The organism is Pseudomonas sp. TWR2-1-1 (genome assembly GCF_049897045.1).
GTDB classification, from domain to species: domain Bacteria; phylum Pseudomonadota; class Gammaproteobacteria; order Pseudomonadales; family Pseudomonadaceae; genus Aquipseudomonas; species Aquipseudomonas versuta.
Window position 1 is genome coordinate 287973 of record NZ_JAFCVM010000002.1, and the last position, 113847, is coordinate 401819.

The following is a 113847-nucleotide window of genomic DNA, read 5'->3' on the forward strand; positions in this document are numbered from 1 at the left end:
CAGCCCCATACAATCTACGATGGAGTCCTTTGCGCGCCTGCTCTCGCTGCAAATTGAAGCCGAAGAAAACTTGCAGCGCACAGAAATCGAATTGATCAAGGAGCGCGAGAATGCAGAGTTGCGCGAACAGTTCATTGCCGTCATCGGCCATGATTTGCGCAACCCGTTATTCGCTATTAACACCGCCGCCGAGCGGATACTGCGTAAGCATCCCGACCCGCAAACCGACGGCCTGGTGCAACATATTCTGAGCTGCGGTAATCGCGCCTCTCAACTGGTTGAGGATGTGCTGGACTTCGCCCGGGGGCGGCTCGGTAGCGGAATTCCTTTAACCTTGCGCAAATGTTCCGATCTCGACCAGGTGTTAAGGCATGTCATTTCGGAAGTACAAAGCGTTCACCCCCACCGCCAAATTCACTCGACGATAGAAACATTCGAGCACATTGAATGTGACAGCGGCCGTTTGGCACAACTGCTTTCCAACCTGCTGGCCAATGCCATCACCCATGGATCAGCCACCGACCCTGTTCGAGTCGATGCCCTGAGCATTAACGGGGTGTTTACCCTCAGCGTCACCAACCAGGGCCCGCCCATCCCGGCAGACGTCATACCCAACCTGTTCCAGCCCTACTCCCGCCCCGCTAGCGACACGCCCCAGGCCGGTCTTGGCCTGGGCCTGTATATTGCCAGCCAGATTGCCTTGTCCCACGGCGGCCAAGTCGACGTGGTTTCGAGTGAACAACAGGGCACGGTCTTTACCTTCAGATTTGCGTCGCAGCCCGGGCATTGAAGGCCGGTTGGACCCGCAACTGACTGCTCGCATTACGCATGGGATGAGGAGCGTTTTTTTGCACCGACCACTGGTGCGGTCCACTTCGCTGACGTGAACTAAGGTAGCAGTGGAAAATATGAAGCCCTGTTTTGTCATGCTCGAAAGGAGTCGTTCATGCTAACCAGAACCGAACTGAAATCCCGCCCGCTCAGTCACCCGAAAAAAATTGTCTGCCTGCTCTACAGCCTGTTCAGCTACCTGTTTTTCCTGCTGACTTTTCTGTATTTCATAGGCTTTTTGGGCAATGTCGGCGTCCACAAAAATATTGACTCAGGTCCGGGCCTCACTTGGCCATGGGCACTGCTCGTCGACGTCTTGTTAATCAGCCTGTTTGCCATACAACACAGCTGCATGGCCCGCAAAAGCTTCAAAAACTGGTGGCAAAACTTCATCCCGCCAGCGATTGAACGTGCCACCTATGTACTGGCTTCCAGTGTGGTTCTGGCATTGATGTGCTGGTGGTGGCAACCGATCGACATCATCGTCTGGGAGGTCAAGTCGCCGGTGGGCAGAGGAGTGCTCAGCGGCCTTTTCTGGCTAGGATGGGGCATCCTGTTTCTCGCCACCGTGCTGATCAGTCACTTTGAGCTATTCGGAGTGAAGCAGGCCTTTGAGGCATTGCGCCAACAAAAAGCCGTGGACTGTACCTTCAAAACGCCTCTGCTCTATAAAGTCGTTCGCCACCCGATTTACCTGGGGTTTTTGATTTCTTTCTGGGCCACACCCGACATGACTGTCGGGCACCTGGTATTCGCCCTGACCAGCACGCTTTACATCGTGATTGGCACGCATCTGGAAGAAAAAGACCTGGTGGAGTTGTTTGGAGAAAAATACCGCCACTATCAAAAAACCGTCGGCATGTTGCTGCCCTTTCCACGGCGAAAGGCCGGTTCTCAAGACTGATATCCGGATAATTTCTGTATTTGGGCAGCAGATGGGTAGACACTGGCGAGCTGTTCAAACGGCCACTGAACCAAGGGTTCGGTGGCCCCCATAACGCTGCAACAGAACATCAGCATGAACACCCGACTCTGTGCCCATGAAAACCTCACCGCCGGCCAACGCGAGCAATTGCAGGCGCTTGAAGTTCATACCGAACAAATCGCCTTCTCGGGCAACATCGAGTCTGCCTTGCATTCGCTGCCCGCCAGGCCCGACCCGGGGATAAAAGCCTTCGTTCTGTTGGCAGATGAGCGACCAGTGGCTTTTTTACTGCTCAAGCGCCAACCATTTCTGGCCCATTGGGCTGAAGCTGACAGCGCCACCTTGCACGCACTGCAGGTGGACAAACGGATGCAAGGCCAGGGGCTGGGTAAAGCCTGCCTGCGCGAACTGCCCCGGGCCGTGTCTCAGTTATGGCCCGAGATTCGTCAGTTGATGCTCTCAGTCAGCCCTTTGAACACCGGCGCCCTGGCCTTTTACCTGAGCCAGGGCTGGAGTGAATGCGGCGAGGCATATCGTGGTGAACGGCGCTTGGTAATGCCCCTTGGCGCTACTCACGGCGAGCATCTGCAAGCGTGCCAGGGTCTGGCGTTTGAGGGTGGCCGCGACGCTGGCTCACAACCAAGCGCTAAACCCGCGGTTTGACCGGCAACCAGATTTCCAGCAGCCCGGCACGGGTGTTCGGGTTGAAGTCAGCACTGTAACGCTCAAATTCAGGTGCATCCGCTGCTTCATAAGCAGATTGGGGTAACCAGTCGTTCCAGATCGCCTGAAAGGTCTGGCTCAGATTGGCCAATGAACCCCGATGTTCAAAAACGGCGTAATCCTGTTCTTGCAACTCAATCCAGCGATAGCACTCAGGCAAGTCATCAAGCTTGCTGATGGCAACCCCGGCGATATATTCGAAGCCACCGTGGCCATCTGGATTACAGCAGACACCATAGGTTTCTTCGCCAATCTTGCAGGGAATTTTAGGTATCTCTGGAACGAACTGTTCCCATAATTGCGGAATCCGTTCAGCGCTCTCCTGAGTAAAGCGCCCGCCCAGACCGGCAATCAATTGAAAATGGCCTTTGGCAAATCGCGGCGCTGGCAATTCAAACTTCGGTGTTTGGTCCATAAGAGCGTGCTCATTGAGTAAGTAGGCAGCATAGCTGCTCAGTATAGGAACAAAAAAACAGGGGTGTTAAGGCGCCAAAAACTTGTATCTGGACAAAAGGCCATCAGCCCCTTTATTGTTCCGCCCGGACCACCGCAGTGGTCCACGTCGCTCGGACGGTTCCGGGCGCTTACGTATCAGAGGCACACATGGCCGAACCACGTTCGCCGCGCCGCTTTGCGCGCATAGATCGACTCCCCCCTTATGTTTTCAATATCACTGCCGAGCTGAAAATGGCGGCACGCCGGCGTGGCGAAGACATTATCGATTTCAGCATGGGCAACCCTGACGGCCCGACGCCACCGCATATAGTCGAAAAACTCTGCACCGTCGCACAGCGTGAGGACACCCACGGCTACTCGACTTCCCGCGGTATCCCACGTTTGCGCCGGGCAATTTCCCGCTGGTATGCCGACCGCTACAACGTTGAAATCGACCCTGAACACGAAGCCATTGTCACCATCGGTTCCAAGGAAGGCCTGGCGCATTTGATGCTCGCCACCCTGGATCAGGGCGACACGGTACTGGTGCCGAACCCCAGCTATCCGATCCACATTTATGGTGCCGTGATTGCCGGCGCCCAGGTGCGTTCGGTGCCGCTGATCCCGGGCGTGGACTTTTTTGCCGAGCTGGAAAAAGCCATTCGCGGCTCGATCCCCAAACCCAAGATGATGATTCTGGGGTTCCCGTCCAACCCGACGGCGCAGTGTGTAGAACTGGATTTCTTCGAGCGCGTGGTGGCCCTGGCCAAGCAATACGATGTGCTGGTGGTTCACGACCTGGCCTATGCCGACATTGTCTATGACGGCTGGAAAGCCCCCTCGATCATGCAAGTGCCGGGCGCCAAGGACATCGCGGTGGAGTTCTTTACCCTGTCAAAAAGCTACAACATGGCAGGCTGGCGTATCGGTTTTATGGTGGGCAATGCGGAGCTGGTCAACGCTTTGGCGCGGATCAAGAGCTATCACGACTACGGCACGTTCACCCCGCTGCAAGTTGCAGCAATTGCCGCGCTCGAAGGCGACCAGCAATGCGTGAAAGATATCGCCGAACAGTACCGTCAACGCCGCAACGTGCTGGTCAAAGGCCTGCACGAACTGGGATGGATGGTCGAAAACCCGAAAGCATCGATGTATGTCTGGGCCAAGATTCCCGAGGCCTATGCACACATGGGCTCGCTGGAATTTGCCAAAAAACTGCTGGCGGACGCCAAAGTATGTGTCTCACCAGGCGTAGGATTTGGTGAGTATGGCGATGACCATGTGCGTTTTGCCCTGATTGAAAACCAGGATCGCATTCGACAGGCCCTGCGCGGTATTCGCACGATGTTCAGGGCCGACGGTTTGAGCGCGAGTTAAGTCTTGCCGTCTGTGTGCGGGAGCGCGATTGCTCGCTCCCGCACACTCAGAGGGGCTTAAACCACCAGCGACAGCAGCAGGATAAAGATCAAGGCTACGATCGACAGGATGGTTTCCATCGCTGTCCAGGTCTTGAAGGTTTCAGCCACGGTCATGTTGAAGTACTGCTTCACCAGCCAGAAACCCGCATCGTTGACGTGAGACAAAATCAACGAGCCGGCACCTGTTGCCAGTACCAGCAATTCACGGTTCACACCTGGAATCAGGTCCACCACCGGTAACACAATCCCCGCCCCGGTAATAGTCGCGACCGTTGCAGAACCGGTGGCAACACGGATGACCGCTGCCACCAGCCACGCCAGCAGGATCGGCGAAATTTGCGCGTTGACCGCCATGTGGCCGATCACATCACCCACACCGCTGGCTACCAGCATTTGCTTGAAGCCGCCGCCCGCACCAATGATCAGAATGATCGCTGCGGTGGGAGCCAGACTCGCGTCGAGCAACTTCAGAATGCGCTTGGAGTCGATACCCTGCCGGGCGCCGAAGGTGTACAGCGCCAACAGCAATGCCAGCAACAGGGCACTGATCGGGTGACCGATCATGTCCATCCAGCTACGGAAGAAGTTACCGTCCGGCAACGCAACGTCCGCGAACGTCTTGAGCAACATCAGGAATACCGGCAACAGCACGGTGATCAAGGTGATGCTAAAGCTCGGCAGACTGCTGGACTCAGGCTCGCTCGCCAGTTGGTCCATCAATTCCTGAGACGGGTTGCCGGGAATGTATTTGGCGATGAAAGTACCGTAGATCGGGCCGGCAATGATGGCCGTCGGCAAGGCTACGATCAGGCCATACAGGATGGTTTTACCGATATCGGCACCGAATACACCGATGGCCAGCAACGGCCCCGGGTGCGGCGGTACCAGACCGTGTACTGCCGACAAACCGGCGAGCAGCGGGATACCGATTTTAATGATCGAAACCCCGGTACGGCGCGCGACAATAAATACCAGCGGGATCAGCAATACAAAACCGATCTCGAAAAACAGCGGAATACCGACCAAAAACGCGGCAAACATCATTGCCCACTGCACCCGCTCCTTGCCGAATGCACGGATCAGCGTACGGGCAATCTGGTCAGCACCGCCGGAGTCAGCCATCATTTTGCCAAGCATGGTGCCCAGCGCCAGGATGATCCCGACAAAGCCCAGTACGCCGCCAAAACCATCCTGGAACGATTTGATGATCAGGTTGGCAGGCATGCCGGCAGTCAGGCCCAGAAACGCAGAGGCAATGATCAAGGCAATAAAGGGGTGCAGCTTGAATCGGGTGATCAATACGATCAGCCCGATAATGGTCACCACTGCATCAAGCAGCAGAAAGGTGTTGTGGGACATGCCTAGCATGGGGCGTCTCCTGACTTGTTGTTGTTATCAAGTACGTGTGTGCTGCCATTGCCGAGGCGGATAGCGCTGTCTGTCTGCAACAAAATCATGAGGTTACCAACACCGACTGCTCACACCACCAGTCACGGGCAGCGTGTGCCAACTGGTCGATGTCCATCTGTGCAGCATTCAATGTCAGCACCAGAGGCTCATCGGCTGGCGATTCAAGCGTCGCGAACTGACTGTCGATCAGGGTCTTGGGCATAAAGTGCCCCGGACGATGAGCCACACGATCAGCGGCCACCTCAGGCGTCAGCTCCAGAAACACAAAGCCCAGACCGTCGACAGCATTGCGCAAGCGCTCGCGATAACGCAGCTTGAGGGCCGAACAGGTCAGCACCGGACGCTGGCCCTTGGCAACAGCACGACGCAGTTCATCACACAGGCTGTCGAGCCAGCCGGCACGGTCTTCATCGGTCAGGGGGATACCGGCACTCATCTTTTCAATGTTGGCCGCAGGGTGAAACGCATCGCCTTCAATCGGGGTCGCACCATTAAGCTGGCACAAGGCCTGGCTCACGCTGGACTTGCCGCAGCCGGCAACACCCATGATGACCAGGGCAGTGATAGGTTGACTCATGAAACACCTCAGTCCGTAGACAGCGCTGTCTTTGTTGATGCGTTCAATAGTTGAAAGCAAAGCACAAAGCCTAGGCTACCGACGTCTATTTCTCGTTTTTATGGGGAGACGCGGTGGCGCTCTCGACATACAAAGCTGGGGTAACTGCCCCGGGCGCAATCAGGCAATTGCGGGGATCCCAGGACAGCGCTACCTTAGTGACTTGTTTTTTGTTTGGCAAGCCGCCCGATGACCTCCTTTAAAAACGATAAAAACACCCGAACCACGGGTCGCCCCACCCTTAATGAAGTCGCCCGCCTTGCCGGCGTCAGCCCGATTACCGCCTCGCGGGCCCTGCGCGGGATCAGCAGTGTTGCCACTGAGCTTGCTGAAAAGGTGCGCAAGGCTGCCGACGAACTGAACTATGTGGTCAATCCGGCGGCACGGGCGCTGGCCTCGGCGCAGAGCCATTCCGTGGTGGTGCTGGTGCCATCACTGTCCAACCTGCTGTTTATCGACACGCTCGAAGCTATTCATTCCGTCTTGCGGCCCAAGGGCTTTGAAGTGCTGATCGGCAACTTTCACTACTCCCGGGACGAAGAAGAAAACCTGCTGCGCAACTACATGTCCTACCAGCCACGGGGGTTACTGCTGACAGGTTTTGATCGTTCCGAAAGCTCGCGCCGGATGATCGAGAACAGCAATGTGCCCTGCGTATACATGATGGAACTGGACGCCGCCGCAGGCCTCAATTGCGTAGGCTTTTCACAGATAAAAGCCGGAGAGACCGCTGCACACCACTTGATTTCACGCGGGCGTCGTCGCCTGGCCTATATAGGTGCACAACTTGACCAGCGCACTCTGTTGCGCGGCGAAGGGTATCGCCTCGCCTTGCAGCAAGCCGGCCTGTACAACCCCGATCTTGAAATGCTGACGCCTCGCCCCTCCTCTGTCGGCCTGGGCGGCGAAATGTTTTTGCAGTTGCTGGCCAACCATCCGCAAGTGGATGCCATATTTTTCGGCAATGACGACCTGGCACAGGGCGCCCTGCTGGAAGCCGCGCGCATCGGCATTAAAATCCCCGGGCAAATTGCCATCCTGGGATTCAACGATCTGCCCTCCTCCGAGTTTATGGTGCCGCGCCTCAGCAGCATTCGCACACCGCGAGAAGCCATTGGCCGTCACGCCGCCGAGCAGATGCTCACTTTGATGGCAGGAAACCGGGTCGCCAATCCGATCCAGGACATGGGCTTTGACTTGATGGTGCGTGAAAGTACTTAGGTCCGGTAAAGCAGTCGCAGCATAAAGCACTAATTTGTAACCACTTATGGCAACAAGACGCTGAATTTCTTCAGTCCGGGCCCAAACTTAACAAGCAATAACCTTAGTAAGCGAACTACCCTTTCTGACTTATAGAAAGGGAAGTTCGCCAATGCCTGAAGTCTCCTCTACCTACACTGCCGGACCCGCTTCGCCAGCGGACGGAATTGATCCTTCCCGTGCGGCCTGGATCAGCGCACGCATTGATCGCCTGCCTGCCGTGGCCAGTGTCTGGAAATTAGTGGCCCTGCTTTCAATAGGCGGATTTTTTGAGCTTTATGACCTGTTCCAGACGGCCTATATAAGCCCGGGCCTGATTCGCGACGGTATTTTCGCGACGGGGGCACAAGGGGTGTTCGGCTTTTCGGATCAGGCCGCTTTCGCCTCGGCCACTTTTCTTGGCCTGTTCCTTGGCGCCAGCATGCTCAGCCCCTTGGCCGACCGCTTCGGACGGCGCGCCATTTTCACCTTCGCCTTGATCTGGTACACCATCGCCACTGTTTTGATGGGCGTTCAGAGTTCGGCACTGGGTATCATCCTCATGCGTTTCCTGGTGGGCATTGGCCTGGGGATTGAACTGGTCACGATTGACGCCTACCTGTCAGAACTGGTGCCCAAGCGCATGCGCAGTTCTGCTTTTGCCTTTGCGTTCTTTATCCAGTTCTTGTCAGTACCGGCCGTGGCATTGATGTCCTGGTGGCTGGTACCACAGGCGCCGTTTGGAATTTCGGGCTGGCGCTGGGTGGTATTGGCCAGTGCAGTGTTTGCGCTGTTTATCTGGTGGTTACGCTCAAGCCTGCCTGAGTCCCCACGCTGGCTCGCGCAAAGAGGTCGCTTTGAAGAGGCCAATAAAATCCTGGGTGACCTGGAATCGCGCTGCCTGCGCGATCATAAACAGCCATTGGATATTCCAGAGCCCGAACCCGTGAACCTTGAGGGTGAAGGGCGCTTTGCCGATATCTGGAAACCGCCGTACCGCCGACGCGCCATCATGCTGATCGTGTTCCACGTATTTCAGGCCATCGGGTTTTTCGGGTTCGGCAACTGGTTGCCCGCATTGATTTCAGGTCAGGGAGTCAGCGTCACCCACAGCTTGATGTATGCCTTCATCATTACCCTGGCCTACCCTCTGGGGCCGCTGCTGTTCATGCGCTTCGCCAACCGCTTTGAAAACAAATGGCAGATTGTCGGCTCGGCACTGGGAGCCATGATTTTCGGTACCTTGTTTGCGTTTCAGACCAGCGCCTTGGGCCTGGTCTTTTGTGGGGTGATGATCACCTTCTGTAACGCATGGCTGAGCTTCAGCTACCACTCCTATCAAAGCGAACTGTTCCCCACCAACATCCGGGCACGCGCCGTCGGCTTTTGCTATTCCTTCAGCCGTCTGTCCACTGTATTCAGCAGCTTGTTGGTCGGTATTTTCCTGGAGCACTTCGGCACCCCGGGAGTTTTGGCGTTCATCGTCAGCAGCATGCTCATCGTGATGATTACCATCGGCGGTTTTGGCCCGCGCACCCGCAACCTGGCGCTGGAGAACATTGCCCATCGCTAAGAACCATAGGGGCTTGGGCAGCGAGTACGCAGCAATCGAGGGAGTGATTGGGCTTTAGTGCAACTGCAAGGTCGAATTGAACTGGCTGATGGCATCTACCACATGCCTGGAGCCCTGCTGGATCTCCAGAATCGCTTCGCCAGCCTCGTTCGCCAGCGAAACCCCCAGCCCGGTCCGGCTCAGGCTCGACTGCATGCTGTTCACCGCGCTCAGTGACAAATCATGGTTCTTGCGTACCACCTCGACAATTTCCACCGTTGCCGCGCTGGTACGTGCCGCCAGGCTTCTGACCTCATCGGCGACCACTGCAAAGCCCCGTCCGTGCTCGCCGGCCCTGGCCGCTTCAATCGCGGCATTGAGTGCCAATAGGTTGGTCTGGTCGGCAATACCGCGAATGGTCTGCACGATTTTGCCAATGATGTCGGACTGCTTGCTCACCGCATCAATGCTTTGCGCGGCTTCATTGAGATCTTTGGAGATGGCTTCGATGATCTGTACGGTTTGCTGAACCACCTGCGAGCCCTTCTGTGCACAGGCGTCGTTTTGTACCGAGGTGCTATGGGCCGATTCGGCGGCGGTTTGCAGGCTGGTCACTTGAGCGGTGATGTCGCTGGCGAACTTCACCACTTTATACAGTCGACCCTTGGCATCAAAAATCGGGTTGTAGGACGCCTCCAGGAAAACCGTATGACCGTATTTATCAACCCGTTCAAAGCGCCTGGAGTGATATTCGCCACGGTTCAGAGAAGCCCAAAATGCTTTATACCCGGCTGACTCGCTCTCACTGCGCAGGCAGAACATGCTGTGATGCTGGCCTACAATCTCAGCCAATGAGTAATGCATGGTGTCGATAAAGTTCTGGTTGGCGGTGATGACATGACCGTCAGGAGAGAATTCAACCATCGCCATGGCGCGGCTCAACGCATTCACAATACTTTGGTTTTCATGCTCTTTATTGATTCGTTCAGTAATGTCGGAAGCCACTTTCAATACCCGGACAACTTCACGATTCTGGCCTGTAATCGGCATATAACTGGCTTCGAGCCAAATCTCGCGACCGGCTTTATCAAGCCGCAAGAAAGTGCCACTCACGGGTACACCGCTCGCAAGTCCGCTCCAGAACTGCGCGTACTCTTGACCCCGAAGATAGTCCGGCTCACAAAAAAGGCGGTGATGTTTTCCGCGAATCTCGTCGGCTGAATAGCCCATGACGCGACAGAAGTTTTCGTTGGCATCCAGAATGACACCTTCGGGCGTGAACTCGATCATTGCCATGGAGCGATCAACGGCCATCAATTTGGCCTTGATATCATCCAGAGAACCGCTAAGGCGCTGGTTCTCGAGCAGATCGGCTTTGCGGTGCAAATTGAACATGGCGAAATCCCGAAAGATGCTTTCTATTGATAATTCAAACGCGTCAAGACACAACAATGACTGTGTCTGTAGCCCTTAATATAGAGTCGTTCGCACTTCGGGGATGTTAGATAAAGTTGCTCGGCCCCAAGACCTGAAGCATAGCCAACCAAATAAAGCGTGCAAGCAAATCGCCACCAGCCTGCGACAAAGCGCTCACCGGTGAAAAATAATCCAATTGGACGAGGCGGGAATTGAAAACAGAAGGAGCCCGGGCTACGGGCCCCTGTCAATCACTCAGTGGCCAAACAATCCGACTTCGGATTTTTTGGTTTTCTTGTCTGCGCGTTTCTCATCGGCTGTTTTAGCCGGTTTCTTCTTCGCGGCTTTCTTTGAATCCATGCCTTTGGCCATTTTAAGCGCTCAACTGTTCAGGGGTGTGGTCACAGGTATAACACCGATCCATGGCTAACTAATATTTAAAATCCTTTATTCAAAAAACCACGACAAATAAAGCCTTTTAATTGCCAATAAGCGGCAATAGCCAAGGTTTAATAAGTTTAAGCCCTCATTTGTTTATACTGGCGCCCCCCTGTTCAAGCCTGTGGACTTATGACTGCCATTACTTATTCTTTGCTCGAAGCGCCGCTGTGGCCTTTGATGAACAAGTTTTACCGCGCTCACCAATCGTCGATGAAAGCGAGCAAGGACGCTCAATTGTGGGTAGCCCGCCAGGAACAGATCATCGCCGGGTTATGCCTTCGGCCTATGGCCAGCGGCTACTGGTTGACCGGCCTGTTTGTCGATCCGGCAGTGCGCGGGCAAGGCATAGCGGCAGCACTGGTCAACGCGGCAATTTCATCGTGCGAAGGGACGGTCTGGTTGTTCTGCGACCCCGAACTGCAAGGGTTCTATGAAAAGCTGGGGTTCGGTCTGGATGTCGACTTGCCGCATGCCCTGCATGAGCGGCTGGTCCGCTATCAACGCAACAAGGCGATGATAGCGATGGGCCGTTGAACCCGATGCCCCTGCAGGAGCGAGCTTTTCGAAGCGCTTTCAAAGAGCTCGCGAGCAAGCTCGCTCCTACAAGGTAGGGCAGTTATTCTCCGGCGCCCGGCTCCAGATCCGGAAACAAGACTTCAATAAAACCAAATTTGCTGAAGTCCTTGATGCGCGACGGATACAGACGACCGATCAGGTGGTCGCATTCATGCTGCACCACTCGTGCATGAAAACCTTCTGCCACACGTACGATCGGTTCACCTTTAGGCGTGAAGCCTTCGTAACGGATCTTTTGAAAACGCTCGACTGTCCCGCGCAAACCAGGCACCGACAGGCAGCCTTCCCAATCTTCTTCAAGCGCAGGACTGAGCGGGGTGATCAACGGATTGATCAGGATGGTTTGTGGTACGGCCTCAGCATCCGGGTAGCGCTCGCTGTGCTCGAAACCGAAGATCACCATTTGCAGGTCAACGCCAATCTGCGGAGCCGCCAGCCCGACACCGCCCGCGTGCTCCATGGTTTGCAACATGTCGTCCAGTAACTGCCAGAGTTCCGGGGTATCGAACATGTGCTCCGGCACAGGCTGAGCGACACGCAGTAAACGCTCATCGCCCATTTTCAGAATTTCACGAATCATAGTCAGGCTTCATCTGGAGTGGATGGAATGGAATGGTCACGCCCCAGCCCGGAGACGTGTTGCTTGGGATCAGGGTCGTCGGATCCATCGAAGGTTTTTTCGCCCGGATCCTTGCCCTCTGCCGACATGTGCTCGATCACGGCGTTCATTTCAGCCCCCAGCAGCAGCACCGCGGCGGAAATGTAGAAATACAGCAACAGCACGATAATTGCACCGATGCTGCCATACATGGCGTTGTAGTCAGCAAAGGTTTTGACATAAAAGGCAAAGCCCAACGAAGCCACGATCCACACCACCACCGCCAGCACCGAGCCTGGGGTGATGAAACGGAATTTTTGCTCCACATCCGGCATCACGTAATACATTACCGCCACCGCCACCATCATCAGCAATACGATCACGGGCCAACGCAGGATGGTCCATAGCGTCACAACGAAATCTTCGAGCCCCACCTGCCCTGCCAGCCAGCTCATGACCTGCGGCCCGAGTACCATCAACGCGGCAGCCGCCAGTAGCATGCCGGCAATACCGATGGTGTAAAAAATCGACAGCGGAAAGCGCTTCCAGATCGGCCGGCCTTCGACTACATCGTAGGCAGCATTCATCGCGCTCATCATTAGCCGTACACCGGCCGAAGCGGTCCACAAGGCAATGACGATACCCACCGACAGCAACCCGCCCTTGGACTGCTGCAACTGATCAATGACCGGGTTGACCTGCTCCAGCGCCTGGGGCGGCAGTACCAGTTCGGATTGCAGTCGCAACCAGGTGAAAAAGTCGGGCAGATGCAGGAAGCCGATCAAGGCAATCAAAAACAGAATGAAGGGAAATAACGAAAACAGCATTTGATAGGCCAGCGCCGAGGCGTAGGTCGACATTTCGTCGTCGATAAACTCCTTTACCGTACGGATCAGGACTTTGCCTATCGGCAGGCCATTCAAGACCGGGAAAAACATAGCGTCTCCTTTCGCCGCTTGGAAATTGAGTTCTACAAGCCAGCCAACAGCTTAAGGTAGGGGTTGTACCTCAAATGTAGCCGCGTTGGCGACTTTGGAAACACTTATGCAAAAACGGCCATCACCAGGATGGCCGTTCATTTCGCAGCAGGCGCCCGACGCGCCTCATGCAATTAGCCTGTCAGGCCTTGTCTACGGTTTTCTTGACCGCATCTTTCACTTTGCCTACAGCCTGCTGGCCTTCGCCTTTGAGCTCTTGAGCCTTACCTTCAGTACGCAGCTTGTCATTGTCGGTCGCTTTACCGACTGCTTGTTTGACATTACCTACCGCTTCGTTCGCTTTGCCTTTGATCTTATCGCCAGTGCTGCTCATGGGATTTCTCCTGATGAAATTTCGGATGTCATTACATCGACAGAATCATTGACTCGTCCGCCACCAAGAGAGTTTCATTTATTTTCAGGCCATCATTTCGTCGTTCCGAGCAGGTTGAGCTTTATGTTTGCCGCCTAACCCCCGAGAATGCGCAACGTATTCAGGCTATGGCGCTGAAGATCAGCAATTGTAGGAAGGTTATGAAACTCGATAAAAAGCTGGCCATTGCCCGCAGAAACCAGGAACTCGGCGGCGCGGTGCTTGGCGTCAACAACTGCCATTTCGCCACACTGAACACCAACAAGAACATCTGGTGGTTCGATATCCCTCTGGCTCGACTGGCCGTCGGCCAGTACGAATGGGTGCATCTGCTGCTGCACACCCCAAGTACCGATGAACTGCTGCACTTGAAAGTAACGACTGCATTCCTGCGTGAGAAACGCGAAGGTATGGTGGTACGCGCGACGCACAAGCGTACGCCAACCATGAGCCTTGAGCTGAGCGCGGACAAAGACTCCTTCCTGCAAGATGTGCGTCCGACAGGCACAGGCGTCAATTTCTCGCAGTTTCTACAGAAATAACCACTCAAACCCGGCAGGAGCGCTCTTGCTCGCAATGAAATCGATGCAGTGGATCAGACACTGCGCGGCCTGAATCGCGAGCAACCTCCTGCAGAGTGGCGGACACCAGCTAAAACAACAAAGCCCCGCAATGCGGGGCTTTGTTGTTTGCGGAGCAACTTACTTTTTAAGGCCCAGCTTCTTCATTTCTTCGTCACGCAACTCACGACGCAGGATTTTGCCTACGTTAGTGGTCGGCAAACTGTCACGGAACTCGACGATTTTCGGCGCTTTATAAGCGGTCAGGTTAGCGCGCATATGCGCCATCACCTGCTCTTTGGTCAGGGTCATGCCCGGCTTGACCACGATAAACACCTTGATCAGCTCGCCGGTTTTTTCATCTGGAATACCAATCGCCGCTGATTGAAGCACCTCAGGCAGGGAGGCCATTACATCTTCCAGCTCGTTCGGGTACACGTTGAAGCCAGAGACCAGAATCATGTCTTTCTTGCGATCAACAATGCGCATATAGCCATCAGGTTGAATAACCGCGATATCACCGGACTTCAACCAGCCTTCGCTGTCCATGATCTCGGCGGTGGCATCAGGACGCTCCCAATACCCTTTCATCACCTGCGGGCCTTTGATGCACAGCTCGCCGACTTCACCCAGCGGCAGCTCTTCACCCGCATCGTTGATGACTTTGCACAGGGTCGAAGGCATCGGAATGCCAATAGTACCGATCTGAATATTTTGAATCGGGTTGACCGAAGCCACCGGGCTGGTCTCAGTCATGCCGTAACCTTCACAGATCGCACAACCGGTTACAGTCTTCCAGCGCTCGGCCACAGAGAGTTGCAAAGCCATGCCGCCCGACAACGTTACTTTCAGCGACGAGAAGTCCAGCTTGCGGAAACCCTCGTTGTTGCACAGCGCAATAAACAGGGTGTTAAGGCCCACGAAGCCGGTGAACTTCCACTTCGACAGTTCTTTAACCATCGCAGGCAGGTCGCGCGGGTTGCTGATCAATACGTTGTGATTGCCCAGCAGCATCATCGCCATGCAATGAAAGGTGAACGCGTAGATGTGGTAAAGCGGCAATGGCGTAATCAGGATTTCACAACCTTCATTAAGGTTGGAGCCCATCAGCGCCTTGCACTGCAACATGTTGGCGATCAGGTTGCGATGGGTCAGCATTGCCCCCTTCGCCACCCCGGTGGTACCGCCAGTGTATTGCAGTACAGCGACGTCACTGCTGGCCGGGTGGGCCTCGTTCACTGGCTGGCCATGCCCCTTGCTCAGCACATCATTGAACTTGATGGCCTTGGGCAAGTGATAGGCCGGGACCATTTTTTTCACGTATTTGATAACACTGTTGATCAACACGCGCTTGAAGGGCGATAGCAAGTCAGCCACTTCAGTGACAATCACATGCTTGATCGAAGTCTGCGGCACGACCTTTTCGGCCAGGTGCGCCATGTTCGCCAGGCATACCAGGGCCTTGGCGCCGGAGTCATTAAACTGGTGTTCCATTTCCCGCGCGGTATACAGCGGGTTGGTGTTGACCACGATCAAGCCGGCGCGGATGGCTCCGAACACAGCGATCGGGTATTGCAGCAAGTTGGGCAACTGCACGGCGATCCGGTCGCCGGGTTGCAGATCGGTGTGCTGCTGCAGGTAGGCAGCAAAAGCACCAGACTGCTCGTAAAGCTCACCGTAAGTGATGGTTTTACCGAGGTTGCTAAAGGCTGGTTTATCAGCAAAACGCTGGCAAGATTGGCGCAACACCGTCTGAATATTAGGGTATTCGTCCGGGTTGATTTCAGCAGCAATCCCAGCTGGGTACTTATCCTTCCAAAAGCCGTCAATCATGGAAGCCCGCTCCTCAGCGTTGCGAATTCTTCACCGCATTTTATGCGGTTATTATTTGTTTGATTTTGTAATGGATAATTCTGGCTTTTTACTTATCGAGAAGTCACAAAGCGCGCCGAGAGTAGCAGCTTTGCCAGAGGCCGCCTAGAGCCAAAAATGCCCCCCAGAGTCACAAACCTGACTGTAGGACAATCCAAAGTCATCATTAGTACAAAAACTCTATTGACGCTAAAACCTCTCTATCCCGGGCATTACAGCCAACCTTGCAGGGATTTCAATCAAACACTGCACATTGTTATAGACGAATAAAAACGCCCGCTTGCTCAAAGCAAACGGGCGTTTGTCGCTAGGCTGAACGAATCAGGCGTTATCACGTAACTCTCGACGCAGGATTTTACCCACGGCGGTCATGGGCAAAGCATCACGAAAGACGATCTGCTTGGGCACTTTATAAGCGGTGAAGTTCTCTTTGCAGTACGCCTGGAGTTCTTCAACATTAACCCCGCCTGCGCGCGCAACCACAAACAGTTTGACCGCCTCCCCGGTGCGCTCGTCAGGTACGCCGATCACCGCGCAACTCGCCACCTTCGGGTGGGCCATCACGATGTCTTCGATTTCATTGGGGTACACATTGAAGCCTGAAACGATAATCAGGTCTTTTTTGCGATCGACAATGCGCACGAATCCGTCGGGATCAATCACCGCAATATCCCCCGTCCTGAACCACCCCTCAGCGTCCAGCACTTCAGCGGTTGCCTGCGGATTTTGCCAGTAGCCCTTCATGACCTGCGGGCCTTTGACACATAGCTCGCCGCTTTCACCCAAGCCCAGGTCGCTGCCGTCATCGCCGACTACTTTCATCGCCGTGCCCGGAACAGGCATGCCCACGGTCCCCAGCCTTGCCAGAGAACCGCACGGGTTGGCGCTGGCCACAGGCGAAGTTTCAGTCAGACCATAGCCCTCTACGATGCGGCACCCCGTGAGTTTTTCCCAACGCTCAGCCGTAGCCCTGACCAGTGCGGTGCCGCCCGAATTGGTGATTTTAAGTCCCGAGAAATCCACACTCTTGAAGTCCGGGTGGTCCATGAGCGCGACAAACAGGGTATTGAGCCCCAGAAACGCGGTGAATCGCCAGTTCTTCAACTCCTTGATGAAACCTTTGATATCACGCGGGTTGGTGATCAGGATGTTGTGGTTACCAGTGACCATCATCCCCATGCAATTAGCCGTGAATGCATAGATATGGTAGAGCGGCAAAGGCGCCACCATGATCTCGCGACCGTCTCTGAGGAAGGGTTGGCCATCTTCGTCCAGTTGGGAAAGACAAGCGCGGACCTGCAGCATGTTGGCGACCAGATTGCCATGACTGAGCATTGCCCCTTTGGGCAGCCCCGTGGTGCCTCCGGTGTATTGAATGACGGCGGTATCATCCAGTGTCACCGGCACCGGGTGGATGACCTGGCCAGCCCCACGGTGCAACACACTTTTAAACCCAATGGCCTGGGGCAGTTGATAGGCCGGCACCAGCTTTTTGACCTTGTCGACCACCAGGTTGGTGATCCAGCCTTTGGCTGCCGGCATCATGTCGCCCATTCTGGCTTCAATCAGGTAATCGATTTCGGTATCTGCCAGCACTTCCTGCACACGTTTGCCAAACATATTCAAATACACCAGCGCCCTGATTCCGGCACTTTTGAACTGGTGGCGCATCTCGCGCGAGGTGTACAGGGGGTTGGTATTGACCACTATCAGGCCTGCACGCAACGCACCAAATACCGCGATCGGGTACTGCAGGACATTGGGCATTTGTACGGCAATGCGGTCGCCGGGCTTGAGGTCTGTGCAGTTTTGCAGATAACCGGCGAACGCTGCGCTGTAGCGCTCCAGTTCGGCATAAGTGATGGTCACACCCAAATTGCTGAAGGCCGGGCGATCTGCAAATTTCTTGCAGGAGCGTTCAAACACATCTACGACCGATCTGAAGGCCGTCATATCAATATCCAGTGGTACACCGGCAGGACGTTTGTCGTTCCAGAAATCAGGTTGCATTATTTTTATCCTCGTACCTGAGTATGTCTGGCCGCTTCTCTGGGCGTCGAAAAGCGGAGCTAACGGACGTTAACAGTTATCAAGTTGTAGGCAAATACAGCGATATTCGCCATTTACATCTTGAATCTTATTACTGCGGCATAGCGGGTTAAGTGGCTTGACTGCGAATGCGCTATACACTGCTCCTACTCCGTGTAAAGGAATGGCCATGATTCATGAGACTTTCTGGCTGGACGCGAATGACCGCAGCGGCCTGTTCGTTAACCAGTGGCTGCCTGCCAGCACCCCCAAGGCCATTGTGTTGCTTGCCCATGGCATGGCCGAACACAGCGCCAGATACGCGCGCCTGGGGCAGGTTCTGTGTGATGCCGGCTTTGGTCTTTATGCCCATGACCAGCGCGGCCACGGCAAGACAGGTGAACGCGGAACATTGGGCTACTTCGCTGACGAAGATGGCTGGTGCGCGGTAGTCAGTGATGTCGCCAGTCTTAATCAGCACATTGGCCAGGCCCATCCAGGGCTGCCGACTTTTCTGCTCGGCCACAGCATGGGCAGTTATATCGCCCAGGCTTATTTGCTGCACCACAGCAACAGTTTGCAGGGTGCGATTCTGAGCGCCTCCAACTTCCAGCCCGTCGCCCTGTATCGCAGCGCCAGCCTGATAGCCCGCATGGAACGTTGGCGCCAGGGTCCAAAAGGGCGCAGTGCGCTGATCGAATGGCTGTCTTTTGGCTCGTTCAATAAAGCGTTCAAACCCAATCGCACCCAATATGACTGGCTAAGCCGTGATCCGGCCGAAGTCGACGCCTACGCCAGCGACCCCTTGTGCGGGTTCCGTTGCACCAATCAACTGTGGATTGACCTGCTGGGCGGCTTGCAGCAAATCAGCAAAGCGTCCAACCTCGCTCAGATTGATCCCGCCCTGCCCTTGCTGGTGATGGGTGGCGCCTGTGATCCGGTGAGTGAAGGCAAGCGCCTTGAGGACCTGGCCCGGGCGTTGCGCAAAGCAGGCAGTCTGCATTTGCAACTCAATATCTACCCGCAGGCACGGCATGAACTGTTCAATGAAACAAACCGTGACCAAGTGATGGCAGACGTTGTCGAATGGCTGAACCAGGCATTGCTTCACGCTCGTCCGCCACACAGCGAATAGCTCGACCATCTAAAAAATACTTTAAAATCAAAAACTTGAAATTAAACACTCGTCACAGGACATGCGCTAGATGACTCAGGTTACCAACACCCCGTACGAAGCCCTCGAAGTCGGTCAGACTGCCAGCTACAGCAAAACCGTCGAAGAGCGTGATATTCAGCTTTTTGCGGCCATGTCCGGTGACCACAACCCGGTGCACCTCGATCCGGAATTTGCCGCTGCGACCATGTTCAAAGAGCGCATTGCCCACGGCATGTTCAGTGGCGCGCTGATCAGCGCAGCCGTGGCATGCGAGCTGCCTGGCCCGGGCACTATTTATGTCGGCCAGCAGATGAGCTTCCAGAAACCGGTAAAAATTGGCGACACCCTCACCGTGCGTCTGGAAATTCTCGAGAAAATGCCGAAATTCCGCGTCCGTATCGCGACCCGCGTTTTCAATCAACGCGATGAAATCGTGGTCGACGGTGAAGCCGAAATCATTGCCCCGCGCAAGCAACAAACCGTGACCCTGCCGGTGTTGCCGGCGATCAGCATCGGCTGACTTGCAAACATAAAAAAAACGCCGGCTAGCCGGCGTTTTTTTATGGGGTCACGCGGTACTCAGGATTGAGCACGAACCCGGTTGCGCAAGGCTTTAACTTCATCGTGATTGCGCTGTACACCTTGAAGCTGGCGCACAACCAGATCACGAATGTGCAGCAGTTGGTGCTTGTCGATTTTTTCCAGGGCTTCTTTATAAGCCTTCAGCGCATGGTCTTCGCCGCGCTCGGCTTCATTAAGTACCGCCTCTTCACCCTTGCCGGTAAAGATGGATTTCACATCGACCCAGCGACGGTGCAAGTCACCCGCCACACTGGTGCTGGTCTCCGGCTCGCCACCCAGTGAGCGAACAGCACTCTGCAATTCAGCAGCGGCTGTAGCGCAATCGGCAGAGCGCTTGACGAAAAAGGCCTTCAGATCCTGTTGCTTGATATCTTCAGCACAGGATTTGAATCCCTCCTGACCATCTTTACTGGTTTCGATCAAATCGTTCAGGACAGAGATGGCTTCTTTATTAAGGTCAGTCATTGTTCAATTCCTTACAAGGTTGAGGATCGTGCAATAGGTATTGCAGAGCTCGTGCCAGTTATAGAATTTAAAAAATTACATATATATCAATGACTTATAAAAAACAGCTATTTCTGTATCCGGTTTATTTGCATGATCTGTCAATTGGCCTGCATGCAAAATGCCTGTATTTTTCATCCCGTTGATCCACGTGCCCGAAGGCTGTTGCATGAACCCCGAAAAACTCGAACTGCTGGTGACTCGCGAAATGCCATTCGGCAAATACAAAGGCCGAATCATCGCCGACCTCCCGGGCCAGTACCTGAACTGGTTTGCCCGCGAAGGCTTTCCACACGGCGAATTGGGCGGCCTTCTGGCCCTGATGCAAGAAATCGATCACAACGGTCTGTCGGACCTGCTCGACCCGTTGCGCGCCAAACACGGAAAACCCAAACCTCGCCACTGATAGAGTTGCCTCATGCCAAGGATTGAAGAGAACGCCCGCAATGAAGACTTCTGGCACGCTATCGCCGAGCGCTATGACATGGCACCCGGCCCGGTCAATCTGGAAAACGGCTACTTCGGGCGTATGACCCGGGGAGTTGCCCAGGACTACCAGCGCAATATCGACTTTATCAACCGCAACAACTCGGTGCATGTACGCCAGCAATTCGATGGTCCGCAGAACATCGAAATCCGTAATCAGCTGGCCGGGATGCTCGGGGTTGCACACGCCAGTATCGCCCTCACACGTTGCGCTTCGGACGCACTGCAATCGCTGATTGGCAACTACAAGAACTTGCAGCCAGGCGACCAGTTACTGATCAGTGACCTGGAGTACCCCAGCGTCGAATCCGCCATGCGCTGGGTGGCACAGCATCGCGGCCTTGAGATCATCGAAATAGTCCATCAGCACCCCGCGACCCATGACGCCCTGGTGGCCAGCTATCGCGAGGCATTTGAACGTTATCCGCGGATCAAACTGATGGCGCTGACCCACGTCACCCACCGTACCGGCCTGGTTTTGCCGGTGCAGGCGATTGTCGAAGCGGCCAATGCTCACGGGGTGGACGTGGTACTGGATGGCGCCCATGCGCTCGGCCAGATCGAGTTTGACCTGCCGGCGCTGGGCGTGGCCTTTGCTGGCTACAACCTGCATAAATGGATTGGCGGGCCTCTGACCCTGGGCTTTATGTACATCGACCCGCGGCGCCTGGCAGACATTGCCCCGGACATGGGCAGCCAGCGCTACCCTGAGCCTGACATCCGCACCCGTGCGCCCTACGGCACGGTCAATATTGCGGCATGGCTGACGCTGCCCAAGGTGCTGCAAGAGCACAAGGCATTGGGTGGCGCCAGGGCCAAAGGCGAGCGCCTGAACTACCTGCGAGAGCTATGGGTGAGTGAAGCGCGAAAAATGCCGGGAATCGAAGTACTCACGCCTGACGATCCGCGTTTGCAGTGCGCCATTTCAGCGCTGCGCTTTTCTGGGCTGGAGGATCAAAAGCCGATGGCAGACCGCCTGCTCGAGGACTACAACCTGTTCACCGTAGTGCGCGACGGTTCAGCCTGCGGCAGTTGTATCCGTATCACCGTGGGCTTGAGCACCTCACTGGATGACATCAACCGGTTGATCAGGGCATTGCGCGAGCTTTCCTGCAACCCACTGTAGGAGCGAGGTTGCTCGCGATCTTTTAAAAGCTCGCGAGCTTTCCTACAGTGGGTGCCGGCACCAACAAATTGCGGGCAAAAAAAAGGTGCGCCGACCAAGCGCACCAAAAACCGTAGAACACACAACAAATTCTTTACAGGCTTGAGTCCAGCAGGGCCAGGGCCTCGGCCGTGCATTCCTGGATCCGGGCCCAGTCGCCGTTCTTGATCCACTCGCTGTCGAGCATCCAGCTACCGCCAACACACATGACGTTTTTCAATGCCATGTAGTTGCGAATATTCGCCGGGCTAACACCACCGGTCGGGCAGAACTTCACTTCACCGAAGGGGCCGCCCAGCGCCTTGATCGCCGCCACACCGCCGCTGACTTCAGCCGGGAACAGCTTGAATCGACGGTAACCCAGACCGTAGCCTTCCATAATTCCGGACGCATTGCTGATACCCGGCAGCAGCGGGATATCGCTGGCCACGCTGGCTTCGAGCAAGTCACGGGTAATGCCCGGAGTGACAATAAACTGCGAACCGGCCTCTTCGGCAGCCGCCAGCATGTGCCGGTCCAGCACGGTGCCCGCACCCGTCACCAGCTCGGGCCGTTGCTCGCGCAGAACACGAATGGCCTTGAGTCCGAACTGTGAACGCAGGGTCACTTCAAGTGCCGTCAGACCGCCCGCTGCCAGCGCATCGGCCAGCGGCAAAATGTCTTGCTCACGAGCGATGGTGATCACCGGCAGAATTCGCGCCGAGGCACACAGTTCATCGATCAGGGCGACTTTATCCGCCATCGAAACGTGGGAAGTTTTTATTGTCATGGCAGCTGATCCTTGGCTCATGGGCACCAGTAAATCTCTAACGTAGGTTGCAGAAAGGCACGAATCGGCAAGGCGGCAATATCAGTGCCCGCCAGCGCTTCGTTGAGGGTATTCAATTTGGCCTGCCCTTGAATCGACAGCACCGTGTTCCTGGCGCTCGCCAGCAGGCTGCGGCTCATGCTCAAGCGTTGATGAGGCACGGTCGGTGCCAGCATCGGCCAGCAACGGCGCTCGCCATCCGCCTTCAAGGCTTCAAGCAGATTCGGGCTGTTGGGGAACAGCGATGCGGTATGCCCGTCATCACCCATCCCCAGGATCAGCACATCAATCGGCGGCAACTCGGCCAATGCCCGATCGGCTTGCTCTGCCGCAGCGTCCAGATTGGCTGCAACGTTATACAAGCCGACAAAGCGCGCCTTGGCGCCAGGCCCTTGCAGCAGATGCTTTTTCAGCAGGCCGGCATTGCTGTCGGCGTGTTCGACCGGCACCCAGCGTTCATCAGCAAGGCTGACCACCACTTTGGACCAATCGACCGGTTGCTTGATCAGGCTCTGAAAAAACGCTACCGGACTGCGACCGCCCGATACCACCAGGGTGGCAACCCCTTGGGCACCAATGGCTGCATTCAATTGCTCTGCCACTTTTTTTGCCAGTTCCTCGGCCAGAATCGCCGGGTTCTTGAAGGTGTGCGCGTTGACCCCTTCAGGCAGTTTCAAATCAGATATCGCCATACCAAGACCTCCCGTCCCGCGTAATCAATGCTATGGAGCTCATCGGTCCCCAGGAGCCCGCCGCGTACGGCTTGGGCGCATCACCAGACTTTTTCCAGCCGGCGATCAACTGGTCACACCACTTCCATGCCGCTTCAATTTCGTCCTTGCGCACAAACAGGTTCTGATTGCCGCGCATCACTTCGAGCAACAAACGCTCGTAGGCATCCGGAATCCGCGCACTGCGGTACGTGTCGGAAAAATTCAATTGCAGTGGGCCGCTGCGCAGTTGCATGCCTTTATCCAGGCCCTGCTCTTTGGTCATCACCCGCAAGGAGATACCTTCGTCCGGCTGCAGGCGAATAATCAGCTTGTTGCCGATTTGCAGACGCTGCTCCGGGGCGAAGATGTAGTGCGACGGCTCCTTGAAGTGGATAACGATCTGCGACAGTTTTTGCGGCATGCGTTTGCCAGTGCGCAGATAAAACGGCACACCCGCCCAACGCCAGTTGCGAATATCGGCACGCAGGGCAACAAAGGTTTCGGTATCGCTCTGGGTATTGGAGTTTTCTTCCTCCAGATAACCCGGGACCGACTGCCCTTCGCTGTGACCGGCGATGTATTGGCCACGTACCACCTGGGTGGTCAGGCCCTCAGCGCTGATCGGGGCCAGCGCCTTGAGAACTTTTACTTTCTCGTCACGAATGCTGTCTGCCGACAAGTCCGCAGGCGGATCCATGGCAATCAGGCACAGCAGCTGCAACAAGTGGTTCTGAATCATGTCGCGCAGTTGCCCGGCCTTGTCGAAATAGCCCCAGCGCCCCTCGATACCGACTTTCTCGGCCACGGTGATTTCAACGTGAGAGATGTAGCGCTGGTTCCACTGGGTTTCGAACAGACTGTTGGCAAAGCGCAGGGCGATGAGGTTTTGAACGGTCTCTTTGCCCAGGTAGTGGTCGATGCGGTAAATACGCGTCTCGGGGAAGAACTGCGCTACGGCGTCGTTGACCTTGCGCGACGAGTCAAGGTCCGAACCAATGGGTTTTTCCAGCACCACACGGGTATTTTCAGCCAGACCGACCTTGGACAGGTTCTCGCAAATGGCGCCATACACCGCCGCAGGAGTCGCGAAATACGCAATCAGGGACTGGTCGGTGCCGGCCTGTTCGGCCAGAAGCAAATAATCGTCAGTATTGAGAAAATCTACATGCAGATAGCTCAAACGAGCCAGGAAGCGGGTCAGCGCTTCATCTTCGATTTCCTTGTCGCCCACATACTGGCGCAACTGGCTGTCGATGTGCGCCAGATGCGTGAGGGCGTCGCCCGGCTCACGAGCCAGCGCCAGAATGCGCGTGTCGGCGTGCAACAGCCCGGCGCGATCCAGTTGGTATAAAGCAGGAAACAGCTTGCGCAAGGCTAAATCGCCAAGGGCGCCGAACAAGGCAAAGGTGCACGGTTCAACCGTAATCGAAGGCATGATGTTTGTTCTTTTATCAAGTTAAGCTACAAATACCTTTTTTCAAGGTATCACTCAAGGAAAAATGTAGTAATAAACACAACATTTTCTCAAAATGCAGATTCCTGCTAGTGGTCGTAACAGGCCACAAGTAGGATAGGCCACCTTCCAGAGCCGCTTTAGAACACGGCTCTTTGCATCGCTGAACCAAGGAACATAAATGGACCGCGTGCGAAATTTACTCGAACAAATCAAAGGCCGCCTCGAAGACCTGAACAAGGCCGAGCGCAAAGTGGCAGAAATCATCCTGCAGAACCCGCAACAGGCGACCCGGTTCAGCATTGCGGCGCTCGCCCAGGCAGCTTCGGTCAGTGAACCGACGGTTAACCGGTTTTGCCGTTCGTTCGGAGTCAGCGGATACCCGGAATTAAAGCTGCAACTGGCGCAGAGCCTTGCCAGCGGCGCCGCTTACGTCAGCCGTGCGGTCGAGGCCGACGACAATCCCGAAGCTTACACCCAGAAAATTTTCGGCAGTGCGATTGCGTCGCTCGACAGTGCCTGCCAGGCGCTGGACCCCAACCTTGTGAGTCGCGCCGTCGACTTGCTGATACAGGCCCGCCAGATCCATTTCTTTGGCCTGGGCGCCTCGGCCCCGGTGGCGCTGGATGCACAGCACAAGTTCTTCCGCTTCAACCTGGCCGTCACGGCCCATGCCGACGTGTTGATGCAGCGCATGATTGCGTCAGTGGCGCACACCGGCGAGCTGTTCGTGATTATTTCTTACACCGGGCGTACGCGAGAGCTGGTAGAGGTGGCGCGCATTGCACGGGCCAACGGTGCCTCGGTACTGGGACTGACCGCCGAGAACTCGCCACTGGCCAAGGCCAGTACCCTGAGCCTGAACATCCCGCTGCCTGAAGACACCGACATTTACATGCCGATGACCTCACGCATCATCCAGTTGACCGTACTGGACGTATTGGCCACCGGCATGACCTTGCGCCGGGGCGTGGATTTCCAGCCACACCTGCGCAAAATCAAGGAGAGCCTCAACGCCAGCCGCTATCCGGTGGGTGACGAGTTTAATTGAAGCCAACAAGTGCAGGAGCGAGCTTGCCTATAGGAGCGAGCTTTTAAGACAAACACAGCTCGCTCCTACAGACAGGTTCGTTCAGGCGCTCACTAACCTGGCCCGCGCCTGAAGGCTCAGATGTGCTTGCTCGCCGGGGGCCAGAGTCTGGTTGTGGGCTGCGCCGCTGGTGGACTCCACACACACAAATCCCATCACTTCGTTCCAGCTCACACCCAGTAACGGCCGCTTGCCCGGGTGCCACACCACCGTGTTGCCACTTGTACCGGTGTCGATGCTCAGCGCGCGCCGCCAGGCGTGATCATTGAGCTGCATTTCGCCGTCATGCCGGAATACCCGTTGACAACCACCCGCCACCCGCAACTCGCCCTTTTGCTGGCAAACCTCACGGTTGAGCTGGTCGTACCCTTGCACTCCGTCCAGCCCGGACAGCGCTGCCTCAGCCACATCACCAATCCGCCAGTAAGCGCGTAAAGCCTGGCTCAGCTGGCAAGGTTCATCGTCCTGGTGCTCGGTACTCAGGTGTAGCGCCATGTCTTCGCCCAGTCGCGCATGCAGGTCAACCTGCCAGTCACACAGCTGCAACCGCCAATGCAGGCTCACGCCCTCTTCATCTGAATGGCTGTCCAGCAACTTCCAGTCGATCAAGCGCGCCCAGCCGTGGGACGGCCACGCATTTTCGCTCGGATGGCGGCCATACCATGGCCAGAAAACAGGTACGCCGCCACGGATCGCACCGACCTGGGGCCATTTGGCAGCACACCACAACCAGGGCTTTTGCCCGGTAGGCTTGAAATGCAGAAGTTGCGCACCCTGACGGCTGAACACGGCCTGGCAGTGCGGGTGATCGATCACCAGAATGTCACGCTGCTGAAAGCGCTCCCACTGGAAGACAGGTTGCTCGCGTCTGGATTTGAAAAACCGGTGAAGTGGATGCTCATGCATGTGCCGCAGTCCTGAAAATCATGTCGCCCGAACCTTAGTAGAACCTGTGAAAGCCGACTTGCCTGCAATGAGGCAGCCACCTCCTGAATAGATATCGACGGTTACACCGCCATCGCAGCCTCACTAAAACCCGACGGCTGCGGCACAAAAAAAACGGATAGCCATGGCTATCCGTCAAATGCGCACTAGGAGAGGAGCTTATCGCAACAACGTTAGAACACCGACTGAATTTTCAGGCCGGCCACCAACGCGTTGTCAACTTGGTCCACACCACCCGGATGGGTGATGTATTGCAGGTTGGGACGCACAGTCAGCCAGTTGGTGACGTGGATGCCGTAGTTGAGTTCGTAGTTGTACTCGGTGGAACGCAGCGGCGCGTACAACGGGTCGTTGTAGTCGGTGACACCATTGGCCTCGTTGGCCAGCTCGGCGTTTTTCTTCACTTCGTTATTGACGTGGATACGGGCAAAACCGATACCGATGTCATCTTTTGGACGCGCATCGAACGGTCCTTTGTACACGAACATCAGCGACTGGTAGTTGTCGACGATGTTGGTCGCCTTGTCGTGAAAAGTCGCGTTGGCTGCGACATTCAGACCACGGGAGGCATCACCGTTGTGGCTGGTGAGTTGCTGCTGGGCAACAAACCAGTAACCGTGTTTGCTGTTGTGCACGCGGTAGCTCTGACCGGTGGTGGCAGCGTCGGCACCGTTGATGTCTTCACGCAGGTCATTGGCAGGAGCCGTGCTCTTGTAGTAGCCCACACGGTATTCACCCGGCAGGTTGTTGACCTTCGGCGACCAGACCAGTTCGACTGGCAAAACGGTGCCCTTGGTCCCGCTGCCGCTGAGCTTGAAACCGTTGCCGTGTTCCAGCTGCGACGGGTTCTGGTTGTAAGCACCGATCTGCGCATAGAACTCTGGCGTGATGTTGTACTTCACGCGCAGTGCAGCCTGGCTGACCGGCCAGTTGTACCAGATGTTAGTGGCCCAGTTACCCACCTGGGAACCGCAGAACGCCAGGTTCTGGAATTCGCACGGGAAGGTGTTGAAGTCTTCGCCTTCACCGAAGTAGCCGGCTTTGACATCCAGTTTGCCGTCCAGGAATTGATGCTGGATATACAACTGGGTCAGACGAACCATGTGGCCACGGCCGTAGACTTCCTGCGAGGAACTCAAGGTTCCGGCACGCGGGTCGCCGACACGGTCATTGGAGATGCTCTGACCGTTACGGTTGGTCAGCTGGATCTTGGCCTGGGTGTTATCCCAGCCCCACAGCTTTTGCAGGTCCAATGCCACGCCCAGGCCAAACTGGTCGCTGTAGCGCGCGGTCTTGTCGTGGTTATAGCCGCCATGCAGGTTGGCGCCTACTTCACCGACGTAATCGGCCTTGATGTCGATACCCTGCTCAATGAGTTTGGTTCGCTCGCCACCCCAATCGCCGGTCATCCATTTCGAGTCTGCGCTGAAAGCGTCGTCTGCCATCGCATTGGCAGAAAGAACCAGCGCAGCGACTGCTGACAACTGGCAGACCAACCGGGTACCTGTGTGTTGCTTTTTCATCCCTAAATCCTCGTCTTTTATTGTTATTAACTGTTTTTGACTTACGCGGTCCACTTTTTTATTCCCGACAACCCCAATTCCCTCTGGAGCCAGCATTGCCGGCTGCCAGGCTTGCCCACATTGAAACTCAGCGCCCCTTGATCCGGGTGACATTGTCGGCACGGTCCTGCACGGGCAACGAGCCAGCAGTGCCCAACCGCTCACCGGTCTTGGCGTCGAACAACAACACCTTGGACGGATCGAACTGCAGCGTCAGGGTTTCGCCCACTTGTGGCGCCACATCGGGTGCCAGGCGGCAACAGACCTTGACGTCATTGAGCTGAACGAACACCAGCGTGTCCGGCCCGGTAGGCTCGGTCACTTGAACCTCGGCGCGAATGGTCGGCATGCCGGCCGCGTCGCCCGAGGCCAGCACGATTTGCTCCGGGCGCAGGCCCAAAATCACCTCACGGTCTTCCAGACCGGCGTCGCCCATGTTCAGCGGTAACTCACAACGCGCCTGACCACTATCAAGCAAGGCCACCAGGCGGCCGTCCTTGCGCTGCAGGCGCAGCGGAATGAAGTTCATCGGTGGTGAGCCTATGAAGCTGGCGACAAACAGGTTGGCCGGATCGTTGTAGATCTGCTTGGGAGTACCGAACTGCTGAATGATGCCGTCCTTCATGACCGCCACTTTGTCGCCCAGTGTCATGGCCTCGATCTGATCGTGGGTGACATAGACGGTGGTGGTTTTCAGACGCTGATGCATCAGCTTCATTTCGGTCCGCATCTCGACCCGCAGTTTGGCGTCGAGGTTGGACAGCGGCTCGTCGAACAGGTAGATCTTCGGCCGCCGAGCCAATGCACGCCCCATCGCCACACGCTGTTGCTGGCCGCCGGACAACTGGCCTGGCTTGCGGTTAAGCAAATGCTCGATCTGCAACAACTTGGCGACGCGGGCAACCTCTTCGTCGATGTCCGCCCGGGGCATCTTGCGGATTTTGAGACCGAACTCGATGTTCTCGCGCACGCTCATGGTCGGGTACAGCGCATAGGACTGGAACACCATGGCGATGTCGCGATCCTTGGGGCTCAAGCCGCTGACATCCTGATCATCAATCATGATCGCGCCGCCCGTGATGTTCTCCAGCCCGGCGATGCAGTTCATCAGCGTCGACTTGCCGCACCCCGAGGGGCCCACCAGAATCAGGAATTCGCCTTCCTTGATCGACAGTTCGATGTTCTTGAGGGTGTCCGGCAGGCCGGCACCATAGGTCTTGTTAACGTTACGAAGCTCAAGCGTTGCCATGATTACCCCTTGACTGCGCCGGCCGTCAGCCCGCGCACGAAATACTTGCCTGCGACCACATAGACCAGCAGGGTCGGCAGCCCGGCGATCATCGCCGCTGCCATATCAACGTTGTATTCCTTGACCCCGGTGCTGGTGTTGACCAGGTTGTTCAGGGCCACGGTGATCGGCTGCGAGTCGCCACTGGAGAACACCACACCGAACAGGAAGTCGTTCCAGATCTGGGTGAACTGCCAGATCAGGCAGACCATGATGATCGGGGTCGACATCGGCAGAATGATCATGCGGAAGATCGTGAAGAAACCCGCGCCATCCAGACGTGCTGCCTTCACCAACGCATCGGGAATGCTGACGTAGTAGTTGCGGAAAAACAGTGTAGTAAACGCCAGGCCATAAACAATGTGCACGAACACCAGGCCGGTAGTGGTGCTGGCCAGGCCCATTTTGCCGAGGGTGAACGAGGCTGGCAGCAGCACGGTCTGGAACGGCAGGAAGCAGCCGAACAGCAACAGGCCGAAGAACAACTGCGAACCACGAAAACGCCACATCGACAACACATAGCCGTTCAGTGCGCCAATGGCGGTGGACACCAGCACCGCCGGGACGGTGATCTTGATCGAGTTCCAGAAGTAGCCGTCGACCGTGGCCCAGGCCTTGACCCAGCCAATACCGGTGACCACGGTGGGCCAGCTCAGCAAGTTACCGGTACTGATGTCTTCCGGGGTCTTGAAGCTGGTCAACAGCATGACCACCAGTGGCACCAGATAAAGCAGTACGGCGAAGATCAGCACCGCGTAAATCGCGATGCGAGTGAGACTGATGGAAGATTTGCCGGCAAGACTAGTCATTACGCTTGGCCCTTAGCTCGGAGTACAGGTAAGGCACGATGATCGCGAGAATCGCACCGAGCATCAGGATCGCACTGGCCGAACCTACACCCATCTGGCCGCGACTGAAGGTGAACGAATACATGAACATCGCAGGCAGGTCGGACGAGTAACCCGGTCCACCGGCCGTCATCGCCGCCACCAGGTCGAAGCTCTTGATCGCGATATGCGCCAGAATCATCACCGCACTGAAGAACACCGGACGCAGGCTGGGCAGCACCACTTTCCAGTAAATCCTGGGCAGGCTTGCCCCATCTATCTGGGCCGCACGAATGATCGATTGATCCACCCCTCGAAGGCCGGCGAGGAACATCGCCATGATAAAGCCCGAGGCTTGCCACACTGCCGCGATGACCAGGCAATACACCACACGGTCGGGATCGATCAGCCAGTCCAGGCGAAAGCCTTCCCAGCCCCAGTCACGCAGCAGCTTGTCCAGCCCCATGCCCGGGTTGAGCAACCACTTCCAGGCAGTACCGGTCACGATCATCGAGAGCGCCATCGGGTACAGATAAATAGTGCGGATAAAACCTTCACGCCGGATGCGCTGATCGAGGAACACCGCCAGCGTCACGCCAATCACCAAGGTAATCGCGATGAACATGCCACCGAATACCGCAAGGTTTTTGCTGGCTACCCACCAGCGGTCGTTGTCGAACAACCGTGCGTATTGCGCCAGCCCCACCCATTGGTAGGTCGGCAGGAAAGTCGAGTTGGTGAACGAAAGTACGAACGTCCACAGGATATAGCCATAGAAGCCCACCAGAACGATGAACATGCTGGGCGCCAGCACCAGTTTCGGTAGCCAGCGCTGCAATGCATCGAACGGTGAGGCTTTGCTGAACACAGCAACAGAACTCATGGGGGAAATCCGGGCAGAGGATAGAGATTACAAGGCCATTGCACCTCTGCAGGAGCGAGCTTGTTCGCGAACCTTAAAGACAGCTCGCGAGCAAGCTCGCTCCTGCAGGGGGTGTGGGGTTACTTGGCAGACTTGACTGCGGCGCCGAGTTTTTTGGCCGTTTCAACCGGGTCGGCTTTCGGGTCGTTGATGTAGTTGGTCACGACATCAAAGAATGCGCCCTGCACTGCCAGCGTGGTTGCCATGTTGTGCGCCATGCTCGGCTGCAGGCCACCGCTCTTGGCATCCGCCAGGAAGTCCTTGGCTGCGGTCTGGGCGCAGGAGTCGAAGCCGTACTTGTTCATGTCGTTCAGCATGTCGATCCGCACCGGGATCGAGCCTTTGTTGATGCTGAAGACCTTCTGGAAGTCCTCACCCAGAGCGACCTTGGCGATGTCCTGTTGACCCGCCGCCGTGCCCTTGTCCTTCTGCTTGAACACCGCCAGGGAGTCGATGTTGTAGGTGAAGGCTTTATCGGTGCCCGGGAAAGGAACGCACTCATAATCCTTGCCCGCGACTTTCTTGGCCGCTGTCCATTCGCTCTTGGCCCAGTCGCCCATGATCTGCATGCCGGCCTTGCCGTTGATGACCTTGCCCGCTTCCAGGTTCCAGTCCTGACCTTTGCCGTCTGCGTCCATGTAGGTCGCGACTTTCTTCAGCTCGGTCAGCGCCTTGACCATTTGCGGGCCGGTAAGTGTGGCGTCATCCAGCTCTACCAACGCTTTTTTGTAGCCATCGACACCCATGACCGAGAGCACCACGGCTTCGAACACCGTGCTGTCCTGCCAAGGCTGGCCACCGTGGGCCAGCGGAATGAAACCGGCAGCCTTGAGCTTGTCGCCGGCGGCGTAGAATTCTTCGAGGGTGGTCGGGGCTTTTTCGATACCGGCTTTCTTGAAGACTGCCGGGTTGATCCACAGCCAGTTGACGCGGTGGATGTTCACCGGCACGGCCACGTAATTACCTTCGTACTTCACGGTATCGGAGACTTTCTTGTCGAGCAGGCTGTCCCACTTCTCGTCCTTGGCCACATTCTTCAGGACGTCAGTGTCGAGCAGGCCGGTGGATGCCCACTCCTGGATGTCCGGACCTTTGATCTGGGCCATGCCTGGCGGGTTGCCGGCAACGGCACGACTTTTCAGTACGGTCATGGCAGTGGCCCCGCCACCGCCGGCGACAGCGCCGTCTTTCCAGGTGAAGCCGTCTTTTTCTACCTGGGCCTTGAGGACATCCACGGCCGCTTTTTCACCGCCCGATGTCCACCAGTGCACCACTTCGACCGTGCCTTTGGAATCGGCAGGTGCGTCGGCGGCATAGGCGGTCAGGGGAAATGCACAGGCGAGAGAGATGGAAACGGCGAGGCGACTGAGTGAATTCATGACATGTCCTTTCTTGTTGTTATAGCTGGGCAAGTCTTTTGCTTGCGCTGCTAAAGAGTGTATCCATCACCGCCCGCCCCCACGTAACGAAGAGACGCGCAAATGTCACAGTCCAGTTACATAAGGCAGGAGATCAATCGGCATTTCGCGGCAAGGTCAACGTCACCCGCAGACCACCCACACGCAGGTTCTGCAGACTGACTTCACCCCCATGGCTGTGGGCGATGCTGCGCGCGATACCGAGCCCCAGGCCATAGCCCTGCTGCTGTCCGGCCAGGCGAAAGTGCGGCTCGAAGATTTGCTCCATACGCTGCTCGGGTACCCCCGGGCCCTCATCGTCAACGGTCAGGACAAATTCATGGGCATTGTCATCAATGCGCAGGTGAGCGTTTTTACCGTACTTCAGAGCGTTGTCGATCAGGTTGCCCATGCAGCGGCGCAGCGCCAGCGACTTGCCCGAGTAGGGCTTGAGCGCCCGCCCGTGCAACGTCACGCGGCCATTGCCCTGTGGCAGCAAGTAAGGTTCGATCAAACAATCCAGTAACAGGTTGAGGTCCACCTGCTCGATATTTTCGTGAATATCGGTGTCCTTCACGCACTGCAGCGCACCTTTTACCAGCAGCTCGAGTTCATCCAGATCGCGGCCAAACTTGTGTTGCAATTGCTCATCATCAAGCAGCTCGACCCGCAGACGCAGGCGGGTGATGGGCGTACGCAAATCATGGGAGATCGCACTGAACAATTGGCTGCGCTCAGTCAAATAACGGCTGATACGCGCACGCATGGTGTTAAAGGCCCGACCGACTTCCACCACTTCGCTGCCGCCACCGATCTCCACCGGCTTGAGCCTGTCCTCACCCAGCGACATATCCCGCGCCGCCCGTGCCAGACGCTTGAGCGGGCGGCTTTGCCAGTGCACCAGCAGCCCGATAAACAACAGCAGAAAAATACTGCTCAGGCCAATGAACCACAGCTGCACGGCCGGCAGGCCTTCCTCCTCTAGACTGGTATAGGGCTCGGGCAACAAGGAGGCGATGTACAGCCACTCGCCGGGCGCCATCTGAATTTGCGTTACCAGCACCGGCGGGTTGACCGGTTCCAGGGTCAGGGCGAAATGCGCCCAGGAGCGCGGCAACTCTTCGAGTTTCATGCCGGCATTGAAGATGCGCAAGTCCTGGGGGCTGACAAACTGCACGGTCATGTCGACATCAGCCCCCAACGACTGGCGCAACACTTGATCGACCGCGCTGAGCACCGCCTTTTTGCGCTGAGTCGGGTGCAGAACCGGCATCTGCAGTGGCTTGTCATTCAGGCTTACGAAGAACCGCGTACCGCCCATGCTGCGCATCTGGTCGAGCACCATGGGCCGGTAGGCCAGGGGCAGTGAGCGCAAGTAGGTCACCGTGGCGTTCATCGAATACGCCAGGCTGCGCGCACTGGTGACCAGACCTTCGAGCTGGGTGGTGCGCAATTGCGAGAGCCAGATCGCACTCGAAAGCGTCTGTGCCAGCAAGATGGCAAGCAGGGTCAGTAACAACATGCGCCCGAGCAGTGAACGGGGGACCCGTACCTTGCCCAGGAATTTAAAGGCCATGGACAGGGAAAACCTGGGCCGCCAATTGATAGCCACTGCCACGGATGGTGCGGATCAACCGTGGCGGTTTCTCGGTGTCGCGCAGGCGCTGACGCAAGCGGCTGACGGCCATGTCAACGATCCGGTCCAGAGGCATCAGCTCCCGGCCCCGGGTCGCATTGCCGATGGTGTCGCGATCAAGGATCTGTTGCGGATGATCCAGAAACATCTTCAGCAGAGCGAAATCTGCGCCGGACAGAATGACCTCCTCACCATCGGTATGGAACAGGCGGTGGGTCACGATGTTGAGCCGCCACTCGTCAAAGGCCATGACCTCGTTGCCCGCAGCCGCACTTACGCTGGCAAATTGCGCACGACGTAACAACGCCTTGATTCGCGCCTGGAGCTCGCGGGGGCTGAAAGGTTTACCCAGGTAATCATCGGCGCCCAGTTCCAGGCCTATCACCCGATCGGCTTCGTCGGAACTGGCGGTGAGCATGATGATGGGGATCTGGGCAAAACGCGGATGCTGACGCACCCAGCGGCATAAACTGAAACCGTCTTCGTCGGGCAACATGACATCAAGAATCAACAGATCGCTTGAAGCGTCGTCCATGGCCAGCCGAAAACCGGCACCGTCGCCCACGGTGCGGACCTGGAAGCCCGCACGGGTGAGATAGATATCAAGCAGTTCGCGAATTTCCTGGTCATCGTCGACCAGCAAAATGGATTTGCCGAGTGCGCTCACAGCAATGTTCCTTATTGTTTTTTACCCGTCACAGCGGGCTTGCCGGCAACAGTAGCGCTGCGGGTATTCAGACTGCCGTCTGAATCGCCGGCAAGCCGGCTCCCACATGTTTGGCCATCAGAGAGTCAACCGAACGCCTGCTGCAGGGCTACCCCCGCGCCGATAAGTCCCGAGTAGGGAGCCGTCACCAGCCATACCGGGATACCTTTGAGGTAGTCGCTCATGCAGCCCTTGTCTGCGAAACTTTTGGCAAAACCGCTGGCCAGAAAGATATCGGCAAAGCGCGGGATCACCCCCCCGACGATGTATACCCCGCCGCGTCCGCCGACAGTCAGCACGTTGTTACCCGCCACTCGCCCCAGCCAGCAACTGAACTGCTCCAGCACTTGGCACGCAACCGGGTCACCGTCCAGGGCCGCCGCAGTGATGGCACGGTCGCTGTCCAGCACCGGGGTATGACCATCCACCGCACAGATCGCGCGATAGACACGGGGCAGCCCGCTACCGCTCAAAATGGTCTCAGCGCTGACATGCCCGATTTCGTTGTAGATGTGCTGCCACAGCTGCACTTCACGCGGGTTGCTCATGGGCAGATCAACGTGACCGCCCTCCCCCGGCAACGCCATCCACTGCTCGTCACCCAGATTCAGCAGGGTGCCGACCCCAAGCCCGGTGCCCGGGCCGATCACCACCGCAGGTCGCGCCGGGTCCGCAGTGCCGGGGCACACCTCACGCACATCCTCCGGCTGCAAGCGGGTCATGCCCAGTGCCATGGCACTGAAATCATTGACCAGCAGCAGATTGTCGACCTGTAACGCCTGGCAGAACGCCGAACGGCTCAAGCGCCAGTGGTTGTTGGTGAAGCGAAATTCATCGCCACTCACCGGTCCTGCCACGGACAAACAGACCGAGCCTACAGCGCCCGGGGCCAGTTGCAGATCGTGCAGGTACAGCCTGATGGCGTCTTCCGGGCAGACGAAGTCCACCGTGGCCAGTACGCGGACCGAATGCAGCTGGTCGTTCTCCCACAACGCAAATCGTGCGTTGGTGCCACCGATATCACCGACCAGCGCCAGTTTCATTTCAAGTTTTCCAGAGACGAGGTGAAGGTACTCGCGCCCTGCTCAGCCGAACTGAAGGCCTCGCGCATGAACGCAAACAACTCGCGCCCGGTACCCACGGCATTACTCAAGGTGCCGATGGCCGGAGTGCGCGCCGCGAATTCTGCCTCATCCACCAGCAGTTGCAACGTCCCCTTGACCCCATCCACCCGAATCAGGTCGCCGTCCCTGACCCGTGCTAGGGCGCCGCCGCGCGCAGCCTCGGGGCTGACGTGAATCGCCGCTGGGATTTTGCCCGACGCGCCGGACATGCGACCGTCAGTAATCAATGCCACTTTAAAGCCACGGTCCTGCAACACGCCCAGGAATGGCGTCATTTTGTGCAGCTCGGGCATGCCATTGGAGCGCGGCCCCTGGAAGCGCATTACAGCGACAAAGTCGTGTTCCAGGGTCCCGGCCGTGAACGCATCGGCCAGCTCTTGCTGATCCTGAAATACCCGGGCCGGGGCTTCAACGATTTGATGCTCGGGCGCAACGGCCGAGACCTTCATCACGCCGCGCCCCAGGTTGCCTTCCATGACCCGCAAGCCACCCTCTGCCGAGAAGGCACGGGCCACCGGACGCAAGATCGCTTCATCAAGGCTTTCAATCGGGCCATCACGCCAGACCAGTTCGCCATCAACAAGGAATGGTTCGCGGGTGTAGCGACTCAGGCCAAAGCCGGCCACGGTATTGACGTTTTCGTGCAGCAAACCGGCTTCGAGCAGTTCACGGATCAGGAACGCCATACCGCCTGCGGCCTGGAAGTGGTTGATGTCGGCTTTGCCGTTTGGATACACGTGGGACAGGGTCGGTACCACCTCGGACAGGTCGGCCATGTCTTGCCAGGTCAACTGGATGCCCGCGGCCATGGCAATCGCCGGCATGTGCAGCGTGTGGTTGGTCGAGCCGCCCGTGGCATGCAGCGCCACAATGGAGTTGACCAGGGAGCGCTCGTCGACGATCTCGCCCAACGGCGTGAAGTTGCCGTTTTGCTTGGTCAGACGGGTGATCTGGTGGGCGGCTTCGCGTGTCAGTGCATCACGCAATGGCGTGTAGGGATTAACGAAAGAGGCGCCCGGCAGGTGCAGGCCCATGACTTCCATCAGCAACTGGTTGGTGTTGGCGGTGCCATAGAACGTGCAGGTGCCAGGGCTGTGGTAGGACTTCATCTCCGATTCCAGCAGCTCTTCGCGGCTGGCCTTGCCTTCGGCGTAGCGCTGACGCACGTCGGCTTTTTCCTTGTTGGAGATCCCCGATGGCATCGGCCCGCCCGGAACAAAAATTGTTGGCAGATGACCAAAGCGCAGTGCGCCTATCAACAAGCCCGGAACGATCTTGTCGCAAATACCCAGCATCATCGCGGCATCGAACATGTTGTGCGACAGCGCCACAGCCGTCGACAACGCAATCACTTCGCGGCTCAGCAGGCTCAGCTCCATCCCTGCCTCGCCCTGGGTCACGCCATCGCACATGGCCGGGGTGCCGCCTGCAAACTGGCCGACCGAGCCCATTTCGCGCAGTGCTTTCTTGATTTGCTCGGGGAAATGCTCGTAAGGCTGATGCGCCGACAGCATGTCGTTATATGACGAAACAATTGCCACGTTGGCCGCGTTCATCATTTTCAGGCTGTTTTTGTCTTCCGTTCCGCACCCGGCCACGCCATGGGCAAAGTTGGCACATTGCAGCTTGCCGCGTTGCGGACCGTCACTGGCGGCCCCGCGAATAAGCGTCAGATACGCCTCGCGGGTAGCTCGACTGCGGGCAATAAGACGCTCGGTGACTTCAAGAACGCGGGGATGCATGTGTTGAACTCCAGGCTAACGGATGTGGCGACCTGTACGTGTCCTATGCTGATCGAAGGGCGCAGACACGCGACTTTGATCATTCGGACCCGTTGATTCAGGTCACTCGTTGTAGATAAAACAAAATATTGCCACTTAAATGGCTTGTTTTCTATTTTTATGAGAATAATCTTGTAATTCCAACAACAAATCGATGGCGGACGCTTTCCATGACTCTACGAATCGCAATCAATGGTTTTGGCCGAATCGGCCGTAACGTCCTACGTGCACTGTATACCCAAGGCTACCGTCAGGACTTGCAGATCGTCGCCATCAACGATCTGGGCGACAGCTCGATCAATGCTCACCTGCTCAAGTTCGACACGGTTCATGGCACTTTCGACGCAACTGTCGAGCATGATCAGGACAGCCTGACCGTGAATGGCGACCGCATTGCCGTCAGTGCCATCCGCAATCCGGCTGAACTGCCATGGGCTGCATTGAAGATCGACGTGGTGTTTGAATGCACCGGCCTGTTCACCGATCGCAGCAAAGCCGAGGCTCATATCAGCGCCGGCGCACGCAAGGTGATTATCTCCGCTCCTGGCAAAAATGCCGATGCGACTGTGGTCTACGGGGTTAACCACGACATCCTGCGCCAATCGCACCAGATCATTTCCAACGCTTCATGCACCACCAACTGCCTGGCGCCTGTGGCGCAAATTCTGCACCGCGAATTTGGTATTGAAAACGGCCTGATGACCACCATCCACGCCTATACCAACGACCAGAACCTGACCGACGTTTACCACAGCGACCCCTACCGCGCCCGTTCGGCTACCCATAACATGATCCCGAGCAAAACCGGCGCTGCCGAAGCCGTGGGCCTGGTATTGCCTGAACTGGCCGGCAAACTGACCGGCATGGCTGTTCGGGTTCCGGTGATCAACGTGTCACTGGTCGACCTGACCATTGAGCTCAAGCGGGAAGTCAGCGCAGCTGAAGTCAACGCGCTGTTCAAAGAAGCCAGCCAACATTCCAAAGTGCTGGGTTACAACACCCTGCCGCTGGTTTCGAGCGACTTCAACCATAACCCGCTGTCGTCGATCTTCGACGCCAATCACACCAAAGTCAGCGGCAAACTGCTGAAAGTCCTGGCCTGGTACGACAATGAGTGGGGCTTCTCCAACCGCATGCTCGATAACTGCCTGGCCCTGTGCAACGCGGAGTAACGCGATGATCGGTATCAGCTTCACCACGGCTCCCCTGGCGGCGCGCAAGCGTATCGCCCTGGTGGCCCACGATCACTGCAAAGGGTTCTTGCTGGACTGGGCCGAGCGGCACAAAACAGCGCTCAGCCAGCATGATCTGTGTGCCACCGGCACTACAGGTCTGTTGCTAAGCCAACGCCTGGGGTTACCGATCGAAAGCATGATCAGCGGCCCGTTGGGTGGCGACCAGCAGGTTGGCGCACGGATCGCCGAACAACGGGTCGACATGCTGGTGTTTTTCTGGGACCCCTTCGAGCCGCAGCCCCACGACCCGGATATCAAGGCACTGCTGCGGGTCGCTGCGGTGTGGAATATTCCAGTGGCATGCAATGAATGCAGCGCCGATTACTTGATCAGCAGCCCATTGATGAGCCAGCCCCACGAGCATCGCATCCCGGATTACAGCGCCTATCTCAAGGGCCGTATTTAATCCTCCACACTGTGAGAGCTGGCTTGCCAGCGATGCAGGCACCGCGGCTTTAGCCTCATACCGCGCTGCTGCAATCGCTGGCAAGCCAGCTCCCACAGATGGTCAGTTGCCTCGCAGATTCACCCCGACCAAAACAGCACTTGACCAATAGAGCAGATGATAAGCATTATCATTCGCTAAAATTCGGTCGGGTAGTACAGTGAGTCAGTCCCACTTCAATCAAGTCTTCCTTACCCAACGGGTAACCCTGCTGCGTACTCTGGAACGGATGGTCAACAACCACAGCACCGCCGAGGACCTGCTGCAAGAGACCTACTTGCGTGTGACCCGGGCCTTGAACGAGCGCGCGATCGAACACCTTGAGCCATTTGTGTTCCAGACGGCGCGCAATCTGGCCCTTGACCATCTAAGGGCACGACGCATTCAGTCCCGTACGGTGGTTGAAGACGTACCGATGGAAGTCATCGAAGGCGTCGCCTCCCCCCTCAGCACCCCCGAAGAAGCCCATCAAGCCGCGCAATTACTGGAGCGTTTGAGTGTGAGCCTGAGCCAGTTGAGCGCACGTCAGCAGCGGATTTTCATCCTCAGTCGTCTGCATGGCTGCAGTTATCAAGAGATCGCCAATGAACTTGACGTGTCATTGAGCACCGTCCAAAAGGAACTCAAATTGATCATGGCAATCTGCATCGGGGTAGCCGACAGGCTGAGTCGGCCTTAATCTTCACCGTCGATGCCTGCAAAATGCCCTGAGACTGCCAAGGAACATCCGTGACGGACACTCACAAATCTGCTCAAGACGTGCTGCAAGACAGCGCCATGGATCAGGCACTGGACTGGCTGATCACGCTTGAGTGCGCGAACGCCGAACAAAAGTGCGCCTTCAATGACTGGCTCAATGCCGACCCTGCCCATGCACTGGCTTTTGCCAAAGCCAACGCCATCTGGAACGGGCAACCGCTGCTGGACGCCGCCAAAACCTTGCAAACCCGCCGCACTCCCGGTTTGTTGCGGCGTGCAAGCCGGTACTGGAAGCACGTGGCAACCGCCGCAGTGCTGATCATTACCGTGGGCGGTTACAGCAACGTGCCGTTACGCCTGCAGGCCGATCACCTGACAGTGGTGGGCGAACGCCAGCGCCTGCAACTCGAAGACGGCTCAAAAGTGCTGCTCAACACCAACTCTGCGTTTTCCAGCCATGTGGTCAATGCCCAGGGCAACGCCCGCCTGTATCAAGGCGAGGCGTTTTTCGAGGTCCCGGCCAATCTGGAATTTCCGCTGCTGCTTGAAGCCGGCCCGGTGCGCGCCAGCGTCCGCGATTCTGCTTTCGCCGTGAGTTACCTCAATGGCGAAGCGCATGTCAGGGTGCAGCGGGGCGATGTTGAATTGCGGGTAAAAAGTGCCGGTACACAAATGCGTTTGTCTGCCGGCAACAGTGTGAGCATTGGCCCCAACGGCTTCGGGCAACCGGTCACGCTCAACCCCCAGACCGACCTCGCCTGGGTCCAGGGGCGCCTAGTGTTTGAAAACTGCCCCATGGGCAAAGTTCTGGATGAAGTGCGACGCTATTACCCCGGCTGGATCGTCAACAACAACGACAAGCTGGCCAACGTGGCAGTGACCGGCAATTACCGTCTCGACCAGCCGCTGGACATCGTTCGCTCACTCGCCCACATCACCTCGAGCAGCCTTGCGGAATTTCCGGCACTGGTGATCCTCAATTAATCAGCGCAATTAATTAAAAGTTTTTTTACTCGATAGCCCGGGGTCATACGTCTCGTTGTAGTCAATGCAACTGATTCGCATTTTGAATCAGCTTCGCAACTATAAGATTCGTTCACCACGGAGCGCTATCAATGCCCACTCGTTTCAACAGCCGGTCCTCATCCAACGCCCGTCCGGGCGGCCTGCAGCAGTGCACGTTGTCATTGTTGACCGTCGCCATGCTTCTGGCCGGTGTGCAAGCAGCTCCGGCCATGGCTGGCGGTAATGAGCAACCCGCTACCCGCTCCGTGGGCAATTACAAATTCGCAATCTCCCAGCAACCCCTGGTGTCCGCGCTTAACGCCTTTACCGTGGTGACGGGCTGGCAGGTCGGCTTGCCAGCCGAACTGGGACAGAATGTTTCCTCGCCGGGAGTACGCGGTGCCCTGTCCCCGGAAAAAGCCCTGGATCGCCTGCTGATTGGCACAAACCTGGGCTATCGCAAGTTGGGCAACAACAACATCGTGCTCGAAAAACGCAGCAACAGCAGCGGTACTCTGGCCCTGCAACAGGTGACCATCAGTGCCACCCGCCAGGAACAGGACGTGAACTCGGTACCCAGCACCATCACGGTCCAGGATCGCCAGGCCCTCGACCGTCAGAACGTCAACACCATCAAGGATCTGGTGCGTTATGAACCGGGCGTTTCGGTGGGCGGCGCAGGCCAGCGAGGCGGAATCAGCGGCTACAACATTCGCGGCATCGACGGCGACCGGATCCTGACCCAGGTCGACGGAGTAGAAATCCCGGATTCGTTCTTCAACGGCCCCTACGCCAAAACCCAGCGCAACTACGTCGACCCCGAAATCGTCAAGCGTGTTGAAATCCTGCGTGGCCCGGCGTCGGTTCTTTACGGCAGCAACGCCATAGGCGGGGCAGTCAGTTACTTCACCCTCGACCCGGATGACATCATCAAACCGGGCGCGGATGTCGGCGCCCGCCTGAAAACCGGCTACAGCTCGGCCGATCGCAGCTGGCTCAAGTCCGGCACCGTGGCCGGGCGTGCAGGTGATTTTGACGGCTTGCTGCATCTGAGCCAGCGCGATGGCCACGAAACCGAATCCTATGGCGATCATGGCGGCACCGGTTTGAGCCGTACGGCAGCCAACCCGGAGGACGTCAAAACCACCAACGTGCTGGCCAAGGCAGGCTGGAACTACAACGATGACGATCGCCTGGTCTTCACCTACGAAAAATTCAAGAACCGGATCGATGCCAATGAAAAAAGCGCGGTCGGCGGCCCCTACAACAAAGGCCAGCCGATGGGCATGTACCGTTCCCGCTCCGGTACGGACACTGTCAGCCGCGAGCGTTTCGGGCTCGAAAACAGCATGGTTGTTGATAGTGCAGTGGCCGACAATCTCAAGCTGAGCCTCAATTACCAGATCGCTAAAACCGATCAGGACACTCTGGAAGACTACTTCCCCTTCTCCCGTAATGTGTTGCGTTCACGCAACACCACGTACCAAGAGAAACAATGGGTGCTGGACGCTCAGGCGGACAAAGCATTCCAGATCGCTGACACCGACCATTTGCTGACCTACGGCGCAACCGTAAAACACCAGAAAGTCACCGGCTCGCGCAGCGGCTCGGGGATCTGCCTGGCCGTCGGCAGAGGCTGCACTGCCACGGGCGCCAACAGCCCGAGCGACTACCTGGTTAAATCCAGCGACTTCCCGGACCCGACCATCAACACCTACAGCCTGTTCGCCCAGGATGAGATCAGCTGGAACGACTGGACCTTCATGCCGGGGCTGCGCTACGACTACACCAGACTCACGCCACACATCACTCAAGAGTTCATGAACACGGTGGCCGCCGATGACAAGGACAGTGTCAGCAACAAGAAGAAGGTCTGGCATCGGCTCTCGCCCAAGTTCGGTCTGACCTACGCCCTGAGCGATCAATACACATGGTACGGCCAGTACGCCGAAGGTTTCCGTACCCCAAGCGCCAAAGCGCTGTACGGCCGGTTTACCAATCTGGGGGAAGGCTATTCGGTTGAGCCCAATCCCAATCTTGAGCCGGAAAAAAGCAAAAGCTTCGAAACCGGCCTGCGTGGCAATTTCGACGCGGGCTCATTCGATATTGCCGTGTTCTATAACAAGTACCGCGACTTCATCAATGAAGATGCGATCACACCCGGCTACGACGAGCTGACGTTCCAGAGCAACAACATCAAGCACGCCACCATCAAGGGCGCCGAAGTCAAAGGCCGCCTGAATCTGGATGCGTTCGGTGCACCCCAGGGTCTGTACAACATAGGCTCGGTGGCGTACGCCCACGGCAGAAACGACGACACCGGCGAGCCGATCAACAGCGTCAACCCGCTTAAAGCGGTACTCGGCCTTGGCTATGAGCAAGAGAACTACGGCGCCCTGGTCAGCTGGACCCTGGTTAAACGCAAAGATCAGGTCGACGACAGCAATTTCTTCTCCCCCGACGGCACCAGCACGCAGTTCAAGTCCCCGGGCTACGGCGTGATCGATCTTTCCGGCTTCTATAAGGTCACCAAGGACGTCACCGTCAACGCCGGCCTGTACAACCTGACCGACAAGAAATACTGGAACTGGGATGATGTGCGCGGCTACGACAGCGTAGGTGAAGCCGGTGTCATCAACCCCGCCAACATGGATCGCCTGACCGCCCCCGGCCGCAACTTCGCGGTCAACCTGGTATGGGATATCTGATCCAGAGGCCCATTGCGCAGCTCTTTTACGCTGCGCAGTGAGGATTTTTTACTGTGCCGCGTCTTCTGGTTCGTCTAGTTACAAAGCGCATCTCATTCTCAAGGACATTTGCATGAATACTCCAGATTCCGCACCGCGCCCTTCCCTGCGTTCACAACGCCTGAACCAGATCACCAACGAGCCGCACCAAAAGCTCGATGCACTGGTCAAGGCGCACAAGCCGTTTGATCAAGTGACCAGTTTCGCCCGTTTTGTCGTGGCCCAATACCTGTTCCAGTCGGAACTCAAAGCGCTGTACACCGACCCGGCCTTGCAAGAAATCGTTCCGGACCTGCCAGAACGTTGCCGTGCCGAGCAAGCCAGGGCCGATCTGGCCGACCTCAACACTGAAGTACCGGCCCCTGTTGCCGGCGCAGTGACCTCGCCGAGCAAAGCCGAAGCTCTGGGCTGGATTTTCGTTTCCGAAGGCTCCAAGCTCGGCGCCGCGTTCCTGATCAAACGTGCTGTTGGCCTGGGCCTGAGCGACACGTTCGGTGCCCGCCACCTGGGTGAGCCTGCAGGCGGCCGTGCCGAAGGCTGGAAGAGCTTCATCAGGACTCTCGACGGCCTGGACCTCAGCGCTGAAGAAGAAGCCGACCTGGACAAAGGTGCTGTTGCTGCCTTCGAACGTTTCACCGTATTACTGGAACACGCTTACGCTGCTGAACCGGAACTGGCTTAAGCTTGACCTGCCCGGTCAGCACTGGCTGACCGGGCGTCCTTTCATGCGTCTTGAGCTTATGACCCAGCAAACTCAATCCCCGTCGAAAATAGCTCGCGTGTTGTTTGGCCTGCTGGCCTACGTGAGTCTGGGTATTGGCCTGATCGCCATCGTGATTCCCGGCCTGCCGACCACCGAATTCATTTTGCTCGCTGCCTGGGCCGCGACCAAAAGCTCACCGCGCCTGAGTGCCTGGCTCGAAAACCACCGTTTGTTTGGCCCGATCCTGAGTAATTGGCGCAACGGTAAAATCATCCAGCGCAAAGCCAAGGTCAGCGCCACGATCAGCATGCTGATATGCGCCGGGCTGATGCTGTATGTGCTTGACCACCAATGGCCAGTGTTCCTCGCCATTGCCGGCATGAGCATGGGCAATCTGTGGATCTGGTCCCGACCAGAGCGCTTGCCACAGACAACTACCGCCCCGCAGAACGACTGATCCCGCTGGTAGCCTTCCACTGTAGGCGCTGGCTGGCCAGCGACAATATCAGCGCGGTTTCCCGCTCGAGTCCGGTCGCTTGGATCGCTGGCAAGCCAGCTCCCACAGGTTTTTCAGGTCGTATTACAGGGTCAGTGCGCCGCTATAAAGCCCGTACGCCGCCGAAAGTGCTGTGAACAACACCGCAGCAAAGATCAGTTTTTCCCAGTGCTTGAACAGCGGTTCTCCCTGCTCGCGCTTGGCCTTGGCAAAGAGCAGAACGCCCGGGGCATAAAGCAATGCCGAGAGCAGCAGGTATTTGGGCCCAGCGGCATACAGCAGCCAAAAGGCATAAATCAATGCCACTGCGCCTACCACCAGGTCCTTGATCCGCCGTCTGCTGGCATGCGAGTAGGTCTCCCCCCTGACGCACAACAATACCGAATAGGCAGCCGACCACAGGTAAGGCACCAGAATCATCGAAGACGCCAGGCGGATCAGGCTGGTGTAGGTGCTGGCTGAGACCAGGGTAATGATCAGGAAAATCTGAATCATCACGTTGGTCAGCCACAAGGCGTTGACCGGCACATGGTTGGCATTTTCCTTTTTCAGGAACGCCGGCATCGTTTTGTCCCTGGACGTTGCGAAGAGTATTTCGGCGCACAGCAGCGCCCATGACAACAATGCCCCCAACAGCGAAATGGCCAGCCCGATGCTGATCAGGATCGCGCCCCACTCCCCGACCACGTGCTTGAGTACCCCGGCCATCGACGGGTTCTGCAAGTTGGCCAGCTCCGGCTGGGTCATGATCCCGAGCGAGAGCACATTCACCAGCACCAGCAACGCCAGCACCCCGAGAAAGCCGATCACAGTAGCCTTGCCCACATCCGAACGTTTCTCGGCCCTGCCCGAGTACACGCTGGCGCCTTCGATACCGATGAATACGAACACGGTGACCAGCATCATGTTGCGCACCTGGTCCATCACGCTGCCCAGATCGGGCGTACCCCTGCCCCATAGATCCCGGGTGAAGATGTCCGCCTTGAAGGCCACAGCCGCAATCACGATAAACATGACGATCGGGACGATTTTCGCGATCGTGGTCAATTGGTTGATGAAGGCGGCCTCCTTGATCCCGCGCAGTACCAAAAAGTGCACGCCCCACAGCAATAACGAAGCACAACCGATGGCAACCGGCGTGTTGCCCTGACCAAAAACCGGAAAGAAGTAGCCCAGGGTGCTGAACAGCAGCACGAAGTAACCGACGTTGCCCATCCAGGCACTGATCCAGTAGCCCCAGGCCGATGAGAACCCCATGTAGTCGCCAAAGCCGGCCCTGGCATAGGCGTACACGCCTGAGTCGAGTTCGGGCTTGCGATTGGCAAGCGTCTGGAACACAAAGGCCAGCGCCAGCATCCCCACCGCCGTGATCGACCAGCCAATCAGCACGGCACCGCCAGCAGCCTGCTCGGCAATGTTTTGCGGCAGAGAAAAGATACCGCCGCCAATCATTGAGCCGACCACCAACGCAATCAGGGCATTGAGCCGAAGCTTTTGCGTCTGCTGTGACATTGCCACCTCTTTTTTCATTTATTTATTAACCGGTATCAGGGCACAGCCACGGGCTGACTAAATATAACTATGGCCTGAACGTTTACTAAGGTTAGGCAATAAGTATGCTGTTTCTAATAACAACGTTTTCTATTGAAACCTAAAAAACAATTTATATGTGAATGACATTTTAAATTTCCGGCGCCCGGATGAAACATCTCAATGACATTTGCAAATCTGAAAATAGTGTCTAGCTTCAATCCCCACGCGAACGTAGTAAATCCGCAGCGTTAACTGAGAATATCCCTGTCTGGATAAGGCCTTCCAGAGCGCGTCAAAATAAGTCGCCATTGCGACTTACTCTCCCTACTGACAATGGAATGTAGTAATGCCCTGATCTAAGTCAACTGGCTCAAAAAACCAACGGACTAACCTTTAGGCCTCACTTCTCCTAGATTGGAGTCACTACAAATGTCTGATACTCCTGGAAAACTTCGACTGGGTGCATTGGTTGCGCTGGTAGTCGGCTCAATGATTGGCGGCGGTATTTTTTCTCTGCCCCAAAACATGGCTGCAAGTGCCGATGTGGGCGCTGTTCTTATCGGGTGGGCAATCACTGCGGTAGGCATGCTGACCCTGGCTTTCGTCTTCCAGACCCTCGCTAATCGCAAACCGGATATCGACGGCGGCGTTTACGCCTATGCCAAGGCCGGCTTTGGCGATTACATGGGTTTCTCATCGGCCTGGGGCTACTGGATCAGTGCCTGGCTGGGCAACGTCGGCTACTTCGTGCTGCTGTTCAGCACCCTGGGCTACTTCTTCCCGATCTTCGGCGAAGGCAACACGCCGGCAGCCATCATAGGTGCCTCGATTTTGCTCTGGGCCGTGCACTTTCTGGTGCTGCGCGGGATCAAGGAAGCAGCGTTCATCAATCTGGTGACCACCATCGCCAAGGTTGTGCCGCTGATTCTGTTCATCCTGATTGCCCTGTTCGCCTTCAAGCTGGACATCTTTACCAGTGACATCTGGGGCCTGAAAAACCCGAGCCTGGGCAGCGTGATGGACCAGGTGCGCAACATGATGCTGGTCACCGTGTGGGTGTTCATCGGTATCGAAGGGGCGAGTATTTTCTCTTCCCGGGCCGAAAAACGCTCGGATGTGGGTAAGGCCACCGTACTCGGCTTTATTACCGTGCTGCTGTTGCTGGTGCTGGTCAACGTACTGTCGCTGGGCATCATGACTCAGCCTGAGCTTGCCAAACTGCAGAACCCTTCGATGGCGGCCGTGCTTGAGCACGTAGTGGGTCACTGGGGCGCGGTGCTGATCAGCGTCGGCTTGATCATCTCGCTGCTGGGCGCCCTGTTGTCATGGGTATTGCTGTGCGCCGAGATCATGTTCTCGGCGGCCAAAGACCACACCATGCCGGCCTTCCTGAAAAAGGAAAACGCCAACCATGTACCGGTCAACGCTCTGTGGCTGACCAACGCGATGGTGCAGTTGTTCCTGATCATCACCCTGTTCTCGGCCAGCACTTACCTGTCACTGATTTACCTGGCGACCTCAATGATTCTGGTGCCTTACCTCTGGTCGGCAGCCTACGGTTTCCTGCTGGCGGTACGCGGCGAGACCTACGAGAACGCTCTGGCGGAACGCAAGAAAGACCTGATCATCGGCGGTATCGCGCTGATCTATGCCATCTGGCTGATCTATGCCGGCGGCCTTAAATACCTGCTGCTCTCGGCCCTGTTGTACGCCCCTGGCGCAATCCTGTTCGCCAAGGCCAAACACGAGAGCGGCCAGCCCGTCTTCACCAACATCGAGAAAGTGATATTTGCCGCCGTAGTGATTGGCGCCCTGGTAGCGGCCTATGGACTCTACGACGGCTTCCTGACCCTGTAACACCCTGTTTATGTACTTTGGAGGATGACTGTAATGACCACGGAAAAAGTGAAGTACGGCGTACATTCCGAAGCCGGAAAGCTGCATAAGGTTATGGTTTGCTCCCCGGGCCTGGCTCACCAGCGCCTGACTCCGAGCAACTGCGATGAACTGCTGTTTGATGACGTGTTGTGGGTCAACCAGGCCAAACGCGACCACTTCGATTTCGTAACCAAAATGCGCGATCGCGGCATCGACGTTCTGGAAATGCACAATCTGCTGACAGACATCGTTGCCATGCCTGAAGCACTGGACTGGATCCTGGATCACAAAGTAACCCCCGATCAGGTTGGCGTCGGTCTGGTCAGTGAAGTCAAAGCCTGGATCAAGAGCCTGGAGCCACGCCACATAGCCGAGTACCTGATCGGCGGCGTCTCTGCAGACGATCTGCCGGACAGCTTCGGTGGCAAAACCATCCAGATGTTCCGCGACTTCCTAGGCCATACCAGCTTTATCTTGCCACCTCTGCCCAACACTCAATTCACCCGTGACACCACCTGCTGGATCTACGGCGGCGTGACGCTGAACCCGATGTACTGGCCAGCCCGTCGTCAGGAAACCCTGTTGACCACGGCGATTTACAAATTCCACCCTGAATTCACCAACGCGGACTTCCAGATCTGGTACGGCGACCCGACCATTGACCACGGCAACGCCAGCCTTGAAGGCGGCGACGTGATGCCAATCGGCAAAGGTGTGGTCCTGATCGGCATGGGCGAGCGCTCTTCGCGTCAAGCCATCGGCCAGCTGGCACAGAGCCTGTTCCAGAACAAAGCGGTAGAACGGGTCATCGTGGCAGGCCTGCCCAAGTCCCGGGCCGCGATGCACCTGGACACCGTGTTCAGCTTCTGCGACCGCGACCTGGTGACGATCTTCCCTGAAGTCGTCAACCAGATCGTCGCCTTCTCGCTGTACCCGGACGAAAGCAAAGCCGGCGGCATCGACGTGCGCCGTGAAGAAGCCAGCTTCCTCAATGTCGTGGCCAAGGCGCTTGACCTCAAGGCCCTGCGTGTTGTCGAAACCGGTGGCAACTCCTTTGCCGCCGAGCGCGAACAGTGGGATGACGGCAACAACGTAGTGGCTCTGGAGCCTGGTGTAGTGATCGGTTATGACCGCAACACCTACACCAACACTCTGCTGCGCAAGGCCGGCGTTGAAGTAATCACCATCAGCGCCTCCGAACTGGGGCGCGGCCGTGGCGGCGGCCACTGCATGACCTGCCCGATCGTACGCGACGCGATTGACTATTAATTCATTCATTAGATTGCTTGCGCCCCACCCCACAAGGGACGGCGCAAGCCGGTTAACCAGAAACCCAGGAGATCCCCATGGCGTTTAACATGAAAAACCGCAGCTTGCTCAGCCTGATGCACCACACTCCGCGTGAGCTGCACTTTCTGCTGGATCTGTCCCGCGACCTCAAGCGCGCCAAGTACACCGGTACTGAAGAGCCGCATCTGAAAGGCAAAAACATTGCGCTGATTTTCGAAAAAACTTCAACCCGCACCCGTTGTGCATTTGAAGTGGCCGCCCATGACCAGGGCGCGCACGTCACCTACATTGATCCGGTTTCTTCGCAAATCGGTCACAAAGAAAGCATGAAAGACACCGCCCGCGTTCTGGGCCGCATGTTTGATGCCATCGAATACCGTGGCTTTGCCCAGGAAATCGTCGAAGAACTGGCGAAATATGCAGGGGTACCGGTGTTCAACGGCCTGACCGCTGAATTCCACCCGACGCAAATGATCGCTGATGCGCTGACCATGCGTGAAAACAGCGACAAACCGCTGCACAGCATCAGCTACGCGTACCTGGGCGACGCACGCAATAACATGGGTAACTCGCTGCTGATGATCGGTGCCAAGCTGGGTATGGACGTGCGTATCGGCGCACCGAAAAGCCTGTGGCCAGAAGAGTCATTCGTGAAGCAGTGCAAGGAATTCGCCAAGGAAAGCGGCGCTAAAATCACCCTGACCGAAGACCCTAAAGCAGCAGTCAAGGGCGTGGACTTCATCCATACCGACGTATGGGTATCGATGGGCGAGCCGGTTGAAGCCTGGAACGAACGCATCAAGCTGCTGCTGCCGTATCAGGTCAATGCCGAGATGATCAAGGCGGCAGAAAATCCGCGCGTGAAATTCATGCACTGCCTGCCAGCGTTTCACAACTGTGAAACCAAGGTCGGCAAGGACGTGGCCGAGCACCATCCAAACCTGAAAAACGGCATTGAAGTGACTGAGGAAGTGTTTGAGTCGCCGGTGAACATCGCCTTTGAGCAAGCAGAAAACCGCATGCACACCATCAAGGCAATCCTGGTCGCAGCGCTGGCTGACATCTAAAGCCCGCGGGTTTCGTGTGGGAGCCGGCTTGCCGGCGATGGCATCACCCCGGGGCTCAAGACCGGGGCGTCTGCATCGCGAGCAAGCCCGGCTTCTGCGGGACTCAAGTCGCTCCCCGCTTTTTATAAGGACACTTTCTATGCGTATCGTCGTAGCACTGGGCGGTAACGCCCTCTTGCGTCGCGGTCAGCCCATGACTGCAGAAAACCAGCGCGAAAACATCCACACCGCAGCTCAGCAAATCGCCCTCATCGCCCCCGGTAACGAACTGGTGGTGGCCCACGGCAATGGCCCGCAAGTCGGCCTGCTGTCGCTGCAAGCGGCTTCCTACTCCGCCGTCGCTCCTTACCCGCTGGATGTGCTGGGCGCTGAAAGCGAAGGCATGATCGGTTACATGATTGAGCAGGAACTGGGCAACGTATTGCCCAAGGAAACACCACTTGCCACCTTGCTGACCCAAGTCCAGGTCGACCCAAAAGACCCGGCCTTCAAGAACCCGACCAAGCCGATTGGCCCGGTTTACAGCAAGGCCGAAGCTGAAAGCCTGGCCGCGGAAAAAGGCTGGAGCATCGCCCCGGACGGTGACAAGTTCCGGCGCGTGGTCGCCAGCCCCAAACCCATGCGCATCTTCGAGATCCGCCCGATCAAATGGATGCTCGAAAAAGGCACCACCGTCATTTGTGCGGGCGGTGGCGGCATTCCGACCATGTATGGCGAAGACGGCAAACTCAAGGGCATCGAGGCTGTTATCGACAAGGACTTGTGCTCGTCGCTACTGGCGCAGGAACTCAAAAGTGACTTGCTGGTGATTGCCACTGACGTTGTCGCGGCCTTCATTGACTGGGGCAAGCCTACGCAAAAAGCTATCGCCCAGGCGCACCCTGACGAACTGGAAAAGCTCGGCTTCGCCAATGGCTCCATGGGGCCCAAAGTCCAGGCGGCTTGCGAGTTTGCCCGCAATACCGGCAAGACCGCGGTCATCGGCGCTCTGGCGGATATTGAAGCCATTGTTCAAGGCAAGGCCGGTACCCGTGTCAGCACTGAAAAGCCTGGCATCAGCTACTTTTGAACCATAGGGCAGACCTCGCGGTCTGCCCTTTACCCCCAAGCATTCAGGAGTCGCCCTATGGCCTCGTTCGAACCCGGTCACCTGCATATCCATCGTGAGCCCCTGCAACCGGGTGACTTCGGGTATGACATCAAGATCGATTACCAGGTCGTTCAAGATCCCAAGGAAGGCAAGTCGATGCAGTTCGACATGCACGGCCAAATCAACCAAAAGGATTTCAAGGAGTCGTTCACCCTGCCCAAGGACAAGTGGTTCGACTTCGCCAGGGTGGCCTTCAAGATTGCCGTGGACCACGGCATACCCAGCACGGCCAATATCCTGTCGATGCACAAGTATTACGACCTGATGTTCAAGGACGTGCGCCAGCAGCTCGACGTGCAGCTTGGCGACCCGGTCAAGCCCGAACACCTCGAATAACCCGACTACTTTAATCGCCGGCAAGCCGGCTCCCACAAGGTTTGTTATCGGCATCAATGTTGTGGGCGCCGGCTTGCCGGCGATGCAGCCAATGTCTCCCCGCCCTGCGATTTCACCAATATCCCGCGCCAAGGCATACTGGCCGCTTCTGCTGGCCAAAAGTGCTCACTGCTCCCATGCGTATCCATGTCAGTTTTATCGACCGCGTCGGCATCACCCAGGAAGTTCTGGCGTTGCTCGGCGGGCGCAACCTCAACCTGGATGCGGTGGAAATGGTCCCGCCCAACGTGTATATCGACGCCCCGACCCTGAGCCCGCAAGTGCTCGACGAGTTGCGCGAGGCGCTGTTCAAGGTCAATGGCGTACAGACGGTGACGGTGGTCGACATCCTTCCCGGCCAACGCCGCCATCTGCAACTTGACGCTCTGCTCGCCGCCATGACCGACCCGGTACTGGCCCTGGACAGCGCGGGCCACGTACTGCTGGCCAACCCGGCGCTGATTGCCCTGTACGGGCATGAACCCACCGGTGAAAGTATCGGCGAACTGTTCAGTGACCCGGGGTTGCTCGATGTATTGCTGGAGCACGGCTTCCGCCTGCCATTGCGCGAAGTCACCCTCAACGGCCACCCACTGATGCTCGACGCCACACCGATCACCGATGCCGGTGCCCTGCTGACCCTGTATCAACCGAGCCGCATCGGTGAACGCCTGGCCGCGCTGCATCACGACCACGCAGAAGGCTTTGACGCGCTGCTCGGCGACTCCCCTGCCATTCGCACCCTCAAGGCCCGGGCGCAGCGTGTAGCAGCACTGGATGCGCCATTATTGATCCAGGGCGAGACCGGTACCGGTAAAGAACTGGTCGCGCGCGCCTGCCATGCCATCAGCGACCGTTTTGGCGCCCCCTTTTTGGCCTTGAACTGTGCGGCACTCCCGGAGAACCTGGCCGAAAGTGAACTGTTCGGTTATGCCCCCGGCGCCTTCACCGGTGCCCAGCGCGGGGGTAAACCGGGGCTGATGGAACTGGCCAACCATGGCACGGTGTTCCTCGACGAAATCGCGGAAATGTCGCCTTACCTGCAAGCCAAGCTGCTGCGCTTTCTGAATGACGGCAGCTTCCGCCGGGTAGGCGGAGAGCGCGAGGTCAAGGTCAATGTGCGGATCCTCAGCGCCACCCACCGCAACCTCGAAAAAATGGTCAACGAGGGTTCTTTTCGCGAGGACCTGTTCTATCGCCTGAACGTGCTTAATATCGAAGTGCCACCACTGCGCGAGCGCGGCCAGGACATTTTGTTGCTGGCACGCACCTTTATGCAGCAGGCCTGCACTCAGATTCAGCGCCCCGTGTGCCGCCTGGCACCCGGCACCTATCCGGCGCTGCTGGGTAATCGCTGGCCCGGTAACGTGCGGCAATTGCAGAACGTGATCTTTCGTGCGGCAGCAATCTGCGAAAGTACCCTGGTCGACATTGGCGACCTGGACATTGCCGGTACCTCGGTTGCACGCCAAAGCGACGGCGAGGTTGAAACCCTGGAGCATGCGGTCGAAACCTTCGAGAAAGCCCTGCTCGAAAAGCTCTATGTCAGCTACCCCTCGACCCGCCAGCTGGCCAGCCGTCTGCAAACCAGCCATACCGCCATTGCCCACCGTCTGCGCAAGTATGGAATCCCCGGCAAGGCCTGACCTGCTTCAGCTCCCATGAAGGCCCATGTATCGAAATCATTCCACTGGATCGATTTCGATACACCCCCTCCAGCCCCATGCTGTGCAAGGCCATGATCCTCATAGCTTTTTTTCCAGCCTCCAGACTGTAGCGATTTCGCTACAGATCAGTTTTCAATCTGCGCTCTAAAAACTTTCAAGCCATTGATAAATATAGATATTTTTAAACTGGCAGCCATTTTGCAGTGTTCTCCTCAATAAGCTCGACCTGCACGAGCATTAACCTGTGACCACCAGACATGTCTGGCCCTGAGGAGTTTGCATGAGCCAATTGCGTTTTACTGAAGACCACGAATGGCTACGCGCCGAAGCTGACGGCAGCGTGACCGTGGGTATCACCGCGTTTGCGCAAAACGCTCTGGGGGATGTGGTGTTTGTCCAGCTGCCCGAGTTGCAGTCGTACGACAAAGGCGCAGAAGCCGCCACCGTTGAGTCGGTCAAGGCGGCCAGCGGCGTCTACATGCCACTGGACGGTGAAGTGCTCGAAGTAAACCCGGCGCTCGAAGACAGCCCGGAACTGGTTAACGAAGACCCACTGGGGCAAGGCTGGTTCTTCCGTTTCAAGCCTGCTGATGCGAACGCCGTCGACAAGCTGCTGGATCAAGATGCCTACGACCGTTTGATCAAAGCTCAAGACGACAAGTGAGGAGCCTGCCATGACCATCAATCTCAGCACTGCCAATGAATTCATCGCCCGCCACATCGGCCCTCGCCAGGCCGATGAGCAAGCCATGCTCGCCACCCTCGGTTTTGACTCCCTTGAAGGCCTGAGCGCCAGCGTGATCCCGGAAAGCATCAAGGGCACCAGCGTTCTCGACTTGCCGGCCGGACAAAGCGAAGCCGATGCGCTGGCCTCGATCAAAGCCATTGCCGCCAAAAACCAGCTGTGCAAAACCTATATCGGCCAGGGCTATTACAACTGCCACACCCCCTCGCCGATCCTGCGCAACCTGCTGGAAAACCCGGCCTGGTACACCGCCTACACCCCGTATCAGCCAGAAATTTCCCAAGGCCGCCTCGAAGCCCTGCTCAACTATCAAACCCTGATCAGTGATCTCAGCGGTCTGCCGATTTCCAACGCTTCATTGCTCGATGAGGCCACCGCCGCCGCCGAAGCGATGACCTTCTGCAAGCGTTTGAGCAAGAACAAAACCAGCCACAGCTTTTTTGCTTCCAGCCACTGCCACCCGCAAACCCTCGACGTGTTGCGCACCCGTGCCGAACCACTGGGCATTGAGGTGGTAGTCGCGGATGAGCGTGAACTGACTGATGTGTCGGCCTTCTTCGGTGCCCTGCTGCAATACCCGGCAAGCAACGGTGACGTGTTCGACTACCGCGATCTGGTTGAGCGTTTCCACGCCGCCAATGCGCTGGTGGCCGTTGCCGCTGACCTGCTGGCCTTGACTCTGTTGACGCCTCCGGGCGAGTTTGGCGCCGACGTGGCCATCGGCAGCGCCCAGCGTTTCGGTGTCCCGCTGGGCTTCGGTGGCCCGCATGCGGCTTACTTCGCCACGCGCGACGCATTCAAGCGCGACATGCCGGGGCGTCTGGTCGGTGTTTCGGTTGACCGTCACGGCAAACCGGCATTGCGCCTGGCCATGCAAACCCGCGAGCAACATATCCGCCGCGAGAAGGCCACCAGTAACATCTGCACCGCACAGGTCCTGCTCGCCAACATCGCCAGCATGTATGCCGTGTATCACGGGCCCAAGGGCCTGACCCAAATCGCCCGGCGTATTCACCAGCTGACCGCGATTCTGGCCAAGGGCCTGAGCGATCTGGGGCTGAAGGTTGAACAAACCGCCTTCTTCGACACCCTGACCCTGAACACCGGCAGCCAGACCGCCACCCTGCATGCCAAGGCTCACGCCCAGCGCATCAACCTGCGCGTAATCGATGGCCAGCGCCTGGGCCTGTCGCTGGACGAAACCAGCAGCCAGTCCGATGTAACCGCACTGTGGGCGTTGCTCGCGGCTGACGGCCAGGCACTGCCTGATTTCGACGCACTGGCCACTGCGGTGACCGGCACCTTGCCGACGGCGCTGCTGCGCCAGTCGCCGATACTCAGCCACCCGGTATTCAATCGCTACCACTCTGAAACCGAGCTGATGCGCTACCTGCGCCGTCTGGCCGACAAAGACCTGGCCCTGGATCGCACCATGATCCCGCTGGGCTCGTGCACCATGAAGCTCAACGCCGCCAGCGAAATGATTCCGGTGACCTGGGCCGAGTTCGGCAACCTGCACCCGTTTGCACCCGCTGAGCAAAGCCTTGGCTACCAGCAATTGACCACCGAGCTGGAAGCGATGCTGTGCGCGGCCACCGGTTACGACGCCATCTCGCTGCAACCGAATGCCGGTTCCCAGGGTGAATACGCCGGCCTGCTGGCCATTCGTGCCTATCACCAGAGCCGTGGTGATGAGCGTCGCGATATCTGCCTGATCCCGTCCTCGGCACACGGCACCAACCCGGCAACCGCCAACATGGCCGGTATGCGCGTGGTGGTGACGGCGTGCGATGCACGGGGCAACGTTGACATCGAAGACCTGCGCGCCAAAGCCATCGAGCACCGTGATCACCTGGCGGCCCTGATGATCACCTACCCGTCGACCCACGGTGTGTTCGAGGAAGGCATCCGCGAAATCTGCGGCATCATTCATGACAACGGCGGCCAGGTGTACATCGACGGCGCCAACATGAACGCCATGGTCGGCCTGTGCGCACCGGGCAAATTCGGCGGCGACGTATCCCACCTCAACTTGCACAAAACCTTCTGCATCCCGCACGGCGGCGGCGGACCGGGTGTCGGCCCGATCGGGGTCAAATCGCACCTCACGCCGTTCCTGCCGGGTCACGGCACCATGGAGCGCAAGGAAGGCGCGGTCTGCGCGGCGCCGTTTGGCAGCGCGAGCATCCTGCCGATTACCTGGATGTATATCCGCATGATGGGCGGCGAAGGCCTCAAGCGTGCTTCGCAGCTGGCGATTCTGAACGCCAACTACATTGCCCGCCGTCTCGAAGAGCACTACCCGGTGCTGTACTCGGGCAGCAACGGCCTGGTGGCGCACGAGTGCATTCTTGACCTGCGCCCGCTCAAGGACAGCAGCGGCATCAGCGTCGACGACGTAGCCAAGCGCCTGATCGACTTCGGTTTCCATGCTCCGACCATGTCGTTCCCGGTAGCCGGCACACTGATGATCGAGCCGACCGAGAGTGAATCCAAAGAAGAACTGGACCGCTTCTGCGAAGCCATGATCCGCATCCGCGAAGAGATTCGTGCGGTGGAAAATGGCAGCCTGGACAAAGAAGACAACCCGCTGAAAAACGCTCCGCACACCGCAGCCGAAATGGTCGGTGAATGGACTCACCCCTACAGTCGCGAACAGGCGGTGTATCCGGTGGCATCCCTGATTGAAGGTAAATACTGGCCGCCGGTTGGCCGGGTCGACAATGTGTTCGGCGACCGCAATCTGGTGTGTGCTTGCCCGTCGATCGAAAGCTACCAGGAGGCGTAAACACCCAATAAACCTGCAGGAGCGAGCTTGCTCGCGAGCTGTTACGCAATGAGAAGCTCGCGAGCAAGCTCGCTCCTACAGGGATGTTTTTTTGCCAATAAACCTATAAGAAACCGGAGAACCCCATGTCGTTAAGCGTGTTCGACCTGTTCAAGATTGGCATCGGCCCCTCCAGTTCCCATACCGTCGGCCCCATGCGCGCAGCCGCGCGTTTTGCCGAAGGTCTGCGCCGTGATGATCTGCTGCAAGACACTGCCTGCGTAAAAGTTGAACTCTACGGTTCCCTCGGCGCCACCGGCAAAGGCCACGGCAGCGACAAGGCCGTGCTGCTGGGCCTTGAAGGCGAGCACCCGGATACCGTAAACACCGAAACAGTCGCCGAACGTCTGGCCGCTATTCGCAACAGCGGGCGTTTGAACCTGCTGGGCGAGCACCCCATCGATTTCAATGAAAAATCGCACCTGGCGATGATTCGAAAACCCCTGCCCTATCACCCCAACGGCATGATTTTCCGGGCGCTTGATGGCGCCGGGATTCAGATCCGCAGCCGCGAGTATTACTCGGTGGGCGGCGGCTTCGTGGTGGATGAAGGCGCGGCAGGCGCTGATCGCATTGTCGAAGACAGCACGGCGCTGAAATACCCGTTCAAAACTGCCAAAGACTTGCTGCGCCATTGCGTCACCCACGATCTGTCGATCAGCCAGGTGATGATGGCCAATGAAAGCGCCTGGCGCCCGGAAGCAGAAACCCGCAGCGGCTTGCTGAATATCTGGCAAGTGATGCAGGACTGCGTGAGTGCAGGTTGCCGCAACGAAGGTATTTTGCCGGGTGGTTTGAAGGTCAAGCGGCGTGCCGCCGCGCTGCACCGGCAGCTGTGCGCCAACCCCGAGGCCGCGCTGCGCGATGCGCTGTCAGTGCTCGACTGGGTGAACCTGTACGCCCTGGCCGTGAATGAAGAAAACGCCAACGGCGGCCGGGTGGTCACCGCGCCTACCAATGGAGCGGCGGGGATCATTCCGGCGGTTCTGCATTACTACATGCGTTTCATTGGCGGGGCCAATGAGGACGGCGTGGTGCGCTTCATGCTGACGGCTGCCGCCATCGGCATTCTGTACAAGGAAAACGCGTCAATCTCGGGCGCCGAAGTGGGCTGTCAGGGCGAAGTCGGCGTGGCTTGCTCCATGGCCGCCGGCGCGTTGTGTGAAGTGCTGGGCGGCAGCGTGCAGCAAGTCGAAAACGCTGCCGAAATCGGTATGGAGCACAACCTTGGCCTGACCTGCGACCCCATTGGCGGGCTGGTGCAGGTGCCCTGCATCGAGCGCAACGCAATGGGCTCGGTCAAGGCCATCAACGCGGTACGGATGGCCCTGCGCGGCGACGGCCAGCATTTTGTCTCACTAGACAAGGTGATCCGCACCATGCGCCAGACCGGCGCCGACATGAAAAGCAAATACAAAGAGACTGCCCGCGGCGGTCTGGCCGTAAACATTATTGAGTGCTGATTTTCAAGGAGTCACGAATGTCCACCGAACAACTGCTTAAAACCCCGCTGCACGCACTGCACCTTGAACTCGGTGCCCGTATGGTGCCATTCGCCGGTTATGACATGCCGGTGCAATACCCGTTGGGCGTGATGAAAGAACATCAACATACCCGTGAACACGCCGGGTTGTTCGATGTGTCGCACATGGGGCAAATTCGTCTGAGCGGCGCTGATGCGGCCAGGGCACTGGAAACCCTGGTACCGGTAGACATCATCGACCTGCCGGTTGGCATGCAGCGCTATGCCATGTTCACCAATGAACAAGGCGGCATCCTGGACGATCTGATGGTTGCCAATCTGGGTAATGACCAGCTGTTTTTGGTGGTGAACGCGGCCTGCAAGGACCAGGACCTGGCGCATCTGCGCAAGCACCTGGACGCACATTGCAGCATTGAGCCGCTGTTTGAAGAACGCGCATTGCTCGCGCTGCAAGGTCCGGCCGCCGTGACTGTGCTGCAACGTCTGGCGCCAGAAGTGGCAAAAATGACCTTTATGCAATTTGCCCCTGTCACACTTCTGGGAGTCGAATGCTACGTCAGTCGTTCGGGTTACACCGGAGAAGACGGTTTTGAAATTTCGGTTCCGGCAGAACACGCAGAAACTCTGGCACGCCGTCTGCTCGCCGAGCCAGAAGTACAGGCCATTGGCCTTGGCGCACGAGATTCCCTGCGTCTGGAAGCCGGCCTGTGCCTGTACGGGCACGACATGAACGAAAACACCACGCCGATTGAGGCCAGCCTGCTCTGGGCGATCTCGAAAACCCGTCGCGCCGACGGTCTGCGGGCCGGCGGTTTCCCCGGTGCCGACGTCATTTTCGCCCAGCAGCAAAACGGTGTAGCGCGCAAGCGTGTGGGCCTGCTGCCCCAAGAGCGCACCCCGGTACGTGAAGGCGCTGAAATCGTTGACGCCGAAGGGACGGTCATCGGTACTGTGTGCAGCGGCGGTTTTGGGCCGACACTGGGCGCACCTCTGGCAATGGGCTACCTGGATACAGCATTTACACCGCTGGACTCTGAGGTGTGGGCAATCGTGCGCGGTAAACGTGTACCGCTGAAAGTGTCGAAGTTGCCATTTGTTCCACAGCGTTATTATCGCGGCCACGTCTAAAGCTTATTAATACAGTTGCATGCTCACGTGACATACGTGCCATGCAACTGCCACAAAACAGTGCAAACTTTCGATAGCGAAAACACAGTTACAAACATGAGCACAATTGAACCCCGCTATGATGAATAACCTTTAAAACCCACCCCGAAAAACATTGCAAACCAGACGGGGCGCGGCCTGTAACAGGGGCTTGTATTTTCATTTACGGTTTCGTAAAGTTTGCCCACTGTGTTTGCATGGGTCGCTGGAATCGTGACCTGGGCAGTAGCTTAATGTTTGCTACAACCCGTTCTGCGTCTCTTACTTTCCTGCAACCCAGCACCAGTCCTCTTTAAATACAAAGAGGCTGTCATTAATTGTTAGCGTCAAGGAATTAAGAAATGTCCCAACGTCAGAGCGGTACCGTAAAGTGGTTTAACGACGAGAAAGGTTTTGGTTTCATTACTCCGGAAAGCGGTCCGGACCTGTTTGTGCACTTTCGCGCTATTCAGGGCAATGGCTTCAAGAGCTTGAAAGAAGGCCAGAAAGTGACCTTCATTGCAGTCCAGGGCCAAAAAGGCCTGCAGGCTGACGAAGTGCAAGCCGAAGGCTAAGCATTCTCGCGTTGAAAAGCCTCTGATGGTGACATCAGAGGCTTTTTTATTGGTGTAATTCCGTAAGATGGCGGTTTTCCTTCACGAGACCCTGCCATGTCGAAACAACCACTTAGCCCTCAAGGCGACTTTCCCGCCGTAGGCCTGGGGCGCCGCCTGGCAGCTATGTTTTATGATTTTTTGCTGTGCACGGCCCTGCTTATTGTCACCACGTTCATCTACAAACTGATCATGATGAGCTTTATCGGCGAAGCCAAGATGCGGGCGTTGTCCGAGTCGGGGGCACTGGATGGCGACCCGCTGCTCTCAACCATTTTGTTTTTTGTACTGTTCGGCTTCTTTGCGAAGTTCTGGACCCACTCCGGGCAAACCCTGGGCATGCAGGTCTGGGGCATACGGGTACAGAATGCCGATGGCACCGCAATCAGCCTGTGGCAGGCTCTGCTGCGTTTTATCGTCTCCATCGGCTCCTGGCTGTGCCTGGGGCTCGGGTTTGTCTGGTCGATATTCGATAAGCACAACCGCACCTGGCACGACATGTACTCCAGTAGCCAGCTGGTACGCATTCCCAAGCCGAAGAAATAAAAAAAGCCCGTATCTCTCGATACGGGCTTTTTTAATTACCGGGAAACATCAGAGCTGCAGGAGTAAGCGTGCGCCTGCAGTTCAGCTGCGTCCCTATTCAGCCAGTTTGAAGGTAATGAAGCTGGCACGTCCCTGACGCAGAACCCGCATCGATACCGAACGGTTCTTCGGCAATGCCTTGGCAATTTCAGTGAACTGTTTGCCATTGGTGATTGCCTGGTTGTTCAGGTGAGTAATCACATCGCCAGGCTGCAGGCCAATCAGGGCAGCCGGGCCGTCCTGCACGTCCTTGATGATCACGCCACCCTTGATGTCATTGGCTTTCTTCTGCTCTTCGCTCAAGTCCGCCACGGACACACCCAGACGATTGCTGCTCAGCTCTGCACCTGCAGCGGAGGTCATTTCTTTCCCTTCATCAGGGATAGCCCCCACGGTCAGATCCAGGGTTTTGCGCTTGCAGTCACGAACCACTTCAAGGGTCGCCTTGCTGCCGGCCTTGAGTGCGCCCACCAGATGCGGCAGGTCTGCGGACATCACGATTGGCTGACCATTCATGCTCAGGATCACGTCACCCACTTGCAGGCCACCTTTGGCAGCAGGACCGTCGTCAAGCACCTGGGCCACCAGCGCACCGGCCGGTTTATCCAGACCAAACGACTCGGCCAGGTCTTTGTTGACCTCTTGAATCACCACGCCCAACCAGCCACGGCTTACCTTGCCGCCTGCTTTGAGCTGATTGGCAACATCCATCGCCACATCGATAGGAATGGCGAAAGACACGCCCATAAAGCCGCCGGAGCGGGTATAGATTTGCGAGTTGATACCCACTACTTCGCCCGTCAGGTTGAACAACGGGCCACCCGAGTTACCCGGGTTGATCGGCACGTCAGTCTGGATGAACGGCACGTAGCTTTCATTGGGCAGGCTACGACCGATGGCGCTGATGATGCCTTGGGTCACCGTGTGGTCAAACCCGAACGGTGAACCTATGGCAACCACCCACTGACCGGCCTTGAGGTCCTGGGATTTGCCCAGTTTTAAAACTGGCAGGTTCTTGCCGTCGATTTTCAGCAATGCGACGTCGGAGCGTGGATCTGTGCCGACCAGCTTGGCTTTCATTTCACTGCGGTCAGACAGGCGCACGATGATTTCATCCGCATCCGCAACCACATGGTTGTTGGTCAGGATGTAGCCGTCCGGCGAGATGATGAAGCCAGACCCCAGGGACTGGGCCTCACGCTGACGGCCACCCTGGCCGCCACTGCCAGGCGGCAGGCTGCGCTCAAAGAAGTCCCGCAGGCCAGGCGGCAGGCCTTCCAGATCGGGCATTTGCCCCATGCTGGAGACTTTGCGATCCGGCAGCTTTTGCGTGGTACTGATGTTCACCACGGCCGGAGAAGCCTGCTCGACCAGTTGCGTGAAGTCAGGTAACTGTGCTTCAGCAAGGACCGGCACTGCCTGCCCGAGCATCAGCACGGCTGCAAAAATGGGTAAGTAAGATTTCAATCGAGGCATTGATTTACAGCTCCCGTTAATAGCAAGCAGAGTTAAGCGACAAGCACCAAAAAACTAAGGGCAGCATAGACCTTTTTTTTTGGCCCAGAAAACAAACAAGGCCAGAGCCTTGCGGGCTCTGACCTGTATGTAGAGATAAAATGTCTGGTGAATCTGAACGCTCACCGATCATTTCCGAACACCACTATGGCTTGCCCTGCGGAGCAGGATCGTTCTGACCGGCACGCATCGAGAGCGCAATCCGCTCTGCGGTACCCATCGGAATCTCCCCCACAACCGTGGCCATCATGTCACCCCCGGGGGTAGTGAGATGCCTGGAGACCGCAACGGTCGGGCCCAGTTGTAATCGCGTATCGGGTACAGAGCTCCCCTTCAGTGGCTCAAGAAACACCGAGAAGCGCGTCAAACCATCGTCGTACAAAAGGCTGGTAACTTCAGACTTGGTCTGAGGGTCATTGCGCACAGTACTGCTGATCAGTTCAAAACCCGGAGGTAACCAGTCTGAATGCCAGACATGGGTAGTTTTGACCGCAGATGGCGCAGGATCAGCCGCGACAACAGGACGGCATTTACCGGTGGGCTTGAGCTCACTGTCATCCGGAGGCGTTGTATCAAGAGTTGTAAACTGAAAACGCTCAAGCAACTGCCCCTTGTCATTGAGTAACAATGATTTCAGTGCCAAACCTGTTTCGTTATCCAGATACAGTTCAACCCCGTAGCGATGCTGGTCGCGAGGCGTGAAAGCAATGACGGATACAGGCCGGCCAGCGACCCGTGAATCGCCAACTTTTGCGACCGAATACCAGTCATTAAGGCGCTCGGTGTTGAGCTGTCGCGCGGTGGTGACCGGAGTATCTCCGAGCCCGGAGATAATCTTGCCACTGACGCACTCGGGGCGACCATCTTCACGAACAACCTCTTGCGCAGCTCCGTCCAATTGCATCAGTCGTTCACGCACGGACCCGTTTTGCACCAGGTGCCAGATACCATGGGTAGAAAAACTGCCGTTGCGTTCGTAGACGAAAGTGCCCTGGTAGCTTTGCTGTTGCTCGGCCTGCCCGAGGCGTTTAAGCCAGTCCCTGGCTTCATCGGCCTGGGCAGGAACAACAAATAAACCAGTGAGCAGAAAAGGTAGCAGAGGTAGGACGCGCATGATGGTCCTTAACGGTTTTCCAGGCTGGCAGCACGAGCATAAGGCAGAGGGCTTTCAGTACCCTTCAACGCGGCTTGCTGTGCATGCTGGCGCAGGTAACCCGGCAAACGCTGATCTTGCCATCCAGGTTGACCTTGCAGAACGCCGTTAGCCATTGGACCGGTGGCCTGGTCGGAGCTCTCGCTGTAGTTCGCCAATACTGCCGGGCCTTTCACCATCGGAGCACTCAGGCTCTGCGGAGCGTTTTGCTGCGCCAGCTGGTTACCGACAATGTCATCCTGGTTGTACAGTCTTACACCCGCCAATACAGCAACTGTGACCGAGGCAGCGACGGCCAGACGACCGATACCGCGCCACGGGCCACGTACGACTTTGGCAGGCGTCTGCTCTTCGGCCAAAGCGGCCGAAACGGCTGATGCGATGTCCAGATTCGGAATCAACAAGTCCTTGTGCATCACAGCACGTGCCAACTGGTAACGGGACCAAGTATCACGTGTTTGTGTATCGTCAAAGGCACTTAATACCCGACGTAATTCCAGTTCGTCCGCTTCGTTATCCATCACCGCGGACAGCGATTCCTGCAGGGCTTCACGACTCATGGCGGTTCCTCTCTTGGCTATCGCCGCTGTCTCAGTTTTCCTGCAACAACGGCTGCAGGGCTTTATCGATGGCTTCCCGAGCGCGGAAAATCCGGGAGCGCACGGTACCCACCGGACATTGCATGACACTCGCAATGTCCTCGTAACTCAGACCATCAAACTCACGTAAAGTTAACGCCGTACGCAAATCTTCTGGTAATTGCTGAATGGTGCGGTGAACCGTGCCCTCAATCTCGTCACGGAGCAAAGCACGCTCCGGCGACTCAAGATCCTTGAGACCGTGATCACCATCATAAAATTCAGCGTCTTCAGAACTCACATCGCTATCAGGAGGACGTCGACCGCGGGACACCAAATAGTTTTTCGCCGTATTGATAGCAATACGGTACAGCCAGGTATAAAAGGCGCTGTCACCGCGAAAATTACCTAGTGCCCTGTAAGCCTTGATAAAGGCTTCCTGAGCGACATCCTGGGCTTCATGGGTGTCGTGCACAAAACGCACGATCAACCCGAGAATTTTGTGCTGATACTTCAACACGAGCAGATCGAAAGCTCGCTTGTCGCCGCGCTGTACGCGCTCGACCAGCTGCTGATCCTCTTCCTGGGTTAGCATGAATACTCCTCATAAGACCGGGAGGAAGAATGCTTTGCTAATTGATCAGGCTTGCAAACATAGACTCGGCTTTTACGCAAAAGTTCTCTCCCCCCTGGCAAGTTTCCTGCGCACTCTGATTTGGCACGCACGAAAACGCAGCTCGGGCCTGCCCGGCTGCGTCGATAATCTTGTCGTCAAATTCAACAGCTGGGGTCAAACCGTAAACCCGCTGCACATTCAACGCTGTTCTCCCATATGAAGGGCAACCCTCTATGGAGCCCCTGGCCTCAGGAAAAGTTCAAAACCTCATACGAAATCAAGCCATATGAGCGCTAGCAACAAGCCTAGGCCTAAGTTGCTGCGGGCGGATGCCGATTAATTGTGCAAATCGCCATGCAGGCCCCACAACTCTGAGGCACACTTCCTGCCCGCTGTACTTTCCCTATGCCACAAAAGCCCGGCTATTGTGCCGATCCCCCCCTCTATATACTAGAGGGCGCTTTTTTTGCGGATCCAAGAAGAATGAGCCAACATTTTCAACATGATGTGCTGGTGATTGGCAGCGGCGCTGCCGGTTTGAGCCTGGCCCTTACACTGCCGGGGCACATGCGTATTGCAGTGCTCAGCAAAGGCGATCTGGCCAACGGCTCGACGTTCTGGGCACAGGGCGGAGTGGCCGCCGTCCTCGATGACACCGACACCGTGCAGTCTCACGTCGAAGACACCCTCAACGCCGGAGGCGGCTTGTGTCATGAAGACGCAGTGCGGTTCACCGTCGAGCACAGCCGCGAAGCCATCCAGTGGCTGATCGACCAGGGTGTACCCTTCACCCGTGATGAAGACGCAAACCCCGAACAGCCGGGCTTTGAGTTCCACCTCACCCGCGAAGGCGGGCACAGCCACCGGCGAATTATCCATGCCGCTGACGCCACCGGCGCTGCCATTTTCAAAACCCTGCTCGAGCAAGCCCGCCAACGGCCCAACATTGAATTGCTTGAGCAGCGGGTCGCCGTTGATCTGATTACCGAGCGCCGGCTGGGCCTGGAAGGCGATCGCTGCCTGGGGGCTTATGTGCTCAACCGCAGCACGGGAGAGGTCGAGACCTACGGTTCACGCTTCACCATTCTGGCCACAGGTGGTGCCGCCAAGGTCTACCTCTATACCAGCAACCCCGACGGTGCCTGCGGTGATGGCATTGCCATGGCCTGGCGTTCCGGGTGTCGCGTGGCGAATCTGGAATTCAACCAGTTCCACCCCACATGCCTGTATCACCCCCAGGCCAAAAGTTTTCTGATTACCGAAGCGTTACGTGGCGAAGGCGCACACCTCAAACTGCCTGACGGCGAGCGCTTCATGCATCGTTTTGACCCGCGCGGGGAGTTGGCGCCACGAGATATCGTCGCCCGCGCTATCGACCACGAGATGAAGCGCCTGGGTATCGATTGCGTGTATCTCGATATCAGCCACCAGTCCGAAGCCTTCATCAAAACGCACTTCCCGACTGTCTATGAGCGCTGCCTGGAGTTCTCCATCGACATCACCAAACAGGCGATCCCGGTGGTGCCGGCGGCACATTACACCTGCGGCGGGGTGATGGTGGACGAGCATGGCCACACCGATGTGCCGGGCTTGTATGCCATTGGTGAAACCAGCTTCACCGGTTTGCATGGCGCCAACCGCATGGCCAGCAATTCGCTGCTGGAGTGCTTTGTATATGCCAAGTCGGCAGCCGCCGACATCCTCGCCCAACTGCCCCAGGTGGCCACGCCTGTCGCCCTCCCTGACTGGGATGCCAGCCAGGTCACGGACTCAGATGAAGATGTGATCATTGCCCACAACTGGGATGAATTGCGGCGTTTCATGTGGGACTACGTCGGCATCGTACGCACCAACAAACGCCTGCAACGGGCACAGCACCGCGTACGTCTGCTGCTGGATGAGATTGACGAGTTCTACAGCAACTACAAAGTCAGCCGCGACCTGATTGAACTGCGAAATCTGGCGCAAGTGGCCGAGCTGATGATCCGCAGCGCCATGGCGAGAAAAGAGTCGCGAGGCCTGCATTACACCCTCGACTACCCGCACATGCTGCCCGAGGCCCTGGACACTATTCTGGTGCCGACCACCTACGTCGGCTGAATTTCAGCCGCACGCGCAAGCGCCGGTGCTGATCCGGCGCCAGCGCGTCACGGGGAATGCATACCGTGCGCACCCAGCGCTCATTGCACACTCTGAAGCGCACGATCACCACACTTGGCAACGCCAGGCTGTCACGACGCAATTGCACGGCCTGCCAGCCCCTGGCACGGTTCCATAACTGCCAGCCGTCGGCATCCCGGCGCAACCCGCTATAGGCCGAGCAGTGGGTCAAGCGGATGTGGCGCCCCAGCACCCAATAACCATGGGCCAGACACAGCAAAACACCGGACACACGTGCCCAGACAGGAATCGACAGAAGGCAAATTGAGATCAGCGCCAGGGTCTGGGCTGCAAGACATGCCGCCAGCAATCGCCCGGAGGCACGCCAGCGGCACTCGAAATAATTACTTGGGCTGGACACGATCCAGAATCATGCGAACCATGCGCTGCAACTCCGGGTCCTCGGACTCTGCGCGTTCCATGAACCAGCCGAACATATCCTGGTCTTCGCACTCAAGCAGCTTGCGATAGCATTCACGATCGACATCATTAAGGGTGGCGTACACTTCCTTGACGAAAGGCACCAGCAACACGTCAAGTTCCAGCATGCCGCGACGGCTGTGCCAGTAGAGACGATTGAGTTCAACATCTTCGACCATGGAGCGCTCCTCAAATAGAGCGCAAGTATACAGCCCGTTCCGCCATAGAACAGTCGGCTTTGGTCGCCAGGCATTGAACTACCCATTTGCAGGTCGCACCTCTATGATGTATCCCAGACTTTATTACCTGCGATGACCCATGGCCGACTCTGCTTTTTTCTGCACCCTTTCTCACGAAGGCGTTCTCGCCGTTATCGGCAATGACGCCAGCAAGTTCCTGCAGGGACAGTTGACCTGCAACCTCAACTATTTGAGCGAGACGCGCTCGAGCCTGGGTGCACGCTGCATGCAAAAAGGCCGGATGCAGTCCAGCTTCCGCATTGTTCTTGAGCCCGAAGGTTGCCTGCTGGCGATGGCTCGCGAACTGGTCGAGCCGCAATTGGCAGACCTGAAAAAATATGCCGTTTTCTCCAAGTCAAAACTGACCGACGACAGCGCCAGCTGGGTGCGCTTTGGCCTGCACCAGGCAGATGCCGCGCTGGAGAGCCTGGGCCTCAATCTGCCAGCCGAAACCGACAGCGTGGTCAGAGCCAACGGTTTGATCGCCATTCGCGTCAGCGAAGGCCGGGCCGAACTGTGGGCAGCTGCTGAGCAGACAGAAAGCCTGGAACAACACCTCAAAGCGCAACTGGTTGAAGCCGACCTCAATCAATGGATCCTTGGCCAGATTCGTGCTGGCATCGGCCAGGTCATGCCCCAGACCCGCGAACTGTTCATTCCGCAAATGCTCAACCTGCAAGCGGTAGGTGCAGTCAGCTTCAAAAAAGGCTGTTATACCGGGCAGGAAATCGTCGCGCGCATGCAGTATCTGGGCAAACTCAAACGCCGCCTCTACCGCCTGCGTCTTGAGTCCGACGAACTGCCCGCCCCCGCAACGCCACTGTTTGCACCTGCTCATGGCAGCAGCGTGGGTGAAGTCGTGATTGCTGCCCATGCTGAAAACGGCATCGAGCTGCTTTGCGTCCTGACCGCCGATGCCGTAGAAGTGGGTGAAATCCATATAGGTGATGCGCAAGGTCCAACTCTTTCGCTGCTTGACTTGCCGTACCAGCTAGACCGTGACCGTGAGATCCAGCGCTAATTGCCACACCTTGCTAGAGAACAGAAATGAGTACGTTGGCGCACAAGGTCCAAATGGACTTGATTAAGGCCATCGATAAAGATGACCTGGTTTTGCCCACGCTACCGGAAGTGGCGTTAAACATCCGCAAAGCAGCAGAAAACCCTGAAATCAGCGTAAGTCATCTGAGTAAAGTCATCGGTCGCGACACCGCCCTGTCGGCGCGACTGATTAAGGTCGTCAACAGTCCGCTGCTACGAGCCCTCTACGAAGTCACCGACCTGCATACCGCCATCACCCGCTTGGGCGTCAACTACAGCAGTAACTTGGCGATCGGACTGGTGATGGAACAGATTTTTCATGCCCGTTCGCACGTGGTCGAAAACAAAATGCGCGACGTGTGGCGCCAAAGTCTGGAGATCGCCGGGATTTGCTACACCCTGTGTCGTCGATACACCTCACTCAAGCCTGATCAGGCGGCACTCGGAGGGCTGGTCCATCAAATTGGCGTGCTGCCGATTCTGACCTACGCCGAAGACCACAATGAACTGCTGTTCGATCCGGTGTCGCTGAATCACGTCATCGAGAGCATTCATCCGCGCATTGGCGACAAGCTGCTGGCGGTGTGGGAATTCCCCGAAATGTTGCTGAAACTCCCCGGCCAGTATCAGGACTTCACTCGCGACTCCAAGGTCATCGACTACATCGACCTGGTACAAATCGCGACCCTGTTCTGCTCTCAAGGCAGCAACGCAGTTGCGGGTCTTGAGCTGAGCAGCCTGCCCGCCTTCAAAAAACTGGGGGTGGATGCTGATGACCAAAAGTTCCAGGACGATCTGAACGCGGCACGCGGGATGTTTATCTGAAGCAGACGCTAATTTCGTAGCAGCTGCCGAAGGCTGCGTCCGTCGACGTAGTCGTCGCAGAAACGTCTATCGCGTGTTTTCTGATAGGTCTGGCCCGGCAGGTTTACGATCGCTGCGCAATCGGACGTAGCCTTCGGCAACTGCTACGTAGTTTGTTTTGTTTGACCTGCCCGGCCACTGCCGGCCAGCACAAAACTCACCCGTACTTTCAACCCGCCCTGCGCGCCATCGTGCAGGCTGATCGGTGCCAGGTGCGCACGACAAATCTCTCCGACTATCGCCAGCCCGAGCCCCGAGCCTGCCACCTCATGGTTGCGTCGATAAAAGCGCTCAAACACTCGCTCGCGGTCTACAAGGGGGATGCCCGGCCCGTCGTCTTCAATCTCAAGCACGGCATGGGGCGTTACCCGCAGAATCACATTGCCGCCCTTCGGCGTATGGGCCAGGGCGTTGTCCACCAGATTGCTTAACAATTCACTCAACAATGTGGGCTCGCCGCGCATCCACACTGGCTGATCCGCCTCAAGCGCCAAGGCTACGCCCCGCGCATGGGCGAGTGGCGCCATGGCCATTCCCAGCTCACGGGCCAGCTGGCTAAGATCGAGCAACTGCGCCCCGCCTTCGGCAATGGCACGCGCCCCGTTTTCAATCCGCGCCAGCGATAGCAACTGATTCGCCAGCTGGGTCAAACGGTCAGTGTCATTCGCTGCCTGTTCAAGGGTCATGCGCCAGGTCTGCGCGTCATGGGCCCGCAAGCCCAATTCGAGCCGGGCCTTGAGCACCGCCAGGGGGGTGCGCAACTCATGGGCGGCGTCGGCAATAAATTGCGCCTGGCGCTCAAACTGACCACGCAAACGCTCGGTAAAGTGATTGAGCGCCTGCACCAATGGCCGCAACTCTCGCTGTACCGACACCAACGGCAGTGGCCGCAAGTCATCGGGCTGGCGTTCCTCAACCGCGGTGCGCAAACGCTCCAGCGGTCGCAATGCCGCACTGACCGCAAACCACACCACCATTAATGCCCCCAGCCCCAACATGCCCAGGCGCAATAACGTGTCGGCCATCAAACTACGCGCCATGGCCACGCGCGCCTCGTCAGTTTCGGCAACCCGAATTTCCGCCATGCCATTCATATTGGGCTCACTCACGGCCTTGAGCAGGCTTACCACCCGCACGTTTTGCCCCTGATACTGGCCGTTATAAAACCGCGCCAGAGCCGGGTAATCATCGGTACGCGGGGTACCCGCAGGCGGAGCCGGCAACTGTTCATAACCGGAAATCAGCTGCTGATGAATGTCGTTGACTTGGTAGTAGATACGTCCGGCGCTGTCGTAGGCAAAAGTATCGAGCGCGACATAAGGGACATCGGCACTCAAGCTGCCATCACGTTGTGACAGACCGGCAGCGATAGTCCGTGCCGAGGCCAGCAGGGTCCGGTCATAGGCCGTGTCGGCAGCTTCACGGCCATTGAAGTAAGCGCTAAAACCGCTGGCCAGCATCAATGCCACCAGCAACAGCGAGAGATTCCACAATAAGCGCCCGCGCAAGCTGTCGAATTTAAACATCGCGGCCTTCCAGCAAGTACCCCAGGCCCCTGAAGGTCACAATCGCTACCGCCTGGCCGTCGAGTTTTTTACGCAGCCGGTGAATATAGATTTCGATGGCATCAGAACTGGCTTCCTCGTCCAGGCCAAATACCTGGGCCGCCAGTTGCTCCTTGCTCATGACCCTTCCGGGCCTTGCGATCAACGCCTCAAGCACCGCTTGTTCGCGCGAAGTCAGGATCAGCAATTCCTCGCCAAGGGTGAAGCGTCGGGTTCCCAGGTCGTACACCAGAGCTCCGCACTGCTGCTGACGCTCCCCGCCCAGCACACTTCGGCGCAGCAGGGCTTTGACCCTTGCCTCAAGCTCAGTCAGTTCGAAGGGTTTGGCCAGATAGTCATCGGCCCCAAGATTAAGCCCGTGTACCCGGTCTCTGACATCGCTGCGCGCCGTCAGCATCAATACCGGCAGGGTCTTGCCCCGACTGCGCAAACGCGCCAGCACTTCAAAACCGTCCATGCGTGGTAACCCCACATCCAGGATCGCCACCGCATACTCTTCGCTGCTCAAGGCCAGGTCGGCAGCCACGCCGTCGTGCAGTACATCCACGGTCAGCCCCGTGCTTTTCAAGGCCTGGGCAACACTCTCGGCCAACTGCAACTGATCCTCGACCAAAAGTACACGCATCGGATTTACCTCATTATTTTTATGCAGGCCGGGGGCCTGTCTTTGCGCGGAGTGTACAGACGGCAGAAATACTGTGAAGTGCGAAAACCGTGAAAGGCCAATGAAAGGCAACTGAAAGGTTCGCGAAAGGTTGGCTGATTAGGATCCGGAAATGGACAGTTACAACTGTCATAACGTATCGCCCTGAAAAACGCCTCGAAGCGTTTTCGCCAATAAGAACAATAATGGAGCACCCCGCATGCTGACGCTTCAGCCCGATGCCCGCCGTCTTTGTGTTTCCCCCGTGTCGATCCAACTCTGCAACTGGCTTGCGAGTGACTTCCTGTCGTCTTCAGTTTGTCCGCAATACGCCTGAGGCCCCACGCCAGCCCTGCGCGATCAATGCCCGCGCGTAACGGCAGCAGCGAACAACACCAGCCCCCTAAAAACAAAAACGCCTGTGGAGACACCATGAACCTATCACTGCGCACCGTCGCTCTCGCCGCCAGCTGCCTGCTGTTCACCGGCCAACTGATGGCTGAACCGAAACGCCCGGAATGCATCGCACCGGCCTCCCCCGGCGGTGGTTTCGACCTCACTTGCAAGCTGGCACAAAGCGCACTGGTGAACGAAAAACTGCTCAGCAAACCGATGCGCGTGACGTACATGCCCGGTGGCGTTGGCGCCGTTGCCTACAACGCCGTGGTCGCACAGCGCCCGGCCGACGCCGGCACTCTGGTGGCCTGGTCCAGTGGTTCGCTGCTCAACCTTGCGCAAGGCAAGTTCGGTCGTTTCGATGAGAACGCCGTGCGCTGGCTCGCCGCCGTGGGTACCAGCTATGGCGCGATTGCGGTGAAAAGCGATTCGCCCTACAAGAACCTCGATGATCTGGTTCAGGCCCTGAAGAAAGATCCAGGCAAAGTGGTCATCGGCTCCGGTGGCACTGTCGGTAGCCAGGACTGGATGCAGACGGCCCTGATCGCCAAGGCCGCCGGAATCAACCCGCGTGACTTGCGCTATGTAGCCCTCGAAGGTGGCGGTGAAATCGCAACGGCCCTGCTGGGCGGGCACATTCAAGTAGGCAGCACCGATATTTCCGACTCCATGCCGCACATCCAGAGCGGTGATATGCGCCTGCTCGCAGTGTTCGCCAATGAGCGCCTCGATGACCCCGAGATGAAGAACATCCCGACCGCCAAAGAACAGGGCTACGACATCGTCTGGCCAGTGGTGCGCGGCTTTTACCTGGGGCCAAAAGTCAGCGATGAAGACTACGCATGGTGGAAAGACGCTTTCGACAAACTGCTGGCCTCTGAAGAGTTCGCCAAGCTGCGCGATCAGCGTGAACTCTTCCCCTTCGCCATGACCGGGCCGGAGCTGGACACCTATGTGAAAAAACAGGTGGCCGACTACAAAACCCTGGCCCAGGAATTTGGCCTGATCCAGTAACCGTCGCCATCCGCTGGCTGAGCCCCTGAATATCGGGGGCACCGCCCAGGAGTGAACCATGCTCTTCCAACGAATTTTTGCCTCGGGCCTGCTCATCGTCTGTGCCGGTCTGGCGATGATGGCCTGGCCTTACCAGGCTGCGTTTTCCTACGAGCCTGTAGGTCCTCGCGCCTTCCCCTTGCTCATGCTCGCCTTGATGGCACTGGGTTTGATTTACATGATTTTTCGCCCGTCGCCTGTCGTACATAGCGAAGAAGACCCACAACTGGATCGCCAGACTCTGACCAAGATCGGCCTGTGTGTCCTGCTACTTCTGGTCTTCGCCGGCACCTTCGAACCACTGGGTTTTATCCTCAGCAGCGCGCTGGTCGGCATCCCGATGGCCCGTTTGTATGGCGGTCGCTGGTTGCCGAGCATCGTGATCATCAGCTTGATGAGCGTCGCTCTTTATCTGCTGTTCGATAAAGCCATGGATGTTCCGCTGCCACTTGGCCTGCTCGACGTTCTGGAGAACTGATATGGATACTTTTGGCTATTTGGGACAGGGCTTTGGCGTCGCGCTCACCCCTTACAACCTGATCACCGCACTGTGTGGCACCTTGATTGGCACCGTGGTCGGATTGCTTCCAGGTCTTGGCCCCATCAACGGGGTCGCCCTGCTGATCCCCATTGCTTTCGCCCTTGGGCTGCCACCCGAGTCTGCGCTGATCCTGCTGGCGGCCGTGTACCTGGGCTGTGAGTACGGCGGGCGTATCAGCTCGATCCTGCTGAACATCCCCGGTGAAGCATCGACCGTCATGACCACCCTGGACGGCTACCCGATGGCCCGTAAAGGCCTGGCAGGCGTGGCGCTTTCGCTGTCCGCCTGGAGCTCATTCATTGGCGCCTTTATTGCGACCTGCGGCATGGTGCTGTTCGCCCCGCTGCTGGCCAAATGGGCGATCGCCTTCGGCCCGGCGGAATACTTCGTACTGATGGTATTCGCCATTGTCTGCCTGGGCGGCATGGCCGGAGATCGTCCACTCAAGACATTTATCGCGGCCTTGATCGGCCTGTTTCTGTCGACGGTGGGGATCGATGCCAACAGCGGGGTTTACCGTTTCACAGGGGACAACATCCACCTGACTGACGGCATCCAGTTTGTGGTGCTGGTACTGGGCCTGTTTTCGATCAGCGAAATCCTGTTGCTGCTGGAAAAAACCCACCGCGGGCAAGAGGCCGTAAAAGCCACCGGCCGCATGATGTTCAACTTCAAAGAAGCATCCGCGGTATTCGTGGTGAACATCCGGTGCGGTCTGCTCGGTTTCATCATGGGCGTGCTGCCGGGTGCCGGCGCAACCCTGGCCAGCGCCGTGGCCTACATGACGGAAAAACGCCTGGCGGGTACCACCGGCAAATTCGGCGAAGGTGACATGCGCGGTCTGGCAGCGCCCGAGACGGCCATCGGGGCTTCGGCCTGCGGTGCCCTGGTACCGATGCTAACCCTGGGTGTACCGGGATCGGGCACCACGGCAGTGATGATTGGCGCGTTGTCGCTGTACAACATCACGCCCGGCCCGCTGTTGTTTCAACAGCAGCCGGATATCGTCTGGGGCCTGATCGCGTCCTTGTTTATCGCCAACATCATGCTGGTGATCCTCAACATTCCGATGATTCGCATTTTCACCCGGATTCTTGCCGTGCCCAATTGGGCGCTGGTGCCGGTGATCGCGATTATTACCGCCATCGGTGTCTATGCAGTCCACGCCACGACTTTCGATCTGTTCCTGATGATCGGTATCGGTATCTTCGGCTATATCCTGCGCAAGCTCGACTTCCCGCTATCGCCCGTGCTTTTGGGCTTCATCCTGGGCGGACTGATGGAGCAGAACTTGCGTCGGGCCCTGTCGATTTCCAACGGTGCACTGGAAATTCTGTGGGCAAGCCCGATCACGCTGGGGGTTTGGGTGCTGACCGCGATCATGCTGCTGATGCCCGTTCTGCGCATCTGGCGCAAACGCAGCGCCAAACGTCGCGCACTCGCCAATGCCTGAACAAGGGTTCAGGCATTGGTGGGGAACGCCGCTGGTCGGCCTGGCCGGCGGTTTTCTCGCCAGCCAAATTGGCTGGCCACTGCCCTGGATGGTCGGCTCGTTGCTGGCAATCATTTTGGTCCGCTGCCTGACCCCGTGGCAGTTGGCCGAGATTCCGGGCGGACGTAAATGCGGGCAGTGGATTGTGGGCATAGGGATCGGCCTGCACTTCACCCCCGTGGTCATGGAGCAGGTGCTGGCGCATTTCGGCCTGATCTTTATCGGGGCGCTGCTCACCAGCGTGTCGAGCGTGATCGGGGTGTGGATCATGCGTCGCAGTGGTGAAGACTGTGCTACGGCGTTCTTCTCCAGCATGCCGGGCGGCTCGGGGGAAATGGTCAATCTGGGCGCGCGCAATGGTGCCGTGCTGAGCCGGGTCGCTGCCGGGCAGAGCCTCAGAGTGTTGATGGTGGTGCTGTGCGTACCGGCCGCCTTCAAGTACTTGCTCGGCGAAGGCGCTCCAGCGCTGCATCCCGCATCCGTCAACTTCTACTGGTTAGTCCTGCTGTTTCCGGTCGGAGCACTAGCGGCCTGGATCTGGCAGCGTTTGCGCCAGCCCAACCCCTGGTTATTCGGGCCGCTGCTGGTCAGCGCCAGCGTCAGTATTTTGTGGGACTTGCACATCGGCCTGCCCGATGGCAGCAGCCAGGCGGGCCAATGGTTGATTGGCAGCGGACTGGGCTGCCATTTCAATCGGGCTTTTTTTCGCCGTGCCCCGTCGTTCATTGGCCGCACATTAATAGGGACGGCATTGACGATGCTGATTGCCAGCCTGTGCGCACTCGGCTTGAGCAGCCTGACTCAGCTCGATCTGCGCTCAATGACCCTGGGGATGATGCCCGGCGGAATTGCCGAAATGAGCCTGACCGCAGAGACCCTGCAGTTGTCGGTGCCGTTGGTCACGGCCTTGCAAGTGATGCGCTTGCTGTTCGTACTGTTTCTGGCCGAACCCCTGTTTCGCTATTGGGTACGGCCACGCCCGGACTAAACCCCTCAGGCTGGCGGCAATTTCCAGTCGATCGGGGTCAACCCGTTTTGCTCAAGAAACTTGTTAGTGCGACTGAAATGACCGTTACCGATAAACCCTCGGTAAGCGGAAAGCGGCGAAGGATGCACTGACGTCAGCACCAGATGCTTGGTTGCATCGATCAATTTCTGCTTGCTTTGCGCATGGGCGCCCCACAACAAAAACACCAGCTTGGGCTGTTGCTCGCTCACGACCTGGATAATCCGGTCGGTGAAATGCTCCCAGCCTTTTTTGGCGTGAGACGCCGCGTTTGCGCGCTCCACTGTCATGGTGGTGTTGAGCAGTAAAACCCCCTGCTCTGCCCAGTGCTGCAAGCAGCCATGGGTGGCGATATCGATATTCAGATCGCGCTTGAGCTCTTTATAAATATTAACCAGCGAGGGTGGTACGGAAATGCCGGGCTGGACCGAAAAACACAGGCCATGTGCCTGGCCAGGGCCGTGATAAGGGTCCTGACCAAGGATGACTACTTTGATCTTGTCCAGCGGGGTCAGGTTAAGGGCATTGAAGATAAGCGGGCCCGGCGGGTAAATTTCCTTGCCGGCGGCATGCTCCTGACGCAGGAATTCACGCAACTGGGCCATATAAGGTTGTTCGAACTCCTCACGCAAAGCCTGCTTCCAGACCGGTTCAAGTTTTATACGATCATCCGACGTCATGACTACATCCTGAAAAACAATGGAGCGGACACTAGAAAAGCCCGTCTCCATTGTCAATTCATCTGTGCAACCCGCCGGTAATCTCTACCTGTCCCAGCCCCGGCCCTGGCCTTGCTCCCCGCCATGGCCAGGCCCATGACCTGACTGATAAGCAGGCCCGTGGTGATAACGCGGCGGTCCCTGATAATAGCGTGGAGGCGGAGCATAGTAGCCACGGGAATGGCCGTAATAAGGGCCGTATCCACCATAGCCATAGGGCGCTGGCGCTACATAAACCTCAGAGCGGTAGCCTCCGTAGCCAGGGTAATAGGGCACACAGGCGCACAACGCCAGACTAAGGACGACAAGGGTAAGCAGACGACGATACATGGCGGCCTCCCGGACCGCTAAGGAGCACACCCGGCGGCGCCGGGTAGCGGCAGATGGCAATGCCATCCGATACCTTTTAAGACCACGAAAAACGGCTTCGGTGCCGCGTGTGGAATAATTCTGACCTTCGATCCTGCCCGGGGCATACAGGCCTGCTGTGCGCATACAATACGCAGGCCAATCACAGGACTCCTGCCATGACCCCACCTGATCTGTGCCCTGCATGCGGCGCGCGCAATGACTGCTCAATGGCCCGCGCTGATACCGCGAACCAGCCCTGCTGGTGCTATGGCGTGAGTATCGACCCGCAGGTGCTGCAAGCTTTGCCACTCGAACAGCAGAATCTGGCCTGCCTATGCCCGCGTTGTGCGAACGTTCTAAGCCAATTGCCGCCCGCGCAGGCGGAACGCCTCGCGTAAGATGCCCGTCTGTATTTATTGTGATTGATCGTTATGCGCCTAGACCGTTTTCTGAGCAACCAGCCCCAATTCAGCCGCCAGCAAGTGCGCCTGCTGCTGATCGAAAAACGGATACGGGTAGATGGCCGGGTCGTTAGCGATCCGCACCATGAAGTCCGGGATTTCAGTCGCATTGAATACGACGCTCAACTGTTGCAGGCCGGCAAGCCTGCACGGTACTTCATGCTGCATAAACCGCCGGGGTGCGTGAGTGCCACGCAAGACCCGGAGCACCCGACAGTGCTCGATTTGCTGGACGAACCGGACAAGCACGATCTGCATATCGCGGGCCGGCTGGACTTCAATACCAGCGGGTTGATGCTGATTACCAATGACGGCCACTGGTCACGCCATCTGACCCAACCGCAAACCAAAATGCCCAAGGTGTATTACGTTGAGACCGAGCAGGTGATTGGCGCCGAGTATGTAACTAAGTTCAATGAAGGCATTTATTTCGCCTATGAAGACCTGACCACGCAACCCGCCGGGCTCCAATTGCTGGGCCCCTGCAGTGCTCGCCTGAGTATCGTCGAAGGGCGTTACCACCAGGTCAAACGCATGTTTGGCTACTTCAACAACAAGGTTGTGCGCCTGCACCGGGAGAGCATCGGGCCATTGGTGCTCGACAGCCAGCTCGCCCCCGGCCAGTACCGGCCCCTGAGCCCTGAAGAAGTCGGGTTGTTCTGACCCCTCGCCCGCCTGACTGTCATATACCCGGTGCATCCTCGGTCTGACCGACGCTCGATTCACTGGAGTCCGACGCCATGCTCAAGCCCGAAATCACCGTGCTCGACCTTCAAGGCCAGTATCGAATTCACACCGAGTTCTATCGCTCGGCTACTGCAGAGCACACCATTATCCTGGTCAACGGCTCCATGGCCACGACCGCATCGTTTGCCCAGACCCTGAAGAATCTGCACCCGCATATGAACGTCGTACTGTACGACCAGCCCTATGCGGGCAAGTCAAAACCTCACAATCGACATCAAAAAATGCTGACCAGAGAACTTGAAGCACAAGTGCTTCTGGAGTTGATCGAGCATTTTTCGGCGAATTACCTGATGTCGTTTTCTTGGGGCGGGACTACCGCGCTGACAGCACTGGCGTGCAGCCCACGACGCATCGAGAAAGCCGTGATCAGTTCGTTTTCACCGCTGATCAACGAGGCCATGCGCGATTACCTGGAGCGTGGCCGGCGCTGCCTTGCAGACTGCAACCGCACACAAGTGGGCAACCTGGTCAACGATACGCTGGGCAAACATCTACCGTCGCTGTTCAAACGCTTCAACTTCCGGCATGTCAGCAGCCTGGCCGAACACGAGTACGCGCAAATGCACTTTCACATCAACCAGGTCCTGACCTGCGACTATCCATGCTTCCTCAATACGTCCCGGGGCATCGAGATTCCGGTGTTGTTCATCAATGGCGCATGGGATGAATACACCTCGGCCAATGACGCTCGACACTTTATCCGCACGATTGAGAACAGTCAGTTTGTGCGCCTGGAAAACACCGGTCATTTTCTGGATATGGAACACAAATCTGCCAGCCATATCAGCAAGGCCGCAGTGCTCGATTTTCTGGAGCCGGCACACTCTCTGCACCTGGCAGCTAGCCGCTGATGCGGTGTCAGGGGGGAAGTGAGGGATTGGATGCGCTTGAAATTTGCAATTTCAGGAATAAAAACTTCTCATCAAGGCTGACTTCTGGTACAAAGTCAGCCGCTCTGAGCGGGTATAGTTTAGTGGCAAAACGAAAGCTTCCCAAGCTTTAGTTGAGGGTTCGATTCCCTCTACCCGCTCCACTTTTGCTTCCATGCAAACGCAGCAAACTCCCCCCGAACATCTGAAACCAAAACGCTGTTGTGCTCATCAAAGCAGCACCCTCCCTGCAAGCACACCCCGTCAGCCTGACGCGGCAGTTTCGCGAGTCTGGTTCATGGCCGGCAGCAAGCCACGAAGCACTTGCTGCACAGCACATTGAAGATTTAAACCCTGACATTTCTCAGTGGTGCCGAAGGCCGCTGGCTGGTTTCCCACTGCGCAGCCAGGCCCACCACCACATCGGATTCGGGCAACATCCCGCACCCGCGAACCAGATCTGCGGCCCGCTCGGCAAGCATGATGGTCGGGGCGTTGAGGTTGCCGTTGGGTTCGGTTGGAAAGACCGATGAATCGATCACCCGCAGACCTTCAATCCCGCGTACCCGTAGTTGTGAGTCCACCACCGCCATGTCGTCTTCACCCATACGACACGAGCCACACGGATGGTAGGTGCTTTCAAGGTTCTCACGTACGAACTGGTCAATCTCGGCATCAGTGTTCACATTCGGCCCCGGAGCGATTTCGCTCTCACGGAAGCGATCCATCGCCGGCTGGCCGATGATTTCCCGGGTCAGCCGCACACAGCGACGGAACCCCTCGCGGTCCTCTTCACGCTGCAAATAGTTGAAGATAATTTCGGGATGCTCGTAAGGGTCAGCCGAGCGAATTCGAACATGGCCACGGCTCTTGGGTTTGTTCGGCCCGGTGAGCACCATGAAGCCGTGCCCCTTGATCGGCTTTTTACCGTCATAACGCATGGCCGCCGGCAAAAAATGAAACTGAATGTCCGGCCAGCGCAACCCTTGCCCCGAGCGAATGAAACCGCCGGCTTCAAAGTGGTTGGTTGCACCCAGCCCATCCTTGCAAACCAGCCAGCGCAAACCGATCATCAACTTGCTCAGCGGGTCCATTTTACTGTTCAGGGTCACCGGCTCTTTGCAGGCGTACTGAATGTAGATTTCCGAGTGGTCCTGCAAGTTTTCGCCGACCCCGGCCAGATCATGCCTGACCACCACCCCGGCCTTGTTCAGTACCGCAGCCGGACCGATACCCGAGCGTTGCAACAGGTGCGGCGAACCGATGGGCCCCGCCGAGATCAGTACTTCCCGGGAGCAGCGCACGGTATGGGTCTGGCCGCCGTGGTCGTAGCTCACCCCCACTGCACGCTTGCCGTCGAGCACGATCTGGCGCGTCATCGCCCGGGTGATCACCGTCAGATTGGGACGCTCCATGGCCGGGCGCAAATAAGCGTTGGCCGTGGAGCATCGAACCCCGTCCTTGACCGTCATATGCATGGCACCAAAGCCTTCCTGCATATAACCGTTGCAGTCGTCGGTCTTGATGTAACCCGCCTCTTCACCGGCATCGACCCACGCCCCGTACAGCGGGTTCTTCATTTTGTTGCCACTGCTGGTATGCAACGGGCCGCTGCCGCCGCGATAAGCATCACCGCCGGCATCACAGCTCTCGGCACGCTTGAAATACGGCAGGCAATTACGGTAGCCCCAGCCTTCGGCACCCAGGGACTCCCATTCATCAAAGTCATAGGCATGCCCGCGGATATAGACCAGTCCGTTGATGGAGGATGAGCCCCCCAGCACCTTGCCGCGCGGACAGTGAATGCGACGTCCGTCGAGGTAAGGCTCCGGCTCGGTTTCATAGCGCCAGTTGTAGCGGGTGGTGTTCATGGGCATCGAAAAAGCGCTCGGCATCTGAATCATCACGCTGCGATCACTGCCGCCGAACTCCAGGACCAGCACCTCTACGTCCGCATCTTCGGTCAGACGGTTGGCCAGCACGCACCCGGCAGAGCCCGCGCCAATGATGATGTAGTCATATTTTTTATTGTTCATGGTTATCTCCAAATACTCGTTTCACTGACCAGCGGCACAAGTGGTACCGGCATCGGCATGACCGCCGCCCCAGGGTCCCCAGTGCTGTATTGCGGATGCGTCTGTTCGATGTCCTGAATGACCCGCTCTTCATGATTGAGATCAATCGAGCGGCTGAGCCAGAAGTACGTCAGGCCGGACACGATCAGCCCGACCAGCCAGGCAACGTCGATATTGCCCAGGGCTTTGGCCAGCGGGCCGACAAACACTTCTTTCTGGGCCACGCCATCGAAGATGTAGAAAAACGGGATCATTGCGACGAAACCAATGGCATACGACGCAAGGCCGCGCAGGCCCCAGCTGCCGTAAAGACTGTCGCGGGCCATGAAGAAATGCGGGATGGCGTAGCGCCCCTTGCGCACAAAGAAGTAGTCCGTCAGGTTCACCGCAGTCCAGGGCACCAGGAAATACAGCATCACCACCAGGTAGATGCCCAATACCGACAGGCCCTTGTCAGAGTCCTGCAGACCCAGCGATACACCCAGCTGCAGCAGGATCACGAAAATGATTGCCAGCACCCGCGCCTTGCGCGTCGGTTCGATATGCCTGATGGAGTCGACGCAGGTCAGGGTGGTCAGCTTCGCGCTGTAGATGTTCATTGCCATGACCGGCAGAAACACCAGGATGGTGACGCCGACCACCACGATGCCCATCATGGATGAGACGGTATTGCCCACTTGCGACAGGGCCACCAGAACGTTGGTGGCATGCAGGTGGTCGGCCAGCCAGGCGCCCACTGCAATCATCCAGGCACCCGACAGCGAGGCCCCGAGAAACACCACGGCAATCAACTTGCCGCTATGGGTATTCTTCGGCAGGTAACGCGAATAATCGGACACATACGGCGCATAGGCGATGTTGTAACTGGCCGCCGCGGCAAACTGGGTGATAAAGCCGGTCCAGTTAAAACCCAGGGGCGGTGCCTCGACCTCGCCGATAGCGAGCAGTGACAGCGGCGTGTCGGGCACCCAATGCATCAGCACCGCCAGTGTCACCAGCCCGTAAAGGGGAATTGACAGAAACAGGGCCCATTTAAAACTGCGATGCATCCAGTCATGCCCCAAGATTGCCAGGACGGTCGCCGGCACTGTCACCACCAGCGCAACCGTCAGCGGATCAAAACCAAACAGTTCCTTGAGGCCCTGCATCATCAACACTAAGTTGACGATATTGAAACCGGCGAACACAAACAGCGTCGCCAGCAGCGCCAGAATTACCCCGCGATAGCCGAACTGGGCCCGCGACTGGATCATCTGCGGCAACCCCAGGTGCGGCCCCTGGGAACCGTGGAAGGCCATGAACAAGGTGCCAAACATGATGCCCAGCGTGCCGGCCAGAATCGTCCATAGGGCGCTCAAGCCAACACTGGGCCCTACAAAGCCGATGGTCATGGTGAAAAAGGTGAAGTTGCCGAGAAACCAGAAAGGTCCCTGGCTGGAAAGTTTGTCGGTGCGCTCATTTTCGGGAATGAAATCGATTGAGTGCCCTTCAACAGCCGATGAGGGTGGTGTGTGCATGATGTACTCGCAGAAGTAGTGAAGATCATGACCCGATAACTGCCCTGCCCCGGGGCGAGCTGTCGCCCTTTATCAGGGTTGTGACAGCCGCCCGGTGCACAGGAGTGTCAATCGACACTCAGGGCAGCGTTATCCACACGGCTTTGGTTTCCAGCAGGTGATCGAGCTGTTCAGCCCCCAGATCCTTGCCAAAACCGGACTGCTTGTAGCCACCAAACGGCATCGAAGGATCGATGGTGCCGTGGCCGTTGACATAGACCATCCCGGCCCGCAGACGCGGGATCAGGCTGTGCACCCGGCCCAGGTCGTTGGAGTACAGGGCTGCAGCCAGGCCATAGGAAGAGTCGTTGGCCAGCGCCAGCGCTTGCTCATCATCATCGAACGCAGCCGTGACCAGCACGGGGCCGAAAATCTCTTCCTGGACGATCTGCATGTCGTTGCGACAATGGGCAAAGATCGTCGGCTCCACGAAGTAGCCCGGCCCGTCGACCGGCTGGCCGCCGTATACCAGCTCGGCCCCCTCACGCTTGCCGAGGGCGATGTAGTCCAGTACCCGTTGCTTCTGCTGTTGCGATACCAGCGGGCTGATAAAGCAGTCCGGGTCCAGCCCGGGTGCCATTTTCAGTGCGCGGGTACAGGCGATCAGTTCACGCAAAAAGCTGTCGTAAATGCTGCGATGGACGTAGGCCCGGGTGCCGGCGTCGCACACCTGGCCCGAGTTGAAGAACACCCCGTTGGCAATCGCTTGTGCCGCGGCAGGCACGTCGGCGTCCGCGAGAACGATTACCGGGGATTTCCCCCCCAGCTCCAGGGTCAGGCGCTTCATGTCGCCCAGCGCCGCCTGGCCGACGGTGCGTCCGACCGGCGTCGAACCGGTGAAGGTCAGTTTGTCGATGCCCGGATGCGTCGCCATCGCGGCGCCCACCACACTTCCCCGTCCGGTGACGATATTGATCACACCATCCGGGATGCCCGCTTCCTGCACCAGCTCAGCGAAGCGCAAGGCCGACAGCGAAGTCAATTCAGCCGGTTTGACTACTATGGTGCAGCCGGCTGCCAGTGCCGCGCCGAGTTTCCAGGCCATGGTTTGCAGAGGGAAGTTCCACGGCACGATAGCGCCCACCACCCCGATCGGCTCTTTACGGGTGTAGGCCAGATAATTACCGGGCAGCGACGGTTCAACGGTACGGCCGTGGATTTTCGTGGCCCAGCCTGCAAAGTAACGCAGGGTATCCACTGTGCCTTGCACATCGACAGCCCGTGCCGCGACCACCGACTTGCCCATGTCGATCGACTCGATTTCAGCCAACTCATCGCCATGGAGCTCAATCAGTTCTGCCAGCCGATGCAGCATCCGCTCACGTTCCAGCGGTTTGACCTGACGCCACGGACCACCGTCAAACTGTGCCCGGGCGGCTTGCACGGCGCGGTCCAGATCGGCCGCGGTGCCCATGGGAACACGGGTCAGAAAGCCCCCGGTAGAGGGCTCGATGACATCCGAGGTTTGTTTGTCGCTGGCCTCGACCCATTCACCACCAATAAACATCTTCTGCTGTTTGCCGAGAAAAGCCTGGGTGGCTTCGCTCAAGCCGAATTTCTGCAAGTACTGCTTGACCGTCGTGTCCATTATTATTCTCTCGGGCCGGGCGTCAGACATCGCACCAGGCCTCCTGGGTTCAAGACTCAATCCGGGGCTGCACGCAAGCCCCCGGCACTTGTGTTTCAGAGTGCGCGGGCCTTGGCCCGTTCGTGGTAGATAAAACCGATGCTGTTGAGCAGCAGTTGCGCGGCAAGAATCGACGTCACGCCCGCCGGGTCATACACCGGAGCGACCTCCACCAAGTCCATGCCGATGATGTTGCCTTTGCTGCGCTTGGCCAGCGCCTGAATAATCTCCAGCACCTCGTAGTACAGAAAGCCGCCATGGCTCGGCGTGCCTGTGCCCGGGGCGATCGAAGGGTCGAAACCGTCAATGTCGATGGTGATGTAGTACTTGACCCCCTGTGGGATCAGCTCCAGAACGCCCTCGGTACCCAGGCGACGGACATCGCGCACCGAGAGGATTTTTGAGCCGGCAGCGTGGGCCGCTTCATAGTCATCGCGGTTGGAGGACGAAACGTTGCGGATGCCCATCTGGGTCATGCCGACGATATGGTTCATTTCTGAAGCGCGGCGCAGCGGGTTGCCGTGGCCGTAGCGAACCCCATGACGCTCATCAACAAAGTCCAGATGCGCATCAAAGTGCACGATATGAATAGGCCCTTTGCCTTCGAAGGCCTTGATGACCGGGGCGTGAACCGAGTGGTCGCCGCCCAGGACCACAGGCATTGCGCCTGACTCAAGAATCTTACGTACCGCAAACTCGATATTGTCATTACTCGCTTTCATATCGGTGTGGACGATATCCGCATCCCCCACATCGACCATGCGCACGTCCTGGGAGGTAAGGTACATCACGTCATCTTCGTGATCGTAGGCACCGGCATGACCGAAAGAAAACAGGGTCGATGCCTCGCGAATCCCGCGCGGCCCAAAACGGGCGCCCGAACGCCACTGTGTACCCATGTCATTGGGTGCGCCGAGGATGGCGACATCGGCATCCAGGGTTTCCCAATCAGTACAGACCGGGGATTTACCGAACGTGCAATGCCCTACAAACGGAAGGTTCAAACGGCCGGACTCATATCCATTGCTAGACATATCGATCTATCTCCAATTCTTGTTATTGCCATGGGGGCGCACTGGTAAGTGCCTGGCGCTGGAGTGACTATGAGCGCAGCTTTTCATAGAAAAAATCCTAATCATCCGATACATATATCGGCAGATCCGATGCATCGATAGGGAGAGGACCGGTTGAATCAGCTACATACCGTGGACCTGAAGCTGCTCAGAGTATTCGCCGAGATCGTCAAATGCGGCGGCTTCTCTGCGGCTCAAGCAGCGCTGAATATCGGCCAGTCGACCATCAGCGAACAGATGACCCATCTGGAAACCCGTCTTGGGGTCAAGCTCTGTCAGCGCGGGCGCAGCGGCTTTCGCCTTACAGAACAGGGCGTGGCGATTTTCGAATCTACCCGGCGGCTGCTGGCCGCCGTAGATGACTTCTGCCTGGATGCCGATGTGCTCAAGCAGAAGATCACCGGCAAGCTGAACCTGGGCATCATTGACTCAACCATTACCGACCCCGATTCTCCCCTGCCGAAAACCACCCAGCGCTTCGTTTCCAGAGGCCACGATGTTCACCTCAATGTGTATGTCGGCACCCCTGCCGAACTCGAAGAACGGGTGCTGGACAACCGCCTGCATCTGGCCATCGGGCACTTCCCGAATCACGTCTCGGGACTGGATTATTTACCCCTGTACCAGGAGGCCCTCGGACTGTATTGCGGGCGGCGCCATCCCTTGCACGGCAGTACCGCAGAGAGTGCCGAACTGCTTGAAGAGATCAGCGAGAGTCGAATCGTAGCCCGGGGCTTCATGCAGCAGCACGACCTGGACCGACTGGGTGTGAGCAAAGCCGCCGCCACCGTAGACAACATCGAGGCGCTGGCGATCCTGATCATCTCCGGTGCTTATCTGGGGTTTCTGCCCATCCACTTTGCCGCTCAGTGGGTCAATTCCGGTGAGATGCAACAATTGGCCCCGATGAGCCTGCACTTGAAGTCGCCGTTCGATGTCATCACGCGGCGCGGCGTTGCCCCGTCACCGATTTTGCGGGTATTCCTTGAGGACCTGGCGGCCACCGCACGGCAAGAGGTCCAGCCTTGAACACAGTGTCGCCGACACCTCGCACACTCTTGTGCAGACGGGTTTTGCTGCGCCGGTCCGTGCAACATAATGGCGCCCCTCAGTGCCTGAGGGCGCAATAAGAACAATAGAGGCAAACAGACCATGAAATCCCCCGGCGGTCGGCTCCTGACCGGCCTCACGCTGGACCGCACCAGCTCAACTCCCCTGTACCGTCAACTGTACTTGCAGATTCGCCAGCAAATCCTCGCCGGCCGGCTGCAAGGAGGCACCCGCATGCCCTCCACCCGGACCCTGTGCAAAGAACAGGGGCTGTCACGGATTACCATCCTCAATGCCTTCGACCTGCTGATCGCTGAAAGTTTTCTGGTCTCACGCCCCGGTGCCGGTACCTATGTCTGCGCGGAATGGGAGAACCGTGAAGCCGCCCCTGACGAGCCGTCCAGACCGCCGCGCCTGTCACACTTGAGCCAATCTGTGCTGTCCATGCGCAGCGACCATTTCAACGGCGTCTCCTACCAGGCCTGGGAGCCGGACTGCCCGACGTCTTTCCTGCCCAGTCAGGTCGCGTTCGATGCCTTTCCGCTGCACGTCTGGAAACGCCTGATGAACCGGCACCTGTGCCAGCCGACCAAAGCCATATTGGGTTACGGCGAAGTAAAGGGTTTGCTGCAACTGCGCGAAGCGATTGCCGAGTATGTCTATGACGCTCGCGGTATCGAGTGCGAAGCCGGCCAGGTGGTGATCGTCTCGGGTGCCCAGCAGGCGTTCAACCTGCTGGGCATGTTGCTGCTCGATCCGCAGGACAGTATCTGGATGGAAGACCCCGGCCATATCTCGGCGCGCATTGCCCTGCAGGCCCAGGGTTGCCGGGTGGTGCCACTGCGTATCGACGACCAGGGAATCGATCTGCAGCAAGGCCTTCAAGAATGCCCTGAGGCTCGTCTTGCGTTCACCACGCCGTCACGCCAGCACCCGCTGGGCATTACCATGAGCTACGGCCGGCGCCAGGAATTGATCGAGTGGGCAAATCGTGGCCATCGCTGGATCATCGAGGACGACTGCGACAGCGAGTTCACCTATTGCGCAAAGCCACTGCCCGCTCTTTACGCCATGGACCAGTGGTCCCGTGTCATCTACGTCGGCACCTTCAGCAAGGTGCTCTACCCTTCCTTGCGTCTGGGCTACGTGATACTGCCCGAGGCACTGGTGGAGCCCTTCTGTGCCATGCGCGCGGTCATGGACCGCAGCCCGTCGACCCAGCTGCAAGCGGTCACTGCCGACTTCATCCGCGAAGGTCATTTCCTTGGCCATATCCGGCGTATGCGCGCTCTTTACCAGTCGCGCCAGGACTGCCTGATACAGTCACTGAAACAGCGGCTGGGTAATTTCATGGACGTTAAGCCGGTCAATGTCGGCATGCATGTCATTGCCTGGCTTGACCCCGGACTGGATGACGCGGTCATCGCCAAGGAGCTGGCCCGACACCAGATCCATACCTATGCCTTGAGCGACTACTGCGTGAAACGTTACTTGCCGCCCGGACTGCTTATCGGCTTTGCCGGAACCCCGATCGAACAAGCCACGGAAAAAGTCGAGGCGCTGGCTCAGGCGCTGCTGAAGATGGGCCACGCTCTGTGAGCAGGCAGGCCCCGGTGAAACAGAGGCTGAAAGTGGTCATAACAATTAAAAAATAATGGCTCTATTGGTAGAACCACTCTGGTGCGATAAAGGCCTTACCGACCGATTCGGTGCCTGTACCAGGAATAATTCTAATGAACTGTATACAAGCACGCTTCAACTCCCTGCTAAGCCACAACAGCCGCAGCGACTGCCCGCCTCCACTGTTGACTGCGCAACTGGCCAGCAAGCTTATCGATCGCCTGGAGCGCATGCGTCTGTTCGCCCATGCCTATCCCTTGCTGACCAACCTGACCCACGGTCGGGTCAAGCCCGCTGAACTGCTGGACTTCGCCTGGCGCCATGAGTTGCAAGGCCTGAGCCTGCATCTGCTGGATGGCGAGGCCAACAGCCTGAGTAACATGAACCCGCAGCAGCTTCAGGAGTTTTCCCATAAGGCAGCAACGCTGGGCCTGGACATACATCTGGAGATCAGCAGCACCCGCAAAGAAGATGTGGATCAGGTTGTCGCCATCGCCAAGGCTATCGGCACTCGCAACATCCGGGTCTATGCGCGTTATGAAGGTCATCTGTCACGGGTAATGGCACTGATCGAGGAGGATCTGCGCTATCTGGCGCAACAGGCAGACCTGCACGATCTGTTCTTCGACTTTGAGCAGCATGAAGAGTTAAAAAGCCATGAAATCGCCCAGTTGCTCAGCCGCCTGGATCACCCCCGCCTGCACGCGTTGTTCGACTTCGGCAATATGATCAATGCCTGCGAGCAACCCTTGACGGCCCTGAAGCAGTTGTCTGCGCACATCCGCCAGGTGCACATGAAAGGGGTACGCGTGGTGCCCGAGAAAAATGGTTTCGGCCATTACGGGGTGCTGCAAGGGGGTGCCGAAGATCACCTCCCAAGTGCACGCATGATGTTCGAGCTGCTGATGCTCGGCGAGCAGGAGCCGCAGGTTATCGCTTTTATTCTTGAGCAGGAAAATCACTACGCCGCCCCCGCCTTCCGCCAGTCGGATGAGACACAAGACCCTTTCATCGAGTACCGGCAAATGAGTGAAACGGCAATGCCGCCGGGGTTTTGCGCCGAACGCATGATGGCTGCAGAGCACCAGTGGGCAAACAACCAGATTCGCTATGTGCGCGGCCTGCTCGGTGAGCTGAAGGTTCTGGCACAACTGACACTGGCGGATACGCCGGTCTGTGCCTGACCCCTCACCACACTCGCCAAAACGTCACGTTACTTTCTGTGGAAAACAAAAATGACCGCACAGACAAAAGCCAAATGGCTGCGTTTCCTCGTCCTCATTCTTGGCGGCGGAACCATCTATAAACTCGCCAGCCTGAAAGATGCTTTTTACGTTCCCATCCAGCAATACATGGGGCTGAGCCATACCCAACTGGGCACGTTACTGAGTGCCAACGCTATCATCGCCACAGCGTTATTCGTGGTCGGCGGTTATCTGGCGGACCGCTTTGCCACACGTAAACTGATTCCCCTGGGGTTGATCGGGACTGGCAGTCTGGGACTTTACCTAGCCACCTTTCCCGGCTTCGACAAGATGCTGATCGTGTTCTGCCTGCTGGCAGTCTGCGCTGACTGTATCTATTGGCCTGCCCTGCTCAAGGCTGTGCGCAATCTTGGCGAGGAAGGCGAACAAGGTCGCATGTTCGGTTTTCTGGAGGGTGGCAGGGGCATCGTCGATACACTCGTGGCGTTTTCAGCCCTGGGGGTGTTCGTTGCCATGGGCTCGGGCGAAGCAGGCCTGAAATCGGCCATCGTCTTCTATTCTCTGGTCGATATCCTTGCCGGGATCATCACCTGGTTCCTGCTGCGAGACAGCAAAACAGCCCCCGCCCCCAAGAAAGAGGACAGCCTGTCGGGTATGTCCGGATTGCTTGAAGCCATTCGGATTCCGGGGATCTGGCTGGTCAGCTTCAACGTGTTCATGGTCTATATCGTCTACTGCGGCCTGACCTATTTCATTCCCTACTTAAAGGATATCTACGAACTGCCCGTGGCACTGGTCGGTGCCTACGGCATCATCAACCAATACTTCCTCAAGATTCTGGGCGGGCCGGCGGGCGGCTTCATGGCAGACAAGTATTTCAAGAGCCCGTCGCGCTATCTGAAATGGGCGTTCCTGGCCCTGATTCCCGCCATGGCCGCGGTGTTGCTAGTGCCCAAAGGCGAACACTTCATCTATATCGGCATGGCCGCCACCCTCTCGTTCGCGCTGATTGTTTTCACCATGCGCGGCGTGTTCTGGGCTCCCATGAGCGAGGTGGGGATTCCTCAGCGCATCACCGGCTCGGCCTTCGGAATTTCCTGCCTGATCGGCTATGCGCCCGGCATGTTTGCCTACGTGATTTACGGTTCGATCCTGGACCACTTTCCGGGCCAGCAAGGCTACAACTATGTGTTCAGCCTGATGAGCCTGTTTGCCGTCATTGGCTTCATGGTTTGCAGCCTCTTGTACCGTGTAGTGCGCAAGGAAACAGCCGGCGCCCCTGACAGCGATCTGGTCCGGGCCTGAGTATTCAACCAGGGCGAAGGGTGAGTCACTTGCCTTCGCCTGCGGTTGTCGGCCACTCCGGCGCTATCAATAGCGGCGGCCTTGCCAGCGGCCCCCTCAGCGGATACTTGCCAGCAACCCCGGCAGGGCATGCATCAGGGCACTGATGGCAAAACCGATGAACATCACGCCGCACAGGCGGGTGATCAGCAGTTCATGGCGTTGGTATAGCGCCCGCACGTGCCCGGCGCCGACAACGCCAATCAGAATCACATAAGCCGCTGCGCCCCCCACAAAGCTCAATACGATCAGCCACGGCAGCATTGCCCAGGTCAGCAGTTCTGCGCGGCTGGAAAGCAATGCTGTGAAGGTTGCCACCGCAACGGGGTAGGCCTTGGGGTTGGTGAGGCCGAACAGAATCCCGTGTGCAAAAGGCTGGCGCGCAGGACCTTGTTGCGCCACGTTGCCGCGCCGGGCACGCACCGCACGCAGCCCCAACCAGAACAGGTAAAGGCCGCTGAGCAAGCCCAGGACATTGAATGCGGTACTGCCAAACTCGCGCGCGCCGACAATGGCAATCAGCGCGGTACTGCACCAGATCACATCGCCCAGCAAATGACCGCATAGAAATCCGGCCCCGGCACGTCGACCACGGGCAGCACCAATACCAAAAACAGCCAGCACCCCGGGGCCCGGGGTGATGCCATAGATAAAGCCAGAAGCCAGTACCGCCAGTAACAACGAAGGTGTCATGCAAAACGCTCCAGAAAAATCGTGCCTCACGCTGTCCATTGGCCCGTGAAGTGGCTCGATTTTGCACGTTCCGCAACGCTCTGTAACCGAGCGGCCGGGAAAATTCTGCACAGCGCTCAACAAAACGCTCAAGAAGGGTTTTACAAGAAAACCTGGGGCTAGTGACGACGCCCCAGAACGTTGACCACCAGACGGTCAACCCAGCCCCAGATCCGCTGTTTGACGCGCCGCCATAAAGGCCGCGACTGCCAGGCCTGCAGGCTGATGGGCAGGCTCTGGGCAAAGTCGGTGACAAAACTGGTGGCCACTGCCTGAGTCAACGCGGGGTCCAGCGCTTCCAGATTGGCTTCAAGGTTGAAGCGCAAATTCCAGTGATCGAAGTTGCACGAGCCAATACTCACCCAATCGTCGATCAGGACCATTTTCAGATGCAAAAAGCACGGCTGATATTCAAATATCTGCACCCCGGACTTGAGTAGCCGCGGGTAGTAACGATGCCCGGCATAGCGTACGGAGGGATGATCGGTGCGCGGCCCTGTCAGCAACAAGCGCACATCGACCCCCCTGCTCGCCGCACGACGCAACGAACGCCGAACGCTCCAGGTGGGCAGGAAATAAGGCGTGGCCAGCCAGATGCGATGTTGCGCACTGTTAATCGCACGCACCAGCGATTGCAGAATATCGCGGTGTTGATGGGCGTCGGCATATGCCACGCGCCCCATACCGTCACCTTCATCGGGGACCCGCGGCAGACGCGGCAAGCCGAAGTGCGTCGCCGGTTTCCAGGCCTTACGGCTGATATTGGCGCGCCACTGGCGATCAAACAGCATCTGCCAGTCCTGCACCAACGGACCTTCGATGGCGACCATGACTTCATGCCAGTCGCAGGTGTTTTGGCCGGGCTGCCAAAACTCATCGGTCACCCCGGTGCCACCGACCACGGCCAATTGATGATCCACCAGCAATAGCTTGCGATGATCGCGATAAAGGTTATTCAGCCCCCGGCGCCAGCTCAACCGGTTGTAGAACCTGAGTTCGACCCCGGCATCGGTCAGTCTGCGCCGCAAGCCCGTGGTAAACGCCAGGCTGCCGTATCCGTCAAACAGACAACGCACTCGCACTTCGCGCCAGGCCGCCTGTTCCAGGGCCTGCACAATGGCTTCGGCACAGTCGCCGGCCTCAACCAGATACAGTTCCAGATCGACATGTTCTTGCGCCTGGTCGATAGCCGCCAGCATGCGAGGGAAAAATTGCGGCCCGTCAATCAGCAACTCGAATTGATTGGCGCTGCGCCATGGAAACACTGCGCCGGCCATATCAGCGGGCCGTGAAAATCAGCACCGCACCCACCGGTACTGAAAAGCTGATAGCCGACAAGCCGGCCAATTTACGCAGTGTTTCAAGTTGCGGCTGCAAGCCAAAGTCTTCGGCTTGCAGCATCAGCGGTTCAAGCGTGACGACTTGAAAGCGTCGTTCATCAAGACGCGTTGCCAGAAGTTCGGCCTCGTAGGTGTGCTGTTTGCCACGCAAGCTGACCGTGACCGGCAAGTGCAGTTCCAGCTGCGCACCGCTGGCAAGGTCATTGATGGGCTGCAGATCTATCTGCGCGGTGATTTGCGCTTCCGGGAAGTTTTTGAAATCGAACAACAGGTCACGCATGCGCTCATCGCGCAACGGCACCGCACTGTTGACCGAGTCCATTTCGATGCGCAGTTGCGCGTGGCCCTTACGGTCGACTTTGCCGTGCAGCACTAAAAAACGATGCACGTTGGCGACATTGGCATTTTGCGTGGTGATAAATGACAGCCTTGAAGACTCACCGTCCAGGTACCAGTTGGCCTGGGCAGACAGGCTCACGCCGAACGTCAGCAACAGGGCGCAGACAGAAGATAAAAACGCTTTGAACATAAAAACTCATAGGCAGATAAACGTGGACGAACATTACCCCGAGTCCGGGTACATGCAAGCGCTGTGGCGGAATTTTTTCACACTGAAGTAGGACGCCGATCCCGGCTTGCAGTTCCACCGGACCACACCGGCATAAAGCCTGTCATACAAGCATCATCCAAACGTCATGGTGATGACATTGCACCTGCCTAGCCTGAAGTTGCACACCTCAGTCGATTGGCAGAAAACCAAGGCAGGCGCAGTGCCTGCACGGAGATTCGCAATGTCCCAGATCGCCCGTATCCGCGACACCGTTCAAGAACGACGCCTTAAGGCAGAGCGCCTGACCGGCCCCGGCGCCTTGCGTGAAGCTCAAGCCCTGCGTTTTCGTGTTTTTAGCGGCGAATTGAAAGCAACGCTCAAGAGTGCAGAACGTGAACTGGATGAAGATGATTACGACGCTCATTGCGAACATATCGGCGTTCGTGACCTCAACAGCGGCCAACTGGTAGCCACGACCCGCCTGCTCGATCATTACGCTGCACTCAGCATCGGCCGTTTCTACAGCGAAGAAGAATTCAGCCTTCACGGGCTGGCACACCTGCAAGGGCCCGTGCTGGAGATAGGCCGCACCTGTGTCGACCCGGCCTACCGCAATGGCGGCACCATCGCCGTGCTCTGGGGTGAGTTGGCCGAGGCTCTGAACCGGGGTGACTACCACTACCTCATGGGGTGCGCGAGCATTCCGATGCACGACGGCGGCATCCAGGCCCAGGCGATCATGCAGCGTTTGCGCGAACGCTATCTGAGCACCGAGCACGTGCGCGCAGAGCCCAAAAAGCCGCTACCGGCTCTGGATATTCCAGCCAATGTCATCACCGAAATGCCGCCGTTGCTCAAGGCTTACATGCGCCTGGGCGCCAAGATCTGTGGCGAGCCGTGCTGGGATGAGGACTTTCAGGTAGCCGATGTTTTTATCCTGCTCAAGCGTGACGAGTTGTGCCCGCGTTATGCCCGTCACTTCAAGGCGGCGATGTAATGAATCGCCTGCGCCAATATGGGCGTGTGGCACGGGTTCTCGCCGTGGTCGGCCTGGGCTTGGGCATGGCGAGTCTGTTCGGGCTGATGGAGCGGTTGCACCTCGACGGTACGATGGCCCGTCGACAACGCTGGTCGCAGTTTTTTATGACCCGGCTGTGTGATGCCCTGCCCTTTCGCATCAAGGTGCTCGGTGAAGTGCCGACAGTGCCAATGCTGTGGGTCAGCAACCACGTGTCATGGACTGACATTGCCCTGCTCGGGCAGCTGACGCCGCTGTCTTTCCTGTCCAAGGCCGAAGTCCGCGGCTGGCCAGTGGCAGGCTGGCTGGCGGCCAAGGCCGGCAGCCTGTTCATTCGTCGGGGGGCGGGCGACAGCCAGCTGATTCGCCAGCAAATGAGCCAGCATTTGCAACAACAGCTGCCCTTGCTGATGTTTCCCGAAGGCACCACCACCGATGGACGCTCCGTACGTACCTTTCATGGACGCTTGCTGTCGGCAGCCATTGACAGTCGAGTGCCGCTGCAGCCAGTAGCCATTCGCTATTTACGCGATGGTGAGGCCGATACGATTGCACCGTTTATTGGCGATGATGATTTGTTGTCCCATTTGTTGCGTTTGTTTCGCCATGATCAGGCCGATGTCGAGATTCACCTGCTTGAGCCCATTGCCTGTCACCAGCAGGAACGTGCGGTGCTGGCTTTTAGAGCGCAGGAGGCGATACGGGGAGTGGTGACCCGCCCTCTGTGCGGCAGCGGGCCTGTTCTCGACGGGGCGTGCGTGCCGGAGGTTTAAACCCGGGCGATCAAGACGACACTGACCGCTGCTGCGCAGCAAAACTCTGCAGCTGCGGATAAAACGCCCGAAAGTCTTCACTCAAGGGTTCATAAAGAGCATTGAGGTCCGCCATCGCCCCGGCCAACTCTTCGGGCCGTGATAGACGTCGCGCAATGCCTTTGAATACCTGCTCCAACACCGAAAAGTCGCGATACGACCCCAGCCAGTCATGCGCGGCCATGTGTGGGGCGATGGCGGCCAGACGCCTGGGCAATTGCGGCTGCGCCACCAGCACTCGGTAGAAACCCGAGGTAAAGCGATCCAGGGGGCCTTCGCCGTACTGTGCCCAGTCCCGGGCCAGGCAATGGTCGAAAAAAACGTCAAGCACAATGCCGGCATAGCGCCTGCGAGTCTGGCTGAAACGCGACAGCGACCGGTCGACCAAGGGGTGTGCATCGGTAAACACATCAATGCTGCGATGCAGTTGGATCGCAGCTTCGATTTGTGGACTGTACTCACCTTGCAGCCGTCCTTTGACAAAGTCGCCGTACAGGCTTCCGAGTAATTCTTCAGGACGCTGGCCGCCAAGGTGCAGATGTGCGAGATAATTCATGCCCGGCAGTTTACCACTGCCACACCAATATCGTTATAACCCGATATATCGATTTAATCTGATGCCAGAACAAAATCATATTTGTATATCGCGATATAACGATTTAAAGTTCGCCTTATCGCGATATAACGCTGCATCTCAATGAGCACCGCCATCATGCCGATCGACCTCGACGAAATAATAAAAGCGCTGGCACACCCAGTACGCCGAGAAATCATTTGCCTGCTTAAAAACGCGCAAGTGGAGTTCCCCGACCAGCATCACAGCACCGAACACGGCGTCTGCGCCGGGCAGTTCGACCAACGTTTCGGCCTGTCGCAATCCACTGTCTCTGCCCATCTCGCCACCCTGCAACGCGCCGGTCTGATCACTAGCCAGAAGGTTGGCCAGTGGCACTTTTTCAAACGTAATGAGGAAACCATCAAGGCTTTCCTCGCGACAATGAACCAAGAGCTTTAACAAGGATTTCCAATGCCTCTCTCGCTACTCATTCTGGCGCTCAGCGCTTTCGCCATCGGGACCACAGAGTTCGTGATCATGGGGTTGTTGCCCGATGTCGCCGCGGACCTTGGGGTTTCGATCCCGGGAGCAGGCTGGCTCGTGACCGGTTATGCCCTGGGTGTAGCTATCGGGGCCCCGTTCATGGCACTGGCCACCGCCAAATTGCCGCGCAAGGCCGCGCTGGTAGCACTGATGGTGATATTCATCATCGGTAACCTGCTCTGTGCACTGGCCAGTGATTACAACGTGCTGATGTTTGCCCGTGTGGTAACGGCCCTGTGCCACGGCGCGTTCTTTGGTATTGGTTCGGTCGTGGCTGCAGGCCTGGTGCCTGCCAACAAACGCGCGTCGGCAGTGGCACTGATGTTCACCGGCCTGACCCTGGCAAACGTGCTGGGCGTGCCCTTGGGGACCGCCCTCGGCCAGGCAGCAGGATGGCGTTCGACGTTTTTCGCAGTAACCGTGATTGGCGTAGTAGCGCTGATTGGCCTGATCCGCTTTCTTCCCGCCAGGCGCGATGAAGAGAAACTCGACATGCGTGCCGAACTGGCCGCACTCAAGGGGGCCGGGATCTGGCTCTCGTTAAGCATGACGGCGCTGTTTTCCGCGTCGATGTTCACCCTGTTCACTTACGTCGCGCCGTTACTGGGTGATGTCACCGGTGTCTCGCCCAAAGGCGTGACCTGGACCCTGCTGTTGATCGGCCTGGGCCTGACGGTGGGCAACATCATCGGCGGCAAGCTGGCCGACAAGCGCCTGGCTGCCACATTGATCGGCGTATTCATCTCAATGGCAGTTATTTCGACCGTACTGAGCTGGACCAGCGTCGCCCTGATTCCGACCGAGATCACATTGTTCCTGTGGGCCACCGCTTCGTTTGCCGCCGTACCCGCGCTGCAAGTGAACGTTGTGACCTTCGGCAAGGCCGCCCCCAATCTGGTGTCCACGCTGAACATCGGTGCGTTCAACATCGGTAACGCGCTGGGTGCCTGGGTTGGCGGCAGCGTGATTGCCCACGGCTTCGGCCTCACCAGCGTGCCACTCGCTGCCGCGGCTTTAGCCGTGTTGGCGCTGCTGGTCACCCTGATTACTTTTCGCCAGAACGGTAATTCCGAGCTGGCTGCTACCACACACTAATCCTTGCGAGGGCTGCATAAATGACCACGATTTTCGATCCGATCAAGCTGGGCGACCTTGAACTGCCTAACCGCATCATCATGGCCCCCCTCACCCGCTGCCGCGCCGATGAAGGGCGGGTTCCAAACGCACTGATGGCTGAGTATTACGTTCAGCGCGCGTCAGCAGGCCTGATCCTGAGCGAAGCCACTTCGGTAACGCCAATGGGCGTTGGCTACCCTGACACCCCTGGCATCTGGTCTGCCGACCAGGTCCGAGGCTGGACCAACATCACCAAGGCGGTACACGCGGCCGGTGGCCGTATCGCGCTGCAGTTGTGGCACGTTGGCCGGATCTCCCACGGGATCTATTTGAATGGGGAAGCCCCTGTTGCACCAAGCGCCATTGCAGCTAAAGGCCATGTAAGCCTGGTGCGCCCGATGGTTGATTTCCCGACGCCACGCGCACTGGAAACCGCCGAGATTGCAGACATTGTCGAGGCTTACCGCACCGGTGCCGAGAACGCCAAGGCCGCAGGTTTTGACGGCGTAGAAATCCATGGCGCCAATGGTTACTTGCTCGATCAGTTCCTGCAAAGCAGCACCAACAAACGCACAGACCAATACGGAGGTTCAGTCGAGAACCGCGCTCGTCTGTTGCTGGAAGTCACCGATGCCGCCATTGATATCTGGGGCGCGGGCCGCGTTGGCGTGCATTTGTCGCCACGTGCCGACCTGCATGACATGGGTGATGAGAATCTGGCTGAAACCTTTGGTTATGTAGCCCGTGAACTCGGCAAGCGCGGCATCGCCTATATCTGTGCCCGCGAGCATGAAGCGGCAGACAGCCTCGGCCCGCAGCTCAAGGCAGCCTTTGGCGGCCCGTACATCGTCAATGAGCGCTTCACAAAAGACAGCGCCAATGCCTGGATCGCAGCGGGTAAAGCCGATGCTGTCGCATTCGGTGTGCCATTCATTGCCAACCCAGACCTGCCAGCACGCCTGAAGGCCGATGCACCGCTCAACGAAGCGCATCCAGAGACCTTCTATGCCAAAGGCCCTGTCGGCTATATCGACTATCCAACGCTGTAATCGCAGAGCGGGAACGGGTTCATCCTGAACAGGTTTCACACCTGCTACGAAAAACGCCCAAGGCCATGGCCTTGGGCGTTTTGCATTTTATTCGGGTGAACGGTCCGTCAACATGGCTGCAACGGCGAACACTTTTTTCAAGGCAAAAAAAAGGGGCGGTTTGACCCGCCCACATTTTTTCCCTATTCCCTTTTATCCCTTTCATCATCCTGATGAATCGCGTCCTGCGATGTCCTTCAGCGTTCATCCTTGAGCGCTGTGTCGATCCGTCGACACAGTTGAGATACTAAAGCCTTTAAAAATGGCTGCAAGCACATCAGTTAGGATTTGTTATTGCAGATCAGTTTATAAAAAAGTAAAAAACCTTTTAAATTCAACAAGTTAAAATATTTTCAAGTAACGAAAAGACTATCTGCAAGTCTCTTTCCGCACTTGGCTTACATAAAAAGTAAGCAAAGGCTTACAGCCCATGACAGATAAACTTCCGCACGGTCCCTGATTGCACATTTGAAAATAACCCGTAGCCCGCGCGTACATAAAAACCCCCTCGGGCGGGCATTGATCCAGATTGTGCGTGCATAAAAAAACCCCGAATAATTCGGGGTTTTTTAGCTATCAGGACGCCTGTTATTGAAACAACGACTCACTGGACAAACCGTTGCGTTCAAGGATTTCTCGCAGACGCTTGAGCCCCTCTACTTGAATCTGCCGAACACGTTCGCGCGTCAGGCCAATTTCCAGGCCAACGTCTTCAAGAGTGCTGCTTTCATGACCACGCAGCCCGAACCGGCGAATTACCACCTCGCGCTGCTTGTCTGTAAGTTCAGACAGCCACTGGTCAATACTTTGCGACAAGTCATCGTCCTGAAGCAGCTCGCAAGGATCTGTAGGTCGATCATCTGTCAGGGTATCGAGCAGGGTTTTATCAGAGTCAGGGCCAAGAGAAACATCTACCGAGGACACCCGCTCATTCAGCCCAAGCATGCGCTTGACCTCCGAGACGGGTTTTTCGAGCAGATTGGCGATTTCTTCAGGGGAAGGTTCGTGATCGAGCTTTTGCGTAAGTTCCCGCGCGGCTCGCAAGTAGACATTGAGCTCTTTAACGACATGGATCGGCAAACGGATTGTGCGGGTCTGGTTCATGATCGCCCGTTCAATCGTTTGGCGGATCCACCAGGTGGCGTATGTCGAGAAGCGGAATCCGCGTTCGGGGTCAAACTTTTCGACTGCCCGAATCAGCCCCAGGTTGCCCTCTTCAATCAGATCCAGCAGCGATAGCCCACGATTGACGTAGCGGCGGGCGATTTTCACCACCAGTCGCAAGTTACTTTCAATCATGCGCTTGCGGCCGGCCGGATCTCCGCTTTGCGAAAGGCGCGCGAAGTGAACTTCTTCTGCAGGGGAAAGTAACGGGGAAAAGCCAATTTCATTGAGGTACAGCTGGGTCGCATCGAGCGCCCGGGTGTAGTCAATGTACTTGTGCTGTTTTGTAGCGGTCGCTTTTTTGGACTTGGTCCGGGGTGTAGGGGTGGTGTCGTCTTCTTCTGACATCAATTCTCTGTCGATGCCGGAGTCCATAAGGAGCACCTCATCGTCGATGTCAAACCCCGGCGCTTCTTTACTGAGAGCCATTGTTGTAGTCCTTTGGTGAGTTCGACCTCAAGCTCAAGCATCGCCTATATCCTTGGCAACGCTGGAGCCTGTTCCTTAACTACATCAGGAACAGGCTGGTAACCGATCAACGTCGTGGAAGGAATTGCAGTGGATCTACAGGTTTACCTTGGCGGCGAATCTCAAAGTGAAGTTTCACCCGGTCTGTACCAGTTGACCCCATTTCGGCAATTGTCTGTCCGACCTTGACCTGCTGTCCCTCCCGAACCAACAGCCTACGGTTGTGACCGTATGCACTGACGTAGGTATCACTGTGTTTGATGATGATTAATTCGCCGTAGCCCCTCAATCCACTGCCGGCGTAAACAACTGATCCATCAGACGCAGCCAAAACAGGCTGTCCCAAATCCCCGGCGATATCAATACCTTTATTCAAACTACCGTTTGAAGAAAATTTGCCAATCAAAATGCCATTCGAAGGCCAGCCCCAGCCTTTTGGCGCAGGGCCTGCAGGCAGTGCCGCTACTGGCGCTGGCGCAGCCGCTGTTGCGCCCTGACGCTTGATTACCGTGGTCTTGCTGCCTGCAGAAGACGATACGACGGTGGTTGTGGTGCCACTTGCCGGCAAGGTTCCGGCACGCCCGTCAAAGCGAATTGTTTGACCTGGGACAATAGTGAAAGGAGCAGCAATGTTGTTTTTCGCTGCCAGGGCCTTCCAGTCCCAGCCGTAACGAAAAGCAATCGAGAACAAGGTGTCGCCACGGCGCACGACGTACTGCCCGGTGGTTACTGCCGGACGCTGAGCCACCCCATTGCGGTCAACCACACGCACGCCGTTCTTGGTTGTGCTGGAGCACGCTGCCAACAAAACTAGTGTGGCACTCAGTAGTAGACCGACCACCAGTCTGTGATAGCTTTTGATATCCATACGCTGCGCAATGACTGTGAGACTCACCCGCCGCTCCCTTTGAAGATGGCTAAATATTAGAACGCCAGTACTGGCCATGGTTTGTCGCAAGTATAACTGGCTACGCAGCTTACAGATTGCAAAGCCGAATCATAAAAAATCAGGCAATGGCAGAGCCCTGCCGCTGCGCAGTATGACCTGCGCCCGGCCCTATAATTCAGCAGGGCCAAACAAAGACTCAGGCCAACGGCCCGTTGAGCAATGGCACAAAACGCACATTGCCGATCACGCGACGGGCAAAGCCGTGTTCTTCGCGCACGATCAGCATCAATTGCTGCACTTCACCCGAACCCACCGGGATCACCAGACGCCCCCCGGGAGCCAGTTGATCCAGCAACGCCTGCGGCACATCGGTCGCCACCGCTGTCACGATGATGCCGTTATAAGGCGCCAACGCAGGCCAGCCTTCCCAACCATCACCCCAGCGGAACACTAGGTTGCGCAAATTGAGCTCAAGCAGTCGCTCCTTGGCCCGATCCTGCAGCACCTTGATCCGCTCTACCGAAAATATCCGTTCAACCAGTTGCGACAGAACCGCAGTTTGATAGCCCGAGCCGGTCCCAATCTCCATCACCTTGTCCAGCGGCCCGTCCTCAAGCAGCAACTCGCTCATGCGGGCCACCATATAAGGCTGGGAGATGGTCTGGTTGTTGCCTATCGGTAGCGCTGTGTCTTCGTAGGCCCGGTGCGCCAATGCTTCATCAACAAACAGATGCCGAGGCGTACGCCGAATAACCTCAAGCACTTTCTGGTTAACGATGCCCTCTTCACGCAGGCGCTGAATAAGCCGCTCCCGGGTGCGCTCGGAGGTCATGCCAATGCCGCGATGCATCAGGCCATCCTGTTCGCGCCCCATCAGCCCATACCCTCCAGCCAGACACCGAGGCTTTTGAAGCCATCACCAAAAGTACGGTCCAGTTGCAGCGGCGTGATCGAAACATAGCCCTGCATCACGGCATGAAAATCCGTTCCCGGACCTCCGTCCTCAGCATCGCCAGCAGCCGCAATCCAATAGCCGGCCTTGCCCCGAGGGTCGACAACACGTACCGGGGCAGCAGCACGGGCACGATGCCCCAGACGCGTGAGTTGAATACCGCGGATTTTCTCAAGCGGCAGGTTAGGAATATTCACGTTGAGGACCGTACGCGGCGGTAAATCCAGCACCGCATGAGCTTCAATCAGCTTGCGGGCGAAATAGGCCGCCGTCGGTAAATTGTCCAGTTGACGTGACACAAAAGAAAACGCGAACGAAGGGCGATCCAGAAAGCGCCCTTCAAGCGCCGCAGCCACAGTGCCGGAATACAGCACATCATCCCCCAGATTGGCACCCAGGTTGATGCCCGAGACCACCATGTCCGGTTGCTGCTCCAGCAAGCCATTAAGGCCCAGGTGAACGCAATCGGTAGGCGTACCATTAATGCTGATAAAGCCATTGGCCAGGGTGTGCGGATGCAAGGGCCGATCCAGCGTCAGCGAACTGCTCGCCCCGCTTTTGTCTTGCTCGGGCGCGATTACCACGCACTCGCAATAATCGGCCAGCGCGCCATAAAGCGCGGCCAGACCCGGGGCCGCGACCCCATCATCGTTTGAAATCAGAATACGCATAGGCTGTCCGTTTGACCCAAAGGCACCAGATCAACTAGTTCGCGCACCAGGACAGTAGCGAAGCATCCGGCCGGCAGAACAAATTCCAGTTGCAGAATGTCAGGTTCCGGATAATGCCACGTCAACCGGCCAATGGGCAGCCGCAGGATACGGCGCTCATGGCTCATGCCTGCTCGAACCAGCCAGTCACGCAAATCCGCTTCACGCTCTGCAATTGACTGCTCCAGCTCATGGGTAGCGCCGGTAGTTGGCGAATTCCCCTCACCCCACTGCGGGCCAGTGGGGTGAAGATCGAGAATGGCCAGTCGCGGATCGCTGCATTCAGCCTCACCTGCCGGAAAAAAACTGCGGCTATCGGTAAAGGCCAGCAAATCACCTACCTGCGCACGCTGCCAGCTACCATCGGCCACCCGCGCCGCCAGCACCTGATTGAACAGATAACTGCGTGCGGTGGATAACAGCCGCGAGCGTACGTTGCGCTGCTCAGGCAAAGCCTTGCGCGCAGCATAATCACGGGCCTCACCCAGGTTACCGCCCTGCCAGCCGAAACGCTGGCTACCGAAATAATTCGGTACGCCCTGTTTGGCGATCAGTTCAAGACGTTGCGCCAGCGCATCCTTGTCCCCGGCCAGTTGTGTCAAACGCAAGGTGAAACCGTTGGCGGCATGGGCGCCACGTTGCAACTTGCGTTTGTGGCGTGTGCTTTTCAGAATTTTAAGCGTGTCGTTTTCAGCGCCAGACAGGTCAGGATCGGCCTTGCCCGGCAACTGCACGCTGAACCATTGACGGGTCAGCGCCTGACGGTCTTTCAAGCCGGCGTAACTGACTGTACGCAGCGGCACACCTGCGGCCTTGGCGATACGCCGCGCGGCCTCTTCAGTATTAAGTCCACGCTTCTCGACCCACAGCCACAGATGCTCGCCGTCTCCGGACAACGGAATATCCAGCACTTCATCAACCTGGAAGTCTTCAGCCGTGGCCTTGAGCACCGCAGTACCCAAAGGCTCGCCATAAGCCAACGGCCCCAGCAGATCAAACTCGTTCATCCGCGAACCAACAACGCGATGGAATGCACTGCGATGCCTTCTTCACGACCGACAAAGCCGAGCTTTTCGGTGGTGGTGGCTTTAACGTTTACCTGGTCCAAATCAACCTCTAGATCCGCCGCAATCAGCGCGCGCATCGTTTCAATATGCGGCGCCATTTTTGGCGCCTGGGCAATGATGGTGTTGTCGACATTGCCGACTTTCCAACCTTTGGCATGGATCAGACCTACGACATGACGCAACAAGACGCGGCTATCGGCCCCCTTGAACGTCGGATCTGTGTCCGGAAAGTGCTTGCCGATGTCGCCCAGTGCCGCCGCACCCAGCAGAGCATCGCTGAGCGCGTGCAACAGCACGTCGCCATCAGAGTGGGCCAACAGGCCAAATTTGTGAGGGATCCGCACGCCGCCCAAGGTTATAAAATCGCCTTCAGCAAAACAGTGCACATCATAGCCGTGGCCAATACGCATAAAAAACGCCCCGATTAAGTCAGGGCGTGATTCTACCCACTATTAAGCGCTTAGTGCGCTCGCGTGGTGACGCAAGTGGTCGTCAATAAAGCTGGCGATGAAAAAATAGCTGTGGTCGTAGCCCGGTTGCAGGCGCAAGGTCAGCGGATGGCCCGCCTGTTTTGCAGCCTGTTGCAGAGCCTCGGGCTTGAGCTGTACAGCCAGAAAGTCATCGCGGTCGCCTTGATCAACCAATAGCGGCAGTTTTTCCCGGGCTTCGCTGATCAAGGCGCACGCATCCCACTCGCGCCAGCGGGTACGCTCATCCCCAAGGTAGCCGGAGAAGGCTTTTTGCCCCCAAGGGCAATCCATAGGGTTGCTGATGGGCGCGAAGGCTGACACCGACAGATAGCGCCCCGGATTGCGCAACGCACAAACCAATGCCCCGTGCCCCCCCATCGAATGCCCGCTGATGCCGCGTTTTTGCGACGCAGGGAAATGCGCTTCAACCAATGCCGGCAATTCCTGCACTACATAATCATGCATGCGGTAATGCTGGGCCCAAGGCTGCTGAGTAGCGTTCAGGTAAAAACCTGCACCCAGGCCGAAATCCCAGGCGCCATCCGGATCATCCGGCACACCGTCGCCACGGGGGCTGGTGTCCGGCGCCACGATAATCAGCCCCAGCTCGGCAGCCATTTTCATCGCGCCGGCCTTATGCATGAAATTTTCATCGGTACAGGTCAAACCCGACAGCCAGTACAACACCGGGAGCCTGGCGCCCTGTTCGGCCTGGGGCGGCAAATACACGGCAAACACCATGTCGCAACCCAGCACCTCAGAACGGTGCCGGTAGCGCTTGTGCCAGCCGCCGAAGCTCTTCTGGCAGGAAATATTTTCAAGAGTCATAGAGGCAGCTCCAGGCTTTAAGAGAAGAACTCATTACCTGTGGGAGCCAGCAGGCTCCCACATGAGGAATACGGCGGTTTTTCCACCGTATTGCGCGCATGCCGCTGCTTATCAGAAATGGATGACCGTACGAATGCTTTTGCCTTCGTGCATCAGGTCGAATGCCTTGTTGATGTCTTCCAGCCCCATGGTGTGGGTGATGAAGGTGTCCAGCGGGATCTCACCGGTTTGCGCCATGTCGACATAGCTTGGCAATTCAGTGCGACCGCGCACGCCACCAAATGCCGAACCGCGCCAGACGCGACCGGTCACCAGCTGGAAGGGACGGGTCGAAATTTCCTGACCGGCACCGGCCACGCCGATGATCACGGACTCACCCCATCCTTTGTGGCAGCACTCCAGTGCCGCACGCATCAACTGCACATTGCCAATGCACTCGAAAGAAAAGTCGACTCCACCGTCAGTCATATCGACTATTACTTCCTGGATCGGGCGATCAAAATCCTTCGGGTTGACGCAATCGGTTGCGCCCAGTTGCTTGGCGATTTCAAATTTGGCCGGGTTGATATCGATGGCAATGATCCGCGCAGCCTTGGCTTTTACTGCGCCGATCACCGCTGAAAGGCCGATGCCGCCCAGACCGAAGATGGCGACGGTGTCGCCCGGCTTGACCTTGGCAGTATTGATCACCGCACCAATGCCAGTGGTGACGCCGCAACCGAGCAGGCAAACCTTCTCCAGCGGCGCGTCTTTTTGAATCTTGGCCACCGAGATTTCCGGGAGCACGGTGTACTCCGAAAACGTAGAGGTGCCCATGTAATGGAAAATTGGCTGCCCCTTGTAGGAGAAACGCGTAGTGCCATCCGGCATCAGGCCTTTGCCTTGAGTGGCGCGAATCGCCTGACACAGGTTGGTCTTGCCTGACAGGCAGAATTTGCACTTGCGACACTCTGGCGTGTACAGCGGGATGACGTGATCGCCCACTTCCACGGAAGTAACACCTTCGCCGATCGCCTCAACTATAGCGCCGCCTTCATGGCCCAAAATCGACGGAAAGATGCCCTCCGGATCAGCCCCCGACAAGGTGTAGGCATCGGTGTGGCATACACCGGAAGCCACCACCCGCAGCAGCACTTCACCCGCCTTGGGCATGGCAACGTCAACTTCCACGATTTCCAGCGGTTTTTTGGCCTCGAAGGCTACGGCAGCACGTGACTTGATCATCAATCGACTCCAGCAAAGTTAAAACAGAATACCGAGTGTAAATCAGCGCTGACTGATTAATAATCCAGACAAAAGCAAAATATTATTGCCATACAGGGACAATCAGTCGTGAGTGAGAGCCGCTGGGAAGGCATTGACGAGTTTGTCGCCGTAGCAGAATGCGGGCAATTTACCGCCGCTGCCGAGCGTCTTGGGGTTTCCTCATCGCATATAAGCCGCCAGGTAGCCCGCCTCGAGGAGCGCCTGCAAACCCGCCTGTTTTATCGCAGTACGCGGCGGGTGACCCTGACCGAGGCCGGACAAACTTTTTTACAGCACTGTCAGCGCTTGCAAGATGGCCGCGAAGAAGCGTTGCGTGCAGTCGGTGATCTGGCCAGCGAACCCAAAGGCATGCTGCGAATGACTTGCGCGGTAGCCTATGGAGAGCGTTTTATTGTGCCGCTGGTGACGCGTTTTATGGGGTTGTACCCGCAGTTACGGGTCGACATTGAACTGAGCAATCGCCCGTTGGACCTGGTGCATGAGAGTCTCGACCTGGCCATACGCCTGGGCCGGCTGCAGGACTCGCGACTGGTCGCCACCCGCCTGGCACCAAGACGTATGTACTTGTGCGCATCGCCCTCTTATCTGGCGCATTACGGTCGTCCTCATAGCCTGTCAGAACTGAGCCGCCACAATTGTCTGATTGGCAGTTCGGATCTCTGGCAATTGCAGCTGGACGGACGAGAGTTTTCGCAAAGGGTGCAAGGCAATTGGCGCTGCAACAGTGGGCAGGCGGTACTGGACGCAGCCCTGCTGGGCGTCGGGTTGTGTCAGTTACCGGACTATTATGTGCTGGAGCATTTAAAGACTGGAGCGCTGGTGTCTTTGCTTGAAGCTCATCAGCCACCCAATACTGCGGTTTGGGCCCTGTACCCGCAGCAACGGCACTTGTCGCCCAAGGTCAGGAAGCTGGTGGATTATCTGAAGGAAGGATTGGCCAAGCGAGAAGAGTATTTGGGTTAGAAACCTGTAGGAGCGAGCTTGTTTCGCCATCTTTTGATCTTTTAAAAGATCGCGAGGCAAGCTCGCTCCTACAGTGGGATCAGCGATTAGCCCAGCGCAAGCGCAACCACTCGAGGTCTTCTGGGCGTGTCACCTTGATGTTGTCCGAACGGCCCTCGATCAGACGCGGCGCCAGCCCGGCCCACTCCATTGCGGATGCTTCGTCAGTGATCTTCGCATCGGCGACCAGGCTATCAGCCAGGGCACGGTGCAATGCACCCAGGCGGAACATCTGCGGCGTGTATGCCTGCCAGATCAAACTGCGGTCTACGGTTTCGAGCACCCGGCCATTCTTGTCGACCCGCTTGAGCGTGTCCCGCGCGGGAACTGCCAGCAAACCACCGACCGGGTCGAGGGCCAGCTCACTCAACAATTTGTCCAGATCTTCACGGGACAGGTTGGGTCGTGCAGCATCGTGCACCAATACCCAATCTTCATCGGATGCCCCCAGCGCATGCAGGTGCAGCAACGCATTGAGCACCGAATCGGCGCGCTCGCGCCCACCCTCTACCCGTGCGATCCGTGGATCGACGGAGCAAGGCAAGGAAGGCCAAAAAGGGTCATCGCTAGCGACACTGACCACCAGCCCCTTGAGGTCCGGGTGATCGAGGAAACAGCCGATGCTGTGTTCCAGAATACTGCGCCCGCCCAGCTGCAAGTACTGCTTGGGACGGTCCGCGGCCATACGGGCACCAACGCCCGCGGCAGGAATCACGGCCCAGAAGGCCGGTGACGGATAACTCATTGGGCCAACTGGTAGAGGGTTTCGCCCTCCTTGACCATACCCAACTCATGGCGAGCACGCTCTTCAACGGTCTCCATGCCTTTTTTCAACTCAAGCACTTCCGCATCCAGCACGCGGTTGCGCTCCAGCAATACTTCGTTTTCAGCATGCTGATCGGCGATTTGCTGCGTCAGGTCGGTAACCTGCGCCAAACTGCCATTCCCCACCCACAGGCGATACTGTAGGCCAGCCAGTAGCAAGAGCAAGATGAGAAACAACCAATTGGGACTGCGCATCGAATATCAGGTATCCAGTGAAAAGACAGCCATGCCGAAAAACGTAAACAACCAATAGTACAAAGCCTGGAAGACCCAGGCTTGTACACATTCAGGTTAGTGTTAAAAGACTCGCTTGAGCGAATATTCCTACATAACCTGCTGTCTTTTTACCACCAACTGCTTAGCCGCGAAACTCGCTGCGACCGTTGTACTTGGCTTTTGCACCCAGTTGCTCTTCGATACGCAGCAATTGGTTGTACTTGGACACGCGATCCGAACGGCACAGAGAGCCGGTCTTGATCTGGCCAGCCGAAGTACCCACCGCCAGATCGGCAATGGTGGAGTCTTCAGTTTCACCGGAACGGTGCGAAATCACAGCAGTGTAACCAGCGGCCTTGGCCATCTGGATAGCTTCCAGGGTTTCGGTCAGGGTGCCGATCTGGTTGAACTTGATCAGGATCGAGTTGGCGATCTTTTTATCGATGCCTTCTTTCAGGATCTTGGTGTTGGTTACGAACAGGTCGTCACCTACCAGCTGAATTTTCTCACCGATCTTGTCGGTCAGGATTTTCCAGCCATCCCAGTCAGACTCGTCCAGGCCGTCTTCAATGGAGATGATCGGGTAACGCTGGGTCAGGCCTTTCAGATACTCGGCGAAACCTTCCGAGTTGAATACCTGGCCTTCGCCCGACAGGTTGTACTTGCCGTCTTCGTAGAACTCACTGGCCGCGCAGTCCAGAGCCAGGGTCACATCTGTGCCCAAGGTGTAGCCAGCGTTGGCAACAGCTTCGGAGATCACTTTCAGTGCATCTTCGTTGGAAGCCAGGTTAGGTGCGAAACCACCTTCATCGCCCACTGCAGTGCTCAGGCCACGAGCCTTGAGAACAGCTTTGAGGTGATGGAAGATTTCAGTGCCCATGCGCAGCGCGTCGGAAAAAGTCTTGGCGCCAACCGGCTGAACCATGAACTCTTGAATGTCGACGTTGTTATCAGCGTGCTCGCCACCGTTGATGATGTTCATCATCGGTACCGGCATCGAGTAAACACCCGGTGTGCCGTTCAGGTTGGCGATGTGTGCGTACAGCGGCAGGTCCTGGTCCTGAGCAGCAGCCTTGGCAGCAGCCAGGGATACAGCGAGGATGGCGTTAGCACCCAGAGAACCTTTGTTTTCAGTGCCGTCCAGCGCAATCATCGCGTGGTCCAGCGCTTTTTGATCAACCGGGTCTTTACCCAGCAGCAAATCGCGAATCGGGCCGTTAATGTTGGCAACGGCTTTCAAAACGCCCTTGCCCAGGTAACGGCTCTTGTCGCCATCACGTAGTTCCAGCGCTTCACGGGAACCGGTGGAAGCACCGGAAGGCGCGCAAGCACTGCCGATGATGCCGTTATCGAGAAGCACGTCCGCTTCCACAGTGGGGTTGCCACGGGAATCGAGAACTTCACGACCTTTGATGTCGACGATTTTTGCCATTGTTGTAAACACTCCAAAGTTGACGAAAACGACGCAGCTGAGGGAAATATTGTTATCGCCGGCAGGGACTAATTAACAGGCAGCCTTGCGGACGATAAGGCTCGGGCCCTGGGGCCCGAGAAATCGTGCGGTACTTTACCGGAGAAACGAGGGTTACGCGGTTTCTATTGTTGGAAAACTCTTGACCAACTCATCCAGCGACTTCAGTTGAGCCAGGAATGGCTCAAGCTTGTCCAGACGCAAGGCACAAGGGCCGTCGCATTTGGCATTGTCAGGATCCGGGTGTGCTTCAAGGAACAAACCGGCAAGGCTCTGGCTGATGCCAGCCTTGGCCAGATCCGTTACCTGGGCGCGGCGACCACCGGCAGAGTCCGAGCGACCACCGGGCATTTGCAGCGCGTGTGTCACGTCGAAAAATACCGGGTATTCGAACTGCTTCATGATGCCGAAGCCCAGCATGTCGACCACAAGGTTGTTGTAGCCAAAGCTGGAGCCGCGTTCACAGAGGATCAACTGATCGTTGCCCGCTTCTTCGCATTTGCTCAGGATGTGTTTCATTTCCTGAGGCGCAAGGAACTGGGCTTTTTTGATGTTGATCACGGCACCGGTTTTGGCCATGGCCACAACCAGATCAGTCTGACGCGACAGGAAAGCCGGCAACTGGATGATGTCGCAGACTTCGGCGACCACGGCTGCCTGCGCAGGCTCGTGGACGTCGGTAATCAGCGGCACACCAAAGGCGGCTTTTATGTCTTGAAAAATCCGCATGCCCTCTTCCAGGCCTGGGCCACGGTAAGAGCTGACAGAGGAGCGGTTGGCCTTGTCGAAACTGGCCTTGAATACGTAAGGGATACCGAGCTTTTCGGTAACACGCACGTACTCTTCACACACCTTCATGGCCATATCACGGCTTTCCAGCACGTTCATGCCACCGAACAAGACCATTGGCTTGTCGTTGGCAATTTCGATATTGCCTACACGGATTATCTTTTGCGCCATGCTGTTTATGCCTTCTTCTCGTGCTGCGTCAATGCTGCCTTGACGAAGCCTGTGAACAATGGATGGCCATCACGTGGCGTGGAGGTGAACTCCGGGTGGAACTGGCAAGCGACGAACCAAGGATGATCCGGTGCTTCAACCACTTCTACCAGCGCGCCGTCACCGGAGCGACCGGTTACTTTCAGGCCGGCTTCCATCAGTTGAGGCAGCAGGTTGTTGTTCACTTCATAGCGATGGCGATGACGCTCAACGATCACGTCCTTGGCATAGCAGTCGTGAACCAGAGAGCCGGCGGTAAGCTGGCAATCCTGCGCACCCAGACGCATGGTGCCGCCCAGATCCGAAGTCTCGGTACGGGTTTCAACAGCACCTGTGGCGTCTTCCCACTCAGTGATCAGGCCCACAACCGGGTGGCCGCTGTTGCGATCGAACTCGGTAGAGTTGGCGTCTTTCCAGCCCAGCACGTTACGTGCGAACTCGATAACGGCAACTTGCATGCCCAGGCAGATACCCAGGTATGGCACCTTGTTTTCGCGAGCATATTGAACCGCAGTGATCTTGCCTTCTACGCCGCGCAGACCGAAGCCGCCCGGAACCAGAATGGCATCGACACCTTCCAGCAGTTCAGTGCCTTTGTTTTCGATGTCTTCAGAATCGATATAACGCAGGTTGACCTTGGTACGGTTGGAAATACCGGCGTGGCTCATCGCTTCGATCAGCGACTTGTACGCGTCCAGCAGTTCCATGTACTTGCCGACCATGGCGATGGTGACTTCGTGCTCCGGATTGAGCTTGGCGTCGACCACTTGCTCCCATTCGGACAAGTCGGCGCTGTTGCACTCCAGACCGAAACGCTCAACGACAAAATCATCCAGACCCTGAGCGTGCAGCATGCCCGGGATACGGTAGATGGTGTCGGCGTCTTCCAGCGAAATCACCGCACGCTCTTCAACGTTGGTGAACAACGCGATTTTGCGGCGCGAAGAAATATCGACGTGGTGATCGGAACGGCAGATCAGAACATCTGGCTGCAGGCCGATGGAACGTAATTCTTTAACCGAGTGTTGCGTTGGTTTGGTTTTCGTTTCGCCAGCAGTGGCGATGTACGGAACCAGAGTCAGGTGCATCAGCATGGCGCGCTTGGCGCCTACTTCGATGCGCAACTGACGGATTGCCTCGAGGAACGGTTGCGACTCAATGTCACCCACAGTGCCGCCAATCTCAACCATCGCTACGTCGGCATCGCCGGCGCCCTTGATGATTCGACGCTTGATCTCGTCGGTGATGTGCGGAATTACCTGAATGGTTGCACCCAGGTAATCACCACGGCGCTCCTTGCGCAGGACGTGTTCGTAAACACGGCCCGTGGTGAAGTTGTTGTTCTGGGTCATGGTCGTGCGGATAAACCGCTCGTAATGACCCAAGTCCAGGTCGGTCTCGGCGCCGTCGTGTGTGACGAACACTTCACCGTGCTGGAACGGGCTCATGGTGCCCGGATCAACGTTGATGTAGGGGTCCAGCTTCAGCATGGTGACCTTAAGTCCCCGCGCCTCCAGGATGGCTGCCAATGAAGCCGAGGCAATGCCTTTCCCCAATGAAGAAACAACACCGCCCGTGACGAAGATGTAGCGCGTCATGAAAAACCCTAGAAGTCTGCGTTAAAGCGGTCAGAGCCGCCGGGGAAAGCGAAGGAAGGCCGAAGCCCCCAATCACCAGCATTAGTCACAGTGCACCTTTCGAAAAACTGCTGCGTTGAGACAGACCGATGGAAACCACCGGTTCGATACAAGCCACACATTTTTTTAAAATCGCCCAGCAAAGACTGCTTGGTAATCGGCAACATCTGCAATTCTGGTGAATCTACAGAAGTTGTATCAAGAAGGGAGCGTAGTCTACCGGAAACCCCCTTTCAGCTCAAACCTTGATCGCTCTTAGTTGGCAGCCACTGCAATTGCCAGCGTCCACAGGGGCTGCAGTCCAGTCCCGGGAGGTTTGCCACT

At 57.4% G+C, this 113847-nt stretch carries 106 protein-coding genes, 1 tRNA gene and 2 pseudogenes (2 of these 109 running past the window's edge); 53 read left to right on the forward strand and 56 right to left on the reverse strand.

Annotated features, from left to right (window positions below):
- The 3 genes and pseudogenes from ACP7BO_RS06260 to ACP7BO_RS06270 all read left to right on the forward strand — a co-directional run.
- A protein-coding gene (locus tag ACP7BO_RS06260; protein WP_426209154.1) for a GAF domain-containing sensor histidine kinase crosses the window boundary here: on the forward strand, positions 1-790 show its 3' portion. The gene continues 398 nt to the left of window position 1, outside the view; 790 of the gene's 1188 nt are visible here — the last part of the coding sequence; its start codon lies off the left edge, out of view; the stop codon is at positions 788-790.
- Between the two features lie 156 nt (positions 791-946).
- The gene (gene mddA, locus ACP7BO_RS06265) at positions 947-1735 is read left to right on the forward strand and encodes a methanethiol S-methyltransferase (RefSeq protein ID WP_397454535.1); all 789 of its coding nucleotides are present in this window, start codon (positions 947-949) and stop codon (positions 1733-1735) included.
- 114 nt (positions 1736-1849) lie between these two features.
- Positions 1850-2314, forward strand: a pseudogene (locus ACP7BO_RS06270) (GNAT family N-acetyltransferase); the annotation flags it as partial.
- A gap of 88 nt (positions 2315-2402) precedes the next feature.
- Here the strand turns inward: ACP7BO_RS06270 and ACP7BO_RS06275 are convergent.
- Positions 2403-2894, reverse strand: coding sequence for a GyrI-like domain-containing protein (locus tag ACP7BO_RS06275; RefSeq protein ID WP_426209157.1), 492 nt, complete (start codon positions 2892-2894; stop codon positions 2403-2405).
- A 188-nt stretch (positions 2895-3082) separates the two neighbouring features.
- Between ACP7BO_RS06275 and alaC the strand changes: the two genes are divergently transcribed.
- Positions 3083-4291, forward strand: coding sequence for an alanine transaminase (gene alaC, locus ACP7BO_RS06280; RefSeq protein WP_397454537.1), 1209 nt, complete (start codon positions 3083-3085; stop codon positions 4289-4291).
- Positions 4292-4347: 56 nt separating this feature from the next.
- On the opposite strand, the gene ACP7BO_RS06285 is transcribed toward alaC, so the two are convergent.
- A complete protein-coding gene (locus ACP7BO_RS06285; protein WP_073509666.1) occupies positions 4348-5700 on the reverse strand; it encodes a GntP family permease in 1353 nt (450 codons plus the stop codon).
- An 85-nt stretch (positions 5701-5785) separates the two neighbouring features.
- Complete coding sequence (locus tag ACP7BO_RS06290; protein WP_397454538.1) at positions 5786-6319, reverse strand: gluconokinase; 534 nt, start codon at positions 6317-6319, stop codon at positions 5786-5788.
- Positions 6320-6547: 228 nt separating this feature from the next.
- Between ACP7BO_RS06290 and ACP7BO_RS06295 the strand changes: the two genes are divergently transcribed.
- Together ACP7BO_RS06295 and ACP7BO_RS06300 are read left to right on the forward strand one after the other, a co-directional pair.
- Positions 6548-7579 (forward strand): LacI family DNA-binding transcriptional regulator, encoded by a 1032-nt coding sequence (locus ACP7BO_RS06295; RefSeq protein WP_426209160.1) that lies wholly within the window; start codon positions 6548-6550, stop codon positions 7577-7579.
- 151 nt (positions 7580-7730) lie between these two features.
- Positions 7731-9170 (forward strand): MFS transporter, encoded by a 1440-nt coding sequence (locus ACP7BO_RS06300; RefSeq protein ID WP_426209162.1) that lies wholly within the window; start codon positions 7731-7733, stop codon positions 9168-9170.
- A 54-nt stretch (positions 9171-9224) separates the two neighbouring features.
- On the opposite strand, the gene ACP7BO_RS06305 is transcribed toward ACP7BO_RS06300, so the two are convergent.
- Positions 9225-9797: a methyl-accepting chemotaxis protein gene (locus ACP7BO_RS06305; protein WP_397457298.1), complete on the reverse strand. Its 573-nt coding sequence runs from the start codon at positions 9795-9797 to the stop codon at positions 9225-9227.
- A pseudogene (locus ACP7BO_RS06310) lies at positions 9771-10544 on the reverse strand (PAS domain-containing protein); the annotation flags it as partial. The gene ACP7BO_RS06305 and the pseudogene ACP7BO_RS06310, both read right to left, overlap by 27 nt.
- Before the next feature lie 591 nt (positions 10545-11135).
- On the opposite strand from ACP7BO_RS06310, the gene ACP7BO_RS06315 reads away from it, so the two are divergent.
- A complete protein-coding gene (locus tag ACP7BO_RS06315; RefSeq protein ID WP_397454540.1) occupies positions 11136-11540 on the forward strand; it encodes a GNAT family N-acetyltransferase in 405 nt (134 codons plus the stop codon).
- An 82-nt stretch (positions 11541-11622) separates the two neighbouring features.
- Here ACP7BO_RS06315 and def read toward each other — a convergent pair whose 3' ends face one another.
- The 3 genes from def to ACP7BO_RS06330 form a co-directional block, all read right to left on the reverse strand.
- Positions 11623-12162 carry a peptide deformylase gene (def, locus tag ACP7BO_RS06320; RefSeq protein ID WP_397454541.1) on the reverse strand — a complete coding sequence of 180 codons (540 nt, stop codon included), beginning with the start codon at positions 12160-12162 and terminating at the stop codon, positions 11623-11625.
- Positions 12163-12164: 2 nt separating this feature from the next.
- The gene (locus tag ACP7BO_RS06325; protein WP_060694562.1) at positions 12165-13118 is read right to left on the reverse strand and encodes a YihY/virulence factor BrkB family protein; all 954 of its coding nucleotides are present in this window, start codon (positions 13116-13118) and stop codon (positions 12165-12167) included.
- A gap of 181 nt (positions 13119-13299) precedes the next feature.
- A complete protein-coding gene (locus tag ACP7BO_RS06330; protein WP_397454542.1) occupies positions 13300-13491 on the reverse strand; it encodes a CsbD family protein in 192 nt (63 codons plus the stop codon).
- A gap of 200 nt (positions 13492-13691) precedes the next feature.
- Between ACP7BO_RS06330 and ACP7BO_RS06335 the strand changes: the two genes are divergently transcribed.
- Positions 13692-14072 carry a hypothetical protein gene (locus ACP7BO_RS06335; protein WP_003440740.1) on the forward strand — a complete coding sequence of 127 codons (381 nt, stop codon included), beginning with the start codon at positions 13692-13694 and terminating at the stop codon, positions 14070-14072.
- A 159-nt stretch (positions 14073-14231) separates the two neighbouring features.
- Here ACP7BO_RS06335 and fadD1 read toward each other — a convergent pair whose 3' ends face one another.
- Both fadD1 and fadD2 read right to left on the reverse strand, forming a co-directional pair.
- Positions 14232-15923 (reverse strand): long-chain-fatty-acid--CoA ligase FadD1, encoded by a 1692-nt coding sequence (gene fadD1, locus ACP7BO_RS06340; protein WP_073509662.1) that lies wholly within the window; start codon positions 15921-15923, stop codon positions 14232-14234.
- 360 nt (positions 15924-16283) lie between these two features.
- A complete protein-coding gene (gene fadD2 / locus ACP7BO_RS06345) occupies positions 16284-17972 on the reverse strand; it encodes a long-chain-fatty-acid--CoA ligase FadD2 (protein ID WP_426209166.1) in 1689 nt (562 codons plus the stop codon).
- 208 nt (positions 17973-18180) lie between these two features.
- On the opposite strand from fadD2, the gene ACP7BO_RS06350 reads away from it, so the two are divergent.
- Both ACP7BO_RS06350 and ACP7BO_RS06355 read left to right on the forward strand, forming a co-directional pair.
- Positions 18181-19125, forward strand: a complete 945-nt coding sequence (locus ACP7BO_RS06350) for a lysophospholipase (RefSeq protein ID WP_426209168.1) — start codon at positions 18181-18183, stop codon at positions 19123-19125.
- A 70-nt stretch (positions 19126-19195) separates the two neighbouring features.
- Positions 19196-19666, forward strand: a complete 471-nt coding sequence (locus ACP7BO_RS06355) for a MaoC family dehydratase (protein ID WP_060694572.1) — start codon at positions 19196-19198, stop codon at positions 19664-19666.
- A gap of 59 nt (positions 19667-19725) precedes the next feature.
- Here ACP7BO_RS06355 and ACP7BO_RS06360 read toward each other — a convergent pair whose 3' ends face one another.
- A complete protein-coding gene (locus ACP7BO_RS06360) occupies positions 19726-20193 on the reverse strand; it encodes a PA2169 family four-helix-bundle protein (RefSeq protein WP_397454547.1) in 468 nt (155 codons plus the stop codon).
- 208 nt (positions 20194-20401) lie between these two features.
- Here ACP7BO_RS06360 and ACP7BO_RS06365 point away from each other — a divergent pair, with 208 nt between their 5' ends.
- Positions 20402-20638, forward strand: coding sequence for a DUF3820 family protein (locus ACP7BO_RS06365; protein WP_019693207.1), 237 nt, complete (start codon positions 20402-20404; stop codon positions 20636-20638).
- Between the two features lie 12 nt (positions 20639-20650).
- On the forward strand, positions 20651-21844 hold the full coding sequence (locus tag ACP7BO_RS06370) for an aminotransferase class V-fold PLP-dependent enzyme (protein WP_426209170.1): 1194 nt from the start codon (positions 20651-20653) through the stop codon (positions 21842-21844).
- A 133-nt stretch (positions 21845-21977) separates the two neighbouring features.
- Here the strand turns inward: ACP7BO_RS06370 and ACP7BO_RS06375 are convergent, their stop codons facing one another.
- From ACP7BO_RS06375 to zwf, 3 genes are read right to left on the reverse strand one after another with little or no spacing between them, the layout of a single operon-like run.
- Complete coding sequence (locus ACP7BO_RS06375; RefSeq protein WP_171970609.1) at positions 21978-22673, reverse strand: bifunctional 4-hydroxy-2-oxoglutarate aldolase/2-dehydro-3-deoxy-phosphogluconate aldolase; 696 nt, start codon at positions 22671-22673, stop codon at positions 21978-21980.
- Entirely contained in the window at positions 22670-23383 is a 714-nt protein-coding gene (pgl, locus tag ACP7BO_RS06380) for a 6-phosphogluconolactonase (RefSeq protein ID WP_426209173.1), read from the reverse strand. Before pgl ends, ACP7BO_RS06375 begins: the two co-directional genes overlap by 4 nt.
- Positions 23370-24839 (reverse strand): glucose-6-phosphate dehydrogenase, encoded by a 1470-nt coding sequence (gene zwf, locus ACP7BO_RS06385; protein ID WP_426209175.1) that lies wholly within the window; start codon positions 24837-24839, stop codon positions 23370-23372. Before zwf ends, pgl begins: the two co-directional genes overlap by 14 nt.
- A gap of 208 nt (positions 24840-25047) precedes the next feature.
- Here zwf and ACP7BO_RS06390 point away from each other — a divergent pair, with 208 nt between their 5' ends.
- Entirely contained in the window at positions 25048-25908 is an 861-nt protein-coding gene (locus ACP7BO_RS06390; RefSeq protein WP_171970613.1) for a MurR/RpiR family transcriptional regulator, read from the forward strand.
- A gap of 81 nt (positions 25909-25989) precedes the next feature.
- Here the strand turns inward: ACP7BO_RS06390 and ACP7BO_RS06395 are convergent, their stop codons facing one another.
- The 10 genes from ACP7BO_RS06395 to edd all read right to left on the reverse strand — a co-directional run bounded on the left by ACP7BO_RS06395 (position 25990) and on the right by edd (position 38096).
- Complete coding sequence (locus tag ACP7BO_RS06395; RefSeq protein ID WP_397454551.1) at positions 25990-26853, reverse strand: D-hexose-6-phosphate mutarotase; 864 nt, start codon at positions 26851-26853, stop codon at positions 25990-25992.
- 212 nt (positions 26854-27065) lie between these two features.
- A complete protein-coding gene (locus ACP7BO_RS06400; protein ID WP_426209177.1) occupies positions 27066-28415 on the reverse strand; it encodes a carbohydrate porin in 1350 nt (449 codons plus the stop codon).
- Positions 28416-28542: 127 nt separating this feature from the next.
- Entirely contained in the window at positions 28543-29703 is a 1161-nt protein-coding gene (locus ACP7BO_RS06405) for an ABC transporter ATP-binding protein (RefSeq protein ID WP_426209180.1), read from the reverse strand.
- A gap of 2 nt (positions 29704-29705) precedes the next feature.
- Complete coding sequence (locus ACP7BO_RS06410; protein ID WP_060694592.1) at positions 29706-30551, reverse strand: carbohydrate ABC transporter permease; 846 nt, start codon at positions 30549-30551, stop codon at positions 29706-29708.
- Positions 30544-31452, reverse strand: coding sequence for a carbohydrate ABC transporter permease (locus ACP7BO_RS06415; protein ID WP_426209182.1), 909 nt, complete (start codon positions 31450-31452; stop codon positions 30544-30546). The genes ACP7BO_RS06410 and ACP7BO_RS06415 overlap by 8 nt, the downstream gene beginning before the upstream one ends.
- Before the next feature lie 119 nt (positions 31453-31571).
- The gene (locus ACP7BO_RS06420; protein ID WP_073509655.1) at positions 31572-32870 is read right to left on the reverse strand and encodes an ABC transporter substrate-binding protein; all 1299 of its coding nucleotides are present in this window, start codon (positions 32868-32870) and stop codon (positions 31572-31574) included.
- A 133-nt stretch (positions 32871-33003) separates the two neighbouring features.
- Positions 33004-34464 (reverse strand): ATP-binding protein, encoded by a 1461-nt coding sequence (locus ACP7BO_RS06425; protein ID WP_397454555.1) that lies wholly within the window; start codon positions 34462-34464, stop codon positions 33004-33006.
- Positions 34454-35191: a response regulator gene (locus tag ACP7BO_RS06430; RefSeq protein WP_060694600.1), complete on the reverse strand. Its 738-nt coding sequence runs from the start codon at positions 35189-35191 to the stop codon at positions 34454-34456. Before ACP7BO_RS06430 ends, ACP7BO_RS06425 begins: the two co-directional genes overlap by 11 nt.
- Before the next feature lie 125 nt (positions 35192-35316).
- Positions 35317-36273 (reverse strand): glucokinase, encoded by a 957-nt coding sequence (locus ACP7BO_RS06435; protein WP_426209185.1) that lies wholly within the window; start codon positions 36271-36273, stop codon positions 35317-35319.
- Positions 36270-38096 (reverse strand): phosphogluconate dehydratase, encoded by a 1827-nt coding sequence (gene edd / locus ACP7BO_RS06440; RefSeq protein WP_060694604.1) that lies wholly within the window; start codon positions 38094-38096, stop codon positions 36270-36272. Before edd ends, ACP7BO_RS06435 begins: the two co-directional genes overlap by 4 nt.
- 209 nt (positions 38097-38305) lie before the next feature.
- Here edd and gap point away from each other — a divergent pair, with 209 nt between their 5' ends.
- The 7 genes from gap (at position 38306) to ACP7BO_RS06475 (ending at position 45426) form a co-directional block, all read left to right on the forward strand.
- Positions 38306-39307, forward strand: a complete 1002-nt coding sequence (gene gap, locus ACP7BO_RS06445) for a type I glyceraldehyde-3-phosphate dehydrogenase (protein WP_397454557.1) — start codon at positions 38306-38308, stop codon at positions 39305-39307.
- A gap of 4 nt (positions 39308-39311) precedes the next feature.
- Positions 39312-39776 (forward strand): methylglyoxal synthase, encoded by a 465-nt coding sequence (locus ACP7BO_RS06450; RefSeq protein ID WP_060694607.1) that lies wholly within the window; start codon positions 39312-39314, stop codon positions 39774-39776.
- A gap of 199 nt (positions 39777-39975) precedes the next feature.
- Entirely contained in the window at positions 39976-40494 is a 519-nt protein-coding gene (locus tag ACP7BO_RS06455) for an RNA polymerase sigma factor (RefSeq protein ID WP_060694609.1), read from the forward strand.
- A gap of 98 nt (positions 40495-40592) precedes the next feature.
- Positions 40593-41498 (forward strand): FecR family protein, encoded by a 906-nt coding sequence (locus ACP7BO_RS06460; protein WP_426209524.1) that lies wholly within the window; start codon positions 40593-40595, stop codon positions 41496-41498.
- Between the two features lie 131 nt (positions 41499-41629).
- Positions 41630-44227, forward strand: coding sequence for a TonB-dependent receptor (locus tag ACP7BO_RS06465; RefSeq protein WP_397454561.1), 2598 nt, complete (start codon positions 41630-41632; stop codon positions 44225-44227).
- Positions 44228-44339: 112 nt separating this feature from the next.
- Positions 44340-44948, forward strand: a complete 609-nt coding sequence (locus tag ACP7BO_RS06470) for a biliverdin-producing heme oxygenase (RefSeq protein WP_426209189.1) — start codon at positions 44340-44342, stop codon at positions 44946-44948.
- Positions 44949-45006: 58 nt separating this feature from the next.
- Positions 45007-45426 (forward strand): YbaN family protein, encoded by a 420-nt coding sequence (locus ACP7BO_RS06475; RefSeq protein WP_426209526.1) that lies wholly within the window; start codon positions 45007-45009, stop codon positions 45424-45426.
- Between the two features lie 123 nt (positions 45427-45549).
- Here the strand turns inward: ACP7BO_RS06475 and arcD (ACP7BO_RS06480) are convergent, their stop codons facing one another.
- Positions 45550-46977 (reverse strand): arginine-ornithine antiporter, encoded by a 1428-nt coding sequence (gene arcD, locus ACP7BO_RS06480; protein WP_426209191.1) that lies wholly within the window; start codon positions 46975-46977, stop codon positions 45550-45552.
- Positions 46978-47427: 450 nt separating this feature from the next.
- On the opposite strand from arcD (ACP7BO_RS06480), the gene arcD (ACP7BO_RS06485) reads away from it, so the two are divergent.
- From arcD (ACP7BO_RS06485) to ACP7BO_RS06540, 12 genes are all read left to right on the forward strand, one after another.
- Entirely contained in the window at positions 47428-48855 is a 1428-nt protein-coding gene (arcD, locus tag ACP7BO_RS06485) for an arginine-ornithine antiporter (RefSeq protein ID WP_397454564.1), read from the forward strand.
- Between the two features lie 33 nt (positions 48856-48888).
- Positions 48889-50145, forward strand: a complete 1257-nt coding sequence (arcA, locus tag ACP7BO_RS06490) for an arginine deiminase (RefSeq protein WP_397454565.1) — start codon at positions 48889-48891, stop codon at positions 50143-50145.
- 77 nt (positions 50146-50222) lie between these two features.
- Positions 50223-51233 (forward strand): ornithine carbamoyltransferase, encoded by a 1011-nt coding sequence (locus ACP7BO_RS06495; protein ID WP_060694623.1) that lies wholly within the window; start codon positions 50223-50225, stop codon positions 51231-51233.
- A 139-nt stretch (positions 51234-51372) separates the two neighbouring features.
- Positions 51373-52302 (forward strand): carbamate kinase, encoded by a 930-nt coding sequence (gene arcC, locus ACP7BO_RS06500; protein WP_426209194.1) that lies wholly within the window; start codon positions 51373-51375, stop codon positions 52300-52302.
- 57 nt (positions 52303-52359) lie between these two features.
- Positions 52360-52719, forward strand: a complete 360-nt coding sequence (locus tag ACP7BO_RS06505) for a DUF5064 family protein (RefSeq protein WP_060694627.1) — start codon at positions 52360-52362, stop codon at positions 52717-52719.
- A gap of 176 nt (positions 52720-52895) precedes the next feature.
- Positions 52896-54404 (forward strand): sigma-54-dependent transcriptional regulator, encoded by a 1509-nt coding sequence (locus ACP7BO_RS06510; protein WP_397454567.1) that lies wholly within the window; start codon positions 52896-52898, stop codon positions 54402-54404.
- A 301-nt stretch (positions 54405-54705) separates the two neighbouring features.
- Positions 54706-55089, forward strand: a complete 384-nt coding sequence (gene gcvH, locus ACP7BO_RS06515; RefSeq protein ID WP_426209196.1) for a glycine cleavage system protein GcvH — start codon at positions 54706-54708, stop codon at positions 55087-55089.
- 10 nt (positions 55090-55099) lie between these two features.
- Positions 55100-57958, forward strand: coding sequence for an aminomethyl-transferring glycine dehydrogenase (gene gcvP, locus ACP7BO_RS06520; protein WP_426209198.1), 2859 nt, complete (start codon positions 55100-55102; stop codon positions 57956-57958).
- Positions 57959-58083: 125 nt separating this feature from the next.
- Complete coding sequence (locus ACP7BO_RS06525) at positions 58084-59460, forward strand: L-serine ammonia-lyase (RefSeq protein WP_060694635.1); 1377 nt, start codon at positions 58084-58086, stop codon at positions 59458-59460.
- A 17-nt stretch (positions 59461-59477) separates the two neighbouring features.
- Positions 59478-60608, forward strand: a complete 1131-nt coding sequence (gene gcvT, locus ACP7BO_RS06530; RefSeq protein ID WP_426209200.1) for a glycine cleavage system aminomethyltransferase GcvT — start codon at positions 59478-59480, stop codon at positions 60606-60608.
- 380 nt (positions 60609-60988) lie between these two features.
- On the forward strand, positions 60989-61201 hold the full coding sequence (locus tag ACP7BO_RS06535) for a cold-shock protein (RefSeq protein WP_003440624.1): 213 nt from the start codon (positions 60989-60991) through the stop codon (positions 61199-61201).
- A 96-nt stretch (positions 61202-61297) separates the two neighbouring features.
- Positions 61298-61786: an RDD family protein gene (locus ACP7BO_RS06540; protein ID WP_060694640.1), complete on the forward strand. Its 489-nt coding sequence runs from the start codon at positions 61298-61300 to the stop codon at positions 61784-61786.
- A gap of 93 nt (positions 61787-61879) precedes the next feature.
- Here the strand turns inward: ACP7BO_RS06540 and ACP7BO_RS06545 are convergent, their stop codons facing one another.
- From ACP7BO_RS06545 to rpoE, 4 genes are all read right to left on the reverse strand, one after another.
- Complete coding sequence (locus tag ACP7BO_RS06545) at positions 61880-63301, reverse strand: DegQ family serine endoprotease (RefSeq protein WP_426209203.1); 1422 nt, start codon at positions 63299-63301, stop codon at positions 61880-61882.
- 184 nt (positions 63302-63485) lie between these two features.
- On the reverse strand, positions 63486-64454 hold the full coding sequence (locus ACP7BO_RS06550; RefSeq protein ID WP_426209205.1) for a MucB/RseB C-terminal domain-containing protein: 969 nt from the start codon (positions 64452-64454) through the stop codon (positions 63486-63488).
- Positions 64455-64462: 8 nt separating this feature from the next.
- Positions 64463-65053 (reverse strand): sigma-E factor negative regulatory protein, encoded by a 591-nt coding sequence (locus ACP7BO_RS06555; RefSeq protein WP_060694645.1) that lies wholly within the window; start codon positions 65051-65053, stop codon positions 64463-64465.
- Between the two features lie 31 nt (positions 65054-65084).
- Positions 65085-65666, reverse strand: a complete 582-nt coding sequence (gene rpoE / locus ACP7BO_RS06560) for an RNA polymerase sigma factor RpoE (protein WP_003172477.1) — start codon at positions 65664-65666, stop codon at positions 65085-65087.
- 504 nt (positions 65667-66170) lie between these two features.
- Here rpoE and nadB point away from each other — a divergent pair.
- A complete protein-coding gene (nadB, locus tag ACP7BO_RS06565) occupies positions 66171-67787 on the forward strand; it encodes an L-aspartate oxidase (RefSeq protein ID WP_060694647.1) in 1617 nt (538 codons plus the stop codon).
- Here nadB and ACP7BO_RS06570 read toward each other — a convergent pair.
- Together ACP7BO_RS06570 and ACP7BO_RS06575 are read right to left on the reverse strand one after the other, a co-directional pair.
- On the reverse strand, positions 67756-68208 hold the full coding sequence (locus ACP7BO_RS06570) for a protein YgfX (protein WP_426209207.1): 453 nt from the start codon (positions 68206-68208) through the stop codon (positions 67756-67758). The genes nadB and ACP7BO_RS06570 overlap by 32 nt on opposite strands.
- Positions 68192-68446 carry a succinate dehydrogenase assembly factor 2 gene (locus ACP7BO_RS06575; RefSeq protein WP_003440597.1) on the reverse strand — a complete coding sequence of 85 codons (255 nt, stop codon included), beginning with the start codon at positions 68444-68446 and terminating at the stop codon, positions 68192-68194. The genes ACP7BO_RS06570 and ACP7BO_RS06575 overlap by 17 nt, the downstream gene beginning before the upstream one ends.
- Before the next feature lie 139 nt (positions 68447-68585).
- On the opposite strand from ACP7BO_RS06575, the gene ACP7BO_RS06580 reads away from it, so the two are divergent.
- Together ACP7BO_RS06580 and ACP7BO_RS06585 are read left to right on the forward strand one after the other, a co-directional pair.
- On the forward strand, positions 68586-69527 hold the full coding sequence (locus ACP7BO_RS06580; RefSeq protein WP_426209209.1) for a YgfZ/GcvT domain-containing protein: 942 nt from the start codon (positions 68586-68588) through the stop codon (positions 69525-69527).
- Between the two features lie 26 nt (positions 69528-69553).
- Positions 69554-70372, forward strand: a complete 819-nt coding sequence (locus tag ACP7BO_RS06585; RefSeq protein ID WP_397454576.1) for an HDOD domain-containing protein — start codon at positions 69554-69556, stop codon at positions 70370-70372.
- A gap of 143 nt (positions 70373-70515) precedes the next feature.
- Here ACP7BO_RS06585 and ACP7BO_RS06590 read toward each other — a convergent pair whose 3' ends face one another.
- The gene (locus ACP7BO_RS06590; protein WP_426209212.1) at positions 70516-71937 is read right to left on the reverse strand and encodes a sensor histidine kinase; all 1422 of its coding nucleotides are present in this window, start codon (positions 71935-71937) and stop codon (positions 70516-70518) included.
- Positions 71930-72601, reverse strand: a complete 672-nt coding sequence (locus tag ACP7BO_RS06595) for a response regulator (RefSeq protein ID WP_426209214.1) — start codon at positions 72599-72601, stop codon at positions 71930-71932. The genes ACP7BO_RS06590 and ACP7BO_RS06595 overlap by 8 nt, the downstream gene beginning before the upstream one ends.
- A gap of 450 nt (positions 72602-73051) precedes the next feature.
- Here ACP7BO_RS06595 and ACP7BO_RS06600 point away from each other — a divergent pair, with 450 nt between their 5' ends.
- From ACP7BO_RS06600 to ACP7BO_RS06615, 4 genes are read left to right on the forward strand one after another with little or no spacing between them, the layout of a single operon-like run.
- Positions 73052-74029: a Bug family tripartite tricarboxylate transporter substrate binding protein gene (locus ACP7BO_RS06600; protein WP_426209216.1), complete on the forward strand. Its 978-nt coding sequence runs from the start codon at positions 73052-73054 to the stop codon at positions 74027-74029.
- Between the two features lie 58 nt (positions 74030-74087).
- Entirely contained in the window at positions 74088-74546 is a 459-nt protein-coding gene (locus ACP7BO_RS06605; protein ID WP_397454578.1) for a tripartite tricarboxylate transporter TctB family protein, read from the forward strand.
- A gap of 1 nt (position 74547) precedes the next feature.
- Positions 74548-76062: a tripartite tricarboxylate transporter permease gene (locus tag ACP7BO_RS06610; protein WP_060694661.1), complete on the forward strand. Its 1515-nt coding sequence runs from the start codon at positions 74548-74550 to the stop codon at positions 76060-76062.
- Positions 76055-77089: an AbrB family transcriptional regulator gene (locus tag ACP7BO_RS06615; protein WP_426209219.1), complete on the forward strand. Its 1035-nt coding sequence runs from the start codon at positions 76055-76057 to the stop codon at positions 77087-77089. The genes ACP7BO_RS06610 and ACP7BO_RS06615 overlap by 8 nt, the downstream gene beginning before the upstream one ends.
- 5 nt (positions 77090-77094) lie before the next feature.
- Here ACP7BO_RS06615 and ung read toward each other — a convergent pair whose 3' ends face one another.
- Positions 77095-77787, reverse strand: a complete 693-nt coding sequence (gene ung / locus ACP7BO_RS06620; RefSeq protein ID WP_426209221.1) for a uracil-DNA glycosylase — start codon at positions 77785-77787, stop codon at positions 77095-77097.
- A gap of 566 nt (positions 77788-78353) precedes the next feature.
- Here ung and ACP7BO_RS06625 point away from each other — a divergent pair.
- From ACP7BO_RS06625 to ACP7BO_RS06640, 4 genes are all read left to right on the forward strand, one after another.
- Positions 78354-78575 carry a cysteine-rich CWC family protein gene (locus tag ACP7BO_RS06625; protein ID WP_073509640.1) on the forward strand — a complete coding sequence of 74 codons (222 nt, stop codon included), beginning with the start codon at positions 78354-78356 and terminating at the stop codon, positions 78573-78575.
- Between the two features lie 33 nt (positions 78576-78608).
- The gene (locus ACP7BO_RS06630) at positions 78609-79301 is read left to right on the forward strand and encodes a pseudouridine synthase (RefSeq protein WP_397454580.1); all 693 of its coding nucleotides are present in this window, start codon (positions 78609-78611) and stop codon (positions 79299-79301) included.
- A 77-nt stretch (positions 79302-79378) separates the two neighbouring features.
- The gene (locus ACP7BO_RS06635; RefSeq protein WP_426209224.1) at positions 79379-80236 is read left to right on the forward strand and encodes an alpha/beta fold hydrolase; all 858 of its coding nucleotides are present in this window, start codon (positions 79379-79381) and stop codon (positions 80234-80236) included.
- Between the two features lie 108 nt (positions 80237-80344).
- Positions 80345-80418, forward strand: a tRNA-Gly gene (locus ACP7BO_RS06640).
- 183 nt (positions 80419-80601) lie between these two features.
- Here the strand turns inward: ACP7BO_RS06640 and betA are convergent.
- The 4 genes from betA to speB form a co-directional block, all read right to left on the reverse strand.
- Positions 80602-82290: a choline dehydrogenase gene (betA, locus tag ACP7BO_RS06645; RefSeq protein WP_426209226.1), complete on the reverse strand. Its 1689-nt coding sequence runs from the start codon at positions 82288-82290 to the stop codon at positions 80602-80604.
- Between the two features lie 2 nt (positions 82291-82292).
- Positions 82293-83846, reverse strand: a complete 1554-nt coding sequence (locus ACP7BO_RS06650; protein ID WP_426209228.1) for a purine-cytosine permease family protein — start codon at positions 83844-83846, stop codon at positions 82293-82295.
- 118 nt (positions 83847-83964) lie between these two features.
- Positions 83965-85473 carry an aldehyde dehydrogenase family protein gene (locus tag ACP7BO_RS06655; RefSeq protein ID WP_003440554.1) on the reverse strand — a complete coding sequence of 503 codons (1509 nt, stop codon included), beginning with the start codon at positions 85471-85473 and terminating at the stop codon, positions 83965-83967.
- Between the two features lie 95 nt (positions 85474-85568).
- Complete coding sequence (speB, locus tag ACP7BO_RS06660; RefSeq protein WP_003440552.1) at positions 85569-86546, reverse strand: agmatinase; 978 nt, start codon at positions 86544-86546, stop codon at positions 85569-85571.
- 153 nt (positions 86547-86699) lie between these two features.
- Here speB and ACP7BO_RS06665 point away from each other — a divergent pair, with 153 nt between their 5' ends.
- The 4 genes from ACP7BO_RS06665 to ACP7BO_RS06680 all read left to right on the forward strand — a co-directional run bounded on the left by ACP7BO_RS06665 (position 86700) and on the right by ACP7BO_RS06680 (position 91765).
- Positions 86700-87614 (forward strand): LysR family transcriptional regulator, encoded by a 915-nt coding sequence (locus ACP7BO_RS06665; RefSeq protein ID WP_426209230.1) that lies wholly within the window; start codon positions 86700-86702, stop codon positions 87612-87614.
- 123 nt (positions 87615-87737) lie between these two features.
- Positions 87738-89234, forward strand: a complete 1497-nt coding sequence (locus tag ACP7BO_RS06670) for a PLP-dependent aminotransferase family protein (protein WP_426209232.1) — start codon at positions 87738-87740, stop codon at positions 89232-89234.
- 134 nt (positions 89235-89368) lie between these two features.
- Positions 89369-90439 carry a sugar phosphate isomerase/epimerase family protein gene (locus ACP7BO_RS06675; protein ID WP_426209234.1) on the forward strand — a complete coding sequence of 357 codons (1071 nt, stop codon included), beginning with the start codon at positions 89369-89371 and terminating at the stop codon, positions 90437-90439.
- 51 nt (positions 90440-90490) lie between these two features.
- Positions 90491-91765 (forward strand): MFS transporter, encoded by a 1275-nt coding sequence (locus ACP7BO_RS06680; RefSeq protein ID WP_426209236.1) that lies wholly within the window; start codon positions 90491-90493, stop codon positions 91763-91765.
- 96 nt (positions 91766-91861) lie between these two features.
- Here the strand turns inward: ACP7BO_RS06680 and ACP7BO_RS06685 are convergent, their stop codons facing one another.
- From ACP7BO_RS06685 to ACP7BO_RS06695, 3 genes are all read right to left on the reverse strand, one after another.
- Positions 91862-92497: a LysE family translocator gene (locus tag ACP7BO_RS06685; protein ID WP_426209238.1), complete on the reverse strand. Its 636-nt coding sequence runs from the start codon at positions 92495-92497 to the stop codon at positions 91862-91864.
- 158 nt (positions 92498-92655) lie between these two features.
- Complete coding sequence (locus ACP7BO_RS06690) at positions 92656-93813, reverse strand: phospholipase D-like domain-containing protein (RefSeq protein ID WP_426209240.1); 1158 nt, start codon at positions 93811-93813, stop codon at positions 92656-92658.
- 1 nt (position 93814) lies between these two features.
- Positions 93815-94405, reverse strand: a complete 591-nt coding sequence (locus tag ACP7BO_RS06695; protein WP_397454583.1) for a YceI family protein — start codon at positions 94403-94405, stop codon at positions 93815-93817.
- Between the two features lie 262 nt (positions 94406-94667).
- Between ACP7BO_RS06695 and olsB the strand changes: the two genes are divergently transcribed.
- Both olsB and ACP7BO_RS06705 read left to right on the forward strand, forming a co-directional pair.
- Positions 94668-95423, forward strand: coding sequence for an L-ornithine N(alpha)-acyltransferase (gene olsB, locus ACP7BO_RS06700; protein WP_397454584.1), 756 nt, complete (start codon positions 94668-94670; stop codon positions 95421-95423).
- Positions 95423-96217 (forward strand): lysophospholipid acyltransferase family protein, encoded by a 795-nt coding sequence (locus tag ACP7BO_RS06705; RefSeq protein WP_426209243.1) that lies wholly within the window; start codon positions 95423-95425, stop codon positions 96215-96217. The genes olsB and ACP7BO_RS06705 overlap by 1 nt, the downstream gene beginning before the upstream one ends.
- Positions 96218-96227: 10 nt before the next feature.
- On the opposite strand, the gene ACP7BO_RS06710 is transcribed toward ACP7BO_RS06705, so the two are convergent.
- Positions 96228-96812 carry an ACP phosphodiesterase gene (locus ACP7BO_RS06710; RefSeq protein ID WP_060694682.1) on the reverse strand — a complete coding sequence of 195 codons (585 nt, stop codon included), beginning with the start codon at positions 96810-96812 and terminating at the stop codon, positions 96228-96230.
- 156 nt (positions 96813-96968) lie between these two features.
- On the opposite strand from ACP7BO_RS06710, the gene ACP7BO_RS06715 reads away from it, so the two are divergent.
- From ACP7BO_RS06715 to ACP7BO_RS06725, 3 genes are read left to right on the forward strand one after another with little or no spacing between them, the layout of a single operon-like run.
- Positions 96969-97271, forward strand: coding sequence for an ArsR/SmtB family transcription factor (locus ACP7BO_RS06715; RefSeq protein ID WP_060694684.1), 303 nt, complete (start codon positions 96969-96971; stop codon positions 97269-97271).
- Positions 97272-97283: 12 nt separating this feature from the next.
- Positions 97284-98450 carry an MFS transporter gene (locus tag ACP7BO_RS06720; RefSeq protein WP_397454586.1) on the forward strand — a complete coding sequence of 389 codons (1167 nt, stop codon included), beginning with the start codon at positions 97284-97286 and terminating at the stop codon, positions 98448-98450.
- 20 nt (positions 98451-98470) lie between these two features.
- Positions 98471-99520: an alkene reductase gene (locus tag ACP7BO_RS06725; RefSeq protein ID WP_426209245.1), complete on the forward strand. Its 1050-nt coding sequence runs from the start codon at positions 98471-98473 to the stop codon at positions 99518-99520.
- A 627-nt stretch (positions 99521-100147) separates the two neighbouring features.
- Here the strand turns inward: ACP7BO_RS06725 and rpoS are convergent.
- From rpoS to ACP7BO_RS06765, 8 genes are all read right to left on the reverse strand, one after another.
- The gene (rpoS, locus tag ACP7BO_RS06730) at positions 100148-101071 is read right to left on the reverse strand and encodes an RNA polymerase sigma factor RpoS (protein ID WP_397457302.1); all 924 of its coding nucleotides are present in this window, start codon (positions 101069-101071) and stop codon (positions 100148-100150) included.
- A gap of 187 nt (positions 101072-101258) precedes the next feature.
- A complete protein-coding gene (locus tag ACP7BO_RS06735) occupies positions 101259-102086 on the reverse strand; it encodes a peptidoglycan DD-metalloendopeptidase family protein (RefSeq protein ID WP_397454590.1) in 828 nt (275 codons plus the stop codon).
- A 190-nt stretch (positions 102087-102276) separates the two neighbouring features.
- Complete coding sequence (locus ACP7BO_RS06740) at positions 102277-102912, reverse strand: protein-L-isoaspartate(D-aspartate) O-methyltransferase (RefSeq protein ID WP_167344891.1); 636 nt, start codon at positions 102910-102912, stop codon at positions 102277-102279.
- A 41-nt stretch (positions 102913-102953) separates the two neighbouring features.
- Positions 102954-103703, reverse strand: a complete 750-nt coding sequence (surE, locus tag ACP7BO_RS06745) for a 5'/3'-nucleotidase SurE (RefSeq protein WP_426209247.1) — start codon at positions 103701-103703, stop codon at positions 102954-102956.
- Positions 103691-104749, reverse strand: coding sequence for a tRNA pseudouridine(13) synthase TruD (gene truD, locus ACP7BO_RS06750; protein WP_397454592.1), 1059 nt, complete (start codon positions 104747-104749; stop codon positions 103691-103693). The genes surE and truD overlap by 13 nt, the downstream gene beginning before the upstream one ends.
- A complete protein-coding gene (gene ispF / locus ACP7BO_RS06755; RefSeq protein WP_060694700.1) occupies positions 104746-105219 on the reverse strand; it encodes a 2-C-methyl-D-erythritol 2,4-cyclodiphosphate synthase in 474 nt (157 codons plus the stop codon). Before ispF ends, truD begins: the two co-directional genes overlap by 4 nt.
- A gap of 42 nt (positions 105220-105261) precedes the next feature.
- A complete protein-coding gene (fghA, locus tag ACP7BO_RS06760) occupies positions 105262-106107 on the reverse strand; it encodes an S-formylglutathione hydrolase (RefSeq protein ID WP_060694702.1) in 846 nt (281 codons plus the stop codon).
- 111 nt (positions 106108-106218) lie between these two features.
- A complete protein-coding gene (locus tag ACP7BO_RS06765; protein WP_426209250.1) occupies positions 106219-107331 on the reverse strand; it encodes an S-(hydroxymethyl)glutathione dehydrogenase/class III alcohol dehydrogenase in 1113 nt (370 codons plus the stop codon).
- A gap of 108 nt (positions 107332-107439) precedes the next feature.
- Here ACP7BO_RS06765 and ACP7BO_RS06770 point away from each other — a divergent pair, with 108 nt between their 5' ends.
- Entirely contained in the window at positions 107440-108336 is an 897-nt protein-coding gene (locus ACP7BO_RS06770; RefSeq protein ID WP_397454595.1) for a LysR substrate-binding domain-containing protein, read from the forward strand.
- Positions 108337-108415: 79 nt separating this feature from the next.
- Here ACP7BO_RS06770 and ispD read toward each other — a convergent pair whose 3' ends face one another.
- The 6 genes from ispD to tilS all read right to left on the reverse strand — a co-directional run.
- Entirely contained in the window at positions 108416-109120 is a 705-nt protein-coding gene (gene ispD / locus ACP7BO_RS06775) for a 2-C-methyl-D-erythritol 4-phosphate cytidylyltransferase (RefSeq protein ID WP_426209252.1), read from the reverse strand.
- A complete protein-coding gene (gene ftsB / locus ACP7BO_RS06780) occupies positions 109117-109395 on the reverse strand; it encodes a cell division protein FtsB (protein ID WP_003440483.1) in 279 nt (92 codons plus the stop codon). Before ftsB ends, ispD begins: the two co-directional genes overlap by 4 nt.
- A gap of 163 nt (positions 109396-109558) precedes the next feature.
- The gene (gene eno / locus ACP7BO_RS06785) at positions 109559-110848 is read right to left on the reverse strand and encodes a phosphopyruvate hydratase (protein WP_060694715.1); all 1290 of its coding nucleotides are present in this window, start codon (positions 110846-110848) and stop codon (positions 109559-109561) included.
- 153 nt (positions 110849-111001) lie between these two features.
- Complete coding sequence (gene kdsA, locus ACP7BO_RS06790; RefSeq protein ID WP_060694718.1) at positions 111002-111847, reverse strand: 3-deoxy-8-phosphooctulonate synthase; 846 nt, start codon at positions 111845-111847, stop codon at positions 111002-111004.
- 5 nt (positions 111848-111852) lie between these two features.
- Positions 111853-113484, reverse strand: coding sequence for a CTP synthase (locus tag ACP7BO_RS06795; RefSeq protein ID WP_060694720.1), 1632 nt, complete (start codon positions 113482-113484; stop codon positions 111853-111855).
- A 272-nt stretch (positions 113485-113756) separates the two neighbouring features.
- Positions 113757-113847, reverse strand: partial view of a tRNA lysidine(34) synthetase TilS gene (gene tilS / locus ACP7BO_RS06800; protein WP_426209254.1) — the end only. Its footprint extends 1226 nt past the window's final position; only the last 91 of its 1317 coding nucleotides appear in the window; the start codon falls outside the window, past its right edge; its stop codon occupies positions 113757-113759.

Bases quoted from the DNA above. Each gene is read 5' to 3' on its own strand.
- ACP7BO_RS06315 (WP_397454540.1), top strand. From the start codon at position 11,136: ATGACTGCCATTACTTATTCTTTGCTCGAAGCGCCGCTGTGGCCTTTG.
- ACP7BO_RS06575 (WP_003440597.1), bottom strand. From the start codon at position 68,446: ATGGTCGAAGATGTTGAACTCAATCGTCTCTACTGGCACAGCCGTCGC.
- ACP7BO_RS06400 (WP_426209177.1), bottom strand. From the start codon at position 28,415: ATGAAAAAGCAACACACAGGTACCCGGTTGGTCTGCCAGTTGTCAGCA.
- ACP7BO_RS06685 (WP_426209238.1), bottom strand. From the start codon at position 92,497: ATGACACCTTCGTTGTTACTGGCGGTACTGGCTTCTGGCTTTATCTAT.
- ACP7BO_RS06625 (WP_073509640.1), top strand. From the start codon at position 78,354: ATGACCCCACCTGATCTGTGCCCTGCATGCGGCGCGCGCAATGACTGC.
- ACP7BO_RS06410 (WP_060694592.1), bottom strand. From the start codon at position 30,551: ATGACTAGTCTTGCCGGCAAATCTTCCATCAGTCTCACTCGCATCGCG.
- ACP7BO_RS06285 (WP_073509666.1), bottom strand. From the start codon at position 5,700: ATGCTAGGCATGTCCCACAACACCTTTCTGCTGCTTGATGCAGTGGTG.
- ACP7BO_RS06555 (WP_060694645.1), bottom strand. From the start codon at position 65,053: ATGAGTCGTGAAGCCCTGCAGGAATCGCTGTCCGCGGTGATGGATAAC.
- ftsB (WP_003440483.1), bottom strand. From the start codon at position 109,395: ATGCGCAGTCCCAATTGGTTGTTTCTCATCTTGCTCTTGCTACTGGCT.
- ACP7BO_RS06435 (WP_426209185.1), bottom strand. From the start codon at position 36,273: ATGAAACTGGCGCTGGTCGGTGATATCGGTGGCACCAACGCACGATTT.
- ACP7BO_RS06465 (WP_397454561.1), top strand. From the start codon at position 41,630: ATGCCCACTCGTTTCAACAGCCGGTCCTCATCCAACGCCCGTCCGGGC.
- ACP7BO_RS06395 (WP_397454551.1), bottom strand. From the start codon at position 26,853: ATGCATGAGCATCCACTTCACCGGTTTTTCAAATCCAGACGCGAGCAA.
- ACP7BO_RS06350 (WP_426209168.1), top strand. From the start codon at position 18,181: ATGATTCATGAGACTTTCTGGCTGGACGCGAATGACCGCAGCGGCCTG.
- gap (WP_397454557.1), top strand. From the start codon at position 38,306: ATGACTCTACGAATCGCAATCAATGGTTTTGGCCGAATCGGCCGTAAC.
- ACP7BO_RS06715 (WP_060694684.1), top strand. From the start codon at position 96,969: ATGCCGATCGACCTCGACGAAATAATAAAAGCGCTGGCACACCCAGTA.
- ACP7BO_RS06295 (WP_426209160.1), top strand. From the start codon at position 6,548: ATGACCTCCTTTAAAAACGATAAAAACACCCGAACCACGGGTCGCCCC.
- ACP7BO_RS06615 (WP_426209219.1), top strand. From the start codon at position 76,055: ATGCCTGAACAAGGGTTCAGGCATTGGTGGGGAACGCCGCTGGTCGGC.
- ACP7BO_RS06525 (WP_060694635.1), top strand. From the start codon at position 58,084: ATGTCGTTAAGCGTGTTCGACCTGTTCAAGATTGGCATCGGCCCCTCC.
- ACP7BO_RS06470 (WP_426209189.1), top strand. From the start codon at position 44,340: ATGAATACTCCAGATTCCGCACCGCGCCCTTCCCTGCGTTCACAACGC.
- gcvP (WP_426209198.1), top strand. From the start codon at position 55,100: ATGACCATCAATCTCAGCACTGCCAATGAATTCATCGCCCGCCACATC.
- zwf (WP_426209175.1), bottom strand. From the start codon at position 24,839: ATGCCTTCGATTACGGTTGAACCGTGCACCTTTGCCTTGTTCGGCGCC.
- fghA (WP_060694702.1), bottom strand. From the start codon at position 106,107: ATGACTCTTGAAAATATTTCCTGCCAGAAGAGCTTCGGCGGCTGGCAC.
- ACP7BO_RS06630 (WP_397454580.1), top strand. From the start codon at position 78,609: ATGCGCCTAGACCGTTTTCTGAGCAACCAGCCCCAATTCAGCCGCCAG.
- ACP7BO_RS06545 (WP_426209203.1), bottom strand. From the start codon at position 63,301: ATGCCTCGATTGAAATCTTACTTACCCATTTTTGCAGCCGTGCTGATG.
- ispD (WP_426209252.1), bottom strand. From the start codon at position 109,120: ATGAGTTATCCGTCACCGGCCTTCTGGGCCGTGATTCCTGCCGCGGGC.
- ACP7BO_RS06475 (WP_426209526.1), top strand. From the start codon at position 45,007: ATGACCCAGCAAACTCAATCCCCGTCGAAAATAGCTCGCGTGTTGTTT.
- ACP7BO_RS06495 (WP_060694623.1), top strand. From the start codon at position 50,223: ATGGCGTTTAACATGAAAAACCGCAGCTTGCTCAGCCTGATGCACCAC.
- mddA (WP_397454535.1), top strand. From the start codon at position 947: ATGCTAACCAGAACCGAACTGAAATCCCGCCCGCTCAGTCACCCGAAA.
- ACP7BO_RS06765 (WP_426209250.1), bottom strand. From the start codon at position 107,331: ATGATCAAGTCACGTGCTGCCGTAGCCTTCGAGGCCAAAAAACCGCTG.
- truD (WP_397454592.1), bottom strand. From the start codon at position 104,749: ATGAACGAGTTTGATCTGCTGGGGCCGTTGGCTTATGGCGAGCCTTTG.
- ACP7BO_RS06365 (WP_019693207.1), top strand. From the start codon at position 20,402: ATGAACCCCGAAAAACTCGAACTGCTGGTGACTCGCGAAATGCCATTC.
- ACP7BO_RS06355 (WP_060694572.1), top strand. From the start codon at position 19,196: ATGACTCAGGTTACCAACACCCCGTACGAAGCCCTCGAAGTCGGTCAG.
- def (WP_397454541.1), bottom strand. From the start codon at position 12,162: ATGATTCGTGAAATTCTGAAAATGGGCGATGAGCGTTTACTGCGTGTC.
- pgl (WP_426209173.1), bottom strand. From the start codon at position 23,383: ATGGCGATATCTGATTTGAAACTGCCTGAAGGGGTCAACGCGCACACC.
- ACP7BO_RS06655 (WP_003440554.1), bottom strand. From the start codon at position 85,473: ATGGACACGACGGTCAAGCAGTACTTGCAGAAATTCGGCTTGAGCGAA.
- ACP7BO_RS06505 (WP_060694627.1), top strand. From the start codon at position 52,360: ATGGCCTCGTTCGAACCCGGTCACCTGCATATCCATCGTGAGCCCCTG.
- ACP7BO_RS06605 (WP_397454578.1), top strand. From the start codon at position 74,088: ATGCTCTTCCAACGAATTTTTGCCTCGGGCCTGCTCATCGTCTGTGCC.
- ung (WP_426209221.1), bottom strand. From the start codon at position 77,787: ATGACGTCGGATGATCGTATAAAACTTGAACCGGTCTGGAAGCAGGCT.
- ACP7BO_RS06590 (WP_426209212.1), bottom strand. From the start codon at position 71,937: ATGTTTAAATTCGACAGCTTGCGCGGGCGCTTATTGTGGAATCTCTCG.
- ACP7BO_RS06405 (WP_426209180.1), bottom strand. From the start codon at position 29,703: ATGGCAACGCTTGAGCTTCGTAACGTTAACAAGACCTATGGTGCCGGC.
- ACP7BO_RS06330 (WP_397454542.1), bottom strand. From the start codon at position 13,491: ATGAGCAGCACTGGCGATAAGATCAAAGGCAAAGCGAACGAAGCGGTA.
- ACP7BO_RS06370 (WP_426209170.1), top strand. From the start codon at position 20,651: ATGCCAAGGATTGAAGAGAACGCCCGCAATGAAGACTTCTGGCACGCT.
- ACP7BO_RS06335 (WP_003440740.1), top strand. From the start codon at position 13,692: ATGAAACTCGATAAAAAGCTGGCCATTGCCCGCAGAAACCAGGAACTC.
- ACP7BO_RS06275 (WP_426209157.1), bottom strand. From the start codon at position 2,894: ATGGACCAAACACCGAAGTTTGAATTGCCAGCGCCGCGATTTGCCAAA.
- ACP7BO_RS06610 (WP_060694661.1), top strand. From the start codon at position 74,548: ATGGATACTTTTGGCTATTTGGGACAGGGCTTTGGCGTCGCGCTCACC.
- ACP7BO_RS06695 (WP_397454583.1), bottom strand. From the start codon at position 94,405: ATGTTCAAAGCGTTTTTATCTTCTGTCTGCGCCCTGTTGCTGACGTTC.
- ACP7BO_RS06670 (WP_426209232.1), top strand. From the start codon at position 87,738: ATGAAATCCCCCGGCGGTCGGCTCCTGACCGGCCTCACGCTGGACCGC.
- ACP7BO_RS06635 (WP_426209224.1), top strand. From the start codon at position 79,379: ATGCTCAAGCCCGAAATCACCGTGCTCGACCTTCAAGGCCAGTATCGA.
- speB (WP_003440552.1), bottom strand. From the start codon at position 86,546: ATGTCTAGCAATGGATATGAGTCCGGCCGTTTGAACCTTCCGTTTGTA.
- ACP7BO_RS06300 (WP_426209162.1), top strand. From the start codon at position 7,731: ATGCCTGAAGTCTCCTCTACCTACACTGCCGGACCCGCTTCGCCAGCG.
- ACP7BO_RS06360 (WP_397454547.1), bottom strand. From the start codon at position 20,193: ATGACTGACCTTAATAAAGAAGCCATCTCTGTCCTGAACGATTTGATC.
- ACP7BO_RS06725 (WP_426209245.1), top strand. From the start codon at position 98,471: ATGACCACGATTTTCGATCCGATCAAGCTGGGCGACCTTGAACTGCCT.
- ACP7BO_RS06585 (WP_397454576.1), top strand. From the start codon at position 69,554: ATGAGTACGTTGGCGCACAAGGTCCAAATGGACTTGATTAAGGCCATC.
- edd (WP_060694604.1), bottom strand. From the start codon at position 38,096: ATGCATCCCCGCGTTCTTGAAGTCACCGAGCGTCTTATTGCCCGCAGT.
- fadD1 (WP_073509662.1), bottom strand. From the start codon at position 15,923: ATGATTGACGGCTTTTGGAAGGATAAGTACCCAGCTGGGATTGCTGCT.
- ACP7BO_RS06415 (WP_426209182.1), bottom strand. From the start codon at position 31,452: ATGAGTTCTGTTGCTGTGTTCAGCAAAGCCTCACCGTTCGATGCATTG.
- ACP7BO_RS06690 (WP_426209240.1), bottom strand. From the start codon at position 93,813: ATGGCCGGCGCAGTGTTTCCATGGCGCAGCGCCAATCAATTCGAGTTG.
- surE (WP_426209247.1), bottom strand. From the start codon at position 103,703: ATGCGTATTCTGATTTCAAACGATGATGGGGTCGCGGCCCCGGGTCTG.
- alaC (WP_397454537.1), top strand. From the start codon at position 3,083: ATGGCCGAACCACGTTCGCCGCGCCGCTTTGCGCGCATAGATCGACTC.
- ACP7BO_RS06680 (WP_426209236.1), top strand. From the start codon at position 90,491: ATGACCGCACAGACAAAAGCCAAATGGCTGCGTTTCCTCGTCCTCATT.
- arcA (WP_397454565.1), top strand. From the start codon at position 48,889: ATGACCACGGAAAAAGTGAAGTACGGCGTACATTCCGAAGCCGGAAAG.
- kdsA (WP_060694718.1), bottom strand. From the start codon at position 111,847: ATGGCGCAAAAGATAATCCGTGTAGGCAATATCGAAATTGCCAACGAC.
- ACP7BO_RS06510 (WP_397454567.1), top strand. From the start codon at position 52,896: ATGCGTATCCATGTCAGTTTTATCGACCGCGTCGGCATCACCCAGGAA.
- ACP7BO_RS06595 (WP_426209214.1), bottom strand. From the start codon at position 72,601: ATGCGTGTACTTTTGGTCGAGGATCAGTTGCAGTTGGCCGAGAGTGTT.
- ACP7BO_RS06795 (WP_060694720.1), bottom strand. From the start codon at position 113,484: ATGACGCGCTACATCTTCGTCACGGGCGGTGTTGTTTCTTCATTGGGG.
- ACP7BO_RS06420 (WP_073509655.1), bottom strand. From the start codon at position 32,870: ATGAATTCACTCAGTCGCCTCGCCGTTTCCATCTCTCTCGCCTGTGCA.
- fadD2 (WP_426209166.1), bottom strand. From the start codon at position 17,972: ATGCAACCTGATTTCTGGAACGACAAACGTCCTGCCGGTGTACCACTG.
- ACP7BO_RS06580 (WP_426209209.1), top strand. From the start codon at position 68,586: ATGGCCGACTCTGCTTTTTTCTGCACCCTTTCTCACGAAGGCGTTCTC.
- betA (WP_426209226.1), bottom strand. From the start codon at position 82,290: ATGAACAATAAAAAATATGACTACATCATCATTGGCGCGGGCTCTGCC.
- rpoE (WP_003172477.1), bottom strand. From the start codon at position 65,666: ATGCTAACCCAGGAAGAGGATCAGCAGCTGGTCGAGCGCGTACAGCGC.
- arcC (WP_426209194.1), top strand. From the start codon at position 51,373: ATGCGTATCGTCGTAGCACTGGGCGGTAACGCCCTCTTGCGTCGCGGT.
- ACP7BO_RS06740 (WP_167344891.1), bottom strand. From the start codon at position 102,912: ATGACCTCCGAGCGCACCCGGGAGCGGCTTATTCAGCGCCTGCGTGAA.
- ACP7BO_RS06710 (WP_060694682.1), bottom strand. From the start codon at position 96,812: ATGAATTATCTCGCACATCTGCACCTTGGCGGCCAGCGTCCTGAAGAA.
- ACP7BO_RS06535 (WP_003440624.1), top strand. From the start codon at position 60,989: ATGTCCCAACGTCAGAGCGGTACCGTAAAGTGGTTTAACGACGAGAAA.
- ACP7BO_RS06425 (WP_397454555.1), bottom strand. From the start codon at position 34,464: ATGGCCTTTAAATTCCTGGGCAAGGTACGGGTCCCCCGTTCACTGCTC.
- ACP7BO_RS06600 (WP_426209216.1), top strand. From the start codon at position 73,052: ATGAACCTATCACTGCGCACCGTCGCTCTCGCCGCCAGCTGCCTGCTG.
- arcD (WP_397454564.1), top strand. From the start codon at position 47,428: ATGTCTGATACTCCTGGAAAACTTCGACTGGGTGCATTGGTTGCGCTG.
- ACP7BO_RS06325 (WP_060694562.1), bottom strand. From the start codon at position 13,118: ATGTTTTTCCCGGTCTTGAATGGCCTGCCGATAGGCAAAGTCCTGATC.
- ACP7BO_RS06540 (WP_060694640.1), top strand. From the start codon at position 61,298: ATGTCGAAACAACCACTTAGCCCTCAAGGCGACTTTCCCGCCGTAGGC.
- nadB (WP_060694647.1), top strand. From the start codon at position 66,171: ATGAGCCAACATTTTCAACATGATGTGCTGGTGATTGGCAGCGGCGCT.
- ACP7BO_RS06675 (WP_426209234.1), top strand. From the start codon at position 89,369: ATGAACTGTATACAAGCACGCTTCAACTCCCTGCTAAGCCACAACAGC.
- olsB (WP_397454584.1), top strand. From the start codon at position 94,668: ATGTCCCAGATCGCCCGTATCCGCGACACCGTTCAAGAACGACGCCTT.
- ACP7BO_RS06290 (WP_397454538.1), bottom strand. From the start codon at position 6,319: ATGAGTCAACCTATCACTGCCCTGGTCATCATGGGTGTTGCCGGCTGC.
- ACP7BO_RS06460 (WP_426209524.1), top strand. From the start codon at position 40,593: ATGGATCAGGCACTGGACTGGCTGATCACGCTTGAGTGCGCGAACGCC.
- arcD (WP_426209191.1), bottom strand. From the start codon at position 46,977: ATGTCACAGCAGACGCAAAAGCTTCGGCTCAATGCCCTGATTGCGTTG.
- ACP7BO_RS06375 (WP_171970609.1), bottom strand. From the start codon at position 22,673: ATGAGCCAAGGATCAGCTGCCATGACAATAAAAACTTCCCACGTTTCG.
- ispF (WP_060694700.1), bottom strand. From the start codon at position 105,219: ATGCGTATTGGCCACGGCTATGATGTGCACTGTTTTGCTGAAGGCGAT.
- rpoS (WP_397457302.1), bottom strand. From the start codon at position 101,071: ATGTCAGAAGAAGACGACACCACCCCTACACCCCGGACCAAGTCCAAA.
- gcvT (WP_426209200.1), top strand. From the start codon at position 59,478: ATGTCCACCGAACAACTGCTTAAAACCCCGCTGCACGCACTGCACCTT.
- gcvH (WP_426209196.1), top strand. From the start codon at position 54,706: ATGAGCCAATTGCGTTTTACTGAAGACCACGAATGGCTACGCGCCGAA.
- ACP7BO_RS06705 (WP_426209243.1), top strand. From the start codon at position 95,423: ATGAATCGCCTGCGCCAATATGGGCGTGTGGCACGGGTTCTCGCCGTG.
- ACP7BO_RS06450 (WP_060694607.1), top strand. From the start codon at position 39,312: ATGATCGGTATCAGCTTCACCACGGCTCCCCTGGCGGCGCGCAAGCGT.
- ACP7BO_RS06650 (WP_426209228.1), bottom strand. From the start codon at position 83,846: ATGCACACACCACCCTCATCGGCTGTTGAAGGGCACTCAATCGATTTC.
- ACP7BO_RS06720 (WP_397454586.1), top strand. From the start codon at position 97,284: ATGCCTCTCTCGCTACTCATTCTGGCGCTCAGCGCTTTCGCCATCGGG.
- eno (WP_060694715.1), bottom strand. From the start codon at position 110,848: ATGGCAAAAATCGTCGACATCAAAGGTCGTGAAGTTCTCGATTCCCGT.
- ACP7BO_RS06550 (WP_426209205.1), bottom strand. From the start codon at position 64,454: ATGCGCGTCCTACCTCTGCTACCTTTTCTGCTCACTGGTTTATTTGTT.